Origin of the sequence: Comamonas aquatica, from assembly GCF_018064205.1 — a bacterium.
Taxonomy (GTDB): domain Bacteria; phylum Pseudomonadota; class Gammaproteobacteria; order Burkholderiales; family Burkholderiaceae_C; genus Comamonas; species Comamonas aquatica.
Genome location: NZ_CP072916.1, coordinates 2,599,128 through 2,709,012, shown reverse-complemented (window position 1 = coordinate 2,709,012; position 109,885 = coordinate 2,599,128). Strand labels below are relative to the sequence as shown.

The 109,885-nt window shown below is 66.3% G+C and carries 108 protein-coding genes and 1 tRNA gene (2 of these 109 only partly in view); 46 read left to right on the top strand and 63 right to left on the bottom strand.

The window, feature by feature from the left end:
• The 5 genes from KAQ61_RS12825 to KAQ61_RS12805 all read right to left on the bottom strand — a co-directional run.
• A protein-coding gene (locus KAQ61_RS12825) for an urease accessory protein UreD (RefSeq protein WP_210929416.1) crosses the window boundary here: on the bottom strand, nt 1-817 show its 5' portion. The gene continues 14 nt to the left of window position 1, outside the view; the window shows 817 of its 831 coding nt (coding positions 1-817); it begins with the start codon at nt 815-817; its stop codon lies off the left edge, out of view.
• 65 nt (nt 818-882) lie between these two features.
• Entirely contained in the window at nt 883-1,452 is a 570-nt protein-coding gene (locus KAQ61_RS12820; protein ID WP_244982893.1) for a nucleoside deaminase, read from the bottom strand.
• A gap of 442 nt (nt 1,453-1,894) precedes the next feature.
• The gene (locus tag KAQ61_RS12815) at nt 1,895-2,671 is read right to left on the bottom strand and encodes an ABC transporter permease (RefSeq protein ID WP_043381006.1); all 777 of its coding nucleotides are present in this window, start codon (nt 2,669-2,671) and stop codon (nt 1,895-1,897) included.
• Nucleotides 2,672-2,688: 17 nt separating this feature from the next.
• On the bottom strand, nt 2,689-3,516 hold the full coding sequence (locus tag KAQ61_RS12810) for an ABC transporter ATP-binding protein (RefSeq protein WP_042415098.1): 828 nt from the start codon (nt 3,514-3,516) through the stop codon (nt 2,689-2,691).
• Nucleotides 3,517-3,578: 62 nt separating this feature from the next.
• Nucleotides 3,579-4,607 carry an ABC transporter substrate-binding protein gene (locus KAQ61_RS12805; protein ID WP_042415095.1) on the bottom strand — a complete coding sequence of 343 codons (1,029 nt, stop codon included), beginning with the start codon at nt 4,605-4,607 and terminating at the stop codon, nt 3,579-3,581.
• A 254-nt stretch (nt 4,608-4,861) separates the two neighbouring features.
• On the opposite strand from KAQ61_RS12805, the gene KAQ61_RS12800 reads away from it, so the two are divergent.
• The gene (locus KAQ61_RS12800; RefSeq protein ID WP_210929415.1) at nt 4,862-5,308 is read left to right on the top strand and encodes an acyl-CoA thioesterase; all 447 of its coding nucleotides are present in this window, start codon (nt 4,862-4,864) and stop codon (nt 5,306-5,308) included.
• 213 nt (nt 5,309-5,521) lie between these two features.
• Here the strand turns inward: KAQ61_RS12800 and KAQ61_RS12795 are convergent, their stop codons facing one another.
• Complete coding sequence (locus tag KAQ61_RS12795) at nt 5,522-6,103, bottom strand: GNAT family N-acetyltransferase (protein WP_210929414.1); 582 nt, start codon at nt 6,101-6,103, stop codon at nt 5,522-5,524.
• Nucleotides 6,104-6,622: 519 nt separating this feature from the next.
• Here KAQ61_RS12795 and KAQ61_RS12790 point away from each other — a divergent pair.
• A complete protein-coding gene (locus KAQ61_RS12790; protein ID WP_210929413.1) occupies nt 6,623-9,067 on the top strand; it encodes a membrane-bound PQQ-dependent dehydrogenase, glucose/quinate/shikimate family in 2,445 nt (814 codons plus the stop codon).
• A gap of 131 nt (nt 9,068-9,198) precedes the next feature.
• On the opposite strand, the gene KAQ61_RS12785 is transcribed toward KAQ61_RS12790, so the two are convergent.
• Nucleotides 9,199-9,630, bottom strand: coding sequence for a hypothetical protein (locus tag KAQ61_RS12785; protein WP_210929412.1), 432 nt, complete (start codon nt 9,628-9,630; stop codon nt 9,199-9,201).
• Between the two features lie 257 nt (nt 9,631-9,887).
• On the opposite strand from KAQ61_RS12785, the gene KAQ61_RS12780 reads away from it, so the two are divergent.
• The 5 genes from KAQ61_RS12780 (at nt 9,888) to KAQ61_RS12760 (ending at nt 14,654) form a co-directional block, all read left to right on the top strand.
• Entirely contained in the window at nt 9,888-10,919 is a 1,032-nt protein-coding gene (locus KAQ61_RS12780; RefSeq protein ID WP_210929411.1) for a hypothetical protein, read from the top strand.
• Between the two features lie 221 nt (nt 10,920-11,140).
• Nucleotides 11,141-11,800 (top strand): TetR/AcrR family transcriptional regulator, encoded by a 660-nt coding sequence (locus KAQ61_RS12775; RefSeq protein ID WP_244982892.1) that lies wholly within the window; start codon nt 11,141-11,143, stop codon nt 11,798-11,800.
• 116 nt (nt 11,801-11,916) lie between these two features.
• Nucleotides 11,917-12,414: a MarR family winged helix-turn-helix transcriptional regulator gene (locus tag KAQ61_RS12770; RefSeq protein ID WP_210929410.1), complete on the top strand. Its 498-nt coding sequence runs from the start codon at nt 11,917-11,919 to the stop codon at nt 12,412-12,414.
• Nucleotides 12,411-13,778 (top strand): MATE family efflux transporter, encoded by a 1,368-nt coding sequence (locus tag KAQ61_RS12765; RefSeq protein ID WP_210929409.1) that lies wholly within the window; start codon nt 12,411-12,413, stop codon nt 13,776-13,778. Before KAQ61_RS12770 ends, KAQ61_RS12765 begins: the two co-directional genes overlap by 4 nt.
• A 474-nt stretch (nt 13,779-14,252) precedes the next feature.
• The gene (locus tag KAQ61_RS12760) at nt 14,253-14,654 is read left to right on the top strand and encodes an SH3 domain-containing protein (protein WP_244982891.1); all 402 of its coding nucleotides are present in this window, start codon (nt 14,253-14,255) and stop codon (nt 14,652-14,654) included.
• Between the two features lie 432 nt (nt 14,655-15,086).
• Here the strand turns inward: KAQ61_RS12760 and KAQ61_RS12755 are convergent, their stop codons facing one another.
• Nucleotides 15,087-15,479 carry a hypothetical protein gene (locus KAQ61_RS12755; protein ID WP_210929408.1) on the bottom strand — a complete coding sequence of 131 codons (393 nt, stop codon included), beginning with the start codon at nt 15,477-15,479 and terminating at the stop codon, nt 15,087-15,089.
• An 871-nt stretch (nt 15,480-16,350) separates the two neighbouring features.
• On the opposite strand from KAQ61_RS12755, the gene KAQ61_RS12750 reads away from it, so the two are divergent.
• Both KAQ61_RS12750 and KAQ61_RS12745 read left to right on the top strand, forming a co-directional pair.
• Nucleotides 16,351-17,610 carry an AAA family ATPase gene (locus KAQ61_RS12750; protein WP_210929407.1) on the top strand — a complete coding sequence of 420 codons (1,260 nt, stop codon included), beginning with the start codon at nt 16,351-16,353 and terminating at the stop codon, nt 17,608-17,610.
• A gap of 86 nt (nt 17,611-17,696) precedes the next feature.
• Nucleotides 17,697-18,116 carry a hypothetical protein gene (locus tag KAQ61_RS12745; RefSeq protein WP_210929406.1) on the top strand — a complete coding sequence of 140 codons (420 nt, stop codon included), beginning with the start codon at nt 17,697-17,699 and terminating at the stop codon, nt 18,114-18,116.
• Nucleotides 18,117-18,129: 13 nt separating this feature from the next.
• On the opposite strand, the gene KAQ61_RS12740 is transcribed toward KAQ61_RS12745, so the two are convergent.
• The 15 genes from KAQ61_RS12740 to KAQ61_RS12665 form a co-directional block, all read right to left on the bottom strand.
• On the bottom strand, nt 18,130-19,026 hold the full coding sequence (locus KAQ61_RS12740) for a tyrosine-type recombinase/integrase (RefSeq protein WP_244982890.1): 897 nt from the start codon (nt 19,024-19,026) through the stop codon (nt 18,130-18,132).
• Complete coding sequence (locus KAQ61_RS12735; protein ID WP_210929405.1) at nt 18,941-19,456, bottom strand: DUF4376 domain-containing protein; 516 nt, start codon at nt 19,454-19,456, stop codon at nt 18,941-18,943. The genes KAQ61_RS12740 and KAQ61_RS12735 overlap by 86 nt, the downstream gene beginning before the upstream one ends.
• 3 nt (nt 19,457-19,459) lie before the next feature.
• On the bottom strand, nt 19,460-21,511 hold the full coding sequence (locus KAQ61_RS12730) for a phage tail protein (protein ID WP_210929404.1): 2,052 nt from the start codon (nt 21,509-21,511) through the stop codon (nt 19,460-19,462).
• 12 nt (nt 21,512-21,523) lie between these two features.
• Entirely contained in the window at nt 21,524-22,072 is a 549-nt protein-coding gene (locus KAQ61_RS12725; RefSeq protein WP_210929403.1) for a phage tail protein I, read from the bottom strand.
• On the bottom strand, nt 22,065-22,982 hold the full coding sequence (locus KAQ61_RS12720) for a baseplate assembly protein (protein ID WP_210929402.1): 918 nt from the start codon (nt 22,980-22,982) through the stop codon (nt 22,065-22,067). Before KAQ61_RS12720 ends, KAQ61_RS12725 begins: the two co-directional genes overlap by 8 nt.
• Nucleotides 22,979-23,323, bottom strand: a complete 345-nt coding sequence (locus KAQ61_RS12715; RefSeq protein WP_276514444.1) for a GPW/gp25 family protein — start codon at nt 23,321-23,323, stop codon at nt 22,979-22,981. The genes KAQ61_RS12720 and KAQ61_RS12715 overlap by 4 nt, the downstream gene beginning before the upstream one ends.
• The gene (locus KAQ61_RS12710) at nt 23,320-23,982 is read right to left on the bottom strand and encodes a phage baseplate assembly protein V (RefSeq protein ID WP_210929401.1); all 663 of its coding nucleotides are present in this window, start codon (nt 23,980-23,982) and stop codon (nt 23,320-23,322) included. The genes KAQ61_RS12715 and KAQ61_RS12710 overlap by 4 nt, the downstream gene beginning before the upstream one ends.
• Nucleotides 23,983-24,050: 68 nt before the next feature.
• Complete coding sequence (locus KAQ61_RS12705) at nt 24,051-24,518, bottom strand: phage virion morphogenesis protein (protein ID WP_210929400.1); 468 nt, start codon at nt 24,516-24,518, stop codon at nt 24,051-24,053.
• On the bottom strand, nt 24,511-25,017 hold the full coding sequence (locus KAQ61_RS12700; protein WP_210929399.1) for a phage tail protein: 507 nt from the start codon (nt 25,015-25,017) through the stop codon (nt 24,511-24,513). The genes KAQ61_RS12705 and KAQ61_RS12700 overlap by 8 nt, the downstream gene beginning before the upstream one ends.
• Nucleotides 25,014-25,508: a lysis system spanin subunit gene (locus KAQ61_RS12695; protein WP_210929398.1), complete on the bottom strand. Its 495-nt coding sequence runs from the start codon at nt 25,506-25,508 to the stop codon at nt 25,014-25,016. The genes KAQ61_RS12700 and KAQ61_RS12695 overlap by 4 nt, the downstream gene beginning before the upstream one ends.
• Nucleotides 25,505-26,080 (bottom strand): glycoside hydrolase family 108 protein, encoded by a 576-nt coding sequence (locus KAQ61_RS12690; RefSeq protein ID WP_210929397.1) that lies wholly within the window; start codon nt 26,078-26,080, stop codon nt 25,505-25,507. The genes KAQ61_RS12695 and KAQ61_RS12690 overlap by 4 nt, the downstream gene beginning before the upstream one ends.
• Nucleotides 26,077-26,571 (bottom strand): hypothetical protein, encoded by a 495-nt coding sequence (locus KAQ61_RS12685; protein ID WP_244982889.1) that lies wholly within the window; start codon nt 26,569-26,571, stop codon nt 26,077-26,079. The genes KAQ61_RS12690 and KAQ61_RS12685 overlap by 4 nt, the downstream gene beginning before the upstream one ends.
• Nucleotides 26,572-26,600: 29 nt before the next feature.
• Nucleotides 26,601-26,801 carry a tail protein X gene (locus tag KAQ61_RS12680; protein ID WP_420839322.1) on the bottom strand — a complete coding sequence of 67 codons (201 nt, stop codon included), beginning with the start codon at nt 26,799-26,801 and terminating at the stop codon, nt 26,601-26,603.
• A 14-nt stretch (nt 26,802-26,815) separates the two neighbouring features.
• A complete protein-coding gene (locus KAQ61_RS18865) occupies nt 26,816-27,667 on the bottom strand; it encodes a head completion/stabilization protein (protein WP_244982888.1) in 852 nt (283 codons plus the stop codon).
• Between the two features lie 44 nt (nt 27,668-27,711).
• Nucleotides 27,712-28,539 carry a GPO family capsid scaffolding protein gene (locus KAQ61_RS12665; RefSeq protein WP_210929395.1) on the bottom strand — a complete coding sequence of 276 codons (828 nt, stop codon included), beginning with the start codon at nt 28,537-28,539 and terminating at the stop codon, nt 27,712-27,714.
• Between the two features lie 159 nt (nt 28,540-28,698).
• Here KAQ61_RS12665 and KAQ61_RS12660 point away from each other — a divergent pair, with 159 nt between their 5' ends.
• Nucleotides 28,699-30,555 carry a terminase large subunit domain-containing protein gene (locus tag KAQ61_RS12660; protein ID WP_210929394.1) on the top strand — a complete coding sequence of 619 codons (1,857 nt, stop codon included), beginning with the start codon at nt 28,699-28,701 and terminating at the stop codon, nt 30,553-30,555.
• Between the two features lie 11 nt (nt 30,556-30,566).
• On the top strand, nt 30,567-31,562 hold the full coding sequence (locus KAQ61_RS12655; protein WP_210929393.1) for a phage portal protein: 996 nt from the start codon (nt 30,567-30,569) through the stop codon (nt 31,560-31,562).
• A 439-nt stretch (nt 31,563-32,001) separates the two neighbouring features.
• Here the strand turns inward: KAQ61_RS12655 and KAQ61_RS12650 are convergent.
• The 7 genes from KAQ61_RS12650 to KAQ61_RS12620 all read right to left on the bottom strand — a co-directional run bounded on the left by KAQ61_RS12650 (nt 32,002) and on the right by KAQ61_RS12620 (nt 41,186).
• Nucleotides 32,002-32,076: transfer RNA gene (locus tag KAQ61_RS12650), tRNA-Arg, on the bottom strand.
• Nucleotides 32,077-32,149: 73 nt separating this feature from the next.
• Complete coding sequence (locus KAQ61_RS12645) at nt 32,150-36,220, bottom strand: translocation/assembly module TamB domain-containing protein (RefSeq protein ID WP_210929392.1); 4,071 nt, start codon at nt 36,218-36,220, stop codon at nt 32,150-32,152.
• 4 nt (nt 36,221-36,224) lie between these two features.
• On the bottom strand, nt 36,225-38,087 hold the full coding sequence (locus KAQ61_RS12640; RefSeq protein ID WP_210929391.1) for an autotransporter assembly complex protein TamA: 1,863 nt from the start codon (nt 38,085-38,087) through the stop codon (nt 36,225-36,227).
• Between the two features lie 4 nt (nt 38,088-38,091).
• Nucleotides 38,092-39,279: a vWA domain-containing protein gene (locus KAQ61_RS12635; protein WP_210929390.1), complete on the bottom strand. Its 1,188-nt coding sequence runs from the start codon at nt 39,277-39,279 to the stop codon at nt 38,092-38,094.
• A 73-nt stretch (nt 39,280-39,352) separates the two neighbouring features.
• Complete coding sequence (locus tag KAQ61_RS12630) at nt 39,353-39,979, bottom strand: GNAT family N-acetyltransferase (protein ID WP_210929389.1); 627 nt, start codon at nt 39,977-39,979, stop codon at nt 39,353-39,355.
• Between the two features lie 15 nt (nt 39,980-39,994).
• Nucleotides 39,995-40,243 carry a hypothetical protein gene (locus KAQ61_RS12625; RefSeq protein WP_042415037.1) on the bottom strand — a complete coding sequence of 83 codons (249 nt, stop codon included), beginning with the start codon at nt 40,241-40,243 and terminating at the stop codon, nt 39,995-39,997.
• Between the two features lie 100 nt (nt 40,244-40,343).
• The gene (locus KAQ61_RS12620; protein WP_210929388.1) at nt 40,344-41,186 is read right to left on the bottom strand and encodes an AAA family ATPase; all 843 of its coding nucleotides are present in this window, start codon (nt 41,184-41,186) and stop codon (nt 40,344-40,346) included.
• Between the two features lie 236 nt (nt 41,187-41,422).
• On the opposite strand from KAQ61_RS12620, the gene KAQ61_RS12615 reads away from it, so the two are divergent.
• Nucleotides 41,423-42,079 carry a c-type cytochrome gene (locus tag KAQ61_RS12615; protein WP_043381095.1) on the top strand — a complete coding sequence of 219 codons (657 nt, stop codon included), beginning with the start codon at nt 41,423-41,425 and terminating at the stop codon, nt 42,077-42,079.
• A gap of 80 nt (nt 42,080-42,159) precedes the next feature.
• Here KAQ61_RS12615 and KAQ61_RS12610 read toward each other — a convergent pair whose 3' ends face one another.
• A complete protein-coding gene (locus tag KAQ61_RS12610) occupies nt 42,160-42,597 on the bottom strand; it encodes a DUF1841 family protein (RefSeq protein ID WP_042415031.1) in 438 nt (145 codons plus the stop codon).
• A gap of 119 nt (nt 42,598-42,716) precedes the next feature.
• On the opposite strand from KAQ61_RS12610, the gene KAQ61_RS12605 reads away from it, so the two are divergent.
• A complete protein-coding gene (locus tag KAQ61_RS12605) occupies nt 42,717-43,355 on the top strand; it encodes a LysE family translocator (protein ID WP_210929387.1) in 639 nt (212 codons plus the stop codon).
• A gap of 147 nt (nt 43,356-43,502) precedes the next feature.
• Entirely contained in the window at nt 43,503-43,973 is a 471-nt protein-coding gene (locus KAQ61_RS12600; protein ID WP_210929386.1) for a MaoC family dehydratase, read from the top strand.
• A gap of 31 nt (nt 43,974-44,004) precedes the next feature.
• On the opposite strand, the gene KAQ61_RS12595 is transcribed toward KAQ61_RS12600, so the two are convergent.
• The 3 genes from KAQ61_RS12595 to KAQ61_RS12585 all read right to left on the bottom strand — a co-directional run bounded on the left by KAQ61_RS12595 (nt 44,005) and on the right by KAQ61_RS12585 (nt 45,603).
• Nucleotides 44,005-44,298: a DUF4148 domain-containing protein gene (locus KAQ61_RS12595; RefSeq protein WP_210929385.1), complete on the bottom strand. Its 294-nt coding sequence runs from the start codon at nt 44,296-44,298 to the stop codon at nt 44,005-44,007.
• A gap of 149 nt (nt 44,299-44,447) precedes the next feature.
• Complete coding sequence (gene trmL / locus KAQ61_RS12590; RefSeq protein WP_210929384.1) at nt 44,448-44,930, bottom strand: tRNA (uridine(34)/cytosine(34)/5-carboxymethylaminomethyluridine(34)-2'-O)-methyltransferase TrmL; 483 nt, start codon at nt 44,928-44,930, stop codon at nt 44,448-44,450.
• A gap of 40 nt (nt 44,931-44,970) precedes the next feature.
• A complete protein-coding gene (locus tag KAQ61_RS12585) occupies nt 44,971-45,603 on the bottom strand; it encodes a ComF family protein (protein ID WP_210929383.1) in 633 nt (210 codons plus the stop codon).
• 177 nt (nt 45,604-45,780) lie between these two features.
• On the opposite strand from KAQ61_RS12585, the gene KAQ61_RS12580 reads away from it, so the two are divergent.
• The 7 genes from KAQ61_RS12580 to KAQ61_RS12550 all read left to right on the top strand — a co-directional run bounded on the left by KAQ61_RS12580 (nt 45,781) and on the right by KAQ61_RS12550 (nt 52,322).
• Nucleotides 45,781-46,689 carry a class I SAM-dependent methyltransferase gene (locus KAQ61_RS12580; RefSeq protein WP_210929382.1) on the top strand — a complete coding sequence of 303 codons (909 nt, stop codon included), beginning with the start codon at nt 45,781-45,783 and terminating at the stop codon, nt 46,687-46,689.
• Nucleotides 46,690-47,167: 478 nt separating this feature from the next.
• Nucleotides 47,168-48,736: a cytochrome c oxidase subunit II gene (gene coxB, locus KAQ61_RS12575; protein WP_045266286.1), complete on the top strand. Its 1,569-nt coding sequence runs from the start codon at nt 47,168-47,170 to the stop codon at nt 48,734-48,736.
• Between the two features lie 35 nt (nt 48,737-48,771).
• Nucleotides 48,772-50,403, top strand: a complete 1,632-nt coding sequence (gene ctaD, locus KAQ61_RS12570) for a cytochrome c oxidase subunit I (protein WP_210929381.1) — start codon at nt 48,772-48,774, stop codon at nt 50,401-50,403.
• 4 nt (nt 50,404-50,407) lie between these two features.
• A complete protein-coding gene (locus KAQ61_RS12565; protein WP_155895358.1) occupies nt 50,408-50,563 on the top strand; it encodes a cytochrome oxidase small assembly protein in 156 nt (51 codons plus the stop codon).
• Between the two features lie 18 nt (nt 50,564-50,581).
• Complete coding sequence (locus KAQ61_RS12560; protein ID WP_210929380.1) at nt 50,582-51,187, top strand: cytochrome c oxidase assembly protein; 606 nt, start codon at nt 50,582-50,584, stop codon at nt 51,185-51,187.
• The gene (locus KAQ61_RS12555) at nt 51,184-51,384 is read left to right on the top strand and encodes a DUF2970 domain-containing protein (RefSeq protein ID WP_179954956.1); all 201 of its coding nucleotides are present in this window, start codon (nt 51,184-51,186) and stop codon (nt 51,382-51,384) included. Before KAQ61_RS12560 ends, KAQ61_RS12555 begins: the two co-directional genes overlap by 4 nt.
• A gap of 56 nt (nt 51,385-51,440) precedes the next feature.
• The gene (locus KAQ61_RS12550) at nt 51,441-52,322 is read left to right on the top strand and encodes a cytochrome c oxidase subunit 3 (protein ID WP_210929379.1); all 882 of its coding nucleotides are present in this window, start codon (nt 51,441-51,443) and stop codon (nt 52,320-52,322) included.
• Nucleotides 52,323-52,461: 139 nt separating this feature from the next.
• Here the strand turns inward: KAQ61_RS12550 and KAQ61_RS12545 are convergent, their stop codons facing one another.
• Nucleotides 52,462-52,692 carry a twin transmembrane helix small protein gene (locus KAQ61_RS12545; RefSeq protein WP_155895360.1) on the bottom strand — a complete coding sequence of 77 codons (231 nt, stop codon included), beginning with the start codon at nt 52,690-52,692 and terminating at the stop codon, nt 52,462-52,464.
• A 24-nt stretch (nt 52,693-52,716) separates the two neighbouring features.
• Between KAQ61_RS12545 and KAQ61_RS12540 the strand changes: the two genes are divergently transcribed.
• The 4 genes from KAQ61_RS12540 to KAQ61_RS12525 all read left to right on the top strand — a co-directional run bounded on the left by KAQ61_RS12540 (nt 52,717) and on the right by KAQ61_RS12525 (nt 56,729).
• The gene (locus tag KAQ61_RS12540; protein ID WP_244982887.1) at nt 52,717-53,493 is read left to right on the top strand and encodes an SURF1 family protein; all 777 of its coding nucleotides are present in this window, start codon (nt 52,717-52,719) and stop codon (nt 53,491-53,493) included.
• Nucleotides 53,474-54,169 carry a thioredoxin domain-containing protein gene (locus tag KAQ61_RS12535; RefSeq protein WP_210929378.1) on the top strand — a complete coding sequence of 232 codons (696 nt, stop codon included), beginning with the start codon at nt 53,474-53,476 and terminating at the stop codon, nt 54,167-54,169. Before KAQ61_RS12540 ends, KAQ61_RS12535 begins: the two co-directional genes overlap by 20 nt.
• Before the next feature lie 85 nt (nt 54,170-54,254).
• Nucleotides 54,255-54,872: an SCO family protein gene (locus KAQ61_RS12530; RefSeq protein WP_183303047.1), complete on the top strand. Its 618-nt coding sequence runs from the start codon at nt 54,255-54,257 to the stop codon at nt 54,870-54,872.
• Nucleotides 54,873-54,992: 120 nt separating this feature from the next.
• Complete coding sequence (locus KAQ61_RS12525; protein WP_210929377.1) at nt 54,993-56,729, top strand: putative bifunctional diguanylate cyclase/phosphodiesterase; 1,737 nt, start codon at nt 54,993-54,995, stop codon at nt 56,727-56,729.
• 81 nt (nt 56,730-56,810) lie between these two features.
• Here KAQ61_RS12525 and KAQ61_RS12520 read toward each other — a convergent pair whose 3' ends face one another.
• The 8 genes from KAQ61_RS12520 to norR form a co-directional block, all read right to left on the bottom strand.
• Nucleotides 56,811-57,812, bottom strand: coding sequence for a Bug family tripartite tricarboxylate transporter substrate binding protein (locus KAQ61_RS12520; protein ID WP_244982886.1), 1,002 nt, complete (start codon nt 57,810-57,812; stop codon nt 56,811-56,813).
• A gap of 129 nt (nt 57,813-57,941) precedes the next feature.
• The gene (rpoH, locus tag KAQ61_RS12515; RefSeq protein WP_042414991.1) at nt 57,942-58,886 is read right to left on the bottom strand and encodes an RNA polymerase sigma factor RpoH; all 945 of its coding nucleotides are present in this window, start codon (nt 58,884-58,886) and stop codon (nt 57,942-57,944) included.
• Between the two features lie 155 nt (nt 58,887-59,041).
• Entirely contained in the window at nt 59,042-59,695 is a 654-nt protein-coding gene (locus KAQ61_RS12510) for a methionine ABC transporter permease (RefSeq protein ID WP_210929375.1), read from the bottom strand.
• Nucleotides 59,679-60,752, bottom strand: a complete 1,074-nt coding sequence (locus KAQ61_RS12505) for a methionine ABC transporter ATP-binding protein (RefSeq protein WP_210929374.1) — start codon at nt 60,750-60,752, stop codon at nt 59,679-59,681. The genes KAQ61_RS12510 and KAQ61_RS12505 overlap by 17 nt, the downstream gene beginning before the upstream one ends.
• A gap of 8 nt (nt 60,753-60,760) precedes the next feature.
• Complete coding sequence (locus tag KAQ61_RS12500) at nt 60,761-61,588, bottom strand: MetQ/NlpA family ABC transporter substrate-binding protein (RefSeq protein WP_210929373.1); 828 nt, start codon at nt 61,586-61,588, stop codon at nt 60,761-60,763.
• Nucleotides 61,589-61,599: 11 nt separating this feature from the next.
• Nucleotides 61,600-62,427: a MetQ/NlpA family ABC transporter substrate-binding protein gene (locus KAQ61_RS12495; RefSeq protein WP_210929372.1), complete on the bottom strand. Its 828-nt coding sequence runs from the start codon at nt 62,425-62,427 to the stop codon at nt 61,600-61,602.
• A gap of 75 nt (nt 62,428-62,502) precedes the next feature.
• Nucleotides 62,503-63,324, bottom strand: coding sequence for a VOC family protein (locus tag KAQ61_RS12490; protein ID WP_210929371.1), 822 nt, complete (start codon nt 63,322-63,324; stop codon nt 62,503-62,505).
• 114 nt (nt 63,325-63,438) lie between these two features.
• Complete coding sequence (norR, locus tag KAQ61_RS12485; RefSeq protein ID WP_210929370.1) at nt 63,439-65,067, bottom strand: nitric oxide reductase transcriptional regulator NorR; 1,629 nt, start codon at nt 65,065-65,067, stop codon at nt 63,439-63,441.
• Nucleotides 65,068-65,255: 188 nt separating this feature from the next.
• Between norR and hmpA the strand changes: the two genes are divergently transcribed.
• A complete protein-coding gene (gene hmpA, locus KAQ61_RS12480) occupies nt 65,256-66,449 on the top strand; it encodes an NO-inducible flavohemoprotein (protein WP_210929369.1) in 1,194 nt (397 codons plus the stop codon).
• Nucleotides 66,450-66,606: 157 nt separating this feature from the next.
• Nucleotides 66,607-67,734 (top strand): HPP family protein, encoded by a 1,128-nt coding sequence (locus KAQ61_RS12475; protein WP_210929368.1) that lies wholly within the window; start codon nt 66,607-66,609, stop codon nt 67,732-67,734.
• A gap of 9 nt (nt 67,735-67,743) precedes the next feature.
• Here the strand turns inward: KAQ61_RS12475 and KAQ61_RS12470 are convergent, their stop codons facing one another.
• Nucleotides 67,744-69,186 (bottom strand): sensor domain-containing diguanylate cyclase, encoded by a 1,443-nt coding sequence (locus KAQ61_RS12470; protein ID WP_420839412.1) that lies wholly within the window; start codon nt 69,184-69,186, stop codon nt 67,744-67,746.
• A gap of 158 nt (nt 69,187-69,344) precedes the next feature.
• On the opposite strand from KAQ61_RS12470, the gene KAQ61_RS12465 reads away from it, so the two are divergent.
• Both KAQ61_RS12465 and cutA read left to right on the top strand, forming a co-directional pair.
• A complete protein-coding gene (locus tag KAQ61_RS12465) occupies nt 69,345-70,250 on the top strand; it encodes a DMT family transporter (RefSeq protein ID WP_210929366.1) in 906 nt (301 codons plus the stop codon).
• 25 nt (nt 70,251-70,275) lie between these two features.
• Nucleotides 70,276-70,614: a divalent-cation tolerance protein CutA gene (gene cutA / locus KAQ61_RS12460; RefSeq protein WP_210929365.1), complete on the top strand. Its 339-nt coding sequence runs from the start codon at nt 70,276-70,278 to the stop codon at nt 70,612-70,614.
• A gap of 135 nt (nt 70,615-70,749) precedes the next feature.
• Here cutA and ftsY read toward each other — a convergent pair whose 3' ends face one another.
• Nucleotides 70,750-71,901 (bottom strand): signal recognition particle-docking protein FtsY, encoded by a 1,152-nt coding sequence (gene ftsY, locus KAQ61_RS12455; protein WP_210929364.1) that lies wholly within the window; start codon nt 71,899-71,901, stop codon nt 70,750-70,752.
• Nucleotides 71,902-71,928: 27 nt separating this feature from the next.
• On the opposite strand from ftsY, the gene KAQ61_RS12450 reads away from it, so the two are divergent.
• The 6 genes from KAQ61_RS12450 to KAQ61_RS12425 all read left to right on the top strand — a co-directional run bounded on the left by KAQ61_RS12450 (nt 71,929) and on the right by KAQ61_RS12425 (nt 80,314).
• Nucleotides 71,929-73,383 (top strand): M16 family metallopeptidase, encoded by a 1,455-nt coding sequence (locus KAQ61_RS12450; RefSeq protein ID WP_154164939.1) that lies wholly within the window; start codon nt 71,929-71,931, stop codon nt 73,381-73,383.
• A gap of 12 nt (nt 73,384-73,395) precedes the next feature.
• Nucleotides 73,396-74,745 carry a M16 family metallopeptidase gene (locus KAQ61_RS12445; protein WP_183302088.1) on the top strand — a complete coding sequence of 450 codons (1,350 nt, stop codon included), beginning with the start codon at nt 73,396-73,398 and terminating at the stop codon, nt 74,743-74,745.
• Nucleotides 74,745-75,473, top strand: a complete 729-nt coding sequence (gene rsmD / locus KAQ61_RS12440; protein ID WP_210929363.1) for a 16S rRNA (guanine(966)-N(2))-methyltransferase RsmD — start codon at nt 74,745-74,747, stop codon at nt 75,471-75,473. Before KAQ61_RS12445 ends, rsmD begins: the two co-directional genes overlap by 1 nt.
• Nucleotides 75,474-75,601: 128 nt before the next feature.
• The gene (gene coaD / locus KAQ61_RS12435) at nt 75,602-76,096 is read left to right on the top strand and encodes a pantetheine-phosphate adenylyltransferase (RefSeq protein ID WP_210929362.1); all 495 of its coding nucleotides are present in this window, start codon (nt 75,602-75,604) and stop codon (nt 76,094-76,096) included.
• A gap of 484 nt (nt 76,097-76,580) precedes the next feature.
• On the top strand, nt 76,581-78,995 hold the full coding sequence (locus tag KAQ61_RS12430; protein ID WP_210929361.1) for a putative bifunctional diguanylate cyclase/phosphodiesterase: 2,415 nt from the start codon (nt 76,581-76,583) through the stop codon (nt 78,993-78,995).
• 515 nt (nt 78,996-79,510) lie between these two features.
• On the top strand, nt 79,511-80,314 hold the full coding sequence (locus KAQ61_RS12425) for a PhzF family phenazine biosynthesis protein (protein WP_210929360.1): 804 nt from the start codon (nt 79,511-79,513) through the stop codon (nt 80,312-80,314).
• A 63-nt stretch (nt 80,315-80,377) separates the two neighbouring features.
• Here KAQ61_RS12425 and KAQ61_RS12420 read toward each other — a convergent pair whose 3' ends face one another.
• The 5 genes from KAQ61_RS12420 to KAQ61_RS12400 all read right to left on the bottom strand — a co-directional run bounded on the left by KAQ61_RS12420 (nt 80,378) and on the right by KAQ61_RS12400 (nt 84,294).
• Nucleotides 80,378-81,463, bottom strand: coding sequence for a zinc-binding metallopeptidase family protein (locus KAQ61_RS12420; RefSeq protein ID WP_210929359.1), 1,086 nt, complete (start codon nt 81,461-81,463; stop codon nt 80,378-80,380).
• A 116-nt stretch (nt 81,464-81,579) separates the two neighbouring features.
• Nucleotides 81,580-81,900 (bottom strand): BON domain-containing protein, encoded by a 321-nt coding sequence (locus KAQ61_RS12415; RefSeq protein WP_042419574.1) that lies wholly within the window; start codon nt 81,898-81,900, stop codon nt 81,580-81,582.
• 114 nt (nt 81,901-82,014) lie between these two features.
• On the bottom strand, nt 82,015-82,452 hold the full coding sequence (locus tag KAQ61_RS12410) for a hypothetical protein (RefSeq protein WP_244982885.1): 438 nt from the start codon (nt 82,450-82,452) through the stop codon (nt 82,015-82,017).
• Between the two features lie 62 nt (nt 82,453-82,514).
• Nucleotides 82,515-82,682, bottom strand: a complete 168-nt coding sequence (locus KAQ61_RS12405; protein ID WP_042419538.1) for a DUF1328 domain-containing protein — start codon at nt 82,680-82,682, stop codon at nt 82,515-82,517.
• A 244-nt stretch (nt 82,683-82,926) separates the two neighbouring features.
• Nucleotides 82,927-84,294 carry a sensor histidine kinase gene (locus KAQ61_RS12400; protein WP_210929358.1) on the bottom strand — a complete coding sequence of 456 codons (1,368 nt, stop codon included), beginning with the start codon at nt 84,292-84,294 and terminating at the stop codon, nt 82,927-82,929.
• 151 nt (nt 84,295-84,445) lie between these two features.
• On the opposite strand from KAQ61_RS12400, the gene KAQ61_RS12395 reads away from it, so the two are divergent.
• Nucleotides 84,446-85,078: a response regulator gene (locus tag KAQ61_RS12395; protein WP_043381301.1), complete on the top strand. Its 633-nt coding sequence runs from the start codon at nt 84,446-84,448 to the stop codon at nt 85,076-85,078.
• Nucleotides 85,079-85,152: 74 nt separating this feature from the next.
• Here the strand turns inward: KAQ61_RS12395 and KAQ61_RS12390 are convergent, their stop codons facing one another.
• The 4 genes from KAQ61_RS12390 to gpmA all read right to left on the bottom strand — a co-directional run bounded on the left by KAQ61_RS12390 (nt 85,153) and on the right by gpmA (nt 88,881).
• A complete protein-coding gene (locus tag KAQ61_RS12390) occupies nt 85,153-85,521 on the bottom strand; it encodes a response regulator (RefSeq protein WP_042416807.1) in 369 nt (122 codons plus the stop codon).
• A 95-nt stretch (nt 85,522-85,616) separates the two neighbouring features.
• On the bottom strand, nt 85,617-86,369 hold the full coding sequence (locus tag KAQ61_RS12385; RefSeq protein ID WP_210929357.1) for a HesA/MoeB/ThiF family protein: 753 nt from the start codon (nt 86,367-86,369) through the stop codon (nt 85,617-85,619).
• Nucleotides 86,370-86,584: 215 nt separating this feature from the next.
• On the bottom strand, nt 86,585-88,033 hold the full coding sequence (locus KAQ61_RS12380; protein WP_210929356.1) for a S41 family peptidase: 1,449 nt from the start codon (nt 88,031-88,033) through the stop codon (nt 86,585-86,587).
• Between the two features lie 104 nt (nt 88,034-88,137).
• Entirely contained in the window at nt 88,138-88,881 is a 744-nt protein-coding gene (gene gpmA, locus KAQ61_RS12375; protein WP_210929355.1) for a 2,3-diphosphoglycerate-dependent phosphoglycerate mutase, read from the bottom strand.
• A gap of 137 nt (nt 88,882-89,018) precedes the next feature.
• Between gpmA and KAQ61_RS12370 the strand changes: the two genes are divergently transcribed.
• The 4 genes from KAQ61_RS12370 (at nt 89,019) to KAQ61_RS12355 (ending at nt 91,481) form a co-directional block, all read left to right on the top strand.
• Nucleotides 89,019-89,426 (top strand): rhodanese-like domain-containing protein, encoded by a 408-nt coding sequence (locus KAQ61_RS12370; RefSeq protein WP_210929354.1) that lies wholly within the window; start codon nt 89,019-89,021, stop codon nt 89,424-89,426.
• Between the two features lie 92 nt (nt 89,427-89,518).
• Nucleotides 89,519-89,776 (top strand): glutaredoxin 3, encoded by a 258-nt coding sequence (gene grxC, locus KAQ61_RS12365; protein WP_210929353.1) that lies wholly within the window; start codon nt 89,519-89,521, stop codon nt 89,774-89,776.
• A gap of 126 nt (nt 89,777-89,902) precedes the next feature.
• Nucleotides 89,903-90,352, top strand: coding sequence for a protein-export chaperone SecB (secB, locus tag KAQ61_RS12360; RefSeq protein WP_210929352.1), 450 nt, complete (start codon nt 89,903-89,905; stop codon nt 90,350-90,352).
• A gap of 112 nt (nt 90,353-90,464) precedes the next feature.
• Nucleotides 90,465-91,481: an NAD(P)H-dependent glycerol-3-phosphate dehydrogenase gene (locus tag KAQ61_RS12355; RefSeq protein ID WP_210929351.1), complete on the top strand. Its 1,017-nt coding sequence runs from the start codon at nt 90,465-90,467 to the stop codon at nt 91,479-91,481.
• A 116-nt stretch (nt 91,482-91,597) separates the two neighbouring features.
• On the opposite strand, the gene lysA is transcribed toward KAQ61_RS12355, so the two are convergent.
• Nucleotides 91,598-92,845 (bottom strand): diaminopimelate decarboxylase, encoded by a 1,248-nt coding sequence (gene lysA, locus KAQ61_RS12350; protein WP_210929350.1) that lies wholly within the window; start codon nt 92,843-92,845, stop codon nt 91,598-91,600.
• A gap of 173 nt (nt 92,846-93,018) precedes the next feature.
• Between lysA and KAQ61_RS12345 the strand changes: the two genes are divergently transcribed.
• Entirely contained in the window at nt 93,019-93,942 is a 924-nt protein-coding gene (locus tag KAQ61_RS12345) for a LysR family transcriptional regulator (RefSeq protein ID WP_210929349.1), read from the top strand.
• A complete protein-coding gene (locus tag KAQ61_RS12340; RefSeq protein ID WP_210929348.1) occupies nt 93,932-94,318 on the top strand; it encodes a hypothetical protein in 387 nt (128 codons plus the stop codon). The genes KAQ61_RS12345 and KAQ61_RS12340 overlap by 11 nt, the downstream gene beginning before the upstream one ends.
• A 152-nt stretch (nt 94,319-94,470) precedes the next feature.
• On the opposite strand, the gene KAQ61_RS12335 is transcribed toward KAQ61_RS12340, so the two are convergent.
• Nucleotides 94,471-95,133 carry a tRNA-uridine aminocarboxypropyltransferase gene (locus tag KAQ61_RS12335; RefSeq protein WP_210929347.1) on the bottom strand — a complete coding sequence of 221 codons (663 nt, stop codon included), beginning with the start codon at nt 95,131-95,133 and terminating at the stop codon, nt 94,471-94,473.
• A 246-nt stretch (nt 95,134-95,379) separates the two neighbouring features.
• Here KAQ61_RS12335 and KAQ61_RS12330 point away from each other — a divergent pair, with 246 nt between their 5' ends.
• The 3 genes from KAQ61_RS12330 to KAQ61_RS12320 all read left to right on the top strand — a co-directional run bounded on the left by KAQ61_RS12330 (nt 95,380) and on the right by KAQ61_RS12320 (nt 99,920).
• Nucleotides 95,380-96,411: a tripartite tricarboxylate transporter substrate-binding protein gene (locus KAQ61_RS12330; RefSeq protein ID WP_210929346.1), complete on the top strand. Its 1,032-nt coding sequence runs from the start codon at nt 95,380-95,382 to the stop codon at nt 96,409-96,411.
• A 39-nt stretch (nt 96,412-96,450) separates the two neighbouring features.
• Nucleotides 96,451-97,794, top strand: coding sequence for a sulfatase family protein (locus KAQ61_RS12325; RefSeq protein ID WP_045266316.1), 1,344 nt, complete (start codon nt 96,451-96,453; stop codon nt 97,792-97,794).
• Between the two features lie 317 nt (nt 97,795-98,111).
• Nucleotides 98,112-99,920: a chorismate-binding protein gene (locus tag KAQ61_RS12320; RefSeq protein WP_210929345.1), complete on the top strand. Its 1,809-nt coding sequence runs from the start codon at nt 98,112-98,114 to the stop codon at nt 99,918-99,920.
• 293 nt (nt 99,921-100,213) lie between these two features.
• On the opposite strand, the gene cobA is transcribed toward KAQ61_RS12320, so the two are convergent.
• The 5 genes from cobA to nirB form a co-directional block, all read right to left on the bottom strand.
• Entirely contained in the window at nt 100,214-101,035 is an 822-nt protein-coding gene (gene cobA / locus KAQ61_RS12315) for a uroporphyrinogen-III C-methyltransferase (RefSeq protein WP_210929344.1), read from the bottom strand.
• Nucleotides 101,032-101,955 carry a DNA-binding protein YbiB gene (ybiB, locus tag KAQ61_RS12310; RefSeq protein ID WP_210929343.1) on the bottom strand — a complete coding sequence of 308 codons (924 nt, stop codon included), beginning with the start codon at nt 101,953-101,955 and terminating at the stop codon, nt 101,032-101,034. The genes cobA and ybiB overlap by 4 nt, the downstream gene beginning before the upstream one ends.
• Nucleotides 101,956-101,969: 14 nt before the next feature.
• Nucleotides 101,970-104,792 (bottom strand): nitrate reductase, encoded by a 2,823-nt coding sequence (locus tag KAQ61_RS12305; RefSeq protein ID WP_210929342.1) that lies wholly within the window; start codon nt 104,790-104,792, stop codon nt 101,970-101,972.
• Between the two features lie 63 nt (nt 104,793-104,855).
• A complete protein-coding gene (nirD, locus tag KAQ61_RS12300; protein WP_210929341.1) occupies nt 104,856-105,242 on the bottom strand; it encodes a nitrite reductase small subunit NirD in 387 nt (128 codons plus the stop codon).
• Nucleotides 105,243-105,306: 64 nt separating this feature from the next.
• On the bottom strand, nt 105,307-107,799 hold the full coding sequence (gene nirB, locus KAQ61_RS12295) for a nitrite reductase large subunit NirB (protein WP_210929340.1): 2,493 nt from the start codon (nt 107,797-107,799) through the stop codon (nt 105,307-105,309).
• Between the two features lie 434 nt (nt 107,800-108,233).
• On the opposite strand from nirB, the gene KAQ61_RS12290 reads away from it, so the two are divergent.
• A complete protein-coding gene (locus KAQ61_RS12290; protein WP_210929339.1) occupies nt 108,234-108,674 on the top strand; it encodes a CBS domain-containing protein in 441 nt (146 codons plus the stop codon).
• A gap of 220 nt (nt 108,675-108,894) precedes the next feature.
• On the opposite strand, the gene KAQ61_RS12285 is transcribed toward KAQ61_RS12290, so the two are convergent.
• Entirely contained in the window at nt 108,895-109,707 is an 813-nt protein-coding gene (locus tag KAQ61_RS12285; protein ID WP_043384218.1) for an ABC transporter ATP-binding protein, read from the bottom strand.
• A protein-coding gene (gene ntrB, locus KAQ61_RS12280; protein WP_210929338.1) for a nitrate ABC transporter permease crosses the window boundary here: on the bottom strand, nt 109,704-109,885 show its final stretch. Its footprint extends 766 nt past the window's final position; the window shows 182 of its 948 coding nt (coding positions 767-948); the start codon falls outside the window, past its right edge — the gene reads right to left on this strand; its stop codon occupies nt 109,704-109,706. Before ntrB ends, KAQ61_RS12285 begins: the two co-directional genes overlap by 4 nt.

Genomic DNA, 109,885 nt, shown 5'->3' with positions numbered 1-109,885 from the left:
TGCGCGGTGCCGTGCCCGGCAGTCCCCAGTGCTGCTGGCGCCAGCAGGCCCGCACCTGCTGCCACAGCTGCATCAGCGGTTCGACCACCGGGGCCAGGCCGCGCAGCACCAGCATGTGCTCGTTGGGGGCGGTGATGCCGCACCAGGCGCCTTGCGGGTGGGCATCGAGCACGGCGCGCGTGGCGTCCAGCAGTTGCTCGCGCTGCACGCGGGTCAGGGGCGTGCCACAGGCCAGCACCAGGCTGCCCATGCAGCGCTGGCCGGCCAGCCCCAGCGGGCCGTCCATCAGGCGTGCGTCTTCGGCGCGCAGGGTGCCGTGTTCCAGCCAATGCCCGGGCCACGCCATGTGCTGGGTGAACTGGCCCTGCACAAAGGGCTCGCCGGCATGGGGCAGGCCGAAGGCGGTGATGTCCCAGGCGATCAGCTCCGCCCCGGGCGCCAGTGCCAGCGTCAGCTGGTTGAGCGCGTCGCAGGCGTTGTAGGCCAGCGCTTCCAGCGGCAGCCATTCCAGGCGGGCGCCGGCGTCCAGCTGCAGGTGGGTGCGCTGCGTGGCGGTTTCCCCCTGGGTCTTGTAAAAGCGCGTGGCGCCGGGGGTGGTGACCAGGGCATGGGCCTGGGGCTGCACACGCACCCGGATGTCCAGGGTGTCGCCGCCGACCAGGCCGCCGGGCGGGTGCACCAGCACGTTGTGGCAGATGGCATCGCCCTCCGGGTACAGGCTGCGCAGCACGCGCAGCGGTCCGTCGTGGTGGAAGTGCACGCGGGTACGTTCCGCGGCCATGGAATAGTCCAGATCAAGTTGAGCGAGCCAAGGCATGGCCGTCATCCAAGCAAGAAATGCGCCTGCTGCACCAAGTTGGAGCGCCGCGCGGGGCGTGCGGCTCAGCCTGGGGGCGCATCCGCTGGGGCGTCACCGGGGGACAGCCAACTGTCTTCGTAGACAGCCAGGGCTTCCTCGACCAGGCAGGGGCCGGTGCAGCTGATGGCCTCCTGGGCGTGGGCCAGCACATCGTGGCAGGACAGCAGGCAGGCGCGCAGGTCGGGGCGGATGTGGTGCAGCCGCTGCGCATCCAGGCCGAAGACCACGCGGCGCAGGCCGCTGCTGCAGATGGCGCCGGCGCACATCACGCAGGGTTCGGCACTGGCGTAGAGCGTGGCACCGGCCAGCACATCGGGCGCCAGGCGGGCCATGCCCAGCTGGCGGATGGCATTCATCTCGGCGTGGCCGGTGGCGTCGCCGGTCTCGCGGGTGTTGCTGAAGGCCTCGGCCAGGATGCGGCCGCTGCCGGAGACGATGATGGCGCCGAAGGGGCGGTTGCCGCGCAGGCGGGCGGCATTCGCCCAGACAAAGGCCTGGCGCAGCCAGTGGCTGTCGGTGCTGTCGAGGGCGTATTCGTCGTCGGGCGGCATGGCGTGGGTGGGGCCTGGGTGGTGGAAGAACTGGGTGTGCATGGCGTGGGCCTTTCCTGGCAAGACAGCGGGGTCCACAACACCAGGACCGTGGTGGGACGGCGTTGTTGCATCCGGGGGCGCGCAGCTTCAATGCACAGGCCGTGCCAAAAGTGTGGGTGGTTTGTAGGTGGGCGGGGGGGCAAGTTGTAAGCGGTTGTGCCACCGGGCGTCGGCACGGGGGCGCAAAGGGCTGCTGCCATCGGATTGCTGCGAAAAAGAAAGCGCCATCCGCAGTCTGCAAGCGTGCCAACGCCTGTTTTTGGTGCAAGTCGTGGGTGCTGTCCGTACCAACCGCCCCGCTCCACAGCGGGGCAGCCAGGGCCTGGCTGCAGCGCCCGCAGGAGCGGGGGCGTCGGGCGCAGCAAGCGCAAAAAAAGGCCTGCACAAGGCAGGCCCAAGTCGAGGTTCGGGGGACCGGTGAAAGGGGATGAGGCTCGGCCCCTCAGTGGTTCTGGGAGCCGCGGTGGGCCCAGCCCGTGGTGCGCTTTTCCACCCAGCTGAACAGTTCGTACATCACCATGGCCATGGCGCCCACGACCAGCAGGCCGGCAAACGCCAGGCCCATCTGCATGGACGAGCCGGCCGAGATCAGCAGGTAGCCGATGCCTTCGTTGGCGGCCGTCATCTCCGACACGGTGGTGCCGACGAAGGCCAGGGTGATGGCGACCTTGAGCGAGCCGTAGAAATAGGGCAGGGAGCGCGGCAGGCCGACCTTCATCAGCACATCCCAGCGTTTGGCACCCAGCACGCGCAGCACGTCTTCCAGCTCGGGCTCCAGCGTGGCCAGTCCGGTGGCGATGTTGACCATGATGGGGAAGAAGCTGATCAGGAAGGCGGTGAGGATGGCCGGGCCCACGCCGATGCCGAACCAGACCACCAGGATGGGCACGAAGGCCGCCTTGGGCAGGGCGTTGAAGGCCGTCATCAGCGGGTAGACGGCGGCATAGGCCAGGCGCGAGCTGCCGATCAGGAAACCCAGCAGCACGCCCACCACGATGGCGACGCCGAAGCCGGCCATGGTCACCCAGAAGGTGCGCCAGGCGTGGCCGGCAATCACGGCGTGGTATTCCATGAAGTCGCGGAAGATCAGCCAGGGGCTGGGGAAGATGAATTCCGAGACCTCGAAGGCCGCGCAGACCACCTGCCACAGCACCACCACCATCAGCAGCAGCACCCAGGGCGACCAGCGCTCCAGCAGTTTGTTGTTGAGTTTGTTCATTGCGAATCCTTGGCTGCTCATTGGTTGATCACTGCACCGCTTTTGCGCATGGCCCCGATGTGGCCACGCAGCTCGTGCACGATGTCGGTGAACTCCTTGGTGTAGGTCAGCTCCAGGTCGCGGGGGCGGGGCAGCTCCACATCGCGGCGCACGACGAAGCGGCCGGGGCTCTTGCTCATCACGTAGATGGTGTCGGCCAGGAACACGGATTCACGCAGGTCGTGCGTGACCAGGATGACGTTGAATTGCTGCTCGGCGTGCAGGTCGCGCAGGATGCACCACAGCTCCTCGCGCGTGAAGGCGTCGAGGGCGCCGAAGGGCTCGTCCAGCAGCAGCATCTTGGGCTCGTGGATCAGCGCGCGGCAGATGCTGGCGCGCTGCTGCATGCCGCCCGACAGCTGCCAGGGGAATTTGTCCTCATAGCCACCCAGGCCGACTTTCTGCAGCAGGTGGCGGGCGCGCTCCTCGTATTCCTTGCGGCGCGCCTTGAACTGCGAGCGGTGCGGCTCCACGATCTCCAGCGGCAGCAGCACGTTGTCCACCGTGGTGCGCCAGGGCAGCAGCGAGGGCGACTGGAAGGCCATGCCGGAAATCTTCAACGGGCCGGTGACGGGCTGGCCGTCGATCTGGATCTTGCCCATGGAGGGCATGCGCAGGCCGGTGGCCAGCTTCATGAAGGTGGACTTGCCGCAGCCCGAGGGGCCGACGATGGCAATGAACTCACCTTGTTGGACCTGCAGGTCAATGGCTTCGACCGCAAAGTGATTTTGTGCCAGCAACTCGTCGTTGTAGGCCAGCCAGACATCACGGAAATCAACGAAATAGGGGTCGGCAGCGCTTTGCATACGGATCCATCAGAGGGGGCGGCCAGACCCATCGGTCCGGCCGCGGGTTGTACACAGCCGTCTTACTTCTTGGGCAGCACGTCCAGCTGCGCGGCGCTGGGCAGGAAGCTGTCGTTCCAGACGGCCTTGGGGTCGATGCGGGTCTTGGTGCCGAAGGCGTCCGAAACTTCCGAGGCCATCAGCGACAGGCGGCCGACATCCAGGCGGCCAAAGCCTTCCTTGCGGGCGTCGGGGCTGTTGACCACGGTGTCGATGGCCAGTTGCAGGCGGCGGGTTTCCAGGGCCGCGTTGGCAATGCCGTCGCGCGCCTTGACGTACTGGATGGCGTCGGCCGGCTTGGCCATCACGTCCTTGGCGCCCTTGGTGAAGGCGGCCAGGAACTTCTTGATGGCTTCGGGGTTTTCCTTGATCAGCTTGGGGCTGGCGATGATCACGTTGCCGTAGTACTTCACGCCGTAGTCAGCGTACTGCATCACCACCACGTCGCTGGTCTTGACGCCGCGTGCCTCCAGGTTCAGCAGGCTGGTGAAGGTGAAGCCGGTGATGGCGTCGATGTCACCGCGCACCAGCATGGTTTCGCGCAGCGGGGGGTCCATGGCAGTCCAGGCCACGTTGCTGACCTTGTTGACCTTGGCGAAGGTGGGGAAGGCCTTGCGGCCGGCGTCGAACACGGGCGCACCCAGCTTCTTGCCGCTGAGGTCGGCGGGGGTTTGGATGCCGCTCTTCTTGAGCGCCATCACGGCGGCAGGGGTGTTGTTGTAGACCACCATCACGCCCACGGGCTTGTTGGGCGCGTCGGGGTTGTTGGCGTGAAATTCCATCAGCGATGCCATGTCGGCAAAACCGATGTCGTAGGAGCCCGAGGCCACGCGCTGCACGGCGCCGCCCGAGCCGTTACCGGCGTCGACGGTCACATCCAGACCCGCGTCCTTGAAGTAGCCCTTGGCCACAGGCAGCAGGAAGAAGGCGGCGGGGCCTTCGAAGCGCCAGTCCAGCTGGAACTTCAAGGGCGTGGTCTGCGCGTGGGCCATGCCCAGGCTGCCCACCAGGGCCAGTGCTGCGGTTGCTTGCAGGAAGCTGCGTTTTTGCATGGGAACTCCAGGATCAAAGCGGTTGGAAAGGTCCACAGCGTTGCAAGTCCAGGGGGCGCTGCGGCGTTCGTAACCAGCAGTGAGCAAAAACAATGCCTGCTTTTTTGTATGCAGTTTTTGTATGGCGTCACGGCCCTTGCGCTGCTTTGGTGCGCCAGGGGCCGCAGGTGCACCAAGGTGATTGCAGGGGCCTGCCGGCTGCCGCAAAATGCTGCATCGCAGCAAATGGCTGCACCTGTTAGAATCTTTTTGCCATGGCCCGTATCCAGTTCGCTGACTTTGACGACGCGGTGTTTGCCACCCGTCTGGTGTGTCCCGCCCCCTTGCACCCCGGGGCGCACACGGACAATGTGCAGCTGCTGCAACTGGCCTCGCAGGCGCGCATGCAGTTCTTTGCCCAGTGGCGCTGGCGCGAGAGTGATGTGGCGGGCGTGCGCGTCTTTGTCGGCGATCAGGCCGTGCAGTACCGGGCCGAGGCCTTTCCGCACCAGGCCGTGGAGGTGCAGATGGCCGTGCGCGACATCGCGGCCAAGGGCTTTGACCTGGTCTGGCGCCTGGTCGATGCCGACAGCGGCACGCTGCTGACCCTGGGCAAGATCGGCGTCGTCTGCGTGGACCCGCACAGCAAGCGCCCCTGTGCCCTGCCCGAGGCCCTGCGCCAGCGCTTGCAGCAACTGCAGCCGCTGCTGGCCGAGGCCTGATCTGGCGCGGGCCAACCCCGCACGGGCGCACGGCCCAGGGGTGGCCTGCTGGAGCAGAGGCCACCAGTGCCTGCGGCCCCTTGGGCCTGTGCAGTGGCTTGGTGCTGGTGCTGTGCGGCGGCCGTGGTGCTACTGGAATCCATAGCGCCTTGCGCTTGCTGTCCCTGAATTTCAGGGTCTTTTCATCCTGCAATGTCCGAAGGACAAGCGCAGTCAGCTCCTATTTTGAGAACGCGTCGCCTGGCAGTCCGCACGCGGCAGGCGGTACAGGCAATGTTCGGCCAGCGCATGGCCGGCCGGCAGTGCCGGGTGCACGAAGGTGTGCGGATCCGCCCGCATGCCCAGGCGTTGCATCACCGCCTGGGACGGCGTGTTGGGCAGGGCTGTGAAGGCCACCACCTCGTCCAGCCCCAGCGTGGTCAGCGCCCAGTCCATGCAGGCCCTGGCGCCTTCCGTGGCCAGGCCCTGGCCCCAGTAGCGCGGTCGCAGGCGCCAGCCCACTTCCACACAGGGATTGCAAGGCAGGTCGTCGCGCGGGCGGTTCAGGCCGATCATGCCGATGCATTCGCCACTGGCGCGGTGCTCGGCCGCCCAGAACCCCCAGCCCTGCTCGTCGATGCGGGCCTGAAAGCGGGCCACCAGGGCATCGCTGTCGGCCCGCGACAGGGTGGCAGGAAAGTAGCGCATGGCCTGCGCATCGGCGTGCAACTGGGCCATCGCCGGCAAATCGCTGGCCTGCCAGGGGCGCAGCTGCAGGCGGTCGGTTGTCAGGCGGACAGGGAGGGCGGTGGTCATGGTGGGGCAGTGTAGACCTGGGCCATCGCCCCATCGCCCCATCGCCCCATCGCCCCATCGCCCCATCGCCCCATCGCCCCATCGCCCCATCGCCCCATCAACCCATCAACCCATCAACCCATCAACCCATCAACCCATCAACCCATCAACCCATCAACCCATCAACCCATCAACCCATCAACCCATCAACCCATCAACCCATCAACCCATCAACCCATCAACCCATCAACCCATCAACCCATCAACCCATCAACCCATCAACCCATCAACCCATCAACCGGTGGCTGACCCGTCCAGCATGGCTGCGTGCGGGCCGTAGGTCTGCCGCAGACCAGACGCAGGTTGGTACGCACAAGAAGTTTCAGTTTTTTCTGAAACATTCGGTACACGTGTGCAGGTCGTGGACTTTCTTTCCCATGAACAATGGACTTTTTTTCTCACTCATGATTGTTAGGCAGCAGTCCCGCGTGCGCTTTCGCCTTGAAAGCTAGTGGGCACTGACTGTACTGAGAGGTTCTCATGCAAAAGAACAAGCAGCCGCAGTCCACTGCGGCACGCGTATGGCTGTGCATACTGGGGGCAGTGCTGGCGTTGGCCGGTCTGTTCTTCCTGGTGGGCGGCGGCAAGCTGATCACCCTGGGCGGCAGCTGGTACTTTGCGCTGGCGGGCGCGGCCTTGCTGGCTTCGGGCGTGCAGTTCGTGCGCCAGCGCCCTGCAGGCGCCTGGATCTACCTGGGCGCTTTTGCCCTCACCGTCGCCTGGGCGCTGTGGGAAGTGGGTTTTGACTACTGGAGCCTGATCTCGCGCCTGCTGGCGCTGACGTTTGGTGCGGCCGTGGTCGCCGCCAGCCTGCCGCTGCTGCGCAAGGCCGCCGGCCAACCCGCGCAGACCAAGGCCGCGCTGTCGCTGGCCGGGGTGTTCCTGGTGGCCGGCCTGGCCGCCTTTGTGTCCATGTTCCAGATCCACCCCGAGGTGAAGGCCGCCAGCGCCGCCGCCACGCGCAAGCCGGTGGCACAGGGTGAGACGCCGCCCAACTGGGACCACTATGGCAACGGTTACAAGAACGACCGCTTTGCCGCGCTGGACCAGATCAACGCGGACAACGTCAACCAGCTGGAAGTGGCCTGGACCTACCGCACCGGTGACGTGCCCAAGTCCACGGGCGCTGGCGCCGAAGACCAGACCACCCCGCTGCAGGTGGGCGACAAGGTCTTCGTCTGCACCCCCAGCAACAACGTGATCGCGCTGGATGCCGACAGTGGCAAGGAGTTGTGGCGCCACGACGTCAACGCCCACGTCGGCGGTGTTTGGGAACGCTGCCGGGGCCTGGCCTATTTCGACGCCAACGCGCAGGTGGCCCAGCCGACCGTGCCGGGTTCCACCCCGGTGCAGGCCGTGGCCTTGCCCGCGGGCGCTAGCTGTGAGCGCCGCATCCTGATGAACTCCATCGATGCACGCCTGTTCGCTATCAACGCCGACAACGGTGAGCTGTGCGCCGAGTTTGGCGACCACGGCGTGGTCGACCTGAAGCAGGGCATTGGCACCATCCCCAACCCCGCCTACTACACCCTGACGGCCGCCCCCACGGTGGCGGGCACCACGGTGGTGATCGGTGGCCGTGTGGCCGACAACGTGCAGGTGGACATGCCCGGCGGCGTGATCCGCGGCTTCGATGTGGTGACCGGTGCGTTGCGCTGGGCCTTCGACTCGGGTTCGAGCACGCCGAATGCCGTGCTCCAGCCCGGTGAGACCTACACCCGCTCTTCGGCGAACGTGTGGGCCGGCACCACCTACGACCCCAGCTCCAACACCGTGTACCTGCCCATGGGCTCGGCCTCGGTGGACCTGTACGGTGCGACCCGTTCGCCCATGGACCTGAAGTACGGCGCTTCCATCCTGGCGCTGGATGCCGCCACCGGCAAGGAAAAGTGGGTCTACCAGACCGTGCGCAACGACCTGTGGGACTTCGACATTCCCATGGCGCCCACGCTGATCGACTTCCCCCGCCAGGACGGCACGACCACCCCCGCGCTGGTGGTGGGCACCAAGGCCGGCCAGATCTTCGTGCTGGACCGCCACACCGGCCAGCCGCTGACCAAGGTGGAAGAAGTGGCCGTCAAGCCCGGCACCATTCCGAACGAGAAGTACGCTGCCACCCAGCCACTGTCCGTGGGCATGCCGCAGATCGGCACCCAGACCCTGACCGAAGCCGACATGTGGGGCGCCACGCCGCTGGACCAGCTGATGTGCCGTATCAAGTTCAAGTCCATGCGCTATGACGGCCTGTTCACCGTGCCGGACACCGATGTGTCGCTGAGCTTCCCCGGTTCGCTGGGTGGCATGAACTGGGGCGGCCTGTCGGCCGACCCGACCAACCACCTGCTCTTCGTGAACGACATGCGCCTGGGCCTGTGGGTCAAGATGGTGCCGCAGAAGCAGGATGCCGCGCTGTCGGATGGCGGTGAAGCACCGAACGCCGGCATGGGCCAGGTGCCCCTGGGTGGCACACCGTATGCCGTGGTCAAGGACCGCTTCATGTCGCCGCTGGGCATTCCTTGCCAGAAGCCCCCGTTTGGCACGCTGACGGCCATCGACATGAAGACCCAGCAAGTGGTCTGGCAGGTCCCCGTGGGCACCGTGCAGGACCAGGGCCCCATGGGCATCAAGATGCGCATGCCCTTCCCCGTGGGCCTGCCGACCCTGGGTGGTTCGCTGGCCACGCAAGGCGGTCTGGTGTTCTTCGCCGGCACGCAGGACTACTACCTGCGCGCCTGGGACACCGCCACCGGCAAGGAAGTCTGGAAGGGGCGCCTGCCCGTGGGCAGCCAGGGTGGTCCCATGACCTACCAATCGCCCAAGACCGGCAAGCAGTACGTGGTGATTTCCGCCGGCGGCGCCCGCCAGTCGCCGGACCGTGGCGACTACGTGATCGCCTACGCCCTGCCTGGCGCCGCCAAGAAGTAAGCGCCAAGCCTTCCAGCCGGCCTCGGTGGGAGGCTGGCGCATGAAAAAGCCCTGCAAGCGCAGTCTGCGCCGCCAGGGCTTTTTTTATGGGCCATCCCCGCGCCCGCTGTGGCGGGCATGCAGGGTGCGGATCAGTAGGTGTTCACGCGGTAGCTGCAGCCGACGAGCACCTGACCGGGGTGGGTGATCACGGTGGACACCTCATGGCTGATGACCGTGTTGAGGGTGTTGCTGCCCACCTTCTCCTGTGTGTGGTGTGCCACGCGCATGGCCATGTACTTGAAGTCATCGTCCCGCAGGGCCTCTTCGATGCCCAGCCGCTGGGCAACATCCTGCGGCTTCACCTGGTCCAGCACGGCCAGCAAGGCGCCGGAGGCCAGGGCCACGCGCTGTGTGCGCCAGCCCAGCACGTCGATGGGCGCCGCCAACTGGTACTCATGCATGAAGGGGTTGGGCGTATCCTCGATGCGGGTCAGCCCCAGGGCTGCCGCCCCTTCGCCCGAGGCGCCCAAGGCCATCGCGTAGTCGTTGAACGTGGGAACGTCATACTTGCAGGCCACCATCTGGGCCACCTCGACCTTGTGGGGAGGGGGTGCTGCCGCTGCTGGCTTTGTGCAGTCCCCGCGGCCATCACCGTCCCGGCTGCCATCACAATCCCAGCACGCGCCATCGTCGAAAAACAAAATTGCACCATGTACCTCTCCAACCCAACCGGCATCCTACCCCCGTGCGCTATCGATTGTTGAGCAATACCTTGGGATGGATCAGGGCGCTGGGGCGCAGGCGCCTGTGCCGCATGGTGTGCCAGCGGGCCCTGGGTATGGCGGCACTACCCTGGCTGCTGGCCGCCTGTTCCACCGCTGCCCCTGCGGACATGGTGGCGCGCACCATCGACAGCCACTTTGCGGGTGAGCTGCAGTTGCTGCGCACCCTCCAATTGCAGCCTTCCGAGCCCCTGGCGCGCTGGCAGGGGCGCTATGGCGTGTACCTGCGGGACCAGGCCACGGGCAGCGACTTCATGGTGCGGCTGGAGCCCGGCGAGGGCGCCGAGGTATTGCGCGACAAGGTGCTGGCGGCCCGAGCCGCATCGCGTGAGTTCGTCGCCAACCAGCGCACGGCACTGGCGCAGTTGAAGCGCGTCGGCGTGCAGGGCGACTTTTTCTCGCTGCGCGCCCTGTCGCCGCTGTACGGCAGCATGCGCTGGTCGATTGCGGTTTTTGCGGACCCGCAGGCCCTGCACAGGGATGCCGACCTGCTGGACGAGACGGTGCTGCGCGCCTTCTCGGAGGTGGTCCACCTGGCTCCCGAGCCCATGATCGATATCTATCCGGCATCCTTGAAACCGGCATATGCCCAACCGCTGGCCAAGGGCTACCACGGCATGGTCGAGTTCATCCGCGGGGCGCCCGAGACCTTCATGCAGGCCCTGGACAGCGGGGGCGATGCCCACTGGCGGCTGGGTGCCCAGGCACGGCCGGCGCCCTACATCGTGAGCGCACGCCAGCCCCGCTTGCGTGCGGCGTGCTACGCCGAGATTGAGGCGATGCGCAGGCACAACCACCTGTTCCAGCGCCACCGCATCTACCTGGAGCCATCGCGCAGCCTGCTCGAGGCCTACCAGATCCCCGCCCGGCTGCAGGCGCAGGGACTGCGGCAAGGCCATACCGCGTTTGTCCTGCTGGACCGTGTGCAGGGGCGCATGGTGTTGAGGGGCATCGTGGCCCCGGAAGCCTTCGATGCGGGCGACATCCATGCCGTGTCCGGGGTGTATGCCTATGACTATGTGTTTGCCACTGGCGAGCTGCGGGTGCGTACCCTGGCGCTGCCGGATGGTGTGCCGGCGTCGCCCTGAGCGGCCGCACAGCGAGAAGCCCGCCGCGGCACGGTGCGTGGCCGCGAGCGGGTACTGCCGGATGGCCAGGCTCTTGCCGTCCGCCATGTGGACTGCGCGCAGGGCAGGGAAGCGGCGTGGGTTTTGCCCTGCGTGATACGCTGGCCGCCCCAACTGATGAACAGTGACAGGCCCTGGCCGGATGGCCCCAGCGGGTCGCGCTGTGGCCATGGAGAACGGTATTGAGCGCACACAACCCAGAGACCCCCACCCCTTCCCCCGAAGACACCGCCACGGCCGACATGCGCCAGGCCTTGCTGGAGGCCGGCAAGGAAGAGTTTGCCAACTTCGGCTATGACGGTGCGCGGCTGGAGCGCATTGCGGCCAAGGCCGGGTGCGCCAAGCGCATGCTGTACTACTACTTCGGCAACAAGAAGGATGTGTACCTAGCGGTGATCGAGCAGTGCTACAGCGACATCCGGGCGTCGGAGCAGCAGCTGGCGCTGGACACCCTGCCTCCGCGCGAGGCCTTGCGTGCCCTGGCCGTGCAGAGCTTCCACTACCACGAGAACAACCGCAACTTCACCCGGCTGGTGCTGCAGGAAAACTTCCAGGGCGGGGAGATGTTGCGCCAGGTGCCCACGATGGATGCCCTGCGCCAGGCGGCTCTGGAGCCCTTGCAGCGCATCCTGGATCGGGGCCAGCAGTCGGGCATTTTCCGCGCGGGCCTGGAAGCGGCCGATGTGCACTACCTGATCTCGGCCTTGTCCGGTTTTCGTGTGGACCACGCCTCCACCTGGGCGGGCTTGCTGCAGATTGACCTGCTGAGCGATCCCATCCGCAGCCGCCACCTGCAGTTGCTGCTGGATCAACTGGACGCCATGGTGGCCCTCCAGCCCTGAGACGGCGACCGGTCTGCCGCGCCCTAGGGCGGCCGTCGCAGGGATGACAGAGGGGGTGAATACGTGCATCTACACTTATTCCTGCGCCCTGATGCACGGGGCCAATGGAGACCACGATGCCCCCCAAGTCCCCCCCGTCCACTGGGGCCACCACCTGCCCCACGCAGCCCGACAGCGGTGCGCCGTGCACCTGTTTCATGGTGCGCAGCCTGTCGCGCAAGATTTCCCAGCTGTACGACGACACCCTGGCGCCCAGCGGGCTCAAGGGCACGCAGTTCAGCCTGTTGGCCCAGGCGCGCGTGCGCAGGGGACAGGAGCCGCTGAGTGTCTCGGCCCTGGCGCAGCGCCTGAATACCGACCGCACCACCATGACCCGCAACCTGCGCACCTTGGAGCAGTCGGGCCTGATTTCCCTGGTGCCCGGCAAGGATGCCCGCAGCCGCTGCGTGGTGCTGACCCCCGACGGTGACGCCCGCTACCGCCAGGCCCTGGGGTTGTGGAAGCAGGCCCAGGCCGAGGTGCGCGCCCTGTGCGGCGGCGACCAGATTGCCGCGCTGGAGCAGTTGGTGGGCCAGTTGCTGCCCCGGCTGGCCCACGTGCAGGAGGTGGCATGAGCACCGCCCCAGCCCCAGCCGGCGTTGCCGGCCACCCCTTGCTGCGCGATGCCATCCTGCCCACGCTGTGGCGGCTGTCCCTGCCGAACATGGTGGCCATGGGCATGTCCGTGCTGGTGGCCGTGGCCGAGACCTATTACGTCGGGCGCCTTGGCACCACGGCGCTGGCGGCCATGGCTTTGGTGTTTCCACTGGCCATGCTCACCCAGATGATGAGCAACGGTGCCATGGGCAGCGGCGTGTCATCGGCCATCAGCCGTGCGTTGGGCAGTGGCGACCGCGACAAGGCCTCGGCCCTGGCCGTGCATGCGCTGGTGATTGGCGGTGTGGTGGGCGTGCTGTATTCGCTGCTGCTGGTGCTGTGCGGCAGCGTCTTCTACCGCTGGCTGGGCGGGCGCGGCGAGGTGCTGCAGGCCGCCACGGGCTTTGGCGCGGTGCTGTTCAGCGGGGCGGTGCTGGTGTGGCTGTGCAATACGCTGGCCTCGGTGGTGCGCGGCACGGGCAATATGCAGTGGCCGTCGGCCGTGTTGTTCGGGGTGTCGCTGCTGCAGATCGTGGTGGGCGGGGCGTTCGGCCTGGGGTTGGGGCCGGCACCGCGCTGGGGCATGGCCGGTGTGGCATTGGGCAACATCGTCGCCATGGCCGTGGCCGTTGTGGTGCTGGGCTGGTACCTGTTGCGCGGGCAGGACCGGCTGCTGCTGCGCTGGCGCGGTGCGCGCCTGTCGTGGCCCATGTTCCAGGACATCCTGCGCGTCGGCGCCCTGGCCTGCATCTCGCCGGTGCAGACCTCGCTGGCCGCTCTGGTGCTGACCGGCATGGTCGCACGGCTGGGGCCCGATGCCCTGGCCGGCTATGGCATTGGCCAGCGGCTGGAATTTCTGCTGATTCCGATTGCCTTTGGCGTGGGGGTGGCGGCCGTGCCCATGGTGGGCATGGCCATGGGCGCCGGCCAGGTGGTGCGTGCGCGCAAGGTGGCCTGGACGGGCGCGTGGCTGGCCGCCGCCATCCTGGCCGTGCTGGGCCTGCTGGTGGTGCTGTGGCCCCGGCTGTGGTCCGGCATCTTCACCCAGGATGCTGCCGTGCTGGCGCATGCCGATGCCTATCTGCGCACCGTCGGCCCGGCGTTCGGCCTGTTCGGCATGGGGCTGGTGCTGTACTTCGCCTCGCTGGGTGCGGGCCATGTGCTGGGGCCGGTGTTGGCGGGCACGGTGCGGTTGCTGGTGGTCATCGCCGGCGGCAGCTGGTTGATGGCGGGCGCCACACCCAGCGCGCAGGGCCTGTTTGTGCTGGTAGTGGTGGCCATGGCGCTGTACGGCCTGTGCACGATCGCCAGCGTGTGGCGCACGCCATGGCATAAAAAATGAGCACCTGGCGCAGGTCTGGCAGCGTTTACACAATGATTGGTGTTTGAAATGCTGAATGGGCAAGCGCAGGCTGCTTCTATTTTTGAGAGCACACAGCCGAGGTGGACGAGGGCATGGCCAACGCATGCGCGCGGTGCGTACCCTGTGCCAGCCGGCACCGGTCCGGGGGGCGGACCAAGGCCGCCGTGCCCTGTGCCAGCATGGCCGCAGACCCCTGGAAGCGGGTCTCACGCGCGCCATGGCAGGCAGGCACTGCGGCCGGGCACACAGGCCCGCGATGCAGCCTTGCGGACGATCTTTCGGCACGATGCCTGCAAATAAAAGGAACTCACACGCCGTGGGGCACACCAATTTCTCAGAACTCTGCGGCGCGGGCTGAATTCGCAGCCCCGCCAGTCTGCAATCTTCACTGGGAGCTGGATACAGGTGCTTGGTCGTTCGTTTTCAAAAATTGTTCTGTGTGCAACCCTGGCCGTGTCGGCTGGCCTGGCCGGCGCTGCCGAATTCCGCAGCGTCAAGGGCGACAAGGCCAACATCCGGACCGAACCCAACACCCGGTCCGAGATCGCGTGGGAGCTGACCCAGGGCTATCCGCTGGCGGTGGTCAAAAAGCAGGGCAACTGGCTGCAGGTCAAGGACATCGACGGCGTGCTGGGCTGGGTGTACCGGCCCGTCACCACCCATACCCCCCACTACCTGGTCAAGGTCAAGACCGCCAACCTGCGGGCCGGCATGGGCACCCAGCACCGCATCGTGGCCAAGCTCAAGAAATACGATGTGGTAAGAACCCTGGAGAAAAAGCAGGGCTGGGCCAAGGTGCGCACCAGCGAGGGCCAGCACGGCTGGGTCTCGCAAAAGTTGCTCTGGGGCTGGTGAAAGGAGAGGGTGGCCAGGCTCCTGGCTGCCGGGCGCTTCCGCATGGCGCGCGGACACGGGGCCTTCGATCCTCCTTGTCGCGCAGTTGCCTGGCTGCCTTGGGGGCGGTGCAGTGCGGGGAACCTCGAGGTGCTGCAACAGGGCATCGGCAAGGCGCACAGCCTCATGCAATCAAAAAGGCCGCCAGAGTGAAGGCTGGGGCATCTGACATGTACCCCCATATGCTCCAGGGCGGCGCTCCTGCATGGATTTTGGCGAGCTTGAACATGCACGCGACAGCGGGAGCAAAGAACAAGACCGCAAGCGGTGAAAACAACCGCACTCGACGATGTGCTGCGCCAGGATCCACAAAAAACTGATGCTTCTAAGTCAGAACTGGCACCCAACAACCCAGCCCTCTGTCGCGGGCTTGGTGCATTGAGGCATCACACCTCATCGCCGTTCACAGTTGATTGCAAGCAGCTTTTCAGCTTCTTGGCTGAGATTGACATGCGCAGACACAGACTGTCTGCGCCTGGCCTCCGCCATCGCGTAATAGCCAGCCTGAGCAAATTCTTCCTCCAGCAGCTTGATGGCGGCGTCGACTTCTTGCTCGTTGGTGAGGCGCATCCTGGGATGTTCTGCGGCAATGGTTTGCAACTCGGCAAATTTGGATTTCGCAAACTCCAGGCGCGTAACTTTCGTCTCAGGGTGTGTTGCGGTATGGGCCAATAGCAGCGATTCGTTTAACTGCTCCTTCGCCGCCTGTGCCTGATGCTCCAATACTTCTAGCAACTCCCGGCGTGCTTTGGCGTTAAGCAATAGCTGGCGAAGCCAGTCGAACATAAAGACGTCTCCAATCTGTCCGCATCGTAGCAAAGGGATCGGACGCAGTCTTGCTGTTCTCCGTGCCTTCGCCAACAGCTCGCGGCCCCATGCAATGAGAAGGGGCAGTGAAGGCTTGGGTGCAGAAAGCGGGGCTTGAGAAATGTGCCCCCACTTTTTGACAATCTGCCCCCTGATGTACCCCCAGATACCCCTGGATTGCGGCACACTTTGGCGAACCTTGGTGCACTTCAAAGTGTCATCGACAGAGGGCAAACAAAAAAGGCCGGAAGCTGATGGACGCTTACGGCCTTAAATGTGGTCCCCCCGACAGGAATCGAACCCGTTAACTACAAAATTCAGGCAAATTTGTCACATGAATCGCTACGATCAGGTAGCGAGAACATCGCTAATTTCTGTGTTTTTTAATGTTGGTGTCCCACCCTGTGTCCCAGCTCTCTAGCTGTCGCCTTGCAAGAGGCTGCTCACCAGAAGCGAAGGAACATAGGGCTTCTTAAGTCTGCCAACCTTCTTGGGAACTCTCAGACGAACATCCAGAAGAGTACGTCATTGCCACCCAAAGGGCGAGCACACTTGGTACAGCAGATCGATCGGCTGATCCTTGGGGCTGGAGCCGTTGGTATCAGGACGCGTATAGCTTGCAAGTGGCATCGCCGTTATGGCGGGCAGGGTGCAGCCAGCTTCCATGACTGTAGCTCTCGGCCGGGCCACAGTCCCAACGAAGAGATGTCAAGTTGCTTGAAAGAAGTAGAGGAACCTAAGAATTTTGCCCTTCACTGGGCATCGCAATAAGCCAAAATGCAGTCCTACTGCGCAGCATTGCGCTTTGTGCGAGCGCCTTGCGTACTATGGAGAATCAATGATTACGTCGTTGCAACTGAAAGACTGGAAGAGCTTTGAACTAGCTAAGTTGCATATCGATCCGGTCACTGTATTGATCGGTACAAATGCCAGTGGTAAGTCAAATGCTCTGGATGCACTGTCCTTCTTAAATCGAATTGCAAATGGTGCAATGCTGACGGCTGCGCTTCAAGGTGACTCAGGGATGCTTGCACTTCGCGGTGGCGTGGAGTGGGCAGCACGTAAACCAGGGAATGTGTTTTCACTGAATGCGACTATTCGTACCGAAGATACTACCGACTACGAGTACAACGTAGAGTGCATGGTCAGCGACAACAGGTGTGACTTAGTTGCTGAACATCTAACTCGTATCAAGTACCGACTTGATAAGCAAGGCGCACGCAAGTCCGAAGCTGGGCGTATCAAGCTTTATCGCACTGATGTATGCACGAATGATTCTCCGACCATCGTTGCACGCCTTTACAACGAGAAGCAAGGAACCCCTCGGCAGCTAGGCAGAGGCCACACAGTTTTGTTTCAACTGGTTGGTCAAAAACTACGCCAGGAAATACAAGATGGTGTCGCTGCTCTTTCGAATGCCCTTCGCGGGATATTTATCCTTGACCCAATTCCGTCGCATATGCGTGGTTACGCATTGCTGTCAGAAAAACTCGAACCTGACGCCAGCAATATTGCAGGTGTTATCGCTGCATTGCCGGATGATAAGAAGGAAGAAATAGAACGCACATTGACTCGCTACGCGAGTCGACTGCCAGAACGCGACATCCGCAGGGTTTATGCTGAGACAGTAGGTAAGTTCAATACTGACGCCATGCTTTACTGCGAGGAACATTGGCGCGATGCGGGCGAACAACAGACTATTGATGCAAGGGGGATGTCGGATGGGACATTGCGATTTCTTGCCATTCTCACCGCTCTGCTTACGCGGCCTTCCGGTAGTTTGTTGGTGGTAGAAGAAATCGACAATGGACTGCATCCATCGCGGGCAACGCTGATGCTGGAAATGCTCATGGATGTTGGAAGCAGACGTGGTGTGGACGTGCTTGTGACGACCCATAACCCTGCATTGCTCGATGCAATGGGTATGGAGATGGTGCCTTTTATTGCAGTAGCACACCGTGATCCAACAAGTGGTTTCTCTGTACTTACTCTCCTTGAGGACATTAATAATCTTCCGAAGCTTTTAGCGCACGGACCTGTAGGTAGGATTTCAAGCCAGGGAATGATCGAGAAAACCTTGGAGCAGCAGGCAACCGAGGTGCGCTCATGAGCAGGAAGGTACTAATCCTTGACACCTCTGTCCTGTGCTGCTGGCTTAAGGTCCCCGGCAAAGACACCGCAGGACCTATTGATGACGTGTGGAATCACGATCGAATTGCAGCTCTGCTGGAGCAAGAAAAAGCACAAGGGAGCACGTTTGTGCTGCCGATTGCGACGCTAATCGAGACAGGCAACCATATCGCTCAAGCATCGTCTAACCGTTTTGAGTGTGCAAACATGTTAGCGGAGCATTTGTCTGCTGCCGCTGAAGCCACGACACCCTGGGCTGCATTTACGGATCAGTCTTCTTTGTGGGAATCCACCAATCTTCTTGTATTAGCAGAAAATTGGCCCCGCTTGGCTACTGGCGGTCTTTCAATCGGCGATGCCACCATTAAGGATGTCGCTGAATACTACGCGCGCAGCGGCATCGTAGTTGAAATTCTTACTGGTGATGCTGGTCTCAAAGCATATGAGCCAGCTGTGCCTGCGAGGATTCCTCGCAGGCGTAGATAATTTCATACGACTGTTATGCACTTTCCGCAGAAATGAAAGCATCAAGTCGCTTTCTCTCAACTCCATTATCCGCCCCCTCAATCCATCGGCTGTACACCCGAAAAAACATCTCAATCGAGTGTCCCATCTGCGTTGCCACCCACCCAGGGGTGATGCCCGCCATCAGGCACATGGTGGCGAACGTGTGGCGGGTTTGTCGGGCATCACGGTAACGCACATTCAACGATGCCACCGTGGGGCGCCACCAGGCGTCCAGTGGGGCATCCGTGGAAGCCGGCGGCTTACCGTCGCCAGCCTCAAACACATAGACTGCGCCCTGGTTGCTGATGGCACGCTGCCGCTTCAAGGCTTCCAGCGCATTCCCTGTCAGCTCCACTGTGCGTGTGATGCCGGTTTTCGTGCCCTTTTCTTCGCCCCGGGTGATGGCAGCATCCACAACCATCTTGCCGGCCTTTAGGTCCACTTTGGCCCACTGCAGTGCGATCTGCTCAGAAGGGCGCATTCCTGAAAAGAAAGCCAGTTCGTAGTAGTTCCGTGGCGCACCTTCGGGCATGGCCTGGATGATGGCCAGTGCCTCCTGCAGCGTGTACGGGTCTGGCCCTGGCTTTTGGTAGCGGCGCATCTCCACATGATCGTGCAGCGGCTCGGCCAGCAACTTGGCCTTGAACCCATACTCCAGCACCTGGCGCAACACACTGGCCACGTTGTTGAAGGTCTTGCCGTTTTTCGGAAAGTCCGCCAGCAAATTCATCAAGGCTCGATAGTTCAGGTCCACTGTCCGCACGTCCATCAGGTCCGCAAAGTGGTAACTGCTCAATGTCTGCTCATAGTGGTGGAACGTGCTGTGCTGGACCTCCGGACGCTTCACGCGCAGCCACTCGCCGGCCAATTGCTTGAACGTCAATCGCATCAATCGCTTCGTGGTGCATGCGTTCAGCAGAGAAGCAGGCTTGCACATGCATTGCCACTGCAGCTGCTATCGCCTGGACTTGCTCAATCCGAATTCGTGACCATCCGGTGGCACTCTTGAAATCGACCTCCTGCAGACCGGCTCTCTCTGCATTTGTGACTACCGAGGTGATGCGGTTCTGGTCATCAATTCCGGTCGCTATTACTTCGCCACTTTGCAGAGTAATGCCACCAGTTTCCACCAGCCAACGCTTTTCTGTCACCTGCTGTTTTAAGCTTTCAGCAGTTGCCTTCGGTTTCGGGTTCAGTAAATCTTCCACCTCGGACGGTGTTAATTCAATCAATCCTTTTTTCTCTACGAAATCCTTGGAAACTTCAACAGGGTATCCATATTTGTTGCCATCTGCATCACGAAAATATAAGTAATCCATTTGCTATCTCAGTTCAAAACATTTTTGAATAGCGCCGCTGGTAATTTTGTATTCAGCACCCGCAGGGATTGTGATATTTCCTGCTGCTTGCGCGACTACGCTGGAACTTTCGTATGCAAGCAAAATGGAGTTCCAAACTGTCTCCCCTGCATTCTTGATTTCCACAACTACAGATCGCGCAGTATTTGATCCACTTGCGGTTTGCACGTTCAACTCAATATCAAACGGCAATCCATTTGTATAAATTACGCCCGTGGCGCGCGTGACTTCTTGCCACCTTCTGACAGGCTTTCCCAACAGGTTCGACCAATCAACTTCTAAATCGACATAACCCGCATTGGTCAGGCGGCCTTGAGCATCAACGGTAAAAGTTGGAATGCGCGTAGAGCTTCCGTAGCTGCCGGCAGTGACATTCGTATTGGCCAGTGCCAGGGTGCGATTGGCGGTCAGGTTGCCCCCACCGGTCAGCCCCGTGCCGGCAGCAATCGTGCGTGCTGCCAGGGCCGCATCGGTGATGCCATAGCCTGCCAAGGTGGTGGGCTTGCCGGAGACATTGCCCCAGGCTGGCGTCATGGCAGCTGTGCCCGCTGCCGTCAGTCGCCCTTGTGCATCGACCGTGAAGGTGGGCACTACGGTGGAGCTGCCGTAGTTGCCGGCAGTGACGGTGGTGTCAGCCAGTGCCAGTGTGCGATTGGCGGTCAGGTTGCCACCACCGGTCAGCCCCGTGCCGGCAGCAATCGTGCGTGCTGCCAGGGCCGCATCGGTGATGCCATAGCCTGCCAAGGTGGTGGGCTTGCCGGAGACATTGCCCCAGGCTGGCGTCATAGCAGCCGTGCCCGCTGCCGTCAGTCGCCCTTGTGCATCGACCGTGAAGGTGGGCACTACGGTGGAGCTGCCGTAGTTGCCGGCAGTGACGGCGGTGTCAGCCAGTGCCAGTGTGCGATTGGCGGTCAGGTTGCCACCACCGGTCAGCCCCGTACCGGCGGTGATGGTGCGCGCAGCCAGGGCCGCATCGGTGATGCCATAGCCTGCAACGGTGGTGGGCTTGCCGGAGACATTGCCCCAGGCTGGCGTGATGGTGGCCGTGCCCGCTGCCGTCAGCCGCCCTTGTGCATCGACCGTGAAGGTGGGCACTACGGTGGAGCTGCCGTAGTTGCCGGCAGTGACGGCGGTGTCAGCCAGTGCCAGTGTGCGATTGGCGGTCAGGTTGCCACCACCGGTCAGCCCCGTACCGGCGGTGATGGCACGCGCAGCCAGGGCCGCATCGGTGATGCCGTAACCGGCCAGGGTGGTGGGCTTGCCGGAGACATTGCCCCAGTCTGGCGTGATGGTGGCCGTGCCTGCAGCGGTCAGCCGCCCCTGGGCATCGACCGTGAAGGTGGGCACCACGGTGGCGCTACCGTAGCTGCCGGCCGCTACGGCAGTGTTGGCCAGCGCAATAGTGCGGTCAGCTGACAAGTCGCCGCCGCCGCTCAGTCCGGTGCCGGCATTGATTTTGCGGGTCACCAAGGCCCGCGCAGCAAACAGGCCGGCCACGCTGGCAGCGGTCAGGGCACGGGTGGCATCGGTCAGCGCGTCGGCAATCGCCTTCGTGGCCAGCTGCACCACACCCTGGCGCTCGGTGGTGGCGGGCGGGTTGATGAAGTCGGTGGACCCGAACTGCAGCGTGCTGATGTCCACGCTGCCATCCAGCACCCGCACGTCTGTGGCCAGCAAAAAGATGCTTGCGGTGGACTTTTCCAGAATGACGCCGGGCTGGCTGTAGGTGCCCAGCAGCACGCCGTTGTCCAGATACAGCCCCAGGCCGCGCACGGTGTAGGTGTCGGCGCCATCGTCGCGGATGGTGACGTGGATGGTGTCTGCCGCCACCACGTCGCCTGCGATGGTGGTGATGCGCTTGATTTCCCCCGGAACGGTGGCCAGTGCATCGGTGGGCGTGAATTCGGTGGCGGTGACGCCGACGCTGACCACGCGCCGCGCATTGGTGCCGTCATGCGCCGCGTTGACCAGGGCGGCCCGCCCCGCCGTTGTGAGTTTGAAGATGATGCCTGTCATAGATGCTGCGGGTTACTGCACGGCCATATCCAGCCGGGCGTAGGTGACAGGGCGGCCCACGGCGGCGAGCTTGACCGCTGCCGTGGTGGCGATGCCCTGGATAAAGGTGAAGTGAGAGCGCAGGGGTTTGACGCGGGACACCTCGGCCATCACGTCCTGCACAAAGGCGGCGCTGGCCTGGCTGCCGTCCTGGCCGGTCATCGTGAAAACCAGCTCAAACGTGTGCGGCGCCCCCTTGGGGGTGGTTTGCCACCATTCCCGGATGCTGATGGCGCCACCAAACGCGGCCACGGTGTCGCGCACGCTTTTGATGGTCCCGCGCTGTCGCTGCACTTGGATGGCGTTGCGCACGATGGCGCGCTTGATGTGTTCGGGCCAGTCGCTGCGCCAGGCTTCCACACCCATCTGCCAGGCCAGCCAGGGCAGCAGCTCCAGCGGGCAGGTATCGGGGTTCCACAGCGCACGGTGCGGCTGGGCAATGCTGGACAGGTGCCGGGTTAGCACCGCTTCTGCCGCTCGATCGAGGGCCGTAGCGTTCGGGGGCAGCAGCGAATCAGTCAATGGTGCCCCCGTAGGTGATGTCGATGGCGGTGCACCAGCTGGCTTGCGTGCCACCTACCACCACGTCGGCGGCTGGGCTGGTCAGCTCTACACGGGCCACGCCGTCGATGTGCAGCGCTGCGTAGATGCCCGACAGCGTGGGCATGCGCCCGATGCGGTGCATGGCTTCGGCGTAGTCGGCGATGCGCTGCTGGGCTGTGGCCAGCACGCTGGACGAATCAGGGCCGGGCAGGGTGTAGAGCTGGCCCGTGATCTGGTAGGGCACGATGCCCGCCGCCTGGACGATGACCTCATCGGTCAGCGGGCGTACGTCCTCGGCGTTGACGGCGGCCGCCACGGTGGTCAGCAAAGCCTGGTCGGGCACGCCGCTGCCCTGGCGCGCGAGGACGGACACGATGACCGTGCCCGGCGCAGGGCTGGTGGCGGCGGCGTCCAGCACCTGGCCGCTGGCCGTCTTGGCGTGGAACACGTAGGCGCCCACCGGTCCGGCCACGCTGTAGCCGCGTGGGGCCATCTGGATGCGCTCCCGGAATGCATCGTCCCCTTCCATCACCGCCTCGGTGGGTGGCAAGGTGGTGGGGTCTGCGGCCTGGATGGTCAGCCGCTGCACGCCAAAGAAGGCGGCGAGCTGGTCCAAGTCGCTGCCACGGGCGTAGGCCAGCATGACGGCGTGCGCGCTGTCGTTGCGGTCGCTGCGCTCCACCATCAGCTGAAACGCCAGCCGCTGCAGCCATTTGGTCAGCGGCTCGGATTCCAGCTGCAAGGTGGCCGCGATGTCTGCACGCTGGGCCAGCGGCATGGCGTCCACCATGTCGGCCTTGAGCGTGGCCAGGATGGTTTCAAAGTCCGGCACAGCCACCACGGCGGGGGCTGGCAGCTTGCTCATGTCGATGATCTGCGCGTTACTCATGCCCGCAGACCTCCGGCCAAGGTGACGGACTGGCGCATGGCCGTGGCCTGCCCCTGGTCCACGCGCTCGATCTGCATCACTGCACGGCCTGCGGCATCCATTTGCAGGAGGGTGCGGCGCAGGCGGGTGCGAGGCTCCCATTTCATGATGGCCTGGGCCGTGGCCGCCTGCAGCCGCAGGATGTTGGCCGGCGTCATGGGCTGGTCAATCAGCCTGGGGATGTAGCTGCCATAACCGCGCCGCATCACCCGCGACTGGATGGGCGTGGTCAGGATGTCCGCGATGGACTGGCTGATGTGGGCGCGCAGGCTGATGCGGCGGCCCGTGGTGGCGTCCATCATTGCGGCACCCCCGTTGTGCCACCACCTGTTTGCACGCCTGGGTGCTTGTGGCCCTGCAGGCTGATGCTGCCCGCCACCACGTCGCCCGTGGTGTGCACGTCGCCGTCGATCTGCGCCGCGCCGGTGGCGCCCTGTGCCATCCCGCTGCCCTTCATGCCGCCCTGGTAGGTCAAGGTGCCTTTGACCAGGCAATGGCCGGTCATGGTGGTTTGCGGGCTGTCGATGGTGACGCTGCCCGGGGCTGTCAGGGTGGCGGTGCCGCCTGCTGGCAGTGTGGCAACCAGGGCGTGCGCCGCGTGGTCGTACTGGACCACGGCGCCATCGGGGTAGCGGGTGACGGTCTGGCTGGGGTTGTTGCTGGGGGCGGGGTGCTGGGTGCTGTTGAGCCCCACCAGCACCACCGCTGCGCCCAGGTCGCCGCTGGGGGACAGCACGGTGGCCTGCTCCCCCACCGTGGGCGGGTTCCAGGTGGTGGTGCCGCCGGCGCGGCACTCATGGTAGGGGCGCCAGTCGGTCGTGAGGTCGCCAATGGACACACGCACGCGCGCAGGCTGGTCTGGCCCGCCGTGGTCCACGGCGCTGATGACGCCCACGCGCACGATGTTGTGCAGCAGGCGTTGCAGCTCGGAAATGGCAGTCGTTGGGTCGTTCGGGGACATGCGGCCAATGTGCCGCCGCAGTCTGCGCGGCGCACCATCTGGCTGTTGTGGCGGGGCTGGTGACTGATTCAGCCGTCCATCAGGTGCTGCAGCAGGATGTCTTCGACGGCCTGCAGGTCGGTGTCGGTGAAGCCCAGCAGTTCACGGCGGGGGTATTGCACCTCGGGGCTGGTGGGGTCGCTGCGGTCCACCCGGTCGCGCAGGCCCAGGTGGTGGACCCGGGCGACATAGGCCACGCGCGGATTGATCCCAACGCTTGCCAGGTCTGCGGTGGCCCGGCGCGGCAGATTGCGCAGCTTGCGCAGGCCCATGAACATCTGTTTGCGAATGGCGCCGGACTTGGCGACCAGCTGCGCCCGGGGGCGACGGGGCGCATACGGCGTGCCGTCCGGGTTGCGCTGGCTGGCGATGCGCTGCACCTGGCTGCGCTGCAGGTACTGGGCCACCTCGCGCATGGCTGCCCGGCGCTGCTGGGGTTGCAGCTTGTGCAGCAGCGGCTGCGCCCAGTCCGCCAGCTCTTTGAGGGCATCAGCCATGGGCGGTATCCTGGGTGATGTGCCACTCCGCACCGATCTTGTCACCCAGGTACAGGGTGTAATCGCCCGTGGCGTAAGGGGCCGGATGAATCACTTCGCCCTTGTGGGTGGCGGTCAGGCGGCGGTTGCCGGCCTCGTCGGCATCTTCTTGGACGATGACGGATTCCGTCAGGTCGATTTCCACCACGATGTCCGACTTGTCATGCGCCAGGGGTTCCACCTCAAAGCGCAGCGCCTTGCTCGAAGTTTCTTTGTTCTGCAGCAGGTCGGGCTGGTGGGTGGTCAGCCAGGCCAGCAGCGGAATGGCCAGCAGGTCCAAGCTGCCCACGAAGTCCAGAAACACCAGGCGCAGGGTGAAGCGGTATTCAAAGGACAGCGATTGCCCGCTGCGCGACACGATGTTGCCGCGCTCCACAAAGATTTTGAGCTGCTGGGGGTCGGTGGCCAGCTGCGGGATGCAGCGGCGCAGGTACTCGCGCAGGGCGGCGGGCTTGTTCATGGCGTGGCGTTCACGGCTTGCTGGACGGCGTTGTATCGGTCGATACAGGTGTTGAGGTCGCGGATGGCTGCATCGCCCTGGGCGGTGATGTGGAGAAGCGCTCCAGCATCTGCTGGGTCAAGTTCGGCGTGCGCTTGGCCAGGCCCAGGGGCGGCACGGTCGGCGCCGCCCCCAGTGGCTGGCGCGCTGGTGGTGCGGACGTGCAGGCGGATAGCGCCGCTGCGCAGATCAGTGCCCAGGCGGGCGATGGCTTCTTGGGCATGTGCTTGGTCCTGTTGGTGCCGGTCGATGAACTGGCCCAGCACACCGGCCAGCTGGGCGCTTTGCTGGATGCCCTTGGCCAGTGCGTTGGCGTCTTGCTTAGACTGCTGGGCCTGGGCGGCCAAGCGGCCCCGCTGCTCGGCCCGCTGGTCCACCCCGTAGAGGATGGCCACCGCTGCCAGCGGCAGCAGCAGGCGGGCCAGCATGGGAAGGAGGGCGGCGGCGCTCATGCGGGCAGGAAGGGCGTGCCGCCCAGGAATTCGCCCAGCGCGCGGTTGAGCTGCCAGCCGTACTGGAATGCCTCATCCTTGGGGCGGCGCTCGGCCAGCTCCAGCAGGTAGTTGGACTGCTGGGCCGCCACCATGCCGAACAACACTCCCGCCCCCTCGCGGCCACGCTTGGCCAGGAAGGCACGCAAGGCGGCCAGGGTGATGGAGCCTATACGGCCATCCGGCACAAGGTCGGGGTAATCCGCCTGGTTGCGGTTGAGCACGTTCAGCACGCGCTGCAGGTGCTTGACGGCGGTGGTCTGGCCGGCCAGCACACCGAAGTCCAGCAGGCAATCGGCCAGCGCGGGATACAGGGCATCGACCTTGTGGAAACCAGGCTCTACCCAGTAGCGGCGCAGGTAGATGGTCTGTGCGGTGTCGCGGGGCAACTCGCGCATGGCGCCGGTGTAGCCATAGGCGCGGGCTGTGGCCAGGGTGATGCCGTACTTGGTTTCCCCGCCGCTGTCGCGGGGGTCGTAGACGTAGCCGCCCTCGCGCTCGATCAGGTCGTTGATGTATTCAATCGCGCTCATGGCTTGGGCTCCTGCGCGGGGTCTGCGGTGGTCTTGGTGCTGCCGGTGGCAGGCCGGCGCAGTCCGTTGATGTCGTCGCGCACGTCCTGGGCCATCTCCGTGATGGTCTTGCCCTCGCTGCGCTTGAGCCACAGGAACACGGCGGCCATGATCCAGGGCCCCGGAATGGACGACACCACGAACACGCAGCCGGTGATGACAAAGAAGCCGGCAATCGCGGGCAGCTGCGCCAGGTAGGCCAGCCGCACGCCGGCATCAAAGATGCCGGGCCAGTGCTGCATCAGCAGCACCAGGGCTGGCACGCCCATGACGAAGCTGCTGACCAGGCAGGCCAGCACACGGCCCAGTAGGTCGTTGCGCGGGTCATCACCACGCAGCGGAACGAAGCGCAGGCCCAGCCAGAAGGCAATCAGGCTGGTGATGATGGGCAGGGAAAACAGCGCGAGTTTGTAGCCAGCAAATGTGCCAGCGGTAGAGGTAGGTTCGGCCATGTTGCAGTGGTGTGGTGGTGGGGGGCGGGTCAGTCCCATAGCGTCACGATGTGGCTGGCGGTGGGGGCGGTTGGAGGGTCCGGCAGGCGCACCAGCAGCCCCAGGGGCAGGGTGGGACCGCGTGCGGCCAGGCCGGGGTTCAATGCGTAGGTGGCTTCGGTGACGCCCGCGGTCTGGCCCAGGTGCCGCAGGCACAACTGGTCCACGGTGTCGCCTTGTTGGGTACGCACGGTGAAGGGCATGGCTAGATCAGCTCACTGGTCATGCGCGGCTGGCCCAGGATGTCGCGCACAGCGTGCAGGGCATCACGGCGGTATTCGTCGGCCTGCACGCGCCGCCCGTCCTCGCCGCGTTCCGCGCGCCCCGTGGCGTCCGCGTCGGCGTAGCGTTCGGCCAGATCGGCCTTGGCATAGGCGTACACGGCACGCTCAAAGCGCACGACCTGCAGGCTCTTGCCGTTGATGTGGACGGCGGGCACGCTGGCCAGGGTGGCGCAGCCGTTGGCCTGCTGCTCGGCAGCCCAGGCCGCCAACTGGTCGATGACGTTGCCCAGGGCCGCAGTGGCGGCATGCTCCAGCCGCTGGGTGGTCACGCTGCCGTCCACGGCGACGTTGGTGCGCACCAGCTCCAGGGAAATGACGGGCCAGAACGGACCAGCATCCAGGCTGGTCTGCAGCGGCGGGGCAGCGGGTTTGAGTGCGCGTTTGTCGGTGGCCAGCTTGGCCAGCATGAGTTCGTAGGCGCTGCCCTTCAGTTCGGTGCCGAAGGGGCTGTCGTAGTCGGTATGGTGGCAGTGGTAGCCACGGTCGGTCATGCTGGTCAGGTCGCGCGTCTGGCGGGCCTTGTTGGCCGTGTTGGTGCGGCCCGCAGCTGGGCCGGACAACGACAGGCCCAGCTTTTGGCCCTGCTGTTCGTCCACTGGGACGATGTTGATCTGCCCCAGGAAGCTGCTGGATTCCTGCATGGCGGTTTCCAGCTTTTGCTGCACGGATGGGGCCACGGAGAAGGTCTTGTCCGTGTCACCAACGGCGACGGCGGAAAGGGCGGCCACGCGGGCCAGGTAGTGATTGAATGCGATGCGGCTCTCGTTGCGCATAGTGAAATCCTTTGGAGTGATGGAGGGTTGCGAGCGCTGGCAGGTCAGAATTCGGCTTGCACATGACCGTTGCCGCCGCTGGCCTGTGGGCGGCGGGTGGGCTGCTCGGTGCTGTCCATGGCGGCGAACTGCTGCTGCAGCTTGTCGAGGTCGGCGCGCAGGGCGGTTACGGCCTGGTCGGTGTCGGCCTGGTGCTTGGCGGCCTGGCCTGCATGCTCGGCAAAGGTGTCGCCCATTTGCTCCACGGTTTCGGCCACGGCTGCAAAGCGGGCATCGTCGGTGGCACCCTTGCCGGTGAACTTGGCCAGGGCGGCCTTCATCTGTGCCTTGAACTTGTCCAGGGCGCCGGCTTCGGCGTCATCTTCGAATTCCATGGTCAGTGGCTCGGCCACGGCGAACACGTCATCCGGTTGTTCCTTGCGGCTCTTGAACGGGCTGGCGTCGGGGTTCTGCGCGGCAAAGGCCAGCATTTCCGTGCCCAGGCTGGCGGGGTTGTCGGTGACGGCCAGACCGGTCAGGTACGCCTCGCCGGTGTCGGCGAAGCTGGGACGCACCTCGATCGAGGCGTAGATCTTCTGGCGCTTCTTGTTCAGCTCCACCAGTTCGTCGGTGGCTTCCAGCTGCGCGAACAGGGCCAGCTTCTTTTTGCCGCCGATGTCCACCTCTTCGGTCTTGACGGCCAGCACATCGCCATAGGCGCGGAAGTCGCTGGAGGGGCTGTAGCCCCGGATGTGCTCGATGTTGATGCGTGCGCCGTAGACCTTGGGGTCATAGTTCTTGGCGATCTGCAGCAGCCAATCGCGGTCGATGGTGCGACCGTCAGAGGTGGCGCCTTCAACGGCGACACGCAGGAAGCGGGTTTTCTTGGGCATGGGGCTGGGCCTCGCTGTGGTGGATGAATGTCTTGCGGGGTTGCAAAGACTTCATGGTGCGCAGCGGGGCAAGCTCTCTCAAGCCGGTGCTGTTGTGGCGGTTCTGGTGACGGATTCGGACGCTGGAGCGCAGACACCCGCCCCGGAAAACTGCCTGCTATGCAGGAAACGATCAACACACAACAGGCCAGAGAAGGCGAATCGCCGGACTTTGCCGCGCTGCTGACCGCGCAGGCCCACGTCGATGGTGCGGCGCGCCAGGTGGCAGAGCTGGCCGATGGTTCGCAGCCGCGCACGGTGGCCCGGCACATGTACTGGACCGGCTGGCGCATCAAGCTGATTGCCGAACACCTGGGGCTGCCGGCCAGCACGGTCTACGGCTGGTGCAAGGCGGAGAAGTGGGACGAAGCCAAGCCGCTGGAGCGGGTGAACGGCACGCTGGAGCTGCGCCTTGTGCAGCTCATCATGCGTGAGAGCAAGACCGGGGGCGACTTCAAGGAAATCGATCTGCTGGGCCGCCAGCTGGAGCGCACGGCACGCATCGAACGCTATCAGGACACTGGCAAGGAGGGCGACCTCAATCCCAAGATTGCCCATCGCAACGCAGCCCCCAAGCGCAAACCCAAGCGCAACGAGTTCACGCAGGAGCAGATCGACCAGCTGGTGGAGATTTTCCACGCGGGCAATTTCGTCTATCAAAACCGCTGGTTTGAAGCGCAGCAGGAGCGCATCCGCATTCTGCTCAAGGCCCGCCAGCTGGGGGCCACATGGTATTTCGCCCGTGAAGCGCTGATTCGTGCCATCACAGAGGGGCGCAATCAGATTTTTCTGTCGGCCTCCAAGGCCCAGGCTCACCAGTTCAAGAACTACATGATTGCGTTTGCGCGCGAAGTGGACGTGGACTTGAGCGGCGACCCGATCATGCTGTGGAACAACGCGGAGCTGCACTTTCTGGGCACCAACGCGGCCACGGCCCAGGGGCGCAGCGGGGACTTCTACTTTGACGAGTTCTTTTGGGCGGGCAACTTCAAGGAGCTGAACAAGGTGGCCAGCGCGATGGCCACGCACAAGCACTGGCGGCGCACCTACTTTTCCACGCCATCGGCCAAGAGCCACCAGGCGTATCCGTTCTGGCTGGGCCAGGACCGCAACAAGGGGCGCGCCAAGTCCAATCAGGTCCAGATCGATGTGAGCCACCGCACGCTGGCATCCGGCATGCGCTGCGCGGATGGGCGTTTCCGCCAGATCGTGACGATGGACGACGCGGTGCGCCAGGGCTTTCACCTGGTGGACATCGAGGAGCTGCAGGACGAGTACCCCCCGGACGAATACGCCAACCTGTTTGATTGCGAATTCATCGATGACAGCAATTCGATTTTCACGCTGGCCCTGATGCAGCCATGCATGGTCGATTCCTGGGAAGTGTGGGCCGACGACTTCAAGCCCCTGGCCACGCGCCCATTCGCCCGCAAGCCGGTGTGGGTGGGCTATGACCCGTCCTATACCGGCGACACCGCCGCCCTGGTGGTGCTGGCCCCGCCTGCTGTGCCTGGTGGCAAGTTCCGGCTGCTGCACCGCCAGCAGTTCCGGGGGGCGGACTTTGACGCCCAGGCGGAATACATCCGCTCCATCACCCAGCAATACAACGTGACGTTCATGGGCATCGACACCACGGGCATGGGGCAGGGCGTCTACCAGCAGGTCATCAAGTTCTACCCCCAGGCACGCGCCTACCACTACGACCTGGCGCTGAAGTCGCGCCTGGTGCTCAAGGCCCAGCAGGTCATCACCAAGGGTCGGCTGGAGATGGACCACGACTGCACCGATGTGGCCGCCTCATTCATGGCCATCAAAAAGGTGCTTACCCCCAGCCAGCGGCATGTGACCTATCACAGCGGGCGGTCTGACGACATCGGCCACGCCGACCTGGCTTGGGCGGTGATGCACGCGCTGGATAACGAAAACCTGGCCGGTGATGTGCTGGGTGGCAATTCTTCTGTGGAGATTTACGAGTGAAAAGAACGACGATGAACGCCGCCGCGCACGATGCTGGCGAGATGGAGGTATTCACCTTTGGTGAGCCCGAGCCCATCGACCGCCTGCGCCTGCTGGACTATGCGGAAGCCATGTTCAACGGCAAGTGGTACGAGCCGCCCTACCCGCAGGAGGGCCTGTCGAATGCGTTTCGTGCGGCGCCACACCACAGTTCAGCCATCTTCTTGAAGCGCAACCTGCTGACCGCGCGCTTTGTGCCGCATCCACGGCTGACGCGCGAGACATTCAGCGCCTGGGCGCTGGACTTCTTGGTGTTTGGCAACGCCTATCTGGAAAAGCGCCGTGCACTGACGGGCCGGGTGCTGCGCTATGAGCATGCCTTGAGCCGCTACACACGGCGCGGCAAGGACAACCGCTATTTCTACGCGCCCAACTACGCCGAAGAACATGAGTTCGCGCCGGGCTCGGTGTTCCATCTGCGCGAGTACGACATCAATCAGGAGCTGTACGGCCTGCCGGAGTACATCAGCGCCCTGCAGGCCGCGATGCTCAACGCATCGGCCACGATGTTCCGCCGCCGTTACTACGAAAACGGCAGCCACGCGGGCTTCATCATGTACCTGTCGGACGCTGCCGTGGGCAACACCGACGTGGACAAGCTGCGCGAGCAGCTGCGCCGCTCCAAGGGGCCGGGGAATTTTCGCAACCTGTTTGTGCATGCGCCCAACGGCAAGCCGGACGGCCTCAAGCTGATTCCCATCAGCGAGGTGGCGGCCAAAGACGACTTCAGCGCTATCAAGAACGCCAGCAAGGAAGACGTGCTGGCCGCCCACCGCGTACCGCCTGGCCTGCTGGGCATCATCCCCAACAACACGGGCGGTTTCGGCAACGCCGGCGAGGCTCGCAAGGTGTTCATCGAAAACGAAATTGCCCCGCTGGAAACCAAGTGCATGACCATCAACGAATGGGCAGGCGAGGAACTGGTGCGGTTTGCGGACGCCCAGCAGGGCACCATGCCGAATGGTTGACTGCCCCCGGCCATAGCCAAGAAAACCCAACCCCCTAAGGTGCCGCAGGCACCTTTTTTTGCGCCCGATGCGCCCACCCCCTCACCACCCCCGCCCGCGCGTCACCAGGGGGCCGTTTCGGCCCCCTGCCACCCCCTTCCAGCCCGTCGAGGCACTTCCCCGCCTCAACCCCACGGCGCGCCACATCGCCCCCACCGCGCCTGCCCGCTTCGTGGGGCGCAAATTACGTGCAGGTCGGCGGCACGGGAATGGCTCCAGGCTTGGCGCGGGGACCAGATGACGGCCCTAGCCGATTTACGTGAAATTACGGGAGTTTTATGTGTGGGTGCGCTGGTGTGCATGTGACTGGCTGTTTGCAGCCGATGCATGCTGAAATCTGCACCATTTGTCCCATGTATGTCCCGGCTGTCATTTTTTTATTTATAAAACAGCACGTTACTGGCCCCCTCGACAGGAATCGAACCTGTATCTGACCCTTAGGAGGGGTCCGTTCTATCCATTGAACTACAAGGGGACGCGGGCGGTATTGTAAGTGTTGCCTGCGGGGCTGACGGGCAAACCGTGCATGCCAGCCCCGCCGCTGCGGATCAGTCCTTGCTGCGGGTGTAGATCAGGTCCACGGCGGTTTGTACCCCCGTCTGTCCCCGCAGGGTCAGGCGGCGCGACAAGTCGTAGAAGATGTACAGCGTCCCCATGGCGCCCGACAGGCTTTGCTCATAGGCGACGTACAAATCCTTGGACAGGCGCTTGCCCACGGTGACGGCCGCACCCTCGGTGCCGTCGTCGCTGGGGCCCTTGAAGCCCACCTCGTCCAGCCCCAGCTGCCCGGCAAAATTGCCGCCCGTGTTGCCGCCGCTGAGCAGGGCCAGCGCTGCCTGTTGCAGGAATGCGGTTTCCGCGCCGTTGGTGGCGGCGCTGCGGCCCATGACGACCCAGGACAGCTTTTCCGCGTCCGACATGTCGGGCTCCGAAAACAGCGTGACCAGGGGACGGTTGGCACTGCCCGTGACCTTGACCCCCGCTCGCACCGCGATGTTCGGGCGGATGGCGGTGATGTCGATGGCCGGGTTGGCATACGGCCCGCTGAAGCGCACGGTGCCTTTTTCGACGTCCAGCGCCTGGCCCCAGGCGCGGTAGCGGCCATTCACGGTGTGGACTTCCCCGGTGATGCGCGGTCCGTTCGCCACCTGCAGTTGTCCCTCCAGGCGGGTGGTGATGCCATAGCCTTGCAGGGCAAAGTCGTTGCCCAGGTCGATGCTGACCTGGATGTCCGGTGGGCGCACCGCCCGCACCGTGCCGGGGGCCTGGGCCTGTCGGGCAGCCTGCTCGGCCTTCTCCTGCGCGGCCTTGCGGCTGGCGGCGGAATGCACGTGCACGTCATCGTCCAGGGTCGGGGCCGAGCTGTCGGCCAGAATGATGGTGGCGCGGTCCACCTTCAGGCCGCCGCGCAAGGTGACCTGGCCTTCCTGTACCGCGGCTTGCAGGTTGCCGCTGACGCTGACCTGCCGGTCGGCGCGGATCAGCACCTGCAGGCGCTCGGCGACGGCGCGGATGTCCATGCGCATGCCGGAGCGGCCTTCGCCCGCCTGCGGGTCGTATTCCACGAAACCGCTGCCGGTCAGCGTGCCGCCGTCCTTGGGCGCCTGGGTGAGGTTGCCGCTTTGCCCCAGGATGCGCGTGCTGCTGCCCTCGCCGCCCTTGAAGAACAGCTCGGTCAGGTCCAGCCGCGTGCCCTGCAGCTTGGCGCGCAGACGGCCCTCGCGCAGGTCCACGCCGTCCAGCAGGGAGCGGATGCTCAACTGGTCGGCGCTGAGCACACCGCTCCACTGCGGCGCACTGCGGGTGCCGGAGAGCGTGACGTCGGCATTCAGGCTGCCGCTGACGCGCCATCCGGGTGGGGCGAACAAGGCCCACAGGCCGATGTTGGGCATGCTGGCCTTGAGGGTGCCCGACAGGGGGGCCGTCTCCGGCCAGGCCAGGCCTGCGGCCGTCTGGCGCAACTGGCTGCGCACATCCGCCTGCAGCTGGCCTGCGCGCTCGGAATTCCAGGTCAGCTGCGTGCGCACGTCATTGCCCTGGGCGCCGATCTGCAGGCGCAGGTCCTGCAGGCGCGTGCGCATGCCGCGGCTGGTCAGCAGCGCGCGCGATTGCATCTGGCCGGAATCGGGGTTGACCTCGCTGGCGCCACTGCTGCGCACCACGGTGACCGGGGCCGCCTCGCTGTCTTCCACCGACAGGCGGATGTCCCCGCTGGCCCGTTCAAGCACGACGTCGGCGCGCAGCGCACGCCCGGTGCTGTCGATGTCCCAATGCCCTTGGACCACCAGGTCGCCCGCAATGCCCGCTGCCGCCAGCAGGGGCTGCTGTGGGTTGGGGCTGAGTGCATCCACCCAGGCCAGGGGCAGGCCTTCCAGCCGGCCCTGGTTTTGCAGCCCCCAGCTGCCATTGCCGGCCTGGCGCAGCAGCACGGGTGACCAGGTCAGGTGGACGTTCTGGGCCCCGGCACTGGCGGGTGCGGTGACCACCAGGCGTCCTTCGCTGGCCTGGATGCGGGCGGTGCGCACCGGGTTGCCGGTGGTGCGCTGGCTGGCGCTGAGCGGCGCGGCCAGCTGGGCCCGCCAGGTGGCGTCGGCCTTGCCGGTCGGGCTCCAGCGGACGGACAGGGCCTGGATGCGGGCCTGCCAGTCCATCGGTGCGGCCCCCTGGGCCTGCAAGAGTCCGGCGGTCAGCGCTGTGTCCAGCGACAGGGTCTGGGTTCCCGATTGCAGCTGGGCCTCGGTCTGCAGCTGCAGGTTTTCCGGCGTGCCGGACAGGCTCAGCTGCAACTGCTGAAGCAGGCTGGCCGTGCCGTGCTCTGGCGTGTAGCGCAGCGCGCGTGCCTGCACCTGGCCCTGCAGGCGCAAACCGCTGGCCTGCTGGGCGGCGGCCGGGTTGAGCAGGCGTTGCTGCAGCTTGTTCCAGCCGCCTTGCCACGCCAGCTCCACCTGGGCCTGGCCCTGCAGGCTGGCACCCGCCAGCGGATCACGGCCCAGGGGCAGGCGCGACAGCCACCGGCCCAGCTGCTGGGCCTCCGTGATCTGCAACTGCAGCTTGCCCTGGCCGCTGTCGGGGCCGGCATCCAGGGCCAGTTGGGCACGGGTGCCGGGCACCTGCAGTTCCAGCTGGCCTTGCAGGTGCTGGGTGTCGGTGTGGATGTCCAGCGACCGGGTCTGCAGCAGGCCCTGCAGCGCCTGGATCTGGACATCGCGCAGCTGCAGCAGCGGGGCTTGCCAGCTGCCTTGTGCACGGGCCGACTCCAGGCGCAGGGCCCCTGGATGGCGGGCGCGTGCAGACTGCAGGTTCAGTGCGAACTGCACCCGCTGCGCAGCATCCGTCTGTGCCTGCAGCGTGCCCGCAATCGGGGCAGCCTCCAGCGTGCTGTACAGGTCGGCGGGGTTGACGCCCGCCAGTTCGACCGTGCCTTCCACCGTCTGCGCCTGGGCGTCCCAACGGGCCTGGGCCTGCAGCTGGCCTTCGCCGGTGGTGCCCAGATCGATCCGGGCGCCTTGCAGCAGCCAGGTGTGCAGGCCGTCAAAGCGCAGGTCGGCGCTCAGGGCCCGCACTGGCAGGGCCTGCCGGTCCCAGGGGCCGGGCAGGCGGTTGTGCAGGTCGGCCTGGAGTTGCCAGCCCTCGCCCTCTGGGCCGGCCTGCAGCGTGCCGTTCAGGTCGGTGCGGGGGCCGCCGGGCAGGAACAGGGCCGCGTCCACATGGCGCAGCTGTACCTGTGCCGCTTCCAGCGGCTGGGGTCGCCAGGGTTGCAAGGTGGCGCGGATGTCGGCGGCCAGGCCGTTGTCCTGGCTGGCGGCCGGGGTGGCCGTGCCTGCCTGGGCGGTGATTTCCAGGCGCGCGGCCTCGGTGGCCAGGGTGCCTTGCACGCTGGCCTTGGCCGTGATGTCGAGGAACTGCTCGTCCTGCTGGGGCAGCGGGGCCTTGACCGTGCCCTGCAGCTCTGCATGCAGGGCCATCGGGGCGGCCGCCTGCAGGCGCAGGTCGGCTTCGTAGAAGCCTTGTGCGTAGCGCAGGCTGCTGACTTTCAGCGTGTGGTGGCTGCCGGTGTAGGCGTAGTGGCCCTGCAGTTCGGTGACCACGGTTTCCGGCGGGCCTTCCCAGACCAGGCGCTCGATGCGCACCGGCACGTCGATGCGCACCGGCAGCAGCAGCGACTGCAGCGGCGTGGGCGGGGTGTCGTCCTCCGGTTGGGGGGTGCTGCGGATGCGCAGCGCGTCCATGTTCACCTTGCCGAAGCGCAGCTCGCGCTGCAGCAGCGGCTGCAGGCGCCAGGCGATGTCGGCGCCTTGGATCTCGACCTGCAGCGCCGGGCTGGTCCAGCGCAGCCAGTCGATGCGGCCACCGTGCCGCAGGCTGCCTTCGATGCCGTCGGCCTCCAGTTTCTGGTCGGCCGGCATCCAGCTGGCCATGCGGGCCAGGGTGCGCGCCAGGGAGTCGCTCTGGCCCGACCACCACCAGGCCAGGCCCAGTAGGCTGGACAGGGTGATCAGGCACAGGGCCAGGGTCCACAGCAGTCGCCGCAGCCAGCGGCGGCGACGTGGGGAGACTGGTGCCGCCGTCGGGGGGGGAGACGACGCCGGAGCGAGGGTAGGTTCTTGCCGTTCTTGCATGGAATCAGAAATTGAAGCCCAGGCGCAGGTGCAGGCGCACCTTCTTGGTTTCCAGGCCGTAGGCCAGATCCGCCTGCAGCGGGCCCACGGGGCTGCGCCAGCGGATGCCGGTGCCCACACCGACAAACACGGTGTAGGTGTCCAGCGCGTCCGTGACCGTGCCGGCATCGACGAAGGTGGCGTGCTCCCAGTCGCTGCGGTTGCCGGCCACCGTGATGGGGCGCTGCCATTCGACGCTGCCCGAGGCCATGTAGCGGCCGCCGATCAGCTTGCCGTTGTCGGTGCGCGCGCCAATGCTCTGGTAGCTGTAGCTGCGCACGGTGGTGTCACCGCCCGACAGGAACAGCTGGGTGATGGGCACCACCGTGTTGCCGTTGGCAATCACGGCGCCACCGTTGGCGCGAAAGGCCAGCCGGCTGCGGCGGCCGGTGTCGCCCTCGGCACGTTCCAGCGGCAGGTAGTACAGCCAGCGCGCCGCCATGCGGCCAAACGGCTTACGCTCGGGGGTGATGGTGTTGCCCGCGCCCACTTCCCAGCCCAGGCCGTAGCCGCGCGTGGGGTTGGTCGGGTTGTTGAAGTAGCGGCCCGTCCAGCCATAGTTGAGCGTGATGGATGAGCTGGAGGGTGGTGCCCCGTCGCCCTGGGCCTTGGCCATGTCGTACTGCAGGTAGTAGCCGCGGTCGATCTTGTCCTCGCTCTTGCTGCGGCCGGCGACCAGGGTGGCGCTGTTGGCCATGTAGTCGGCCAGCTCCTCGCGGGCGGCCTTGGCGCCGACGAAGTAGTTCCAGCCGCTGTAGTCGGGCAGCGAGGTCAGGCGCGTGGACAGCAGCGGGTTCTTCTGGTCCAGCTGCAGCTTGCTCTGGGCGCGCCAGCCCAGGTAGGGCACGCGGTTGTGGGTGTGGTCGATGGAAAAGCGAAAACCGGTGTCGGTGCTGACCCCCAGGCCGTAGATCCACTTTTGCAGCTTGGCCTCGCGCACCTCGGCGATCACCGGGGCCTGCACCTCGGTGTCGCCCGGCTGGGCGACCTCGGTGGCCAGGGTCAGGAACACCGAGTCGTAGTAGCCGCTGTTGGCCAGGCGCTGCTGGGTCTCGAGCAGCGTGGTCTGGCGGTATTCCTCGCCCACTGGCAGGCGGGCCAGACGAATCAGTCCCGCAGGGTTGTAGCGCTCGGCGCCCTGGATCACCAGGGGGCCGAAGGAATAGGCGGGGCCCGGGGCATAGTCCATGCGCAGCTCGGCCTCGTTGAGGTCGGCATCGATGTCGGCGCGGCTGTCCACCAGGCTGGCCGTGGGGTAGCGGCGGTTTTGCAGGCGGCGCACGCCCTCGTTCTTGGCGTTGCTCCAGGCCGACTGGCTGAAGCGCTCGCCGTTGAAGCGTTCCAGGTCCCGGCGGATGCCTTCGCGCATCCCGCGGCCTGAAGGGTCCTCGGCATTGGTGCCGCTGAAGCTGATCTGCGTGCTGCGCACGATGGTGGCGGGGCCGGGCTCCACCTGCACGCGCACCTTGCGCGGGGTGTCGCTGCCGCTGGGGGTTTCGATCAGTTGCAGTTCGATGGTGGGCGAGAAATAGCCCAGGGTGCCCAGCAGGCTGCGGATGTTGGCGTCGGCCGCGCCGAGCAGGCGGCTGAGCTCGCTGCGGCGCAGGTCGCTGAGGCGGCGGTACTGCTGCAGTTCCATGTGCTGCAGCAGCAACTCGCGCACGTCACTGGGCGCTTCGACTTCGAGCTCGAAACTGGGAGGACCGTTGCCGCTGGCATCGTCGATCGGGTTCTTGGACAGCAGGCTGCAACCGCTGAGCAGCAGCACGCTGGCCAACAAAAACGCCGGCCTCAAGGCCGGCGTGTTTGCAGGAAAAGGCTTGAGCATGGATTCATTTTGACAGCAGCCTCATGGATTCCTCCAGTCCTTTCAAAGTCAAGGGGTACATGCGATCGCCGATCAAGCGCCGGATGATGTCGATGCTCTGCCGGTATTCCCAGACCCCCTGCGGCTCCGGATTGATCCAGGCGTGGTGGGGAAAGGCGTGGGTCAGCCTTTGCAGCCATTCGGCGCCGGGTTCCTCGTTGTTGTATTCGACGCTGCCGCCAGGTTGCAATATTTCGTAAGGACTCATGGTGGCGTCGCCCACGAAGATCAGTTTGTAGTCCTTGTTGTACTTGCGGATGATGTCCCAGGTGTCGAACTTCTCGGCAAAGCGACGGCGGTTGTTCTTCCACATGAAGTCGTAGACGCAGTTGTGGAAGTAATAGAACTCCAGGTGCTTGAACTCGCTCTTGACCGCCGAGAACAGCTCCTCCACGCGCTGGATGTGGTCGTCCATGGTGCCGCCCACGTCCATCAGCAGCAGCACCTTCACGTTGTTGTGGCGCTCGGGCACCATCTTGATGTCCAGCCAGCCGGCATTGGCGGCGGTGCTGCGGATGGTGTCGGGCAGGTCCAGCTCCAGGTGGCTGCCCTGGCGTGCGAACTTGCGCAGGCGGCGCAGCGCCACCTTGATGTTGCGCGTGCCCAGCTCCTGGGTGTCGTCGTAGTCGCGGTAGGCGCGCTGCTCCCAGACCTTGACGGCGCTGCGGTTCTTGCCGGGGCCACCGATGCGCACTCCCTGCGGGTTGTAGCCGCCGTGGCCAAAGGGGCTGGTGCCGCCGGTGCCGATCCACTTGTTGCCGCCTTCGTGGCGGCCTTTTTGCTCTTCGAGGCGCTTTTTCAGCGTCTCCATCAGCTCGTCCCAGTCCATCTTCTGCAGGGCGGCCTTCTGCTCGTCGGTCAGCTCCTTGTCCAGCAGCTTGCGCAGCCACTCCTCGGGCAATTCCTTCTTGAAGTCGGCCACCATCTCCACGCCCTTGAAGTAGGCGGCGAAGGCGCGGTCGAACTTGTCGAAGTGCTTTTCATCCTTGACCAGGGTGGTGCGCGCCAGGAAGTAGAAGTCGTCCAGGCTCCAGCCGTCCTCGCTGCGCGGGCCGACCACGCCGGCCTGCAGCGCCTCCAGCAGCATCAGGTATTCCTTGACCGAAACCGGCAGCTTGGCGGCGCGCAAGGTGTAGAAAAAGTCGATCAGCATGGCAAAGGGCTTTCAAAAAATGAAGCTTTCAGCGCAGGTGTTTACTGTGTTTCAAGGGCTTTTATGCCTGAAATCAAGCAATACCAGGCGCAAGCTGCTTCAGTTTTTCAAGCAGGCGCGTGTGGGCTGCCGGCCATTCTGCGGCCAGCATGCTGTACATCACCGTGTCGCGCACGCTGCCGTCGCGGCGCAGGGCGTGGTGGCGCAGCACGCCGTCGCGCTGCGCACCCAGGCGGGCGATGGCCTGCTGGCTGCGCGTGTTCAGGATGTCGGTGCGCCAGCCCACGACGGCGCAGCCCAGGGGGCCAAAGGCGTGCTGCATCAGCAGCAGCTTGGCGGCGGTGTTGACGTGGCTGCGCTGCACGCTGGCGGCGTACCAGGTGTAGCCGATCTCCAGGCGCTGCACGGCGGGCACGATGTCGTGGTAGCTGCTGGTGCCCAGCACCTGGCCGCTGGCCGCGTCCAGCACGGCGTAGGGGCAGCGCGTGCCCTGGGCCTGCATGTCCAGGGCCAGCTGGATGTAGGCGGTGGTTTCCTCGGGGTGCGGGACCCAGGTGACGCGCAACTGCCACAGCTCCCCGTCGGCGGCCGCCGCTTGCAGGCCGGCGGTGTGCGCCAGGCTCAGGGGTTCCAGGCGCAGGCCCCAGCCTTGCAGCGGGACGGGGGGGGCAAACGGTGTGGCAGTCAGTGCATCAGGCATGGCAGGGAGGGGAGGTCAATCGGCCTCGGCTTCTTTCAATCGATCTTTGGCTTGCTGGCGCCCGCGCCAGATGCGGGCGATGTGCAGGCCCGCGCCACCGCCCAGGCCGACCATCAGGATGCCCACGATGCCGGCGCCGCTGTAGCCATCGGCAAAGATGTCGATGCCCACGGCCTGGCCCAGGCCGTAGCCGGCCAGCGCGCCCAGGACAAAGCAGACGGCGTCGGACACCCCTTCGAGCAGCATTTTTTGCGCAGAAGCCATGGTCAGTCTCCCCAATTCGTTGTGGTGAAAACTGCAAAGTTAGGGCAAACGGCGGTTTTGCGCATCGGGGCAAGCCTGCAACAGGGCTGTCAGTGCGGTGTCAGCGGTTGCGCTGGTTCATGAACACCAGCTTCTCGAACAGGCTCATGTCCTGTTCGTTCTTCAGCAGGGCGCCCACCAGCGGCGGCACGGACACCTTCTGGTCGGGCGACTGCAGCGCTTCCAGCGGAATGTCCTCGGCCACCAGCAGCTTGAGCCAGTCGATCAGCTCGCTGGTCGAGGGCTTTTTCTTCAGGCCCGGCAGGCCGCGCACGTCGTAGAAGGTCTTGAGCGCGGCGCTGAGCAGGTCGCCCTTGAGCGTGGGGAAGTGCACGGCCACGATCTGGCGCATGGTCTCCGCTTCGGGGAACTTGATGTAGTGGAAGAAGCAGCGGCGCAGGAAGGCGTCGGGCAGCTCCTTTTCGTTGTTTGAGGTGATGAACACCAGCGGGCGGTGCTGGGCGCGGACCATCTCGCGCGTCTCGTAGCAGTAGAACTCCATGCGGTCGAGTTCGCGCAGCAGGTCGTTGGGGAACTCGATGTCGGCCTTGTCGATTTCGTCGATCAGCAGGGCCACCGGACGGTCGGCGGTGAAGGCCTGCCACAGCACGCCCTTGACGATGTAGTTCTGGATGTCCTTGACCTTCTCGTCGCCCAGTTGCGAATCGCGCAGGCGGCTGACGGCGTCGTATTCATACAGGCCCTGCTGGGCCTTGGTGGTGGACTTGATGTGCCACTGCAGCAGCGGCATGTCCAGCGCGGCGGCCACTTCCTCGGCCAGCATGGTCTTGCCGGTGCCGGGCTCGCCCTTGACCAGCAGGGGGCGCTGCAACTGGATGGTGGCGTTCACGGCCAGCATCAGGTCTTGCGTGGCCACGTAATTGTCGGAACCTTGGAATTTCATGGGCTTGGTATCAGCGTAAACATTGATGTGGGGCCTTGACAGCTGCTTTCATAATGGTTTGACCCATGGGAGCCATTCGCGCCACCCTGGCGGCGTGAGCACCTGGATCGGGCGTACTTGCGGGTACGGCCAGCGTCCAGGGACTTCGCTGTCAGCGCACATTGTCGGTGTGCCGGGCGGTGCCAGTGTCTCCAAGCAGATCCCAGGCTGAATTTGCAAAGGATTGTGTGCACAAAATGATGAAAACATGGACCACGGTGTTTGCAATGTTTGTCGCTTGTGCGACGTCGTCCGCCTCCGCGCAGGCTGTGCAAGGCAACCCCCAGGCGGGGGCAGGCAAGGTGGCCATGTGCATCGGCTGCCATGGCATCGCCGGCTACCAGGCCAGTTTTCCGGAGGTGCACAAGGTGCCCAAGATCTCCGGCCAGTCGGCGGCCTACATCGCTTCCGCGCTGGAGGCCTACCGCAAGGGGGACCGCAGCCACCCGTCCATGCGTGCCGTGGCGCAGTCCCTGAGTGACCAGGACATCGCCGATGTGGCCGCCTATTACCAGGCGCACACCACGCCGTCCGCCAGCCCCGCCCAGCCGCATGACCCGCCGGCCCAGGTGGCGGCCCTGATCGAGAAGGGGGCCTGCTTCAGTTGCCATGGCCAGGGCTTTGCCAAGCCGATCGACCCCAGCTACCCCAAGGTGGCGGGCCAGCACCCCGACTATCTGTACGTGGCCCTGAAGCAGTACAAGACCACCAACAACCCCCATGTGGGCCGCAGCAACGGCATCATGGCGCCGATTGCCCAGCAGTTCAGCAACCAGGAGCTGAAGCAGCTGGCCAACTACATCGGCAAGCTGCCTGGCGATCTGCAGACCGTGCCCCAGGCGCATTTCCGTTGACCGGGGAGTAGTGCCCGTTAGTGCCCGTGAACCCAAAGGCCCGCTGATGCGGGCCTTTTTGGGTGGTGTGTGGCTGGTGTTCAGTCGCGCGTGGCGCGGCGCTGCACGGCGGCCACGTACTGGTTGCCGTCGGGCGGGTGACCGTGGCGCTGGCTGTCGGCCAGCATCTGGCCCAGGCATTCCATGGTTTCGTGGTGGGCGGTGTGCAGGTCCGTGCGGCGCTTGGCCAGCAGTTCCACGGCCTGGCGAATGCCACGCGGCTGGTCGATGCTGCACTGCTCGCTGATGGACAGGTGCATGGACAGGTGCAGGAAGGGGTTGGTGCGGTCCGGCTCCAGGTCGTAGTTGCGCTGCACGGCGGCATCCACGTCGTCCAGTTCCGCGAAGTACTCGGGGTGCTCCGCGATCCACAGGCTGGCCAGGGTCTCGATCGCCTCCATCGGGGCGTCATTCTTCATTTTGCTGCGCACGCTGCAGAAAAAGCGGCGCACATCGGCTTGCGTGGGGTTGAAAAGCATGATGGCCGGCAGCGTAGCATGGGCGGTCGAGACCTGTCCCCCCGGGGGCCATCCGGTCCTGCGTGTCGGCGTAAGATCACCGCCTTTCGGGCATGGCGCCCCCAGACAGGCAGTGGCAGATGGAATTTCAGACGTGGGTGGCATTTTTTTCGGCGTGCGTGTTCATCGCCATCTCTCCGGGCTCGGGGGCCGTGCTGTCGATGAGCCATGGTCTGGCCTATGGTGTGCGCCAGACGTCGGCCACGATTGGCGGCCTGCAACTGGGCCTGCTGCTGATTTTGCTGGTGGCCGGGGGCGGCGTCGGGGCGGTGCTGATTGCGTCGGACGTGGCCTTCACCGCGGTCAAGGTGCTGGGCGCGTGCTACCTCATCTACCTGGGCTGGAGCCAGTGGCGCAGCGTGGGCAACGGGGTGGATGTGGGCTACCTGCAGGCCAGCCCGATGCCCTGGCGCCAGCGGACCCTGGCAGGGTTTCTGACGAACGCAACCAACCCCAAGGGCATCATCTTCATGGTGGCGGTGCTGCCGCAGTTCCTGACGGCACAGCGCCCGCTGTGGCAGCAGTTGCTGGTGATGTCGATCACCTGCCTGGCCGTCGACACGGTGGTCATGCATGGCTATGCCGCCAGTGCCAGCGCCCTGCGCCGCTGGATGCGCAGCGCGCAGGCGGTGCGCTGGCAGAACCGCATCTTTGGCGGCTTGCTGATGCTGGTGGGCCTGGGCCTGTTCTTCGTGCAGCGCTCGGGCCACTCCGGGTAATCCTGGGGCGAATGCGCTGACTCTGAAAAGATAGCTGACAGCGCTTGCTGCATAAGCGCTGCAGGCCGTTTTGATATAGATTGCTACGGGTCAACCCCTGTCGCTGGGCCGACTGACGGCTGCGCCCAGGCTTCCTAGATTGAAGGCATGAAAACCTTCAACTCTTACGCCGAACTGCGTGCCTGCGCAGGCCAGGAGGTCGCCGTCACCGACTGGACCACCATCACCCAGGAGCAGGTCCAGCTGTTTGCCGATGCCACGGGCGATCACCAGTGGATCCACGTCGACCCCGTGCAGGCCGCGCAAGGCCCGTTTGGTGCACCGATTGCGCATGGCTTCTTGTCCCTGTCGCTGCTGCCGCTGTTCTTCAGCCAGGCGGTGCACATTGCGGGCGCCACCATGGGGGTGAACTACGGCTTGAACAAGGTGCGCTTTCCCGCTCCCGTGCCCGTGGGCAGCCGCGTGCGCGCCCGGGTGGTGGTGCAGGCGGTCGATCCCGTGGGCCCGGACAGCGTGCAGATCACCTGGCTGGTGACCGTGGAGCGCGAGGGGGGCGACAAGCCCGTGTGCGTGGCCGAATCGCTGTCGCGCAGCTACGGCGCGCCGATGGGCGCCTAGGCGGCGCGACAGGCTGCAGTGGGCGCCGCCGTTACTGGTCGCCGCTGGGGATCTGGCCTGCAGTCCGTGCGGCCTGGAAGTCGGCGATCACGGCCTCGCGGGTCAGGGTGGATCGGGCCTGGGTCTCATCGGGGCGCAGCACATTGCCGTCGCCTTCGGCAATCCGTCCGGCCGCGCGGGCGGCCTGGTAGTCGGCAATCACCTCGGCGCGGGTCAGACCGGACTGCAGGCTGACCTCGTCGGCGCGTAGCAGGGTCTGGTCGCCGGCAAAAGCCGCAGTGGCGGACAGGGCAATCACAACACCCATGGTGCGAATGGCAAACATCTTCTTTCCTTTCATTCCTGTGACAAAAACTGCGCTTTCACAGCGCACAGGGGATAGAGCGGAAGCAGACGTTGTCAGTTCAGTGTTTATTGCTCCTGTTTTTGCGAACACACTGTCACGAAAATCGATCTAATTGCGCAATCAACGGGTCAGTGTGCCGGCCCTTGCGGGGTCATGAAGCCGTTTTGGCGCCAGGCTTCGAACACGGTCACGGCCACGGCGTTGGACAGGTTCAGGCTGCGTTGGCCTTCGAGCATGGGCAGGCGCAGGCGCTGGGTGGTGGGAAAGGACTCGCGCAGTTGCGCCGCCAGGCCGCGCGTCTCGCAGCCGAACACGAACCAGTCGCCGGGCTGGAACTGCAGCGCATGCGCGGGCTGGCTGCCGTGGGTCGTCATGGCAAACATGCGGTCACGCGCCGGCAGCATGCGGTCCAGGAAGCTCTGCCAGTCGGCATGGCGCTGCACACGCGCGTACTCGTGGTAATCCAGCCCGGCACGGCGCATGTGGCGGTCTTCCATGGAGAAGCCCAGGGGCTCGATCAGGTGCAGCTGGCAGCCTGTGTTGGCCGCCAGGCGGATCACGTTGCCCGTGTTGGGCGGGATTTCGGGTTCGACAAGAACGATATGGAACATGGCGGCGTATTGTCCGCTTTTGGCCTTGTCCCTGGGGCGCTCACGCTGTGCGCGCCAGGCACAGCACGCTGACGCTGCCGGCGCCCGCTTGCAGCAGGCACTGGCTGGCGCTGGCGAAGGTGGCGCCGGTGGTCATCACATCGTCCACCAGCAGAATGTGCCGGCCCGCAATCGCTGCCAGTTGCGCCTGCGGCACGGCAAATGCCTGGCGCAGATTGCGCAGGCGCTGGGCCCTTGTCAGCCCGCGCTGGGTCGGGGTGTCCCGGGTGCGCACCAGGGTGGTCAGCAACTGTTTGTGGCGCGCAGCGCCCAGGTGTTGCACCAACTGCGCCGCCGGGTTGTAGCCCCGCGTGCGCAGGCGCTCACTCGACAGCGGGATGGGCACCAGCAGTTCGGCCTGCGCCACGGCCTGGGCGATGTCGGGGGCTTGCTGCATCCAGCCGGCCAGGTGCCGGGCCAGGCCGGGCTGCTGGCCCAGCTTCCAGTGGGTGATCAGCGTCTGCCAGGGGTAGCTGTAATCGCACCAGGCATGGGCTTGCACCCAGGGTGGCGGGTGCTGCAGGCACTGGCCGCAGCGTGGGCGCTCTGCGGCGATGCCTGGCAGTGCCAGTGCGCAGCCCGTACAGCGCCGTGGCATGTGGTGAAAGCGCTGCCAGCAGGACTTGCACAGCACATCGCGGCAGGGCCAGGCGCGGCAGGCCCCGCATTGGCTGGGAAGCGACAGCGCCGCAGGCGCCAAACGGGATAGCCATGCTGGCCAGCGCAGTTGCATGGAATCAATATACTGCCGCGTTCCCTAGGGCCGCGATGCCGTGTGGCGGAGGGGTGCTTTTTGTGTATTGGCCTTTGCATGTCTGAAAACCTGCCCCCCACCATCGATCCCGTTGCCGCTGCGCGCTGGCACCAGGCAGCGCCTGTGCAGTCCCCTTGGTTGCACGAGGAGGTGGGGCGCCGGATGGAGGACCGCCTGCAATGGATCCGCCGTACGCCCCAGCGGTGGTGCGACTGGCAGCCGGTCCGGGGCGGTCTGCAGGCCCACGACGCGGTGGCGCAGCGCTATGCCCAGGCCACCTGCTATGTGGTGGAAACGGCGCCGCGCATGCAGGCCGCAGCCCAGGCACGCTGGTCCAAGCCCTGGTGGAGTCCCGACCGCTGGGCGGGCGCCAAAACCGTGGTCGGCCAGCCACCGGCCGGCAGTGTGGACCTGCTGTGGGCCAACATGCTGCTGCACACCCAGTCCCGCCCCGAGGACATGCTGCAGCAGTGGCACCAGGCCCTGGCGGTCGATGGTTTCGTGATGTTTTCCTGCCTGGGCCCCGACACGGTCAAGGAAATGCGGGACTTGTACCAGCAGCTTGGCTGGCCGGCTGCGGGCCACAACCTGACCGATATGCACGATTGGGGCGACATGCTGGTGCATGCCGGGTTTGCGGAGCCGGTGATGGACATGGAAACCATCACGCTGACCTTTGCCAGCCCCGAGCGCCTGCTGCAAGAGCTGCGCGAGCTGGGCTGCAACCTGCACCCCCAGCGCTTCGCCGGTTTGCGCGGCCGTGCATGGCTGGCACAGCTGCATGCGGCCCTGGGGCAGCACCTGCGGGTCGAACACAGCGAAGGGCAGTTGGCCCTGACGTTTGAGCTGGTGTATGGCCATGCCTTCAAGCCGGCGCCGCGCGTGGCGCTGGAGGGCGAAAGCACGGTCTCGCTGGACCAGATGCGCAGCATGCTCAAGCAAGGCCGGGAGCAGGGTTTGCGATAGGCGAAACGCCGTTTTAGCTGCTTTGATTTACCGCAAAGCACACTACAATTTTTTCAAACTACTGATAGCAAGCACTGTCGCAGGGCCAAGGCCCGGGCATTGCAAAGCCAACGGCCCAAGGCCATCAGGGAGACAAAATTGGTGTGTCGCTATGCCTTGCAGACAGGCTGGATTGCAACCCCCGCGTCAGCCTGCAGTGTGTTTGTTTCTTTTCGCCGTGCATGCCAGCGTGCGTGTGTCCGGCACTTCCACCGATCGCTTTCTGCGCAACGTCCTACAGCACGTTGTCGCCGCAGTGCTTCGCTCTGCTTGAAATCCCTGTGCGCCTCGGCCGACCCGTCGCGCAGACTGTGTCTGAGTCAGCTTGGCACATCGCGCCAGGCGCCCTGATCGCACCGCTGTGCCCACCGGCTGAACCGCCGTGGTGCGGGCCAGCGCAGGCAACGGATTTCCAGAGGCTTAGATGCAAGTGAGAAGTATGAAAAGCAGAATCTTTCGACTGGTTTCTCTGTGCACCGCCGCGACATACGGGCTGGCCACGGCAGCGTATGCCGTCCAGGACCTGCCCGGTGGCCCCGCTGTCAAGCAATTGAACCTGCATCCACCGGTCACGCGGATTGCGCAGGAGCAGCATTTCCTGCACTGGATGATGCTGTCCATCTGCGTGCTGATCTTCGTCGGCGTGTTCGCTGTGATGTTCTATTCCATCTGGAAGCATCGCAAGTCGCAGGGTGCCAAGGCGGCCAACTTCCATGAGTCGGCCACGGTCGAAGTGGTGTGGACGGTGATCCCCTTCATCATCGTGATCCTGATGGCGCTGCCGGCCACCAAGGTGCTGGTGGCGCAAAAGGACACGACGAATGCCGAGCTGACCATCAAGGTGACGGGCTACCAGTGGAAGTGGGGCTATGACTACCTCAAGGGCCCCGGCGAGGGGCTGAGCTTTCTGTCCACCCTGGACAGCAGCCACCGCGCCATGTCCGACAGCGGCAATCTCTCGAACGCCCCCAACGATTACCTGCTGCGGGTCGACAACCCGCTGGTCGTGCCGGTTGGCAAGAAGGTGCGCATCATCACCACCGCCAACGACGTGATCCACAGTTTCATGGTGCCGGCCTTCGGCATCAAGCAGGATGCGATTCCCGGCTTTGTGCGCGACACCTGGTTCAAGGCGGAAAAGCCCGGGGACTATTACGGCCAGTGTGCGGAGCTGTGTGGCAAGGAGCATGCCTACATGCCCATCCACGTGAAGGTGCTGGAAGCCACGGCGTATGCGGCCTGGGTGGAGCAGCAGCAGAAACTGGCGTCGGCCAAGCGCGACGACCCGACCAAGGAGTGGAAGCTGGACGAGCTGGTGGCGCGGGGTGCCAAGGTGTATGCGGCCAACTGTGCCGCCTGCCACCAGGCGAACGGCAAGGGGGCGGGGCCCATCAAGCCGCTGGATGGCAGTGCCCTGGTCAAGGGTTCGCTGGCGGAACCGATGCACGTGCTGCTGGAAGGGCGGGTGAATGGCACCATGCCTTCCTGGAAGCAACTGAGCGATGTGGAGCTGGCGGCCGTGCTCACCTACGTCAAGAACAACTGGAGCAACCACACCGGAGAGGCGGTGCAGCCTGCCCAGTTCACCGCCGCACGTGCCGGTAAGTTCCCTGAGGGCGGGACTGCTGCCCCTGCGGCACCCGCTGCCCCCGCCCCTGGTGCTGCGGCCGAGCCTGTGGCCTCCGTGGCTGCCCAGTCCTACCAGGTGTTCTTTGCCACGGGCCAGGGCAGCCTGGACGACCAGGCACTGGCCACTGTCCGGCAGGCGGCCCAGCAGTTGGCGGCGCAACCGAATGTGAAGATCGTGCTCTCCGGCTTTGTGGATGCCACGGGCAGCGCGCAAGTGAATGCGGAGCTGGCCAAGCAACGCGCTCAGGCGGTGGCCAAGGCGTTGACCGAGGCCGGGATTGCGCCGGAACGCCTGGAGCTGCGCAAGCCCGAAACCATCACCGACAGTGCAGGTGCGAGCGACCAGGCCCGCCGCGTCGACATTCTGGCCGCGCAATGAGTGCAAGCACAAGACAGCGATTGGGAGATCTGTAGATGAGCGCCATTTACCCACCTTCTCACGATGCGGCACACGATGCGCACGGTGACCACCACCATGCCACGCCCACCGGCTGGCGCCGCTGGCTGTACGCCACCAACCACAAGGACATCGGCACGCTGTACCTGCTGTTCAGTTTCACCATGCTGATGGTGGGGGGCGTGCTGGCCCTGCTGATCCGGGCCGAGCTGTTCCAGCCCGGGCTGCAGCTGGTCAACCCCGAGCTGTTCAACCAACTGACCACCATGCATGGCCTGATCATGGTGTTCGGGGCCATCATGCCGGCCTTCGTGGGCTTTGCGAACTGGATGCTGCCGCTGCAGATTGGCGCCAGCGACATGGCGTTTGCACGCATGAACAACTTCAGTTTCTGGCTGATGGTGCCGGCAGGGATATTGCTGGTGGGTTCGTTCTTCATGCCCGGTGGCGCGCCTGCGGCCGGCTGGACGCTGTATGCGCCGCTGACGCTGCAGATGGGCCCGTCCATGGACACCAGTATCTTTGCCATGCACATCCTGGGCGCCAGCTCCATCATGGGCTCGATCAACATCATCGTCACCATCCTGAACATGCGCGCGCCTGGCATGACGCTGATGAAGATGCCCATGTTCGCCTGGACCTGGCTCATCACCGCCTACCTGCTGATCGCCGTGATGCCGGTGCTGGCCGGCGCCATCACCATGACGCTGACTGACCGCCATTTTGGCACCAGCTTCTTCAACCCCGCGGGCGGTGGTGATCCGGTGATGTACCAGCACATCTTCTGGTTCTTCGGCCACCCCGAGGTCTACATCATGATCCTGCCGGCCTTCGGCATCATCAGCCAGATCGTGCCGGCCTTCAGCCGCAAGAAGCTGTTCGGCTATGCCTCCATGGTGTATGCCACCTCGTCGATTGCCATCCTGTCGTTCATCGTGTGGGCGCACCACATGTTCACTACGGGCATGCCGGTCACGGGGCAGCTGTTCTTCATGTACTCCACCATGCTGATCTCCGTGCCCACGGCTGTGAAGATCTTCAACTGGGTGGCCACCATGTGGCGTGGCTCCATGACCTTCGAGACGCCCATGCTGTTCTCCGTGGGCTTCATCTTCGTGTTCACTATGGGTGGCTTCACCGGCCTGATCCTGTCGATGGCGCCCATCGACATCCAGCTGCAGGACACCTACTACGTGGTGGCGCACTTCCACTACGTGCTGGTGGCGGGTTCGCTGTTCTCCATGTTTGCGGCCTATTACTACTGGTCACCCAAGTGGACCGGGGTGATGTATTCCGAAACGCGCGGCAAGATCCATTTCTGGGGCTCGCTGACCTTCTTCAACATCACCTTCTTCCCCATGCACTTCCTGGGCTTGGCCGGCATGCCACGCCGCTACGCCGACTATCCCATGCAGTTCGCCGATTTCAACGCGGTGGCTTCGGTGGGGGCCTTTGGCTTCGGTCTGATGCAGGTCTACTTCTTCGTGGCCGTGGTCCTGCCTGCCATGCGCGGCAAGGGGGAGAAGGCGCCGCAAAAGCCCTGGGAAGCCGCCGAGGGCCTGGAGTGGGAGGTGCCTTCGCCCGCGCCCTTCCACACGTTTGAAACACCTCCCAAACTGGACAGCACGGCCACCCGTGTGATTGGATGACACCATGACCAAGACAACGCACCGCAATGCCATGGACGACCGTACCGAGGCCTGGATGCTGCAGCGGCAGCGCAATGCGCGCATGGGCTGGATCCTGGGCTCGATCGCCGTGGCCTTTTTTGTCGGCTTTGTGGCCAAGATGGCCCTGCTGGGCGGCTGACCGCTGCGGAGTGCCGAGATGAACAAGCGCCGCGCCAATCTGCAGATGGTCACCAAGCTGTTGGTGATCACCGTGGGCATGTTTGCGTTTGGCTACGCGCTGATCCCCATCTACCGCCATGTGTGCGAGGCGCTGGGCATCAACATCCTCAGCATCTCCGAACGCCAGGTGCCCGGCAATGGCGCGGTGGGCAGGTTGCCGGCCAACACCCAGGTCGATACCAGCCGCACCATCACGGTGGAATTCGACGCGAATGCGCGCGGCCCCTGGGACTTCAAGCCCGAACGTCATTCCCTGCAGGTGCATCCAGGCGAACTGGCCACGGTGATGTATGAGTTCCAGAACGTGCAGGACCGGGCCATGGCCGCGCAGGCCGTGCCCAGTTATGCGCCGCGCCAGGCTGCACCCCATTTCGTGAAGATGGAGTGTTTCTGCTTCAACCAGTACGAACTGGCACCGGGCGAGAAGAAGGAATGGCCCGTGGCCTTCGTGATCGATCCGCGCATTCCCAAGGATGTGACCACCATCACCTTGTCGTACACCTTTTTCGAGGTGGGCGGGCGCATTCCCGCAGCGCCGGTGGCGGCCAATGCCTCCGCCGCGGGAGCAGGGGGGGCGCCTTGAGCACCTCACCCAATCCCTCGCCCTCGTTCTGGCGCACGATCAAGGCCGTGGCCTGGTCGCTGCTGGGGGTGCGCAAAGGCAGCGAGTGGCAGCAGGACGCTGCGCAGGTCCGGCCGCTGCAGATCGTGGCCGTGGGCCTGGTGGCGATCTTTGCGTTCGTGCTGTTGTTGATCTGGGTGGTGAATTGGGTGGTCTAGCGCACAGCGCCGGGCCGCAAGAGCAATCGTTTTGACGCGTGATGACAGGAGCTGACATGGCGACACCGCACACTGCAAGCACACCGTACTACTTTGTGCCTGCCGAATCCGGCCACCCCATCTGGGCGGCCGCTGGCCTGTTCTTCGTGGTGCTGGGCGCCGGCATGTGGATCAACGACCACCAGTGGGGCATGTGGAGCCTGCTGTTTGGCATGGTCTGGTGGCTGGTGGTGCTGTTCCGCTGGTTCCGCGAGGCCGCGCAGGAAAGCGAACGCGGCCTGTTCGGGCGCAAGATTGATCTGTCCTACCGCTGGAGCATGAGCTGGTTCATCTTCTCGGAAGTCATGTTCTTCGGCGCCTTCTTCACCGCGCTGTGGTGGGGGCGGGCGCACTCGGTGCCCGCACTGGGCAGTCTGGACAACGCCTTGCTGTGGCCCAACTTCTCGGCAGTCTGGCCCAGCGTCATGCCGGGGGCCACGGCCTCGCCGGCCGCTACGGTGGAGCCTTTCCAGACCGTGGGGCCGTTCTGGCTGCCCACCATCAACACCGCGCTGCTGCTGACCTCCGGCGTGACGCTGACCATCGCCCACCACGCCCTGCGCCTGGGGCAGCGCGCCAAGACGATCGGCTTCATGTGGCTCACGGTGCTGCTGGGCATCACCTTCCTGTGCGTGCAGGGCTATGAGTACTTCCACCTGTACACGGACCTGAACCTCAAGCTCAACTCCGGCATCTTCGGCTCCACCTTCTACCTGCTGACGGGCTTCCACGGCTTGCACGTGTTTGTCGGCATGCTGATGCTGCTGTTCATCACCCTGCGCCTGCAAAGCGGCCATTTCACGGCCGAGCGGCATTTCGGCTTCGAAGGGGCTGCCTGGTACTGGCACTTTGTGGACGTGGTCTGGCTGGGCCTGTACGTGCTGGTCTACTGGATGTGAACGCCGCCAGGGCCGGCGCCCTGGCAGGGGAGGGAGTTTTGAAAAAAAGAGAGCAGCTAGCGCACGTCAATCCAAGGATTCAATATCCAAGCATATTGAATGCCTCAGAAATCCAGCGCAAGCAGCTCTCTTTTTTATGTCATGCAGCGCGCAGCAAGCCCGTGGGCTGGATGTACCCCAGCTTCCACGCCAGCAGCAGGCACAGGAACAGCACCACGGACAGCCCCACACGCCAAGCCAGTGCGCGGGCCATGCGTTGGCTGCGCTGGGCATCGTTGGCGCCATCGTCGCCTTTGCGCAGCAGGAAGAACCCTGCCGCCGCCAGGCAGGCCAGAATCGCCAGAAAGAACAAAGCCACTGCGTATGTCATGCGGCCCATTATGGGGAGCTGCCCATGATGCGCAAGCGGGGCAACCTGTGGCGCTGGCTGGCCACCCTGGGCGGCATGCTGGGGGTGGGCGTGGCCATCGCGCTGGGGTTCTGGCAGCTGGACCGGGCGGCGCAAAAGCAGCAGCGGCACCTGGCGATGCAGGCCCAGGCCGCGGCGCAGCCCCTGGATGCCACCGGCGTGCAGCAGGCACTGCAGGTCCAGGCTGGCGATGTGCAGGCGCTGCTGTACCGCCCGGTGGTGCTGAAAGGCCAGTGGTTGCCGGCGCACAGCATCTACCTGGACAACCGGCAGATGCAGGGCCGCCCTGGCTTTTATGTGTTCACCCCCCTGCAACTGGGCAGCGGCCAGGCCGTGCTGGTGCAGCGTGGCTGGATTGCGCGCAATTTCCAGGACCGGCAGGCCTTGCAGGCGGTGCAGACCCCAGCAGGCCCGGTGACGGTGCAGGGCTGGCTGGCCGGCCCACCCGCCCGCCTTTACGAGCTGGGCGATGCCCAGTCCAGCGATGCCCAGCACCCGCAGATCCGGCAGAACCTGGATCTGGGGGCCTTCGCCCAGGCCAGTGGCCTGTCCCTGTGGCCCGTGACCGTGGTCCAGACCGGTGCCGCCAGCGAAGGCCTGTTGCGCGCCTGGCCGCAGCCCGGCAGCGGTGTTGCCACCCACCACGGTTATGCCTTCCAATGGTTCGCCATCTCGGCCGTCCTGGCGGTGATGGTTCTGTGGTTTCAATGGCTGCGTCCATTGCGTAACGTTCAGGCTTCCCATGTCGCACAACCAGACTGATTTGCAGCCCCTGGGGCTGACCGTCCACAACCCGCCCAGCATCCAGGCCTTGCGCGCGCAGGCCCATGACGCCCAACGCCAGCGCACGGGGCGCTGGAAGATGCTGGCCGTGCTGCTGGTCTGCACCGCACCGGTGGTGGCGTCCTATTTCACGTACTACGTGATCCGCCCAGAGGGGCGGCGAAATTTTGGTGAATTGATCGAACCGCAGCGCGCCCTGCCTGTCGGCCTGATGGCCCGCACCCTGCAGGGGCAGGCAGTGCCGCTGGCCCAGTTGCAGGGGCAGTGGCTGCTGCTCAGTACCGCGCCCGGTGCCTGCGATGCCGCGTGCGAGCAGCATTTGTACCTGCAGCGCCAGTTGCGTGAAAGCCTGGGGCGCGACAGGGACCGTGTCGACTGGGTGTGGCTGATCCAGGATGGCCAACGGCCGCCCGCGCGTTTGCAGGCGGCCTTGCAATCGGCCCAGGTGCTGCAGGTCGATGCTGCCGCCTTGGGCGCCTGGCTGCAGCCTGCCGCCGGGCATGCGCTGTCGGAACACCTGTATGTGATTGACCCGCAAGGCCACTGGATGCTGCGCTTTCCCGCGGGCCTGCAGGCCGCCGACGCCGCCAAGGCCCGGCGCGATCTGGAGCGCTTGCTGCGGGCCTCGTCCTCGTGGGACCAGCCGGGACGCTGACATGGCGCAAACCCGGGCTTGCGGGGGGCCTTCGCCAGTCGGTTATGGTTGCGGCATGGACCGCCTGAATTTGTCGAAGATTGCCATGCACAGAAGAAATGCCTTGCAGACCCTGATTGCAGGGGCTTTTGCCACCGGGGCTGTCACCCTGCTTGCCGGGTGCAAGCCTGCGCCGATCAAGTTCGAGGGCGTGGACATCACCGGCGCCGAGTACGGCAAGGACTTTCCGTTGCCGGATGCTAAGGGCCAGCGCCGTTCCGTGAAGGATTTCGCCGGCCAGGTGGTGGTGGTGTTCTTTGGCTATACCCAGTGCCCGGATGTCTGCCCGACGACCCTGCAGGAGCTGGTGGAGGCCAAGGCCTTGCTGGGGGCGCAGGGCGAACGCCTGCAAGGGGTGTTTGTGTCGCTGGACCCGGACCGCGACACCCCCGAAGTGCTGCGCGCCTATGCCGAGGCCTTTGATCCCCGGATGGTGGCGCTGACCGGCTCCAAGGACGACATCGCGGCCGTGGCCAAGGACTTCAAGGTTTTCTTCAAGAAGGTCGAGGGCCGCCAGCCAGGCAGCTATACGCTGGACCATTCGGCGGGCCTGTACCTCTACGATCCCCAGGGACGCTTGCGCGTCTACCACCGCTATGGGCAGGGTGCGCAGGCGTTGGCCAAGGATGCCAAGGCTTTGCTGGATGAAACTGCAGCCGCCTAAGCCTTCCGCCCGCCGCGGGCTGCCGGGAGCATGCCGCCGTTGCAAGGCGTGTGCCCATGTGACCGCGCATGTCAGTCAGGCTGGCTACTGGGCAGCGGTGATCAGTCATCGGGCTGGCACATGAGCAATACCGGATTCGCCCCAGCATCTCCCCCAGCGGCCCGTTCGGGCGGCACAGCCCCGGCGGCGGAGGAGGTGATGCTGAACGACTGGATGCTGGAGGCGTGGAATGCCGCGCCCGACGGCATTCTGTTGATTGATCCGCAGGGGCGCATTCTGGTGAGCAATTCCGCGATGGGCTTGATCTCGGGCTTCTCGGCCGAGGAGTTGCGCGGACAGCCGGTAGAAATTCTCCTGCCCGAAGCCTTGCATGCACAGCACCGGGGGGATCTGCAGCAGTTCTTCCAGCAGCCGCGCAGGCACAACATGGGGCAGGGGCGCATCCTGTGGCTGCAGCGCAAAGACCGGGTGCAGCTTCCTGTGGACATCGCCCTCGGCAGCTTCTTGCGCAAGGGGCAGCCCTTGGTGGTGGCTTTTGTGCGGGATGTCACCGACATGCGGCGCATGGAAGAGCGCATGCAGTACCAGGCCACGCACGATACGCTCACAGGCCTGGGCAACCGTTGGGCATTCCAGCAGCACTTGCAGGAGTGCATGCAGCAGGCCCAGGTCACGGGCGAGCCATCGGCCCTGCTTTTGCTGGACCTGGACAATTTCAAGGCCATCAATGATGGGTATGGCCACCCGGCAGGCGACCATGTGCTGCAGGAAGTGGCCAAGCGCCTGAAGGCGGTGCTGCGCAGCCAGGGCTGGCTGGCGCGTCTGGGGGGCGACGAGTTTGCCGTGCTGCTGCCCCATGCCGATGCCGACGTTGCGGCCCAGTGGGCCGAACAGATCCTGCATGCGATGCAGGCGCCTTGTGCGTGGGGGCAGGTGCAACTCGAGTTTGGCACCAGCATCGGGGTGGGCCTTTCTCCGCTGGATGCGCGCGATCCCCCCAGCTTGATGCGCTGTGCGGACATGGCGATGTACCGCGCCAAGGAACGCGGCCGTGGCAATTTTGTGTTCTATGAGGAAAGCATGGGCCACGCCATGGCTGAGAAAGTGCTGCTGTCGGAGCGCCTGCGGCTGGCCCTGGGCTATGGCGGCATTCAGTTGCACTACCAGCCCCAGATCGAAACGGCCACAGGCAAGGTCTGTGGTGTGGAAGCCCTGCTGCGCTGGACCGATCCTGTGCTGGGGGAGATCCCGCCGGATCGCTTCATTCCGGTCGCAGAGTCTTCGGGATTGATCCTGGGGCTGGGTAGCTACGTGCTGGATGCTGCATGCCGGCAAATCCGTGCATGGATGGACCAAGAACGCCCTGTGCGGGTGGCGATCAACCTGTCGCCCCAGCAACTGCGCCAGCACAACCTGGTGGACCAGGTGCGCGCGGCCCTGGTGCGGCACCAGGTACCCGCCCACTGGCTGGAGCTGGAGGTGACCGAGTCCCAGGCCATGCAGGACCCGGAGCATGCCTGCCGCGTCCTGGGAGAGCTGGCGGAGCTGGGGGTGGGACTGGCGCTGGATGATTTTGGCAACGGGCATTCATCGCTGGCCTATTTGCAGTTCTTGCCGGTCCGTCGCTTGAAGCTGGGCAAGGATTTCATGCGCCCCGGTCGCCTGGGGGACAAGTTGCTGGGCGCCATGGTGCAGCTGTGCCATGCCTTGGAGCTGGACATGGTGGCCGAGGGGGTGGAGACCGAAGCCCAGCGGGCGCAGCTGGAAAAGCTGGGGTGCCGGTGCTACCAGGGCTGGCTGTCGTCCAAGGCCCTGAGCGCGTCACAGTTTGATGCCTGGCGTGTGCAGCACCTGTGAGTGAGCATCGCACGCACCGGGTGGACTGGCCAAAAAAAGCCGCCACAAAGGGGCGGCTTGGCGATCCAGGGCGCGTGCGATTTACTGGTTGCTGATCTTCTGTTCCTTGATCAGGCGGCTGAGTTCCTGGGTGTCTTTCTGCACGCGGTTGGCCAAACCTTCGGGCGAGGTGGCCACCATCTGCCAGCCCTGCTGAAACAGCTTTTCGCGCACTTCCGGGGTGCGGGCAATGTCTACCAGCATGCCAGCCAGCTTGGTGCGCAGGGCCTCAGGCATGCTGCGGGGGGCCGCAAACGCATTCCAGATCTGCAGGTCAAAGTCTTTGATGCCTGCTTCCGCCAGGCTGGGTACCCCGGGTGCCAGCGCGCTGCGCCCGCTGGACGTCACACCAATCAGCCGCAATTTGCCGGCTTGCGCCTGGGACAGTGCCAACGCTGGTGGCAGCAGGGCCATCTGCAGCTGACCGCCCAGCATGGCGGTTGCAACCTGGGGGTAGCCGCTGTAGGGGATGTGGATCGGGGCAATGCCGCTGCGGGCCTTGAGCAGTTCGGTGCCCAGATGGCCGATGGTGCCAATCCCCGGGGTGCCATAGCTCCACTTGTCACCGGCGGCGCGTGCCGCCGCAAAGAAGGCCTTGGCATCGGCGTTCCTGGGCACACCAGGTTGCTCGACCGGCGCGGTCAGCACCAGCGGGGACACCCCGATGAGCGAGAGTGGAGCCAGGTCCTTGAGCGGGTCGTAGGGGGCCGCAGGGTTGAGGATTTTGGCAATCGTCATGTTGCCGTTGATCATCAGGCCGATGGTGTGGTCGTCCTTGGCGCGCGCGACTTCGGCGGCACCAATGTTGCCACCTGCGCCGACCTTGTTTTCCACGATGACGGGCTGCCCCAGCAGTTTGGACAGAGGATCGGCAAAGGTGCGGGCGGTCAGGTCCGGCGAGGAGCCCCCCGGGAAGCCCACCACGATGCGCACGGGCTTGGATGGCCAGTCGGCGGCAAAGGCCAGATGGGTGCTGGCGGCGGCCACCAATGCGGTGCCTGCAGCCAGGACAGAACGTCGGGTGAGGGGGCGGAGAAAGTTCATGGTGGCCATGGATGCGGAGAAACTGCGAGAAATCTATAGGCTTGGGTGGAAAAAACAAAGCCCGGAAATTATCCGGGCTTGGTGGGGCTGTCATCTGGCCGGTGTAGGCCAGATGGTGCCGCAGCACATTCAGGCAAACTCGGTCAGCGCTTTTTTCATCTTTTTCATGGCCGCCACCTCGATCTGGCGAATGCGCTCGGCGCTCACGCCGTACTCGGCGGCCAGTTCGTGCAGGGTCATGCCTCCGGAGCCATCGTCGTTGACCTTCAGCCAGCGTTCTTCCACGATGCGGCGGCTGCGAGCATCCAGGCTGTCCAGGGCCTGGGCGATGCCGTCGGTGGCCAGCACATCGCGCTGGCGCGACTCGATCATCTGCGTGGGTTCGTGCGCAGCGTCGGACAGATAGGCAATCGGGCCGAAGGCATGCTCGCCATCGTCGCTGGGGGAAGGGTCCAGCAAGACGTCACCGCCAGCCAGGCGTGTTTCCATCTCCATGACCTCTTCACGCTTGACGTTCAGTTTGGCGGCCATGGCGTCGATCTGCTGCTCGGTCAGCGTATCGCGCAGGGTCAGCTCGTCGTCCAGGGCAGCATCGGCCTGCATGCCTTGCTTCATGGAGCGCAGGTTGAAGAACAGCTTGCGCTGGGCCTTGGTGGTGGCCACCTTGACCATGCGCCAGTTCTTCAGAATGTATTCGTGGATCTCGGCCTTGATCCAGTGCATGGCATAGCTGACCAGGCGCACATTCTGTGCGGGGTCAAAGCGCTTGACGGCCTTCATCAAGCCGACGTTGCCTTCCTGGATCAGGTCGCCCTGGGGCAGTCCATAGCCCAGATACTGGCGCGAGATGGAGACCACCAGACGCAGGTGGGACATGATCAGGCGCCCAGCGGCATCCAGGTCGTTGTGTTCTTTGAGCTTGCGCGCGTAGTCTTGCTCTTCCTCTTGGGTGAGCATGGGCAGCCGGTTCACGGCCGTGATGTAGGCATCCAGATTGCCCAGAGGTGGCACCAAGGCCCAAGGATTTGCAGGTGCCAAGGCCGAAGCCGCAACGGTGCCGGTGGTATAGGTCATTGCAGTCATCCTTTCATCCATTGCTTCATGTTAGCACTCTCTGTGACTGAGTGCTAAGTCAGAAGTTCCCAAGCTTTTGCGGCTGCGGGAAATATCAAGCAGGGTGGTCGCACGGATCTGAAGGGCCCAAGCTTCGGCCCTGCCAGCACGCTGGATCAGTGCCGGTGGTTGACGCGCCGCGACAGGAACTCACCGGCGAACTGCACGATGGACACCAGCGCCACCAGGATCACGATGACTTCGAACATCACCCGGGTTTCATAGCGTTCATAGCCGTAGCGGATGGCCAGGTCGCCCAGGCCACCAGCGCCCACGGCACCGGCCATGGCCGAGGCGTTGACCATGGCGATCACGCTCACCGTCATCCCGCCGATGATGCCGGGCAGGGCTTCGGGCAGCAGCACATGGCGAACGATATGCCAGCGCTTGCAGCCCATGGCGCGTGCGGCTTCCACCAGGCCCGAATCCACATCGTTGAGGCTAACCTGGGCGATGCGGGCATAGAAGGGGATCAGGTTAACCGACAGCGGCACCACGGCCGCCCAGGTGCCCAAGGTGGTGCCGACGATGCTGCGGGTGACCGGCAGCAGGGCCACCAGCAGGATGATGAAGGGGATGGCGCGGAAGATGTTCACCGTCACCGACAGCCCTTTGTAAAAGCGCGGCCGCGTGTACAGGCCGCGCGGACCGGTGATGGTGAGCACGATGGCCAGCAGCAGCCCCAGGCCAATGGCAATCACCGAGGAGGTGGCCACCATCAACAGGGTTTCGGCAAAAGCCTGCAGGTATTTGTCAATCGGCGCGGACATAGCCCAGCAGCTCCAGGTGGTCGGCGCCGGTGGAGTGGCGCAATGCATCAAGGGAAGGCAGGCCGGTGGCCGGTGTGGACACCAGCAACTGGCCCAGAGAATGGCCGCGCAACCGGTCCAGCCCGCCATGCAGCAAGGTGGCCTGGCTGCCCAGTGCGGCCAGGGCCTGCAGCGGCAGGCCCTGGGGGCGCTGTGCACCGGCAAAGCGCAGGCTGAGCACGGCGCGGTCGGCGCTGCTGGACGGCTGGGGCAGCAACTGGCGGGCCAGGTCGGGCGGCAGGCCTTGCTGCAGCGGTTGCAGCAAGGCCTGGGTGGCGGCAGCCTGCGGTGCACCGAAGACGCGCCAGACCTCGCCGATTTCCTGCACCTGGCCCTGGTCCAGCACCAGCACGCGGTCGCAGATGGCGCGGATCACGGCCATGTCGTGGGTGATCAGCACCACCGTCAGGTGCAGCTGGCGGTTGATGTCGCGCAGCAGGGACAGGATGGACTGTGTGGTTTCCGGGTCCAGCGCGCTGGTGGCTTCGTCGCACAGCAGCACTTCGGGCCCGTGGACCAGGGCGCGGGCAATGCCGACGCGCTGTTTCTGGCCGCCGGAGAGCTGGGCCGGGTAGGCATGGCCCTTGTCCGACAGACCGACCAGGGCCAGCAGCTCGTCCACCCGGGCCTTGATGATGGCCGGGCGTTCGCCGGCCACACGCAGCGGCAGGGCCACGTTTTCGCGCACGGTCTTGGCGGACAGCAGGTTGAAGTGCTGGAAGATCATGCCGATGCGCCGGCGCAGCGCGACCAGGGCGTTTTCGTCCAGCTGCGCCGGGTCCACGCCATGGATTTGCACCCGGCCTTCGGATGGGGTCTCGAGCGCATTGATGGTGCGCAGCAGCGTGGACTTGCCAGCGCCGCTGCGGCCGATGATGCCGAAGACCTCGCCATGGTGGATGTCAAAGTTCACACCCGACAGCGCCTGGACCTGGCTGCTGCGGCCAGCGTAGGACTTGCCCACGCCGTCGAACACGATGTGCGGTGCCAGTTGCACCGAAGGAGGGAGGGTGGTCATGCAGTCGCTCAGAACGCCGGAATCAGCGTGCCTTCGTACTTGGTTTCGATGAAGCGGCGGATGGCTTCGGTCTGGAAGGACGCCACCAGGGCCTTGACCCAGGGCGCGTCCTGGTCCTTGCTGCGCACGGCAATGATGTTGACGTAGGGGTTGTGCTCGCGCTTTTCCACGGCAATGCCGTCGCGGGTGGCGATCAGGCCCACCTGGTAGGCAAAGGTGTTGATGACGGCGGCGGCATCCAGATCGGGCACCGAGCGGGCCAGGACGTTGGAGGCGGCTTCCACCGGCTGCAGCTGGCGCGGGTTGGCGGTGATATCGGCCAGCCCTGCGGTGCCGGAGAAGGGGTCGAACCCGTCGCGCAGCTGGATCAGCCCCTGGTTGCGCAGGATGACCAGGGCGCGGGTCTGGTTGCTGGGGTCGTTGGGGATGCCCACGCGTGCCTTGGCCGGCAGATCCTGCAGGCGCTTGTGATTGTTGGAGTAGAAGGCGATCGGGGCGATCAGGGTGTTGCCTGCGGAGACGATCTGGTAGCCGCGCTGGCGCACCTGGTCCTGCAGAAAGGGCAGATGCTGGAAGGCATTGGCTTCCAGATCACCGTTGTTCAGTGCCTCGTTGGGGCTGACCGCGCCACCCAGGACCACCAGTTGCACATCGAGGCCCTTGGCCTTGGCGGCCTTGGCCACTTCGGCCCACAGCTCTTCACCGATGCCGCCGCGGATGCCCACGCGCACGCGCTGGGCCGCCTGGGCGGAAGGGAGCTGCAGCCAGGTGGCGGCTCCGGTGCCCAGCAGGGCGGCCAGGGCACCGCGGCGCGACGTTTGGGGGAAATCGATCATGGAGGGCTCTCTCAGAACGCGGGAATCACCGAACCCTGGTATTTCTGCAAAATGAACTGGCGCACTGGCTCGGACTGGTAGGCGGCCACGAGCTGCTTGGCCCAGGGCGCATCCTGGTCCTTGGCGCGCACGGCGATGAGGTTGGTGTAGGGGTTGCGCTCGCGCTTTTCCACGGCGATGCCGTCGCGGGTGGCGACCAGTCCCGCCTGGTAGGCGAAGCTGTTGACGATGGCCGCGGCGGCCAGGTCGTCCAGCGAACGGGCCAGCACCACCGAGGCCACTTCCACCAGCTCCACTTTCTGGCGCAGCGCGGTCACATCGGCCAGGGAGGCGGTGCCGGTGAAGGGGTCGAAGCCGGGTTTGAGATCCAGCACGCCCTGGTCACGCAGCACCACCAGGGCGCGGGTCTGGTTGCTGGGGGCGTTGGGAATGCCCACGCGGGCACCGGCGGGCAGGTCGGCCAGGCGCTTGTACTTGCGGGAATAGAAGGCGATGGGCGAGATGTAGGTGTCACCCGCCGACACCAGCTGGTAGCCGCGCTGCTGGTTCTGGTCGCGCAGGAAAGGCTGGTGCTGGAAGGAGTTGGCTTCCAGGTCGCCGTTGTGCACACCTTCGTTGGGGCTGACCGAGCCGCTGAGCACCACGGGCTTGACGTTCAGGCCGCGCTCCTTGGCGACCTTGGTCACCACTTCCCAGATTTCCTCGTCCACACCGCCACGCACGCCCACGCGGATCAGGGCCGGCGTGGTGGCAGCCGCAGTGGCCAGGGCAGAGAAGGTGCCTGCGGCGGCCGGCAGCAGGAAGGCGGCAGAGGTGCGCAGAAAGTCGCGTTTGTTCATGGTGAATCCGGTCGGTGGGAGGAAGTAAAAGGCAGTATCCCGGGCCGCCGGGGCCCGGGCAACGAAGCTTTGCGGCTATGCAAATGCGCTTTGCGCATGAGGGCGGGGCGCGGTGCCTGCCAAGGCCCCAGGCAAGGCAATCAGCTCCAGCCGTGCGCCATGGGTGTGGCCGTGCAGCACGGGGCCCAGCGGGTGGGCCTGGGTGGTGTGCAGGCCGATGGCAAATGGACCTTCACCCTGCAGGGCCAGCCGCTGCGCAGCCTCGGCACTGGCGCTGGCGGTTTCCAGCTTCAGCACGGTGCGGCCCAGTTGCAGGCTGGCAGCACCTTCGGCGGGGACCGGGACATCCGCCAGACCCAGCAGGGCGCGGTAGCGTTCCAAGGTGGCGGCCACATCGTGCACGGCCACACGCAGCTCGGCCACGCCCTGCACGCCATTGGCGTGTTCGCGCACCGGGCCTTCGGGCACGCGCAGGGCGCGGGGCGTCACGTCGCCGCACAGGAAAGGTAGGTCGGGTGTGGCAGGACGTGCGTTCTGCCAGCGCAGTTCCACCCCGTCGGGGCGCAGCCGCCCGCCATCCACCGGGGGCTGGTAGGCCAGGCCGCGCGACAGCGCCTGCGCCACCACCTGGGGGGTGGTGCCGGGCAGCAGCGCAAAGTCCACGATGCCGGGGCCGAAGCGGCTGAGCTTGGGCCACCAGGGGTGGGCGTCTTCCGGGGCCTTCCAGGCGATCAGCTCGAAGTAGGAACCGTCCTGGAACACCACCAGCGCGTTGTGGGTGGCGCGACCGGGGTGGTCACCACCCGGGGTGACGGTGAATCCCAGGTTGCGGTAGTCGTGGATGGCGCTGTGCAGGTCGTGCACGGCAATCACGATGTGGTCCACGGGCAGTGACATGGGCGTGCACATGCGTTGGGGAGTTATGTAGAGGTTCCTTAACGCCAAATTAAGAGCGTGCCTGGGGGGTATTCCACGCGCACCGCCCGGCGGACGGGGCGGGCGGGTGTGCGTTCACGACGCTGCCGAAGGCGGGGTCGCTGCGCTGGGCGCCAGCAGGCCCAGGCGCTTGGCCAGGCGCTGCAGGTTGGCGCGGTCCATCTGCAGCGCACGCGCAGCGGGTGCCCAGCGGTGGCCGTGGGCCTGCAGGGCCTGCTGCACCAGCTGGCGCTCATACTGGGCGACGGCCTCGCGCAGGCCGGCCGCTGGCGGTGCCGAAGTTTGTGGGTCAAAAAGGCCTGCAGCGCGCTCTGCGTCTGCGCTGTCAGCTATCGAACTGGGAGTCAGCACGAAATCCCTGGCGACAATCCCCAGCAACTGCCCCGGGGTGCGTGGCCGGCGCAGGGCGTGCAGCACGGCGCGGCGCACGGCATGCTCCAGCTCGCGCACATTGCCGGGCCAGCGGTGGGCCAGCAGGGCGGCCTGGGCATCGGCTTCCAGCCGCAGGCCGTCCAGCCCGAACTGCGAGCGCGTGCGCTCCAGAAAGTAGCCGGCCAGCACCAGCACATCGCCTTCGCGTGCGCGCAGCGGCGGCACCTGCAGCGGGTAGACGCTGAGGCGGTGGTAGAAGTCGGCACGCATGCGGCCGGCGCGCACGGCGGCGGCCAGGTCCTGGTTGGTGGCCGCGATGATGCGCACGTCCACCGTGCGTTCGCGGTCCAGCCCCAGGCGCTGGATTTGGCCGCTTTGCAGCACGCGCAGCAGCTTGGCCTGGGTGACCAGGGGCAGCTCGCCCACTTCGTCGAGGAACAGCGTGCCCTGGTGGGCTTGCTCGAACTTGCCTTGGCGGTCGCCCACGGCGCCGGTGAAGGCGCCGCGCACATGGCCGAACAGCTCGCTTTCCACCAGGGTGTCGGGCAGGGCGGCGCAGTTGATGCTGACAAAGGCCTGGTCGGCCCGGTCGGACTGGGCGTGCAGCGCCTGGGCCACCAGCTCCTTGCCGACCCCGGTCTCGCCTGTGACCAGCACCGCCAGATCACTGGCCGCCACGGTGGCAATGTCGCGCTGCAGGGCGCGCATGGCGGCGCTGTGGCCCAGCAGGCGCGGCGTGGCCACGGGGGTGTGGCGGCGAAAGTGCTCGGCGCGCTGGCGTTCGTTGTGCACGCTCTGCTCCAGCTGGCGCAGGCGTGCGGCCGTGGCCACGGTGGCTGCGGCCAGGTTGCTGAAGGCCTGCAGCGCCTCCAGCGGCGCGGCGCCGGCAAAGCGCCCGGGCTCCAGCGCATCCAGGGTCAGCAGGCCCCAGGCCTGGCCGTCCACCTGCAGCACGCAGCCCATGCAGTCGTGCACCGGCAGCGGGGCACCGGTGTGGTGGGCCACCAGGCCGTCGTAGGGGTCGGGCAGCGGGGTGTCGGTGGGAAAGCGCAGCGCCTGGCCGGCCGCCAGCAGGGCGGCAAAGCGCGGGTGCTCGGCCACGCGAAAGCGCCGGCCCAGGGTGTCGGGGCTCAGCCCATCGATGGCCAGCGGGCGCAGCCAGTCATCGCCATCTTCGCTGCGCTCGCAGCGCAGCAGTGCGGCGGCATCGCCGGGCAGGACGGTGCGCAGCGCGGCCAGCAGGCGGCGGTAGCGCTCGGATTCGGGGAGCTGGCTGGACAGCTCGGCCACCAGGGGCAGCAGGGCATTCAGCAGCGTGGCAGATGCAGTCATAGCGACATCGTAAGCGGTCAAAGCGACTGCAATTGACGCGCGTCAAAAAGACATGGCTGGCGGTAAGTGCTTGATACTGCAGGGCACAGCGACTGGCACATGGTTTGCAGAGCCAGTCCCGTGTGTCCGATCGACGTGGTGCCCATGGTGGGCCCGCCAGCCAGATCGGCCCTGGAGAGATGTTTCACATGCTGACCGACCGCCAACGCGCCATTGTCAAATCCACCGTGCCCCTGCTGGAAACCGGGGGCGAGGCGCTGACCACCCATTTCTACCAGTTGATGCTGTCCGAGAGCGACGAGGTGCAGCCGCTGTTCAACAGCGTGCACCAGCAGACCGGCGCCCAGCCGCGCGCGCTGGCCCGCAGCGTGCTGATGTACGCCAAGCACATTGACGACCTGTCGGGCCTGGGCGATCTGCCCGCGCAGATCATCCACAAGCACGTCTCGCTGCAGGTGCAGCCCGAGCATTACCCCATCGTCGGCGGCTTCCTGCTGCGCGCCATCCGCGAGGTGCTGGGGGCCGAGATCGCCACGGACGAAGTGATCGCGGCCTGGGCCGCTGCCTATGGCCAACTGGCCGACATCCTGATCGGCGCCGAGAAAGCCACCTACGAGGCCAACGCCCAGGCTCCCGGTGGCTGGAAGGGTGTGCGCCGCTTCGTGGTGGCGGCCAAGCAGGCGGAAACGCCCGAGATCACCAGCTTCACCCTGCAGCCCGAAGACGGTGGCGCCGTGCTGGCCTACCAGCCCGGCCAGTTCATCGGCCTGCGCGTGGTGGTGGACGGCAAGGAGCAGCGCCGCAACTATTCGCTGTCGCAGGTGGCCGATGGCCGCAGCCTGCGCATCAGCGTCAAGCGCGAGGCGCAGGGCGTGGTCTCCAACCACCTGCACCACCAGGTGCAAGCGGGCGACGTGCTGGAGGTCTTCCCGCCTGCCGGCCACTTCACCCTGGACGACAGCGCCAAGCCCCTGGTGCTGATGGCCGCCGGCGTGGGCATCACCCCGCTGATGGCCATGCTGCAGCAGGGCCTGAAGATGGGCCGTGCCGTCACCTTCATCCACTGCGCGCGCAGCCCCGCGCTGCAGGCCTTCCGTGGTGACCTGCTGGCCCTGGCGGCGCAGCACCCCCAACTGCAGCTGCGCTTTGGCTACGAACAGGCCGCTGGCGCAGCCCCGGCCGACGGCGTGGACGTGGCCCAGGGCCTGCCCAATGCCGAGCTGCTGACCCGCTGGCTGCCGGCCGAGCGCGACGTCCAGGCCTACTACCTGGGGCCGGTCGGCTTCATGCGCCTGGCCAAGCAGGTGCTGCACCGCGCCGGCGTGCCGGACGCGCAGGCCCGTTGCGAATTCTTCGGCCCGGCCCAGTCCCTGGCGGCCTGAAACCCTGCTGAGGGTGTTGCCGGCGGCCTGTGGCATGCTGGCGACGTGGGTGTTGGTGCACTGTCCTGGTGCATGGTGCAGATGCCCACCGTGAAAGTGCCCGTGGTGCCACGGGTCTGCTCCCCGCCCTTCGGCGGGGTTTTTCGTCTGGAACACCATGCAATTCGGAAATGGATGGAAACCGGCCGTGGCCCCTGCCGCAGGCCTGGATGTGCTGCGCGTGGGCCTGGGGGCCGCGCTGGGTTTGGGGGTGGCGGCTGCCTTGGTGCAGCTGGCGCAGTGGGGTGGCTGGCAGGGCGGCTGGGGGCTGTTTGCGCCCCTGGGCGCCACGGCGGTGCTGGTGTTTGCGGTGCACACCGGGCCCCTGTCCCAGCCCTGGTCCTGCGTGGTGGGCAATACCGTGGCAGCTTTGTGGGCCCTGCTGGTGGTGGCCTGGGTGCCCGTGGACTGGGCGCCAGCGGTGGCCGTGGGCGGCGCGATTGCCGCGATGCAGCTCACGCGCTCCCTGCACCCGCCTGGGGGGGCCGTGGCCCTGCTGCTGGTGCTGGAGGCCCAGCACGGGGTGCACCATGGCTGGAGCTATGCCTTCGTGCCGATTGCCTTGCTGACCCTGGTGCTGGTGCTGCTGGCCATGGCCTACCACCGTGCCTGGGGCAAGCACTATCCGCTGCAGGTGGCCGCGCCGGCCCCAGTGGCCAAGGCGCAGCACCTGCCGGCCGATGACCTGTCCGATGCCGACCTGCAGGCCCTGCTGGCGCGCTTCGATCAGGACTACAACCTGACCCCCCAGGAGCTGGGGCAACTGGTGCGGGCGGCCGAGGAGCAGGCGATTGCCCGGCGCTTTGGCAGCGTGACCTGTGGCCAGGTGATGACCGCGGCCCTGTGGACCTGCCGGCCAGGCGACGATCTGGGGCAGCTGGCCGCGCAGTTCCAGCAGCATCCCATCAAGAGCCTGCCGGTGGTCGATGACGACGGACGCCTGCTGGGTGTGGTGGCGCGCAGCGCCTTGTTCGACTGGCTGTGGCAGCAACAGCAGAGCGACGCCAGCGACCGCCGCCAGCGCCGCACCTGGCGCCTGTGGGGTAAGAAGCCGCCGGCGCGCACCCCGGCCCGTGCGGCGGATCTGATGCAGGATGCTCCCTTGAGCGTCTCGGACCACACCCCGGTCTCCCACCTGCTGGAGGCGCTGGCCGTGCACACCGTGCCCTTCGTGGCGGTGCTGCGCCAGGGGCGGCTGGTGGGGCTGATCACCCGTACCGACGTCATGCGCATCTTGCTGCGCTGACGGCGGCGCTCAGTCGCGCAGCTCGCCCGCCAGCAGGCGGCGGTCCTGATCGCGTTCCTGGTAGTAGCGGGCTTTTTCGGCGTACATGGCCTGGTCGGCGCGGTGCACCACGGCCTCGAGGGAGGCGTTCTGCTGGCCGCAGGCATGGCCCATGGCGACGTGGATGGCCTGTCCCGGGTAGAACTGGTTGTTCAGCTCCAGCAAGGACAGGATGCGCTCTTGCATGGCCACGGCGCCGCGCTCGTCGGTGGAGGGCATCAGCACCATGAATTCATCGCCGCCGATGCGGGCGGCGCAGGCCGGCGCGTCCACGGCCTTGGTCAGCACTTCGCCGATGCGGCGCAGCATGGCGTCGCCCGCGGCGTGGCCGTGTTCGTCGTTGACTGCCTTGAGGCCATTCATGTCGATGGCGATCACGGACAGCGGCCAGGGGCCCTTGCGTGCCAGGCGGTTCAGCTCTTCCATGTAGAAGGCGCGGTTGCGCAGCTGGGTCAGCACGTCGTGCTTGCCCAGGTATTCCAGATAGGCCTCGGCCTTCTTGCGCGCCGTGATGTCCACCAGCGACAGCAGCACCAGGTCCCAGTGCTGGGCGTTGCTGGTCATGATGGCGAATTCCAGGTGGATGTGCAGCACCTCGCCGGACAGGGCGTAGTTCACCACTTCGCGCTGCTGCACCAGCTTGCCGTCCCACAGGTCCTGCAGCTGCTCGGCGAAGGAGTCATACATCTCGCCGCGGAAGATCTGCGCCAGGTTGTTCAGCAGCTCCGGCTTGTGGCGCGCGCCGAACATTTCCAGCGTCTGCTGGTTGACGTCGATGACGCGGATTTCCTGCATGCAGCGCGTGACGAATTCGGGGTGCACCTTCAAAAAGGTGCGGAAGTCGCGGATGCCGCGCGCGCGCACCTCGTCCATCAGGCGCTTGACCTGGCTGAAGTCCTCGACCCACAGCGACACTGGCGAATGCTCGAACAGGTCGCGGGCGTAGTGCTCGCTGCGCAGCAACTGCTCGGTGCTCTGCACCTCGGTGGTGACATCCTCCAGCGAGACCAGCACGCGGCTCCAGCTGTCCTCGAAGCCGGGCAGCACGCGGGCGCGCACCTGCACGTCCAGGCGCCGCCCGTCCAGGGCGTAGTTCACGGAGCGCGTCTCGAAGCCCTTGCGCCCTTCCCACAGGGCCAGCAGCTCGGGCACGATGCTCTCGAGCATGTCGCCCCGGAACACTTCGTGCAGGCGGCTTTGCAGGGTTTCCTGGTCGGGGGCCTTGAACAGCTCCAGGGTGTACTGGTTGACGCGCAGCACCTTGTACGACTGGCTGCAGCGGTGGATGCGCTGCGGATCTTCGCGCAGGAAGGCGAGCAGGTCGGTCACCCCGGCCGCACGCCAGGCGTCGAACAGCTGCTTGAGGTCGCTGTAGTCCTCCATCCACAAGGAAACGGGAGCGAGGTCGAACATGTCTTCAAAGTCCAGACCCGTTGCAAGAGAAATAGTCACTACCAGCACCTCCGGCCGCAATTATTGCTGAACACCCCGCTTTTGCCGCGTGCGAATGCGGGCTTGTGGCACGCGCAGCGGTAGAGTGGCAGCTTTTTGCAAGCTTTCGCCGCTGTCCGATGTCCGGTTCTCCTTCCCGCTCCCTGGCCTATCTGTGTCTGGCGCTCAGCATGGCGCTGGTGGGCAGCTATGTGGCCCTGTCCAAGCCGCTGGTCGCCCTGTTTCCCGTGCTGCTGCTGGCCTGGCTGCGCTTTGGCATCGGCGCCGTGGCCATGCTGGGCTGGCTGCGCCCCGCGCCGGGTGAAGCCCCGCTGTCCGCGCAGACGCGCTGGCTGCTGTTTCTGGAGTCCTTCTTCGGCAATTTCCTGTTCACGCTGTGCATGGTCACCGGCGTCAGCCTGACCAGCGCGGTGACGGCCGGCGTCACCATGTCGGCGATTCCGGTGGCGGTGGCCGTGCTGAGCTGGCTGCTGTTGCGCGAACGCATCGCACCGCGCACCTGGGTGGCGGTGGCGCTGGCGGTGCTGGGCATCGCCCTGTACGCCACGGCCCAGCCGGCGCAGGCCACGTCGGCGTCCGACCGTGCCTGGCTCGGCCAGGCCCTGCTGCTGGCGGCCGTGCTGTGCGAGGCGGCGTATGCCGTCATCGGTAAGCGGTTGACGGCGGTGCTCAGCCCCAAGCGCATCAGCGCCATCATCAACCTGTGGGGCTTTGTGCTGTCCACCCCGGCCGGGGTGTATGCGGCCTGGCACTTCAGGTTTGGCGCCGTGCCCGCGCCCATGTGGGCGCTGCTGCTGTTCTATGCCCTGGCCGCCTGCATGTGGACGGTGTGGCTGTGGATGACCGGGCTGCGCGCCGTGCCTGCGGCGCAGGCGGGCATCTTCACGGTGCTGCTGCCGGTCAGCGCGGCCGTGGTGGGCATGCTGGTGCTGGGCGAGCAGATCAGCAGTCTGCAGCTGCTGGCGCTGGGCATCGCACTGCTGGGCGTGGTGGTGGCCACCTGGCCGGCGCGGCGCCCGGCCTGAGCCGGGCCCGGGGCACAATCGCAGCATGGACTGCTCCAACCCCCTCCAGCCGGTGGCCGTGGCCACCACCACCGTGGATTCACCCGAGGCCGCGCAGCGCCTGGCCCAGGCCGCGGTGCAGGCGCGGCTGGCGGCCTGCGTGCAGGTGGAGGCCATCACCAGCCACTACGTCTGGCAGGGCCAGCAGGAGGCGGGCGCGGAATGGCGGCTGGTGTTCAAAACCTTGCCGCAGGCGGTGGATGCGCTGGCGCAGTGGCTGCACGCCGCCCATCCGTATGACGTGCCGCAATGGCTGGTGCGCACCGAGCAGGCGGCACCCGCCTATGCCGAGTGGGTGGCGCAGCAGGTCGATGTGAAAAAGTGAGCGCCTGACGCTTGAACAGCGTTGACTTCAAGCTGAAAAGAATGGAAATTGCAGACGCAGCGCGCGCGGGCTGCTCCTGAAATGCAACAGCCCCGCAGTGCGGGGCTGAAGGCAAGGGTGGTGCGTGCCGCAGGCTCAGGCCAGCAGGGCCTGGGCAAATTCCTTGGCGTTGAAGGTTTCCAGGTCTTCCACCTTTTCGCCCACGCCGATGAAATACACGGGAATTGGGCGCTCCTGCGCAATCGCCGCCAGCACGCCGCCCTTGGCGGTGCCGTCCAGCTTGGTCACGATCAGGCCGGTCAGGCCCAGGGCCTCGTCAAAGGCCTTGACCTGGTTGAGCGCGTTCTGGCCGGTGTTGCCGTCGATCACCAGCAGCACCTCGTGCGGGGCCGAGCCATCGGCCTTGGCAATCACGCGCTTGACCTTCTTCAGCTCTTCCATCAGGTGCAGCTGGGTGGGCAGGCGCCCAGCCGTGTCGACCAGCACCACGTCCTTCTTGCGGGCCTTGCCGGCGCTGACCGCGTCAAAGCTGACGGCGGCGGGGTCGCCCCCGGCCTGGCTGATGATTTCCACGGTGTTGCGCGTGGCCCAGACGCCCAACTGCTCGCGTGCTGCGGCGCGAAAGGTGTCGGCCGCCGCCAGCAGCACCGACTGGTCGCTGTCGGCCAGGTGCTTGGTCAGCTTGCCGATCGAGGTGGTCTTGCCCGCGCCGTTGACGCCGGCCACCATGATGACGGTGGGCGTGTGCTCACCGATCACCAGCGGTTTCTCCAGCGGCTGCAGCAGGTCGGCCAGGGCCTCGGCCAGCAGCGCCTTGACGGCGGCGGGCTCGGTGGTCTTGGTCTCCTTGACGCGGCGCTTGAGGTCCTCGAGCAGGTGCAGGGTGGCCTTGACGCCGGTGTCGGCCATCAGCAGCGCGTCTTCCAGCTCCTCGTACAGGGCGTCATCGATCTGGGTGCCGGTGAACACCGTGGCGATGCTGGAGCCGGTCTTGCGCAGGCCGCGCTTGAGGCGGTCCATCCAGCTGCCGCGGTCGGCGGCCGCTTCGGGCTTGGCCTGGGGCTCGGGTGCAAAGGTCTCGGTCGCCGGCGCGGGCTCTGCAACTGCGGTAGGCTGTGCCTCCTTGTCGCCCATGCCAAAGGTGTTGCGCAGCCAGCCGCCGACGGAGGCGGGGGCCGCAGCGGCCTCGGTCACCGGGGGCAGGGTGGTGGGAACGACCGCGTCCGTCTGCGTGGAAGCAGGCGTTGCGTCGGTGCTGGGAACTTTTTTCTTGAAAAAACTGAACATTGGCGGGTTCTTAGAATCCTGCATTCTATGAAACGAACTTTATCCCTCCTAGCGCTGGTGGCCAGCCTGAGTGCCGGGGCCGAGAATTTGGCCCCCGCTGGCACGTTGTCCTCATCTCTGGCTGCATGGGCCGGCACGGCGGTGGCCAACCCGGCGTCGTCGGTGCAGCAGTTCACGCTGCGCAACGGGATGCAACTGATCGTGCAACCCGACCGCCGCGCGCCGACGGCCGTGCACATGCTGTGGGTGCGCGTGGGCGCCATGGACGAGGTCGATGGCACCACCGGCGTGGCCCACGTGCTGGAGCACATGATGTTCAAGGGCTCCGAGCAGCTGGCGCCGGGCGAGTTCTCGCGCCGCGTGGCCGCCCTGGGCGGGCAGGAGAACGCCTTCACCAACCGCGACTACACGGGCTACTACCAGCAGATCCCGGCCGACCGGCTGCGCGACGTGATGGTGCTGGAGGCCGACCGCTTTGCCCACAACCAGTGGCCGGACTCCGAATTCACCAAGGAAATCGAGGTCGTCAAGGAAGAGCGCCGCATGCGCACCGAGGACAACCCGCGCTCCATGCTGTTCGAGCAGCTGTTCGCCACCGTCTACCAGTCCAACCCCTACCGCCGCCCGGTGGTGGGCTGGATGAGCGACCTGGATGCCATGACGGCCGATGACGTGCGCCAGTTCCACCGCCAGTGGTATGTGCCGGCCAAGGCCGCCGTGGTGGTCGCCGGGGATGTGGACGTGGCGCAGGTCCGGGCCTGGGCCGAGGAAACCTATGGCCAGATTCCGGCGCGTGCCGCGCCGGTCAGCAAGCCGCGCGAGGAGCCCCGGCAGATCGGTCTGCGCCGCATCGAGGTCAAGCAGCCGGCCGAACAGGCCTTCGTGGCCATGGCCTACCGCGTGCCGGCGATCCGCAAGGTGCAGGACCTGGACGCCTCGGACAAGGACGCGCTGGCGCTGCTGGTGCTGTCCGCCGTGCTGGACGGCTATGACGGCGCGCGCCTGGAGCGCGCCCTGGTGCAGGGCAAGGACCGCGTCGCCGACAGCGCCGGCAGCTCGGCCGGCGTGCTGGGGCGCGGCCCCGCCGTGTTCACGCTGACCGGTGTGCCCGCCAAGGGCAAGACCCCGGCCCAGCTGGAGCAGGCCCTGCGCGCCCAGGTGCAGCGCATCGCCAAGGAGGGCATCCAGCCCGCCGAGCTGGAGCGCGTGAAGACGCAGTGGATGGCCTCGCAGGTCTACGAGCGCGATTCGGTCATGGGCCAGGCGCAGAGCCTGGGCAACTACTGGGTCATGGACATGCCCGTGAATGCGGACGAGCTGCTGCTGCAGCAGCTGATGCAGGTCAGCGCCGCCGACGTGCAGCGCGTGGCGGGTCGGTATTTTGGCAACGACCAACTGACCATCGGCACCCTGGTGCCCCAGCCCCGCGCCGCCGGCCAGGCCCGCCCTGCGGCGGCCCCCGCCTCTGCGCAAATGCACTGAAAGTTGCTGACGATGAAAACGAAATTCATAGCTGCCAGCGCTTGGCTGGCTTGCACATTCTCTGGTTTTGGCATCAATTCCGCCTGGGCCCTGCTGCCGATCCAGCACTGGCAACAGCCCTCGGGCGCCCAGGTCTGGCTGGTGGAAAGCCCCAGCATCCCCATGGTGGACATCCAGGTCGACTTCGATGCCGGATCGCGCCGCGACCCGGCGGGCAAGGCCGGCCTGGCGGCGGCGGTCAGCCTGATGGCGGCCAAGGGCATCCGTGCCGACGGCAAGCAGCCGGCGCTGGACGAAAACGCCCTGGGTGAGGCCTGGGCCGACCTGGGCGCGGGCCTGGAGGCCAGCGCCGGCCCGGACAGCTTCAGCTACACCCTGCGCAGCCTGACCGTGCCCGACCTGCTGCAGCGCGCGGTGGACCTGGCCTCGCGCCAGATCGCCCAGCCCAGCTGGCCGGCCGAGGTCTGGCAGCGCGAGCGCGCCCGCTGGAGCGCCTCGATCGCCGAATCCAACACCCGCCCCGGCACGGTGGCCCGGCGGGCCTACGCGCAGGCCGTCTACAGCGGCCACCCCTATGGCCAGCGCGTGACCGAGCAGACGCTGCAGCACCTGCAGATCCGCGACATGCAGGCCTTCCACGCCCAGACCCTGCAGGCCTGCCGTGCCAAGGTGAGCGTGGTGGGTGCCGTCGACAAGGCCCAGGCCGATGCTCTGGTGACCCGGCTGCTGGCGCGCCTGCCCAAGGACGATGGCCACGGCTGCCAGCCCCTGCCCGCCGTGGCCGAGGTGCCGGCGTTGCAGCAGGCCCAGGACATCCGCATTCCCTTCCAGTCGGCCCAGGCCCAGGTGCTGATCGGCCAGCCCGGCATTAAGCGCAACGACCCGGACTTCCTGGCCCTGCTGGTCGGCGACCACATCCTGGGCGGCGGTGGCCTGGTGTCGCGCCTGATGGAAGAGGTGCGTGAAAAGCGCGGCCTGACCTATGGCGTGTCCAGCAGCTTCGCTCCCGGCCTGCATGCCGGCGCCTTCACCGTCGGCCTGCAGACCCGCCCCGACCAGGCCGAGCAGGCGCGCCAGGTGGCGCAGGCCACGCTGGCGCAGTTCGTGGCCGAAGGCCCGACCGAGCAGGAGCTGCGCGACGCCAAGGACAACCTGATTGGCAGCTTTGCGCTGCGCATCGACAGCAACCGCAAGCTGCTGGCCAATGTGGCCAATATTGCGTGGAATGGCCTGCCACTGGACTACCTGGACCACTGGACGGCCAAGATTGAAGCATTGACCACGGACGACGTGCGCCGCGCCATGCAGCGTGTGCTGCAACCCGAGCGCATGGTGACCGTGGTGTTGGGAGAAAAGAAGTAATGGGTCGCAACAGTTATCGCAACATCGAGGAAGCCCTGGCGCTGGAAGCACGCTTGAAAAAGCGCGAGGCCTTCAAGCAGGCCGAGGCCGAAGCCGCCGCCGTGGCGGCGGGCAAGAAGCCCGGCAGCAAGGGCCCCAAGCCCGCCAAGGCCAACACCGGCGGCGCCGGCGCCGGCGAGGTGCGCATCATCGGCGGCCAATGGCGCCGCACCCGCCTGGCCGTGGCCCAGCGGCCCGGCCTGCGCCCCACGCCGGACCGCGTGCGGGAAACCCTGTTCAACTGGCTGGGCCAGGACCTGGGGGGCTGGCGCTGCATCGACGCCTTTGCCGGCACCGGCGCCCTGGGGTTCGAGGCCGCCTCGCGCGGCGCCACCCAGGTGCGCATGGTGGAGCAGGATGCCGCCCTGGCGCAGCAGCTGGAGCGCCTGGGCCAGCAGCTCAAGGCCGAAGGCGTGCACGTGCAGCGCGGTGACGGCGTCGCGGCCCTGGCGCAAAGCGCGCCCGGCCACTGGCATGTGGTGTTCATCGACCCGCCATTTGCCGCGGAAGCCCTGTTCGGCCCCGCCATGAAGGCGGCCGCCCAGGCCGTGGCCGACGATGGCTTCATCTACCTGGAGGCCCCCAAGGCCTGGACCGAGGACGAGCTGGCGGCCCTGGGCCTGCACTTGCACCGCTACCTGAAGGCCGGCGCCGTGCATGCCCACCTGCTGCAGAAGCTGCCCGGCTGAGGGTCAGCTTTCCTGGCGCTAAATTCATAGCTTCTGACGCTTGATGGACAAGCGTCAGAAGCTATTTTTATGTGTCAAACGCGCGCAGGCATAATGCGCGCCATCATCGCTACAACCTGGAGATCGCCATGGCCGAGCACGTGGTCGCCGTCTACCCCGGCACCTTTGACCCCATCACCCTGGGGCATGAAGACATGATCCACCGCGCGGCCCAGATGTTCGGCCTGGTGGTGGTGGCCGTGGCCGCCGGGCACCACAAGAAGACGATGTTTTCGCTGGACGAACGCCTGGCCCTGGCGCGTGGCGTCTTCAGCGACGTACCGAATATCCGGGTGGAGAGCTTCGACGGCCTGGTGCGCGATTTCGTGCGCGCCCAGGGCGCGCGGGTGATGGTGCGCGGCCTGCGCTCCGGCACCGATTTCGACTACGAGTTCCAGCTGGCGGGCATGAACCGCCACCTGATGCCCGATGTGGACACCATCTTCCTGACGCCCAGCGCGCAGTACATGTTCATCAGCAGCACCCTGGTGCGCGAGATTGCCACCCTGGGCGGCGACGAGGTGCACCAGTTTGTCTCGCCCACCGTGCTGCAGCAGCTGCTGGCCAAGCTGGGCCGGGGCTGAGGTCCAGGGGGCCACCGGGCGTCGCGCGGTGCCAGGCCGGCGCCGGGCGCTGGTGGCAGCACTGCTCCAGCGTTGGGTGACCAGCTCCGGACAGTGTGAGTCGGTGCGTCATGCACTACGGTTCCCGCTGACGCGCCCGCCTGCAGGCAGCTGTGGCGCATCCGACCCGTTGGTACGCGGCGGTCCAGCCTGCGCATGCAGGACAGCAGCGCGACTTCAAGGAACGTGGCTTGACAGCGGGGCTGGCGATCCCGCATCGTTAGATCCAACAAAATGTAATTTTTCGCCATGCCTGTCACCATTCTCGACATCCGGGGTCCTCTGCCATGAACGACGTCGGCGGCATGGGCGTTGAGCTCCTGGGAGATAGCACGCAGGACGTGACCCAGCATGGTGTCTGGCGTGCGCCGGCCCGAATTGGGGATGTGGGTAGGCGTTGGGCGCACACCGCCCGCGGCATTGAGGCCCCCCACGGGGGCTGAGCATGGCCGCTTCCACCGACGCCATCACCATCCCCCATGGCGCCTTGCAGGCGGCCCTGGCCAGGGAACTGTTTCACCGCACCAGCACGGCGGCTCCCATCGGGCTGCTGGGTATCGTGGCGGTGCTGTTCCCGCACTGGCAGGTGGTCGACCATGGCCGCCTGGTGCTGTGGGCGGCGCTGATTGCCCTCCCCCTGATCGGCAGTGCGGTCTTTGGCCGCTGGGCGCTGCAGGCCCTGGAGCGCGGTGTGCCAGCCCGCACGCTGGTCAATTGGGAGTGTCTGCCGGCCGGCCTGGCCGGCGTGATCTGGGGTCTGATGCCCCTGATCGTCCAGACCGGCCAACTGGACGCGCTGTTCTACTACCGCCTGATGCTGCTGTGCATCACCATCGTCTTCCTGATTCCCACCATGGCGCATTTTGTGCGTGTGTGGACGGTGTTTGCCGGTAGTGCGTGGGCGGTCCTGCTGCTGCAGGTGCTGCAGCAGCACTATGTGGAGCCGATGGGCTTCAGCCTGACCCTCTCGCTGGCGGTCTACTGGTGCATGACCTTTGGCATGGCCCAGGTGGACCACCGCCGTACCTGGCTGGCCATGCGCGACACCCTGACCATCAAGGCCTTGTCCGAGTCGCTGGCCGAGCGGGAGCAGGCGCTGCAAGAGCGGGTGAAGGAGCAGACCGCCGAGCTGCGGCGCACCGTGGAGAGCCTGCGCGAACGCGAGGCCTTGCTGAGCAATTCCCAGCAACTGGCCAAGGTCGGGTACTTCGTCTACGACCCCGAGCGCGAGGTATTCCGTACTTCGCCCCAGCTGGATGACATACTGGGACTGCGGCCCGATGGTTCGCGCACTCTGGAAGGTTGGCGGGAACTGGTGCATCCCGCGCACCGCGAGCGGGTATGGGCGCAGATGATGACCCAGTTGCGCGACACCCAGAGCGAATCGGAAATGATGTACCCGGTGCAGCGCCGAACGGATGGCGCGATGCGCTGGGTGCGCTCGCGTTCACAGATGCAGCGTGATGCCCAGGGCAGGCTGTGTGCCTGGTTCGGCAACATGCAGGACATCACCGAGCAGAAAGAGGCCGAAGAAAAAGTCCACCAACTGGCCTTCTACGATCCGCTGACGCAACTGGCCAACCGCCGGAGGCTGCAGGAGCTGCTGCCGCGCGCGCTGCAGACCTGCCAGCAGGACCAGACCCACGGCGCGCTGATGGTGCTGGACCTGGACAACTTCAAGGTCATCAACGACACCCGGGGGCATGCCGTGGGCGACCAGCTGCTGGTCGAGGTGGCGCAGCGCATCAGCGCCAATGTGCGCAGTGGCGATACGGCCTCCCGGCTGGGCGGCGACGAGTTCGTGGTGCTGGCGCAGGGGCTGGACCCTGATCCGCAGGCAGCCCGGGCGCAGTCCATGGCGATTGCCGAGCAACTGCGCCTGGCGCTGAGCCAGCCCTACCTGCTCAACGGCCTGCAGTTCTATTGCTCCACCAGCATCGGCGTCACGCTGTTGGGCGGGGAGGAGCAGGACGCCCAGACCTTGCTGAGCCAAGCCGATCTGGCGCTGTACCGGGCCAAGGCTGCCGGACGCAATGCCATCATGTTCTTTGATGCCTGGATGCAAGCTGCAGTGGCGCACAAGGCGGCGCTGGAAGAAGGCTTGCGCCATGCCATCGAGCGTCGGGAACTGGTGCTGCATTACCAGCCTCAGGTGGACCACGACGGGCGCATTGCGGGGGCGGAGGCCCTGCTGCGCTGGGTCACCAGCGCGGGCCGTTCGGTGTCCCCGGCCGAGTTCATACCGCTGGCCGAGGAGAGCGAACTGATCCTGCACATTGGTGCCTGGGTGCTGGATACCGGGTGCGCGCAGCTGCGCCGCTGGCAAAGCGCGCCGTCCACCCAGCACCTGCGGCTGGCGATCAATGTCAGCGCGCGCCAGCTGCTGGACCCGGACTTCCCTCAGCTCGTGGCCCAGACCATCGAGCGCCACCAGGTCCGCCCTGCAGGCTTGAAGCTGGAGCTGACGGAAAACCTGGTGATGGGCGATCTCGACCAGGTGGTGCGGCGCATGCACCAGCTGCGCCAGCTGGGGCTGGGCTTTTCCCTGGATGACTTTGGCACCGGCTATTCGTCGCTGTCGTACCTGCGCCAGCTGCCGCTGGACCAGCTCAAGATCGACCAAAGCTTTGTGCGCGATCTCAAGAGCGGCACCCAGGGTGCCACCATCTTGCAGGCCATCGTGAACCTGGGCACCTCCCTGGAGCTGGAGATCATCGCCGAGGGCGTGGAGACGCTGGCGCAGCGGCAGTTCCTGGCCGACTGCGGATGCACCCTGTTCCAGGGCTACCTGTTTGCCCGCCCGCTGCCCATCGAGCAGTTTCCGACCGGGCCGCTGGGACTGGATGGCGTGTCGCCATGAGACACAGCGTTCCAGACCTGCGCGGGGTGCCGGCGGGCACTGCGACCTGATGTGGCGCGAGGGCAAGCGGGGTGTATGGACCGCCGGGTCCTGGATGCATACGGCTGCAGTTGGGATGGAGGTGTCCCAGGGTGCATCGCCGCGTTCGGACTTCGTCACTGCCTGGAGCTGGAGCACATCGGACGGCATTCTCGTGCGCCCAGTCGCGCGCTGCGTCCATCGCGATAAGGATGTCGGTGGCCAATGGGGCGTTCACTCGGAGCAAGCCATGCAGATGGTGACGCGGTAGCCTGTTCTCGCAGGATCGTGTCAAAGCCGCTTGTGGCACGCTCTCGCTTGGCCAGTGGCATTGGGCCGTGGAAGCCTCGTGGAAAACATTCAACCTGCTCAAGGCAGTCGTTGGGGCCAGTCCGCAGATATTGAGCCTCTATGATTTCCTCGTGCTCGGCCCTGTGCCATGCCCCATGGCATACGCCCACCGGGTACCTCCATTCCCTCACCCCTGCCCACCTGCCATGCAACTGCCAATCCATATCGTTGACGCGTTCACCTCCGAACAATTCAAGGGCAACCAGGCTGCCGTGGTCGTGCTCGAAGCATGGCTGCCCAATGCGACGCTGCAAGCGATTGCCACCGAAAACAACCTCTCCGAAACCGCCTTCCTGGTCTGGATCGATGACCGCGCAGCGTTCGAGATCCGCTGGTTCTCGCCGATCAAGGAGATCGCATTCTGTGGCCATGCCACGCTGGCCAGCGCCTGCGTGCTTTTTGCATCCAAACCGGGGCACGACCGCCTCACATTCTGGGCCGCTGCCGTGGGGAGCGTGGTGGCGACGCTGCAGGCGAGCGGTCGCATCGTCATGACGTTCCCCCGCCGCGATGCGCGCCCACTGGCCGACGTGCCCAACGCGCTGCTGGAGGGCTTGCGTCCTGCGCCATCCGCGGTGCTGGTGAACGAGCAGGCCTATGTGGCCGTGTATGCGAACGAAGCGGACGTGCGCGCGGTCCAGCCGGATCTGGCCCGCCTGCAAACGCTGGGTCCCCTCGATGTGGTCGTGACAGCGCCTGCGAACCCTGGCGCGGGCTATGACTTTGTGAGCCGTTACTTCTGGCCTGCGAATGGCGGGGACGAAGACCCGGTCACCGGTTCCATCCACGCCGCGCTGGCACCGTACTGGGCGGGACAATTGGGCAACTCGGTCCTGATCGGCCACCAGGCCTCGCGGCGCACAGGCACTCTGTACTGCGAGGTGACGGCATCGAGCGTGGACGTCGCGGGCGATTGCGCCCGCTACCTGAGCGGAACGATCACGGTCTAGGGCCATCGGCCCGCGATCAGCGGTCGAGAAATCTGGCAGTTGCAGGCCGCTACAGCAGCGGCATCAGCCTGGCCCTGCTGCCCCACGGTGGGCTCCCACCACCTGGTGGACAAAGCCGAGCTTGGCCACGGCACCGGTCGACAGGGCAAACGGGTAGGCGTCGTTGTGGCCCAGGCTGCGGTTCAGGCTGTTGAGCAGCAGTGTCAGCGGTACGCACTGCTGCAGGATGTGCTCGAACGGCAGGCTGTGCGTGTCGAAGGGGTTGTCCAGCGGGGGCCAACTGGCCATGTGACCGGGCAGCCGCAGTTGCACGCGGTAGCTGGCGGCGGTCTCCATCAGGTCCATGACGTGCAGGTAATGGGCCCAGGTTTCGGCCCAGTCCTCCCACGGGTGGGCGGCGGCATACGCGCTCACATGCTGCTGTTGCCAACCGGCCAGCTCCTGTGGGCCGCGGGCATAGTGGGCTTGCAGGGCCTGGGCATAGTCAGCCCGCTCATCCCCGAACAGCGCGCGGAAAGGCTGCAACCAGGCGGTGTCACGCACCAGTGCATCCCAGAAGAAATGGCCGGACTCATGCCGCAGATGACCCAGTAGAGTACGGTAAGGCTCGAACAGGGCCTGGCGGCGGCGCGCCCGTTCGTCGTCATCGGCTTCGGCCACATTCAGCGTGATGATGCCGTTCAGGTGGCCGGTCAGCACCGGGGGCTGGCCGGGCAGGTCTTCCAGGAAATCGAAAGTGGGCGCCGCAAACCCTTGCAGCACGCTCAATTGCAGGCAGGACAGGGTGTAGAACAGGTAGCGCTTGGCGTTTTCGATCTTGTGGGCGCGCAGCAGGTTCTGTGGGTTGTCAAAGTTGGGCAACCAGCGGGTTTGTCGGCACGAAACGCAGTAGGGCTGCGAGCCATCGGCATCGGTCGTGAAATTGCAGGGGTTGCCGGCGCTGCTGCGGTTGTGGCACATGCGCAGCCGTAGGTGCGGTGTGTGTGTGGTCGACAGGGGCTGCCAGACGTTAGGCTGCGTGGCATGAGGTTCCAGTGCGGCCATGCGCATCCACTCAGGCACAAAGGCCAGATGGGCGCCGCAATGCACGCAGGCGGTGCTCTCAAAGAACACCAGATGGCCGCAGTGGTCGCAGGTAAAGGCACGCATGCGGCAAGCTTAACGACAAAACGGTGTGGGCGCTGCCCATGAAAAAGCCGACCCGGCTTGGGTCGGCCCATGGCAGGCGGTGGTAGCCACCGCCGTCGCAGCGCGGCGTGGCCCGATCAAGGGCGCACGACGATGCTGTTGCGCACCGAGGTCACACCCTTGACGTTGCGGGCAATGGCTTCGGCGCGGTCCTTCTCGGTCTGGCTCTTGGCAAAGCCGGACAGTTGCACCGTGCCCTTCAGGGTTTCCACGCTGATGGAGGTAGCGGCCACGGTGTGGTCTTCGGCAAACTTGGCCTTGATGGCGGTGGTGATGCCGGCGTCATCGACGTAGGAGCCCACGGTTTGTTGGTTGCGGGCTACCGAGCAGCCGGCGGCGCCAATGACGGTGGCACCGATCAGGGTGGCAAATGCGATGGCACGTGTGTATTGCTTCATGGATTGCATGGATTCAGCTCCTCTATGTAGGTTTTGGTGTAGCAGGGGGGAACAATCGTCCAGCTTCGGCCGCTGGGCGGTAAAAGCAGTGCGGCTGGCCGCAAATGAGCAGGTTTATCGGCGTCGGCCCAGCAGGAAGGCTGCTGCAATCGCCGCCCCGGCGGCCGCTGCCATCAGGATCGATTTGCCGGGCTGCTCCACCACATAGCGGGTGGTGGTTTCGGCGGCCTGCTGGAAGTGCCGGCGTGCGCGATCCGTGCCTTCGGCACACAGGTGGATGCCTTTGTTGCAGAATTCCTGGGCGCGTGCGGACAGGTCATCAATGGCCGGGCTGAGTTCCTTTTCCACGGTGCGCAGGCCTTCCTGGGCCTTGCCGATGGCGTGGTGGGCCGCTTCGCGGGTGGTCTGCGCGGCTTCGCGTGCCGAGGCACGGGTCTCCTGGGCAAACTCCTTGGCACTGTCGCGGGCCGTCTGGGCGGCGTCCTTCACGGCCTCCTTGGTGGGTTCCGCAGCTTCGGCCAGTTTTTTCTTGCTGTCATCAAATTGGTTCATCGATCATTCCTTGTCGCTGGTTGGAAGGGCCATGGGTAGGCGGCAGGGGCACGCCATCCGGCTTAGCTTTTGCTTTTCAGCAGGCTCATCACAAAGCTGATGACGGCCATGATCACAAAGATGAAGAACAGAATCTTGGCGATGCCAACGGCACCTGAAGCGATCCCGCCAAAGCCAAAGATGGCCGCGACCAGGGCAATGATGAGAAAAACAACGGCGTAGTGCAGCATGGTGAGCCTCCTCGTTCGTAGTTGCTTGAATTCGTTGTGCTTTGAGACGAATCAGGGTTCCTACTGTAGGCGGCTTCGGCCGGGTGCCGTGCCAGTACCGGGGGAGGCTGCTTGTCAGTCCGGCGGGCGTGCTGCGTGTGGGGCCACGCCTACACCGGCAACTGGGTGACGGGCAGCAGCGCCCCCAAGCACCCCCAAAAAAAGCCACCCGCAGGTGGCATGAGGGGCTGGCCCGGGCACGGGCTCAGATCGCAGTTATGGTCTCGGCCGGGGTGGCGCCTGTGGGAATGATGGCCGACACGGTGGTGCCGGCACCCAGGGCCGAGTTGATGGTCAGGCGTCCGCCGGCCGCTTCCACGCGGTGGCGCATACCTGCCAGCCCATGGGAATTGGGGCGGATGCTGGCAAGGTCGAAGCCCTCGCCGTTGTCCTTGATCTGCACCGCCACATAGGTCGGGTATCGGTGCACCGTGACCTGGATCTGGCTGGCCTTGGCGTACTTGCCGATGTTGGTCAGCGACTCCTGCACTAGGCGGTAGATGGTCAGTTCGGTGGCCTCGGGCAGTTCCACGGCTTCGAAGATGGCCTCCACCTCGATGCCGCTGCGCTGGGCGAATTCGCTGGTCAGGATTTCCAGCGAGGTCGACAGCCCCAGGTTCGCCAGGGAGGAGGGGCGCAGGTCTTCCACGATCCGGCGCTTGAGCGCAATCCCGCTGTTGAGCGTCTCCGTCATGTGTTTGATGCGGTCGGCGATCTCGGGGTTGCCCATGTCGATGCGCGACTTCAGGCGTGCCACGTCCAGTTTGGCGGCCGTCAGCAAGGCGCCCAGTTCGTCGTGCAGCTCGCGGGCCAAGTGGCCGCGTTCGTCTTCACGCACCTGTTGCAGGTGGTTGGCCAATTCGGTCAGGGTGGCGGTGCGTTCGCGCACCAGGTTTTCCAGGCGTGAGCGCTCTTCGGACAGCAGGGCCTGTTCGCGCTTGTGCAGGCGGTCCACCATGTTGTTCTGGCGCAGGTACAGATAGAAAGCGAACAGACCGAACAGCGTGACCGTGGCCACGCCGATGCGCGCCATGATGAGCGAGCTGTTGATGTCCTGCTGGTAGCGACCGGCGCGCTCGGCCGTCAGCGTGTCGAGCTTGCGCGCGAGCTCGCGGATGTTGCTCATGTCCGTGTTGCCCATGTCGGTGAACATGACGAACTTCAGCGCATCGGCATTGCCTTCGCGGAACAGGCGCAGGCTCAGGTCCATCTCCGCGGTCTTGCGGCTGATGCTGTGCGACATGGGCACGAAAAATTCCATGCCCTGGGGCGTGGTTTCGATCAACTGGCGGATGCGCTGCAGGGTGCTGCTGATGTTCTGTATCGCTTCGTTGTAGGGCTTGAGGTAGTTTTCGTCGCTGGTCAGCAGGTAGCCGCGCAGGCCGGTTTCTGCATCCAGCATCTCCTTGGTCAGAGTGCTGAGTGCGGTGCGCGTGTCGTAGGCGTGGGCCAGGTTGCTCAGGGATTGGCTGGTTTGCTTGTTGCCATATTCACTGATGCCAATCATCAGGCAGGCGGCAAAAATCGCCACGGGCAGGCTGATTGCCATGCGGCGCAGTTGGGTCCATTTCACATTCAATCCTCCAGTTGATTGCGAGTTTGGTGCAGTTCTTCTGCATAATCAAGATGCTTTGAGACCAGTCAGTGCAAGGATTTGCAGGGAATCTGTTCTGTAGAAACCAAAAAGTTCAGGGCTTCGGCCCACAACATAGAGAGAGGCTTCGATGATCAAAGTAGGTATCGTGGATGACCATTCCATCGTACGGTCAGGTCTGCGCCAGTATTTGTCGGAACACGTGGACCTGCGCGTGGTCGGTGAGGCCAGCAATGGTCGTGAAGCGATCGACCTGGTGCGTCAGCAGGAAATCGATGTCCTGGTGATGGATCTGTCCATGCCCGGGCAAAGCGGCCTGGATGCCTTGGCCATGCTGCGCGCCAAGGCGCCGGACATGGGCATCCTGATCCTGAGTGGCTATCCGGAAGAGCACTACGCCATCAACCTGATCCGCCAGGGCGCCAGCGGTTACCTGAACAAGGAGTGCGAGCCCAAGGAAATCGCCGAGGCGATCCGCACCATTTCGCTGGGCCGCCGCTACCTGACGCCCACTGTGGCCGATCTGCTGGCCCAGCAGCTCAACCGCAAGGACGATGCGCCGCCCCACGAGCAACTGTCGGAGCGCGAGTTCCAGGTGTTCCTGAAGCTGGCCAAGGGCGAAACCGCTGGCGACATCGCCAAGTCGCTGTCGCTTAGCGTCAAGACCGTCAGCACCTACCGCACGCGCCTGATGGAGAAGATGGCGCTGTCGTCCAACAGCGATCTCACGTACTACGCCCTGAAGAACAAGCTGATCGATTGATCAGCGGCGTGGCCCGTCCCATCAAAAAAGCTGACCGAGGTCAGCTTTTTTTTTGTCCGGGGACCGGCAGGAGGTCACTGCATTTCCATGAAGTAGTCCAGCAGCGCATCGATCTCGTTGGACTTGTCGAAGATCGCATCCACACCCAGTTCCTTGCAGCGCTGGCGCACATCCAGGGTGGCGTAGTTGCTGAGCACCACCACACGTTGGTGGGGTTGCCGCTGCTGGCAGGCGGCCACCACCCCCAGCCCGCTGCCCTGGCGCAGAAACAGGTCGACGATGGCCAGATCCCACGCGTTGTGGGGATCGGTGAGCCAGGCCTTGCCTTCGGCCTCGGTCTCCGCGTACCCGACGGGCTGAACGTCCGTCAGTTCAAGCAACGTCTCAACCAGGTTCTCTCGGATGGTGGCGTTGTCTTCAACGAAAAAAGTACGTAATTTCACGGCAGGGAAATCTCTACAAGGGCGACACGGACAGCATGCAGCAAAGCAAAAGCCAATTCTGCGCCGTCTGGGTACACACCACTGTAGTCATAGTCCTACTTCTTGTTACAGCATACGGAGCAATCGGGGTTGCGGCTGGTGCGCATACGCGACCACTCCATGCTGCGGCCGTCCAGAATCAGTAATTTGCCTGTCAGACTTTCGCCAAAGTTGGCGATCAGTTTCAAGGCCTCGGCCGCCTGCATGCTGCCGATGATGCCGACCAGGGGGGCCAGCACACCCATGGTGGAGCACTGGACTTCCTCGAAGTCGGCCTCGGGCGCAAACAGGCAGGCGTAGCAGGGTGAGTCCTCGCGGCGTGGATCGAAGACGGTGATCTGGCCGTCCAGGCGGATGATGGCGCCCGCCACCAGGGGCACGCGGTGGCGCACGCAGGCGGCGTTGACGTCCTGGCGCGTGCGGTAGTTGTCGCAGCAGTCCAGCACCACCGTCGCCTGGGCCACCAGCTCGTCCAGCAGGGCCGCATCGGCGCGTTGCTGGATGCAGCGCACTTCGGTGTCGGGGTTGAGGTCGTGGATGGCCTGGGCCGCCGAGCTGGCCTTGGGCTGGCCCACGCGGGCCGTGGTGTGGGCGATCTGGCGCTGCAGGTTGGTCAGGTCCACGGTGTCGTGGTCAACCAGGGTGATGCGGCCCACGCCCGAGGCGGCCAGGTACAGGGCCGCGGGCGAGCCCAGCCCGCCGGCACCGATGATCAGTACGTGGGCGTCCAGCAGGGCCTGCTGGCCTTCGATGCCGACTTCGTCGAGCAGGATGTGGCGCGAATAGCGCAGGAGTTGGTCGTCGTTCATGGCGGGAGGGGCCGGCGCCGTGGTGCATCACCGCCGCGCCGCGGTGCTGGGGGCGGCTGCCGGCCATTCGGCGTGGCACGGCGATGAAAAAAGCCGGGACACAAGGCACCCGGCGTTCATGAAAACATGAGCTGGCAGCGTTGGATTTACAAGACTTTCAATGTGTTTCGACTTTGAAAGCCAGGCAGATCGCGCGCTGGCAGCTATGAAAAGCTTTATTCGTCCTTGTCCTTCTTCTCGGGTGGACGCTCGGTCAGGGTCTTGCTGACCTTGACGGGCTGGCCCTTGAGCTGGCTCAGCGCCTGTTGCAGCTGGAAGTCCTTGTCCGAGCCGAACTCGGGCAGGCGGCGCGCGGAAACGGGCTTTTTCGTGTCCTCTTCCAGGCGCTTGCGGGCTTCTTCGCGCAGCTTCTCGCGGGCAGCGGAGGCTTCGGCTTCGGCCGAGGCGTCGCCATTGCCCAGGTGCTTTTCCAGGTCGGCTTCGCGCATGCGCAGGGCGGCGTAGACATCGCCCTCGGCGGTTTCATCGACCATCACGTCGGGCACGATGCCCTTGGCCTGGATGGACTTGCCGCTGGGGGTGTAGTACAGCGCGGTGGTCAGCTTCAGGCCGGTGTCGGGACCCAGGGGGCGCACGGTCTGCACCGAGCCCTTGCCGAACGACTGGCTGCCCATGATGGTGGCACGCTTGTGGTCCTGCAGGGCGCCGGCCACGATCTCGCTGGCCGAGGCCGAGCCTTCGTTCACCAGCACCACCAGGGGCACCTTCTTCAGGGCGGCGGGTAGGCGCTTGAGCGGGTCGCCCTGGCCACGGCGCGCGTAGTACTCGGGCGCGGCCTTGAACACGGACTTGCTTTCTTCCAGCTGGCCGTCGGTGCTGACCACGGTCACGCCCTCGGGCAGGAAGGCGGCGGAGATGGCCACGGCCGCATCCAGCAGACCACCGGGGTCGTTGCGCAGGTCCAGCACCAGACCCTTGACGTTGGGGTCTTCCTTGTAGATCTCTTCGATCTTGCGCACGAAGTCGTCGACCGTGCGTTCCTGGAACTGGCTCAGGCGCACCCAGGCGTAACCGGGCTCGACCAGCTTGCCCTTGACGGACTGGGTCTTGATCTCTTCGCGCGTGATGGTCACGGGGAAGGTGCGGCTCTCGTCCTTGCGGAAGATGGTCAGCTGCACCTTGGTCTTGGGCTCGCCGCGCATGCGCTTGACGGCCTCGTTCAGGCTCAGGCCCTTGACGGCGGTGTCGTCGATCTTGGTGATCAGGTCGTTGGTCTTGAGGCCGGCGCGGTCGGCGGGCGAACCTTCGATGGGGGAGACGATCTTGATCAGACCGTCTTCCTGCGTGATCTCGATGCCCACACCGACGAAGCGGCCAGACGTGCCTTCACGGAATTCCTTGAAGGATTTCTTGTCGAAATACTGCGAGTGCGGATCCAGGCTGGACACCATGCCGGAGATGGCATCGGTGATCAGCTTCTTGTCGTCCACGGGCTCGACGTAGTCGGTCTTGATGATGCCGAACACCGCCGACAGCTGCTGGATTTCTTCCAGCGGCAGGGGCGAGATGCCACCGCGTGCAACGGTTTGCAGCGATACCGTGGTCAAGGCACCGGCCAGCACGCCGAGCGACACCCATCCAGCAATTTTGAGTTTTTGGCCCATAGACTCTTCTGTTACTTATCCGCTTGCACAATATACACGCCGCTGCCTGGCGGGTGAACGGGCGCCGGCCCAACCACCCGCAGGCAGGTAGGGTGTTACAACTTTCAGGCCTTGCCTTGGGCGGCCACGGCCGCGGCGGCCTTGGCGGCGGCTTCGGCGTCACCCAGGTAGTAGCTGCGGATGGGCTTGAGGTTGGCGTCCAGCTCGTACACCAGCGGGATGCCATTGGGGATGTTCACGCCCACGATGGCATCGTCGGCGATGTTGTCCAGGTACTTCACCAGCGCACGGATGGAGTTGCCGTGGGCGGCCAGCACGATGCGCTTGCCGGATTGGATCTGGGGCGCCAGGGTTTCGGTCCAGAACGGCACGACGCGCGCCACGGTGTCCTTCAGGCATTCGGTCAGGGGGATCTGCGCGGGCTGCAGGGCGGCGTAGCGGCGGTCGCTGCGCTCGCTGCGGGGGTCGGTGGCCTCCAGCGCGGGTGGGGGGGTGTCGTAGCTGCGGCGCCAGACCAGCACCTGCTCGTCGCCGTACTGCTTGGCCATGTCGGCCTTGTTCAGGCCTTGCAGGCCGCCGTAGTGGCGCTCGTTCAGGCGCCAGTCCTTGACCACGGGCAGCCAGGTGCAGTCCATCTCGTCCAGCGCGTACCACAGGGTGTGGATGGCGCGCTTGAGCACCGAGGTGTAGGCCAGGTCGAACTCGAAGCCTTCCGCCTTGAGCAGCTTGCCGGCCGACATGGCCTGCGAGACGCCGGTGGGCGTCAGGTCCACATCGGTCCAGCCGGTGAAGCGGTTTTCAAGGTTCCAGGTGGACTCACCGTGGCGGATCAGCACGAGCTTGTACATGGCGGCTTTCGAAGAAATACGGAGGGAAAAGTATCAGCCCGCTATTTTAGGCCGCACCACCGGCCTGTATGGCTTGGATTGTCCAGGGCGTTGGCTGTCGCTCTAGAATTGCGCACTTTGCCAACCTGAGGACTGACGTGACGTTCATTGTTGAAAACTGGTATCTGATTTTGCTGGCGGTGGTCTCTGGTGGCTTGCTGCTGGTGCCTGGCCTCAAGGGCGTGGGCGGTGGTTCGCTGCAGCCCAACGACGCCGTGGCCAAGATCAACCGCGAAAAAGCCGTGGTGGTGGACGTGCGCGAGCCCGAGGAATATGTGAAGGGCCACATCACCAACGCCAAGAACATCCCCCTGTCGCAGCTGGACGAGCGCCTGCCCCAGGTGGCCAAGAACAAGGCCGTGCCCGTGATCCTGGTGTGCGACAAGGGCGCGCGCGCCGTGCGCGCCGAAGGCCAGGCCAAGAAGCTGGGCTTCGAGAAGGCCCAGGCCCTGGCCGGTGGCATGAAGGCCTGGCGCGATGCCGGCCTGCCGGTGGATAAGGCCTAAGCCGGCTGGTTCTTTCCAGCTGTCCTACCATCAAGGGGTCCGCGAGGCCCCTTTTTCGTGGCCCCTGTTTCCAGACTGACAAGGATTTCCCCATGCAAGCCGTGAAGATGTACACCACCGCCGTCTGCCCCTACTGCGTGCGCGCCAAGCAGGTGCTCAAGTCCAAGGGGGTGGAACAGATCGAAGAAGTCCGCATCGACAGCGACCCCGCTGCGCGCGACCACATGATGCAGATCACCGGCCGCCGCACCGTGCCCCAGATTTTCATCGGCGAGACCCATGTCGGCGGCTGCGACGACCTGATCGCGCTGGACGCCAAGGGCGGACTGCTGCCCCTGCTCAACGCCTGAGGTCGTGGGTCGCAGCGCCGCGCTGCATAATGCCACCCCAAGTGCCCGCTGTCGCAGCCACTGCCAGCGGGCCTTTTTATGACCGACTGTTTTGCGTAGCAAGCGTAAGTAAGAAAGACCGAGACCATGTCCGAACAAGCAACGCCCGTCTTCCAGATCCAACGTGTCTATCTGAAGGACTTGTCCCTGGAGCAGCCCAATTCGCCCGCCATCCTGCTGCAGCAGGAACAGCCCAATGTCGACATCCAGCTGGGTGTGGAAGCCACGCCCGTGGCCGAAGGCCTGTTCGAAGTGGCCGTGACCGCCACCGTGCACACCAAGATCGAAGACAAGACCCTGTTCCTGGTGGAAGCCAAGCAGGCCGGCATCTTTGAAATCCGCAACATCCCCGAAGACCAGATGGGTGGCGTGATTGGCGTGGCCTGCCCCCAGATCATCTACCCCTACCTGCGCGGCAACGTCGCCGACGTGGTGACCCGCGCCGGCTTCCCGCCCGTGCACCTGGCGGAAATCAACTTCCAGGCCATGTACGAGCAGCAGAACGCCGCGGCCCAGGCCGACGGCACCGTGCAGTAAGCCCGGCTCCTGCGGCACCGCCTGCGGGCGTGCTACAAAAGAGGCCCCGCATGCGGGGTCTTTTTTATGCATTTTTTGGCCTTTAGGCCAATGGATACAAGCGCTTAAAGCTATGAATTTGATTGTGATTGGTGCCGGTGCCTGGGGCACGGCCCTGGCGATTGGCGCGGCCCGCCACACCGCCGGCCACCAGGTCACGCTGTGGGCGCGCAATGCGCAGCAGGTGCAGGAGATGCAGGCTGCGCGCAGCAACCCCCGCTACCTGCCGGACATGGCCTTCCCCGACGGGCTGCAGGTCAGCGCCGCGCCGCTGGCGCAGGCCGTGCAGGGCATGGACCTGGTCATCATCGCCACCCCCATGTCGGCGCTGCGCGGCACCCTGCAGGCCCTGGCCGCAGTCCAGGTGCGCGTGCCCGTGGCCTGGCTGTGCAAGGGCTTTGAGGCCGTGCCCGCCGGCCACCACGGTGTCGGCCTGATGCCGCACGAGGTGTGCGCCCAAGTGGCGCCGCAGCTGGCCAGCGGTGCGCTCAGCGGCCCCAGCTTTGCGCAGGAAGTGGCCCGCGGCCAGCCCACCTTGCTGGTGGCCGCCAGCCGCCACGCCACCGTGCGCCAGGCCCTGCTGGAGGCCTTCCACACCGGGCCGCTGCGCCTGTACGCCAACGAGGACATCGTCGGCGTGGAGGTTGGCGGGGCCGTGAAGAACGTGATGGCGATTGCCGCCGGCCTGTGCGACGGCCTGCACCTGGGCCTGAACGCCCGCGCCGCCCTGCTGACGCGCGGACTGGCCGAGATGACGCGCCTGGGCGTGGCCCTGGGCGCCAAGCCCGAGACCTTCATGGGCCTGAGCGGGCTGGGCGATCTGATGCTGACCGCCACGGGCGATCTGTCGCGCAACCGCAAGGTCGGCCTGCTGCTGGCACAAGGCCTGACGCTGGCGCAGGCCGTGGATTCGCTGGGCCACGTGGCCGAGGGCGTGTACAGCGCGCGCACCGTGGTGCAGCGCGCCCAGGCCGTGGGCGTGGAGATGCCGATTGCTGCCACGGTGGTGGAGTTGCTGGACGGCCACATCACCCCGCAGGCCGCGGTGCAACGCCTGATGGCGCGCGACCCCAAGCACGAAGGCCTTTAAGCCCCATCGGCCGCTGGCGCAGGTGCAGCCAGCGCCGGCAGCTATGCAATTTGCAAAAACAAAGGGAGCCGATCGGCTCCCTTTTTGGCGTGCGGCGCGTTGCGCGGCCAAGCGCTTTACAGGCCCAGCTCCAGGGCCAGCAGCTCGTCCACCGTCTGGCGGCGGCGGATCAGTCGCACCTGCGCGCCGTCGACCAGCACCTCGGCCGCCAGCGGGCGGGTGTTGTAGTTGCTGGACATGCTGGCGCCGTAGGCCCCGGTGTCGTGGATCACCAGCAGGTCGCCGACCTGCGCATCGCCCAGCGCGCGCGGCAGCACCACGCCGCCATCGCCCTGGGTGAAGACGTCGCCCGACTCGCACAGCGGGCCGGCCACCACGCTGTCGCGCACGGCGGGCAGCACGCCCACGCCGCGGCGCTGGAGGTGCATGCCGTGGTAGCTGCCGTACATGCTGGGACGCATCAGTTCGTTGAAACCGGTGTCGACCAGCACGAAGTGGTTGCTGCCCGCATCCTTGGTGGCGCGCACCGTGCCCAGCAGCACGCCGGATTCGGCCACCAGGAAGCGGCCGGGCTCCAGCTCCAGGGCCAACTGGTGACCGACGATGGCCTCGGCCTGCTTGCGCGCCGCGTTCCACAGACCGAAGTAGTGCTCGGTGTCGATGGTCGGGTCGCCGTCGCGGTAGGGGATGGACAGGCCGCCGCCGGCCGAGATGGCCTGCAGGTCGTGGCCGTGGTCCTTGGCCGACTTGACCAGGGCCACCATGGCGCCGCAGACCTCTTGCAGGTGGGCGTAGTCCACGCCCGAGCCGATGTGCATGTGCAGGCCGGCCAGGTGCAGGCCGTGCTGGGCGATGGCGTCCAGCGCAGCGTGCAGGTCGGTGTGCCAGATGCCGTGCTTGCTGTGCTCGCCGCCGGTGTTGGTCTTGTTGCTGTGGCCGTGGCCAAAGCCGGGGTTGATGCGCAGCCACACGTGGTGGCCGGGCGAGGCCGTGCCCAGCTGGTGCAGCATGTCGATGGAGCCGGCATTCACCGGCACCTGGTGCTCGACCACGGTGGCCAGGGTGGCGGCGTCCATCACGTCGGCGGTGAAGACGATGTCCGAGGGCTCGCCGCCGGCCACATAGCCGGCCGCCAGGGCGCGCAGGATTTCGCCGCGCGAGACCGCATCCACCTTCACGCCCTGTTCGCGCATCAGCTGCAGGATGTGGATGTTGGAGCAGGCCTTCTGCGCAAAGCGCACGGTGTCAAACGCCTGCAGCTGGGCGATGCGTGCACGGATCACCTGGGCGTCATAGACCCACAGCGGTGTGCCGTAGGTGTCGGCCAGGTTCCACAGTTGTTCGGGCGAGAAGGAGCAGGACATGGGGTTCTCAACTTTCAGAGCAGTCTGCGCAGGCTGCATCAGCACTGCACGGCAAAAACAGGCAGAAAGTCCGGGGGCGCCGTCTTCCTGCAGGCCTGCATGATGCGGGTGGTTAGTTATTTAGTCCAATGCTTGTTTGTGGGTGGGTAATTCATTCTGGATATGCTTAGGCCATGACCCCTCCCGCCCCCCCGGCCTTGCCCGAGCGCATCGGCCACCGCCACATCGAGGTCTTCCGCGCCCTCATGCTCACCGGCAGTGCCACCGGTGCGGCGCAGCTGCTGTGCACCTCGCAGCCCACCATCAGCCGCGAGCTGGCGCGGCTGGAGCAACTGCTGGGCTACGCCCTGTTCGAGCGTGCCCAGGGCCGGCTGCGCCCGCAGGCGCGTGCCCTGCGGCTGTGGGAGGAGGTGCAGCGCAGCTGGCAGGGGCTGGACCGGGTGGTGGAGCACGCCATGGCCCTGGGCCAGCCGCACCAGTCCAGCCTCAGCGTGCTGTGCCTGCCGGCCCTGAGCCACGCGCTGCTGCCCGGCGCCCTGGCGCGCCTGCATGCGGCCCACGGCCCGGTCGCCGTCAGCGTGGCCACACAGGAGGGGCCGCTGCTGCAGGAGTGGATGGCCGCCCAGCGCTTCGACCTGGGGCTGACCGAGCTGGGTGAGGCCCCGCCCGGCACGCGGGTGCTGTCCCTGCCGGCCATGGACGAGGTCGCCGTGCTGCCGGCCCGCCACCTGCTGGCGGCCCGGCCGGTGCTGGGTGTGCAGGACTTTGCCGGCCAGCCCTTCATCAGCCTGGCGCGCGACGATCCGTACCGGCTGCAGATCGACGCGGTGTTCGCCGCCGCGGGCGTGGAGCGCCAACTGCTGCTGGAAACCCACAGCGCCGTGGCCGTCTGCGCCCTGGTGCAGCGCGGCCTGGGCGTGGCCATCGTCAACCCGCTGACGGCCCGCGCTTGCGCGGGCGCTGACATGGTAGTCAGACCTTTGGAGTTTGCGATTGCCTTCCAGGTGCATATGCTGCTGCCATTGCACCGACCCACCGCACCCGAGGTGGACTGGCTGGTGCAGGCACTGGCACAGGAGGCGCAGCATGCTTTTTGAATTTGCCGATTCGGAAGTGGCCCAATGCACCTGGGCCGACGGGCGCCTGCAACTGCGGTTTTCGGCGGCCCGCATGATCGACGCCCAGGGCCTGGGCGCCGAGGGCGAGGAAGTCGTCTGGGCCCCGTTGCTGCTGACCCTGGAAGGGGTGGAGCCCTGGGAAGCCCAGGAGCCAGGTGCCAGCCTGGGGCGCTTGCGCCAGGGGGTGGTGCTGCACCACAGCCAGCGCATCCAGCGCCTGCCCGTGCCCTGCGAGTTGCAGGGCGTGGTCACCATGGAGCTGGAGTTCGACCAGGGCACCGTGCTGCACGCGCGCTGCCAGGGCCTGTCGCTGCACCCCCTGCAGGGCGCGGCGGTCGCGGCCTACCAGTGCTGATGCCACGGCCCCAGCGCCCGATCACGGGGGCGACTGCGCACGGGGCGCGAGCGCCTGGCCGACCCTGACGTCCTGCCTTGGCTGCCGGGCTGTCTGCGCTTGGCCTGTGTATTTCCGTTGAAACCCTCCCATGCGGCGCTGCGCGCCCGGCCTCAATCGCCCGGTGGCACCCGGCCCGCGGCCTGCAGGCGCTGGTGCAGGGCCATGGCCGCCTCGAAGGACTGCAGCAACTGCACCCAGGCCGGGTGCCCGGCCTCCCAGGCGTGCAGCCGGGCCAGTGCCAGGGCCGCGGCCTCGAAGCTGGACAGCTGGTCCGGGGCCTGCGCCTTGCGGATGGCGTAGCGCCCGGGCGGCAGGTCCTGCAGCGCCAGGCGCGGCAGCTGCTGCAGGCCGGGGTTGCGGTACAGCATCTTGCGGCTCTTGCGCCAGGTACCGTCCAGCACCACCAGCCGCAGCGCCTGCGGCTGCGCCAGCCAGTCCGGCGGCAGGGCAGGGGGCGGCTGCACGGGCAACTGCGGATCGGGCGGGGTCGGCGGGTACAGCAGCAGCGGCCGCACCACGGCGGCCGGCGCCTGGCCGGGCCAGGGCGCGTGCAGCAGGGCCTGCAGCGCGTCCGCGTCCCAGACTTCCCCCACCTCCAGGCGGCTGCCCGGCAGGCACAGGTGCAGCAGGCGCGCCGTGTTCTTGGCGTGCCCGGCTTCCTGGGGGTGCTGCAGCACCAGCACCTGCACGGCGCTGGCCACGGGCTGCACGCAGCCGCACAGGCAGGCGGCGGCAGGGCGCAGGCAGGCGGGGCACAGGGGGCGTGGGGGCATGGCAGGTCTCAAGCTTGATAGCGGTCTGCGCTGGTGGGGCAAGGGCGGAACCTCGATTTTGCTTGAAAGTCGGCCGCCACCTGCGGCGGCGGGGCATGGCTGCGGCCTGGCGTGGCTGGCTGCTGGAGGCCGGGCGCTGTCAAGCAGGAATTTCGCATGTACTAAGTTGGAAAACTTGTTTGGATACCGCTGTTTTGGTTTTTAGGATTGGCTTTCTTATATGTAAAACTGCATGAGAAAGCAGCCATGACTTCCCGATACGCACCCCCCGTCTCCCTGGTTTCCGACCGCTGGTCGCTCCCCCGGCGCCAATGGCTCCAGGGGCTGGCGGCCTGCGCCGGCGCGGCCCTGCTGCCGTCCTTGGCCGTGCCTGCCCAGGCGGCCACCACCGGCCGCATCCTGGTGGGTTTCGGTGCCGGTGGCGGCGGCGATCTGGTGGCCCGCCTGCTGGCCGATCGCCTGACCGAGCGCAGCCGCAAGGCCAGCAGCTACATCGTCGAGAACAAGCCCGGTGCCGCCGGAAAGCTGGCGGTGGATGCGCTGCGCCAGGCGCCGCCCGACGGCAGTACCTTGCTGCTGGCGCCGCTGGTGACACCGGTGCTGTCGCAGCTGGTGTTCCGCAACCCCGGCTATGACCCGGGCAAGGACATGAAGCCCGTGGGCCTGGTGGCGCACTTCCAGTTCGCCCTGGCGGTGCCTGCCAGCCACCCGGCCAAGGACATCCCCGGCTTCGTGGCCTGGCTCAAGGCCCACCCCAAGCTGGCGAACTACGGCAGCCCCAGCCAGGGCAGCCTGCCGCACTTCTTCGGCCTGCTGCTGGGCAAGGCCGCGGGCGTGGACTTCCTGCACGTGCCCTACAAGGGCGGCACCGCCATGATCAACGACCTGATCGGCGGCCAGCTCAGCGCCGGCATCAACACGGTGCAGGAGCTGCTCAAGCAGCACGAGGCCGGCAAGCTGCGGGTGCTGGGCGTGTTCTCCACGCACCGCGTGGAGCAACTGCCCCACGTGCCCACCTTTGCCGAATCTGGCTTCCCCGAGGTGCAGGGCAGCGGCTGGTACAGCCTGTGGACGACGGCCCGCACGCCGGACGCCACCATCCAGCGCCTGAACCAGGCCCTGGGCGAGGTGCTGCAGGAAAAGCCGGTGCAGCAGCTGATGCACGACTGGGTGCTGGAGCCGCAGCACAGCCAGCCCCACGAGCTGGAGCAGCTGCGCCAGGCCGACATCGCCAAGTGGCGCCCCATCCTGGCCGCCTCCGGCTTCGTGGCCGACTGAGCGCCGCCCGTCTTTTTTTGTGATCACTCTCTGCCGACCATGAGCACTGCCACCACCGCGCCCAACATCGTCTTCATCCTGGCTGACGACCTGGGCTATGCTGACCTGAGCGTCTACGGCCAGCGCAACTACACCACCCCGCACCTGGACCGGCTGGCCGGCGAAGGCGTGCGCTTCACCCAGGCCTATGCGAATTCGGCCGTCTGCTCGGCCACGCGGCTGGCGTTGATCACCGGCCGCTACCAGTACCGCCTGGCGGCGGGGCTGGAGGAACCCATTCCCAGCAATGCCGCGAACATCGGACTGCCGCCGGAGCACCCGACACTGCCCTCGCTGCTGAAGGCGGCGGGCTACGACACGGCGCTGATCGGCAAGTGGCACCTGGGCCGCCCGCCGGCCTTTGGCCCGCTGCACAGCGGCTACGACCGCTTCTTCGGCAACCTGGGCGGGGTGGTGGACTACTTCACCCACAAGAACGGCGTGGGCGACGACCTGGCGCCGGACCTGTACGAGGGCACGGTGCCGGTCGAACGCACGGGCTACTACACCTATGTGCTGGCCGACGAGGCCGAGAAGTACGTACGCGAACGGGCGACGCAAGCGAACCCCTTCTTCCTGTCGCTGCACTTCACGGCGCCGCACTGGCCCTGGGAAGGGCCGCACGACGAGGCAGTGTCGCGCCAGCTCAAGGACCTGTTCCACTATGACGGTGGCACGCAGCGCACCTATGGCGAGATCGTCCAGGCCCTGGACGCCGCCGTGGGCCAGGTGCTGCACGCGCTGGAGGCCACGGGCCAGGCCGAGAACACCATCGTCGTCTTCACCAGCGACAACGGCGGCGAGCGCTTTTCGGACACCTGGCCCTTCGTCGGCCAGAAGACCGAGCTGCTGGAAGGCGGCCTGCGCGTGCCCACCTTGCTGCGCTGGCCGGCGCGCCTGCAGCCCCAGGTGCAGACCCAGGTGACGGCCACCATGGACTGGCTGCCCACGCTGCTGGCCGCGGCCCAGGCCCCGGTGGATGGGCAGTACCCCAGTGACGGCGTGAACCTGCTGCCGGTGCTGCAGGGGCAGCAGCCCGTGCACCCGCGCCAGCTGTTCTGGCGCTACAAGTCGCAGTCGCAGCGGGCGCTGCGCGATGGGGACTGGAAGTACCTGAAGATCAACGAGCACGAATTCCTGTTCCACGTGGTGGACGACCCGCGCGAGCGCGCCAACCTGCGCGAGCGCCAGCCCGAGGTCTTTGCCCGCCTGAAGGCCGCGTGGGAGCTGCGCAACCAGGACTTTCTGGAGATCACCCCGCAGACCTTCACGCACGGCCTTACGCCCGACATCCAGGCCGACCGCTACGTGCCCAGCCGCCTGGCGCGGCACGTGCGCAAGTAGGCGGGCCACCTCCCCCGCGGGCGGGGCCAGGGCCTGCCCGCATCGCTGGTGCCGTCCACGGCGGCCGGCCGTATGGTGTCCGCCAAGTCGGCGGGCATGGGGTGGGGCACGCCGCTCCGCCGTCCCGGTGTGGGCCGGGCAGGGGCGCCGCCCAGGCGGCGGGTGCCTCTGCTGCCCGGCGTCGAGGCGTCACGGTTCGGCTCGGCGCATGAAAGTTGATAGCTGTCTGCGCAGGAATAGCAAGGGCTGCAGCCTGTTTGGTGGTGTATTTCCATGCCGGCGGCCGGGCCAGCAGCCGGGCCGCTATGCTTCGCCGCATGAGTGCGCATTTTTCGTTTCCGGCCCAGATCGATCTGGGCCAGCCCTTGCAGGGCGACACCGCCCGCCTGCAGGCCCGCTTGCAGGCCCCGTTGCGCGTGCTGCAGGCCCACCTCCTGGCCGAGGTGGGGCCGCTGCTGGAGCGGGTGGAACAGGCTGCGCGCGAGGGCCACTGGTGCGTGGGTGGCCTGCGCTATGAAGCCGCCAGCGGCCTGCGCCCCGAGCTGGACACGGCCCCGGCCGAGGAGGGCCCGCTGGCCTGGTTTGCCGTCTACCCCGCACCGCAGGCCGATGCCGCGCCCGCGCCTGCCGAGGCGGCCAGCCTGCCGACGCTGGACTGGCTGCCGGACCTGGACCGCGCCGCTTTCGCCGCCGGTCTGCAGGCCATCCATGCCGGCATTGCCACCGGCCAGTACTACCAGATCAACTACACCCAGCAACTGCGTGCCGAGGCCGCACGCCCTGTGGAGGGCGCGGCGCTGTTTGCCGCGCTGCAGCAGGCACAGCCCGGCGGCTATGCGCTGTACCTGGACATGGGCGGCGAGCAGGTGGCCTCGGTCTCGCCCGAGCTGTTTTTCGACTGGCACCAGCCCGCCACGGGCAGCGGCCCCATCCTGACCCGCCCGATGAAGGGCACGGCCGCGCGCGGCGCCACGCCGCAGCAGGATGCGGCCCAGGCGCAGCACCTGCAGACCGCGGCCAAGGAGCGGGCCGAGAACGTGATGATCGTGGACCTGCTGCGCAACGACCTGGGGCAGATCGCCGAGGTCGGCTCGGTCGAGGTGCCGCAGCTGTTTGCCGTGCAGGCCCTGCCCAGCGTCTGGCAGATGACCTCCGATGTGCGCGCCCGCCTGCCTCAGGGCACCGGCCTGCGCGAGGTGTTCACCGCGCTGTTCCCCTGCGGCTCGGTCACCGGGGCGCCCAAGCGCTCGGCCATGGCCGCCATCGCCCAGCTGGAGCCCGCGCCGCGTGGCTGGTACTGCGGCGCCCTGGGCGTGGTGCGGCCCGACGGGGCCGGCGGCCTCCGTGCCACCTTCAATGTGCCGATCCGCACGGTGGTGGTGCAGGGCCGTGCGCTGCGCTGCGGCATCGGCAGCGGCATCACCGCCGATGCCACCGAGCCCGGCGAATGGGCCGAGTGGCGCGCCAAGCGCGCCTTTGTGGAGCGCGTCAGCAGGGCGTTCGACCTGATCGAAACCCTGGCGCTGGAGGACGGGCGCTTTCGCCACCTGGGCCTGCACCTGCAGCGCATGCAGGCCGCGGCGGCGCACTTTGGCTATCCCTGGAGCGAGGCTGCCCTGCAGCTGACCCTGCAGCAGGTGCAGGACACCCACCCCAGTGGCCTGTGGCGCGTGCGCCTGCAACTGGGCCGCGATGGCCTGTATGCCAGCCAGGCCGTGGTCTGCCCGCCGTCACCGCCGCAGGCCTATCTGCAGCTGGCGCCCGAGCCGCTGGCCGAGGCGCACGGTGAATTCGTGCGCTTTAAGACCACGCGCCGCGCGCACTACGAGCGCTGGGCCCCCAAGGACACCCACATCTTTGACACCATCCTGTGGAACGAGGCCGGTGAAATCACCGAAGGCACGCGCGGCAATGTGGCCGCGTTGATCGACGGGCAGTGGGTCACGCCGGCACTGGCCTGCGGCCTGCTCAATGGCGTGGGCCGCCAGGTGGCACTGGCCGAGGGCCGGGTGGTGGAAGGTGTGATCCACCGTGACGACCTGCACCGGGTGCAGCAGTGGGCCTTCATCAACAGCCTGCGCGGCTGGGTGGTCTGCCAGATGGTGGGCACAGCCCCCGCGCGCTAGCCGGTCGGCGCTTGGGTGGCACCGGCCGGGTTGTGCCGGCCTACCTGCCGGAGCAACACGGGCCAGTTTTCAAGCGTTTTGGCCGTCCGGCGCTGATGCAGTCAGTGCAAAGTGCTTGGGTTTCGGTAGCGTGCAGGGCCCAATTCCGGGAGGGACCGGTGGTCGCCGGCCCTGGCGGTCACGCCCAATGCCCGCTGCATCCATCGCTGCATCCTGGTCAAGGCCAAGCCTGCAACAGGCGTAGGGCGCGTTCTCCGAAGGGCGCGAGCTCGCGCCCAGGCGCCCTTCCGGGATCAGCATCCACCGCAGCTGCGCAGCGCCACGGTTTGCATGGCGTCCGTAGGCAGCGCCCAGGCGGCCACGCCGCGCACCACATCACCGATCACCAGCACGCTGGGGCTGCCCAGGGCCTCGTCCGCCAGGGTGGTGGGCAATTGCGCCAGGGTGGTGATGGCATGGCGTTGTTGGGGCAGGCTGGCGTGCTGGATGATGGCCGCCGGGGTGTCGCCGGGCAGACCACCGGCCTGCAGTTCCTGCGCCATGTCGGCCGCGCCGCTGACGCCCATGTAGACCACCAGGGTCAGCTTGGCGGCCTGGGCCGTGGCGGCCAGCTGGCGCCAGTCGGTGCCGGCGTCGCCGGGCTTGGCGTGGCCGGTGATGAACACCACGCCGTGGGCGTGGTCGCGGTGGGTCAGCGGGGCGCCCAGGGCGGTCAGGCCGGCCAGGCCGGCGGTGATGCCGTTGATGACCTGCACCTCGACCCCAGCGGCACGCAGGTGTTCCACCTCTTCACCGCCCCGGCCAAAGATGAAGGGGTCGCCCCCCTTGAGGCGCACCACGTTCTCGCCCTCGCGCACGGCCAGCAGCATGAGTTTTTCGATGAAGGCCTGGGGCGTGCTCTTGCAGCCACCGCGCTTGCCCACGTCGATGATGCGGGCCGTGGGCGCGGCATGGGCGACGATGGCGGGCGACACCAGGTCGTCCACCAGCAGCACGGTGGCGGCCTGGATGGCTTTGAGGGCCTTGAGGGTCAGCAGCTCCGGATCGCCGGGGCCGGCCCCCACCAGGGTGCAGCGGCCCGTGGCGGGCAGGGTGAAGGTGGCATCGGTGCTCATGGCTGTTCTCCTGGGGGAATTTGGCGCGCCAGCTGGCAGATGTGCACGACCTGCCGGGCAATGGCCTCGGGGACAGGAAGGCTTCCTGCCAGCACCTGGCGCGTGTAGTCGGCGGTGCTGGCCACGTCGATGGCGGTGGGCAGGCCGTCGATCTGGCTGGCCGTGCCGGGCTGCTGCTCGTCCAGCACCTGGTGCACGCCGGCCACAAAGCCGTCGTAGCGCGGCAGGCGGCGCGGGTCGGCCACGACCTCGCCCTCCAGCCCGCGCGACAGCAGGGCGTACAGGCCCAGGCCCTCGCAGGTGGCCCGCAGCGTGTCCAGGTACTCGGGGTGGGTGTAGCTGCTGACGATCAGGGCCGGACCGGCGCAGGGGTTCATCAGCTTGACCACGCTGTGGCCCGGGTTGCGCAGACCGATGACGGCGCGCGTGGCCAGCAGGCGGGCCAGCCCGGGGTGCAGCAGGTCGGTGGCGATGTGGGCCACCTGACCGGGCGCCACGGCGCCGGGCGTGGTCTGGGCCGCCATGCCCAGGGCCTCGAGCACGTCCGAGGCCAGCACGCGCCGGGCCTCGGTGCGCATGCCGTGCAGCAGCACGGGCAGGCCTTCGCGTGCCAGCAGCAGGGCCAGCAGCGGTGTGAGCACCGGCAGCCGCCGCGCGCCGTTGTAGCTGGGCAGCACCACCACGGGCTGGGGGCCGGCCGGCACGGCATGCAGGCGGGCGTGCACGGCATCCAGGAAGCCGCACATCTCCTCGGCGGTCTCACCCTTGATGCGCATGGCGATGCAGAAGGCGCCGACCTCCAGGTCGCTGACCTGGCCGTCCAGCACCTGGCCGAACAGGTCCAGGGCCTGGTGGCGGTCCAGGGCCTTGGCGCCACGCGCGCCGCGGCCGATTTCCTTGAGGTAGTGGCTGATGGGCATGGCAAGACCTCCGTTCAGGCGCTGTGGGCCGCGTGCTGCTGCACCATCTGGCGCAGCCGGGGCAGGCAGGAGCCGCATTCGGTGCCGCAGCGCAGCGTGTCCTGCAATTGGGGCACGGAGTGCAGGCCGCTGTCCAGGGCCTGGGTGATGGCCTGTTCGTTCACGCCCAGGCAGGTGCAGACCAGGGCGGCGGGCGCGGCGGGCAGGCCCTGGGCGGGGGGCGCCTGGGGGCGCAGCAGGGCGTGACCCGGCAGGGACAGCGGCTGCGCACTGTGCAGCAGCGGCAGCAGCCAGTGCCCGGCATCGGAGGGGCCGCACAGCACCAGGGCCTGCAGCCAGGTTTGCTGCTGCGCATGCTGCAGCACCAGGCTGCGGCGGTGCTGGCGCTGGGCGTCGGCATAGCGCAGCACCTCGGCACCTTCCAGGCCCAGCAGGGCATGGACCTGCTGTACCAGGGCCGCATCGGGCGGCGTGGCGCTGGCTGCGCGCAGCAGCACCCCCTGGCGTGCGGGGCTGCTGGGCGCACCGGGCGCGGCAAACGGCACGCAGCTGGCAAAGTCCCACTGCGGCAGCAGGGCCGCCAGGGCCTGGCGCACGGCCAGCAGGCGCTCCTCGGGCAGCCAGGCCGCGGCCAGCAATTGCCAGGGCAGCTCCACCGCCTGCACGCTGACGGCGGCGTGCTTGAGTTCCGGTTGCTTGGACTGGGGGCAGAACGCCGGCGTGGTCACGGCGTTCACACCGCCCACGGCCTGGCCGTCACGGCTGCGCCCGCCCAGGTATTCGCTGCCCCAGTGCATGGGCAGGTAGACCTGGGACAGGCCCAGGCCAGCATCGGCCTGCACCGGCACGACCAGCTGGCCGTGGCGGCTGCGCACGGCGACCAGCTGGCCGGGCTGCAGGCGCTGGCGCTCCATGTCCTGCGGGTGCATCTGCAGCGCGGGCTCGGGCGCATGGGCCATCAGGCGGGCCAGCTGGCCGGTGCGGCTCATGCCATGCCACTGGTCGCGCAGGCGGCCGGTGTTCAGGCTGAAGGGAAAGCGCGCGCTGCGCGGTTCGGCCACGGGCTGCCAGGGCTGGGCGGCAAAGCGGGCGCGGCCGTCGGCCGTGGGGAAGACGCCCTCGGCATACAGGCGGGCCTGGCCTTGCTGCACGCCTTCGGGCAGCGGCCACTGCTGCGGGCCTGCGCGGTCCAGCAGTGCCCAGGACAGGCCGGTGATGTCCAGATCGCGCCCACGGGTGCTGGCGCGGTGTTCGTTCCAGATCTGCTCGGCGCCTGCCGCAGCGTTGTCGGTGTCATAGGCAAACAGGCTGTGTTGGCCGGAGCGCAGGCGGGCCTCCAGGCGCTGGGCGATCTGCGTGGCAATCTGCCAGTCGTGCCGGGCCTGGCCCAGCGGGGGCACGGCGGCGCGCACGCGGGAGATGCGGCGTTCGCTGTTGGTGACGGTGCCCAGCTTCTCGCCCCAGGTGGTGGCGGGCAGCAGCAGGTCGGCGTAGGCGGCGGTGGCCGTGGTGGAGAAGGCGTCCTGCAGGATCACGAATTCCGTGCGCTGCAGCGCGCGGCGCACGGTGGCCTGGTCCGGCAGGCTGTGGGCCGGGTTGGTGCAGGCGATCCACAGGGTCTTGATCTGGCCGTCGGCCGCGGCCTCGAACAGTTCGATGGCGGTCTTGCCGGGCTGGGCAGGCACATCGTCCACGCCCCACAGCGCGGCCACCTCGGCCCGGTGGGCGGGGTTGGCCAGGTCGCGGTGGGCGCTGAGCAGGTTGGCCATGCCACCCACTTCGCGCCCGCCCATGGCATTGGGCTGGCCGGTCAGCGACAGCGGGCCGGCGCCCGGCTTGCCGATCTGGCCCGTGGCCAGGTGCAGATTGATCAGCGCGGCGTTCTTGGCCGTGCCGCTGCTGCTCTGGTTCAGGCCCTGGCAGTACAGGCTGAGCGTGGGCGCGCGCTGGTTTGCGCTGGCCGTACCGCCCAGTGCAAACCAGCGGGCGGCTTGCAGCACATCCTGCATGTCCAGGCCGCAGTCGCGCGCCACACGCTCGGGCGTGGCTTCGCGCACCAGGGCCTTGAGGGCGTCGAAGCCGCGGGTGTGGCGTTCGATGTAGGCGCTGTCGATCCAGCCTTCCCACAGCATGGCGTGCAGCATGCCGTGGAACAGGCGCACATCGCTGCCGGGCTGCAGGGGCAGGAACAGGTCGGCGATCTCGGCGGTCTCGGTGCGGCGCGGGTCGGCGACGATGATCTTGAGCGCCGGGTTGGCGGCCTTGGCGTCCTCGATGCGCCGAAACAGCACGGGGTGGGCCCAGGCCGTGTTGCTGCCGGTGATGAACAGGCAGCCCGCGTGCTGCAGGTCGTCGTAGCAGGCCGGGGGCGCGTCGGCCCCCAGCGTGGCCTTGTAGCCGGCGACGGCGCTGCTCATGCACAGGCGCGAGTTGGTGTCCAGGTTGTTGGTGCCCAGCAGGCCCTTGGTCAGCTTGTTGAAGACGTAGTAGTCCTCGGTCAGCAACTGGCCGCTGGCGTAGACGGCCACGGCGTCCGGGCCGTGCTGCTGCACGGTGTCGGCGATGCGGGTGGCGGCGAGATGAAGCGCCGCCTCCCAGTCGATGGCATGCGGCGCCGCGCCGCGCTGGGCGCGCTGCAGCGGCTGCAGCAAGCGGGTCTGCGGGGCCAGCGCAGCAGCGGCGGTCAGGTGCAGGCTGTTGCCCTTGCTGCACAGGCGGCCGAAGTTGGCGGGGTGGTCCGGGTCGCCGCGCACGCCGGTGATCTGCGCCCCCTCGGACTGGATGATCACGCCGCAGCCGACGCCGCAGTACGGGCAGGTGGAACGGGTTTCGGTCATGGCGAGAATTTCCAGTGTTTCAGGGCTTTGGCGCAGGCGGGACGGGCGCGGGCAGCTATGGTTTCAGGAAGTGGGTGCGCAGCGGCGCGCCGGCCCGGCGATGGGGCGTGCCAGGTCGGTGGCCTTGGTGGCCAGCTCGGTCGCATCCAGGTAGACCATGCCGTCCTGCACCTGCACGGCAAAGCCGGGGGTGCAGCCTTCGTCGGGCGCGGCGGCCTGGCCGTCGCACAGGCCGATGGTCCAGTTGTGCATGGGACAGGCCACGCTGCGGCCGAACACGATGCCCTGCGACAGCGGGCCGCCCTTGTGCGGGCAGCGGTCCAGCAGGGCGAAGACTTCGTTGTCTGCATTGCGGAACAGGGCCACGTCCAGCCCCTGGGGGCGGGCGACGCGGCGGGCGCCGAGGACCGGGATGTCGTCGACGGCGCAGATGGCTTGCCAGGTGGTCATAGCTATTCCTTTGGGAGCTTTTGGCGCTCGTGGGTATTGGGCTGAATGGCGATTGGGCGCTGCATCACGCGGTGACTGCCTGGCCTGCGGGCAGGGCGGGAAGGATGGGAATCACGCGCTGGAACTGGCGCGCATCGACATGCGCCTTGTCCAGCTCGAACCAGGGGTCGGGCTCGCCATCCAGCGCAAACTGCAGCTGGGCCCACAGGGCCTGGCGGCCGGCCGCGTCGTCGAGGATGCGGCGCTTGACATAGTCCAGGCCCACGCGGTGCACGTAGTGCACGGTGCGCTCCAGGTACCAGCCTTCCAGGCGGTACAGCTGCATGAAGGCGCCCGTGTACTCCAGCACCTCCTCGGCGGTCTTGAGCTTGGTGAAGAAATGCGCCACCTCGGTCTTGATGCCGCCGTTGCCGGCGATGTGCATCTCCCAGCCGCTGTCCACGCCGATGATGCCCACGTCCTTGATGCCCGATTCCGCGCAGTTGCGCGGGCAGCCGCTGACGGCGAACTTCACCTTGTGCGGGGCGTACATGCGCCACATGGCGCGCTCCAGGTCCTTGCCCAGCTGGGTGCTGTCCTGGGTGCCCATGCGGCACCATTCGCTGCCCACACAGGTCTTCACCGTGCGCAGCGCCTTGGCGTAGGCGTGGCCGCTGGGCATGCCGATGTCGTTCCACACGGCCTGCAGGTCTTCCTTCTTCACGCCCAGCAGGTCGATGCGCTGGCCGCCCGTGACCTTGACGGTGGGGATCTGGTATTTGTCCACCGCATCGGCGATGCGGCGCAGCTCGCTGGCAGTGGTCTCGCCGCCCCACATGCGCGGGATCACGCTGTAGGTGCCATCTTTCTGGATGTTGGCGTGGCTGCGCTCGTTGATGGCGCGGCTTTGCGGGTCGTCCTGGGCCTCCTTGGGCCAGGTGCTGACCAGGTAGTAGTTCACGGCAGGGCGGCAGGTGGCGCAGCCATTGGGCGTGCGCCATTCCAGGTGGCGGAAGACCGCGTCCGTGGTCAGCAGGTGGTGCTGGGCGATGGCCTCGCGCACCGCCTGGTGGCCGTGGCTGGTGCAGCCGCACACGGCCTTGGTCTTGGGCGTGGCGGAGTAGTCGCCGCCGGCGGTGAACATGATGATCTGCTCCACCAGTCCGGTGCACGAGCCGCAGCTGGCGCTGGCCTTGGTGTGCTTGCGCACCTCGTCCAGCGTGAACAGGCCTTTTTCCTGGATGGCCTTGCAGATGGCGCCCTTGGTCACGCCGTTGCAGCCGCAGACCTCGTCGCTGTCGGCCATGGCCGAGGCCTTGCTGTGCCCTTCGTGGCCGGTGTCGCCGATGTTGGACTCGCCAAACATCAGCCGGTCGCGCAGGTCGGCGATGGAGCGGCCCTCGCGCAGCAGCTTGAAGTACCAGCTGCCGTCGACGGTGTCGCCATACAGGCAGGCGCCCACCAGCTTGTCGTTTTGGATCACCAGCTTCTTGTAGACGCCGCCACCGGGGGCAGAGGGGTCGCGCAGCACGATTTCTTCGGTGTCCGCGCCGCCCTGGAAGTTGCCGGCCGAAAACAGGTCGATCCCCGTGACCTTGAGCTTGGTGGAGGTCAGCGAGCCCTGGTAACGCCCGATGCCCCATTCGGCCAGGTGGTTGGCCAGCACCTTGCCCTGCTCGAACAGCGGGGCCACCAGGCCATAGGCCACGCCGCGGTGGGCGGCGCATTCGCCCACGGCGTAGATGCGCGGGTCGGTCACGGTCTGCAGCGTGTCGCTGACCACGATGCCGCGGTCCACATGCAGGTGCATGCGCTGCGCCAGCGCGGTGTTGGGGCGGATGCCCACGGCCATGACCACCAGATCGGCCGGGACTTCGCTGCCATCCTTGAAGCGCACGGCGCGCACGCGGCCGCCCTCGCCCGCCAGCAGCTCCTGGGTCTGGGCCTGCATCAGGAACTGCATGCCGCGCTCGGCCAGCGACTGCTGCAGCATCCGGCCGGCCACATCGTCCAGCTGGCGCTCCATCAGCCATTCGTTGGCGTGCACCACCGTCACCTGCATGCCGCGCTTCATCAGGCCGTTGGCGGCTTCCAGCCCCAGCAGGCCGCCGCCGATGACCACGGCGTGGCGGTAGCGGCTGGCCGCGTCGATCATGGCCTGGGTGTCGGCAATGTCGCGGTAGGCCAGCACGCCCTGCAGGTCGTGGCCCGGAATCGGCAGGATGAAGGGTTTGGAGCCCGTGGCCAGCACCAGGCGGTCATAGGGGGCGCTGACCTGGCGGCCTTCGGCATCCACGCCGTGCACCAGGCGGCGCACGCGGTCGACCTCGGTCACCGTGACCCCGGCATGCAGGGTGATGCCGTGCTCCTGGTACCAGGCCCAGTCGTTGAGCACGATCTCGTCGAGCGTCTGCTCGCCCGCCAGCACGGGCGACAGCAGGATGCGGTTGTAGTTGGGATGGGGTTCGGCGCCGAAGACGGTGATCTCGTACAGATCGGGTGCGATCTTCAGCAGCTCTTCCAGGGCGCGCACACCGGCCATGCCGTTGCCCACCAGCACCAGTTGGGATTTTTTCATCGTGCCCCCAAGGCAGTTCGCCACAACAAAAAGGCGTCCACACGCGGGGCGGGCCAAAGGCCTGCTGCGTGGGGACGCCGTCGTCCTGCGAGACTGGTGCACCGTTGCACACGCCCCGCACGCGGCCTGCATCGGCCGCAGGCTAGCTATGCAAGCTGCGTGCCAGGATGGCGGGCACCGCGTTGCTTCTCCGGGGACGTGGCGCAGGTGCTCTCGTCAGGGGGCGCCGGGGCTGGCGGCCCGCACGCCGGGCTGCGCCGCGCTGGGGCAGGGCTGCACCATGCTGGGGGCGCCGAGCGCCGGTGTGCCCAGCACGGCGCAGGGGGCAAGCGCCGGTGGACGACAGGGACATGGGGATAAAGCCCGGTTGCATGGCGCACCCGGATGGGCTGAAATGGTTTTTCACATCTGTGTTTTTTGCCCGGAGCTGTTCCATGACCACTGTTGCAGAGATCCTCAAGTCCAAGACCTCCTCCATGGTGTTTGCCATTGCCCCGACGGCGACGGTCTATGAGGCCCTGCGCCTGATGGCCGAGCAGGGCATCGGCTCGCTGCTGGTGAAGGACGACGAGACCATCGTCGGCATCTTCACGGAGCGCGACTATGCGCGCAAGATTGCCCTGATGGGGCGCACCTCGGCGCAGACGCGGGTGAGTGACGTGATGACCACGTCGGTGCTGTTCGTGCAGCCCAGCCAGACCAGCGAGGAGTGCATGCAGCTCATGACCAGCAAGCGCCTGCGCCACCTGCCCGTGGTGGACAACGGCCGGTTGGTGGGCCTGGTCTCCATCGGGGACCTGGTCAAGGACATCATTTCCGAGCAGAAATTCATCATCGAGCAGCTCGAGCACTACATCAACGGCGGCAGCCGCTAGGCCGGGAAAGGCCCCCTGCGCGGCGGGGCTGCTCCCCCTTCTCTCGGATGGCTGCGCAATTCGGCAAAGGCGACGCCGCCAGCGCGGTGGTCCTGCGCTTGCGCGGCGGCCCTGCTCTGGTTCTGGGGCACGCCGGTTTTGTGCGCCGTGCGACGAAAGGCGGGGAGACAAAAAAGCCCCGACGGCATGCCGTCAGGGCCTGGGCAGGGTGATGGCCGGGTCAGGCGGCCTTTTCGACGTGCCCCTGGCGCGTGTAGAGGAAGTCGATCACGGCCTTGCGGCAGCGCTGGTACTCGCGGTCCTCGGCCAGGGCGACGCGCTGGCGCGGGCGGGCCAGGGGCACGTGCAGCACTTCGCCGATGGTGGCGGCCGGCCCGTTGGTCATCATCACGATCTTGTCGGACAGCAGCACGGCCTCGTCCACATCGTGGGTCACCATGACCACCGTGCTGTGCGTGCGTGCCACGATCTCCAGCAGCTCGTCCTGCAGCTTGGCGCGCGTCAGGGCGTCCAGCGCGCCGAAGGGCTCGTCCATCAGCAGCACCTGGGGTTCCATGGACAGGGCGCGGGCAATGCCCACGCGCTGCTTCATGCCACCCGAGATCTCGCCGGGGCGTTTCTGCGCCGCATGGCCCAGGCCGACCAGTTCCAGGGCCGCATCGGTGCGCGCCTTGAGCTGGGCCTTGCTCTCCTTGGCGCCAAACACGCGCTCCACCGCCAGGTGCACATTGCCCCAGCAGGTCAACCAGGGCAGCAGCGAGTGGTTCTGGAAGACCACGGCGCGCTCGGGCCCCGGGCCCTTGATCTCCTTGTTGGCGCACAGCAGGGCGCCGGCGGTGGGCGTGGTCAGTCCGGCGATCAGGTTCAGCAGCGTGGACTTGCCGCAGCCCGAGTGGCCGATGAGGCTGACGAACTCGCCCTTGGCAATCTGCAGGTGGATGCCCTGCAGCGCGGGAAACAGGCCCTTGGCGGTCTTGAAGGTCTGCTCCACGCCCTGGATCTCGAGGTACTTGGTGGACAGCGATGCGTTCATGATTTCACCTCTTCGAACGTGAAGGCCGAAGCCAGCTTGACCAGGGCCCACTCCAGCAGCAGGCCGACGATGCCGATCACGAAGATGGCGATGATGATGTTCTTGACGTTGAGGTTGTTCCACTCGTCCCAGACCCAGAAGCCGATGCCCACGCCGCCGGTCAGCATCTCGGCCGCCA

What these genes read in the sequence shown, in the direction of transcription:
- KAQ61_RS12820 (WP_244982893.1), bottom strand. Translation starts at nt 1,452, where the DNA reads ATGCACACCCAGTTCTTCCACCACCCAGGCCCCACCCACGCCATGCCG.
- KAQ61_RS12815 (WP_043381006.1), bottom strand. Translation starts at nt 2,671, where the DNA reads ATGAACAAACTCAACAACAAACTGCTGGAGCGCTGGTCGCCCTGGGTG.
- KAQ61_RS12810 (WP_042415098.1), bottom strand. Translation starts at nt 3,516, where the DNA reads ATGCAAAGCGCTGCCGACCCCTATTTCGTTGATTTCCGTGATGTCTGG.
- KAQ61_RS12805 (WP_042415095.1), bottom strand. Translation starts at nt 4,607, where the DNA reads ATGCAAAAACGCAGCTTCCTGCAAGCAACCGCAGCACTGGCCCTGGTG.
- KAQ61_RS12800 (WP_210929415.1), top strand. Translation starts at nt 4,862, where the DNA reads ATGGCCCGTATCCAGTTCGCTGACTTTGACGACGCGGTGTTTGCCACC.
- KAQ61_RS12795 (WP_210929414.1), bottom strand. Translation starts at nt 6,103, where the DNA reads ATGACCACCGCCCTCCCTGTCCGCCTGACAACCGACCGCCTGCAGCTG.
- KAQ61_RS12790 (WP_210929413.1), top strand. Translation starts at nt 6,623, where the DNA reads ATGCAAAAGAACAAGCAGCCGCAGTCCACTGCGGCACGCGTATGGCTG.
- KAQ61_RS12785 (WP_210929412.1), bottom strand. Translation starts at nt 9,630, where the DNA reads ATGGTGGCCTGCAAGTATGACGTTCCCACGTTCAACGACTACGCGATG.
- KAQ61_RS12780 (WP_210929411.1), top strand. Translation starts at nt 9,888, where the DNA reads ATGGCGGCACTACCCTGGCTGCTGGCCGCCTGTTCCACCGCTGCCCCT.
- KAQ61_RS12770 (WP_210929410.1), top strand. Translation starts at nt 11,917, where the DNA reads ATGCCCCCCAAGTCCCCCCCGTCCACTGGGGCCACCACCTGCCCCACG.
- KAQ61_RS12765 (WP_210929409.1), top strand. Translation starts at nt 12,411, where the DNA reads ATGAGCACCGCCCCAGCCCCAGCCGGCGTTGCCGGCCACCCCTTGCTG.
- KAQ61_RS12755 (WP_210929408.1), bottom strand. Translation starts at nt 15,479, where the DNA reads ATGTTCGACTGGCTTCGCCAGCTATTGCTTAACGCCAAAGCACGCCGG.
- KAQ61_RS12740 (WP_244982890.1), bottom strand. Translation starts at nt 19,026, where the DNA reads ATGCGATTGACGTTCAAGCAATTGGCCGGCGAGTGGCTGCGCGTGAAG.
- KAQ61_RS12735 (WP_210929405.1), bottom strand. Translation starts at nt 19,456, where the DNA reads ATGGATTACTTATATTTTCGTGATGCAGATGGCAACAAATATGGATAC.
- KAQ61_RS12730 (WP_210929404.1), bottom strand. Translation starts at nt 21,511, where the DNA reads ATGACAGGCATCATCTTCAAACTCACAACGGCGGGGCGGGCCGCCCTG.
- KAQ61_RS12720 (WP_210929402.1), bottom strand. Translation starts at nt 22,982, where the DNA reads ATGAGTAACGCGCAGATCATCGACATGAGCAAGCTGCCAGCCCCCGCC.
- KAQ61_RS12715 (WP_276514444.1), bottom strand. Translation starts at nt 23,323, where the DNA reads ATGATGGACGCCACCACGGGCCGCCGCATCAGCCTGCGCGCCCACATC.
- KAQ61_RS12710 (WP_210929401.1), bottom strand. Translation starts at nt 23,982, where the DNA reads ATGTCCCCGAACGACCCAACGACTGCCATTTCCGAGCTGCAACGCCTG.
- KAQ61_RS12705 (WP_210929400.1), bottom strand. Translation starts at nt 24,518, where the DNA reads ATGGCTGATGCCCTCAAAGAGCTGGCGGACTGGGCGCAGCCGCTGCTG.
- KAQ61_RS12700 (WP_210929399.1), bottom strand. Translation starts at nt 25,017, where the DNA reads ATGAACAAGCCCGCCGCCCTGCGCGAGTACCTGCGCCGCTGCATCCCG.
- KAQ61_RS12695 (WP_210929398.1), bottom strand. Translation starts at nt 25,508, where the DNA reads ATGAGCGCCGCCGCCCTCCTTCCCATGCTGGCCCGCCTGCTGCTGCCG.
- KAQ61_RS12690 (WP_210929397.1), bottom strand. Translation starts at nt 26,080, where the DNA reads ATGAGCGCGATTGAATACATCAACGACCTGATCGAGCGCGAGGGCGGC.
- KAQ61_RS12685 (WP_244982889.1), bottom strand. Translation starts at nt 26,571, where the DNA reads ATGGCCGAACCTACCTCTACCGCTGGCACATTTGCTGGCTACAAACTC.
- KAQ61_RS18865 (WP_244982888.1), bottom strand. Translation starts at nt 27,667, where the DNA reads ATGCGCAACGAGAGCCGCATCGCATTCAATCACTACCTGGCCCGCGTG.
- KAQ61_RS12665 (WP_210929395.1), bottom strand. Translation starts at nt 28,539, where the DNA reads ATGCCCAAGAAAACCCGCTTCCTGCGTGTCGCCGTTGAAGGCGCCACC.
- KAQ61_RS12660 (WP_210929394.1), top strand. Translation starts at nt 28,699, where the DNA reads ATGCAGGAAACGATCAACACACAACAGGCCAGAGAAGGCGAATCGCCG.
- KAQ61_RS12655 (WP_210929393.1), top strand. Translation starts at nt 30,567, where the DNA reads ATGAACGCCGCCGCGCACGATGCTGGCGAGATGGAGGTATTCACCTTT.
- KAQ61_RS12645 (WP_210929392.1), bottom strand. Translation starts at nt 36,220, where the DNA reads ATGCAAGAACGGCAAGAACCTACCCTCGCTCCGGCGTCGTCTCCCCCC.
- KAQ61_RS12640 (WP_210929391.1), bottom strand. Translation starts at nt 38,087, where the DNA reads ATGCTCAAGCCTTTTCCTGCAAACACGCCGGCCTTGAGGCCGGCGTTT.
- KAQ61_RS12635 (WP_210929390.1), bottom strand. Translation starts at nt 39,279, where the DNA reads ATGCTGATCGACTTTTTCTACACCTTGCGCGCCGCCAAGCTGCCGGTT.
- KAQ61_RS12630 (WP_210929389.1), bottom strand. Translation starts at nt 39,979, where the DNA reads ATGCCTGATGCACTGACTGCCACACCGTTTGCCCCCCCCGTCCCGCTG.
- KAQ61_RS12625 (WP_042415037.1), bottom strand. Translation starts at nt 40,243, where the DNA reads ATGGCTTCTGCGCAAAAAATGCTGCTCGAAGGGGTGTCCGACGCCGTC.
- KAQ61_RS12620 (WP_210929388.1), bottom strand. Translation starts at nt 41,186, where the DNA reads ATGAAATTCCAAGGTTCCGACAATTACGTGGCCACGCAAGACCTGATG.
- KAQ61_RS12615 (WP_043381095.1), top strand. Translation starts at nt 41,423, where the DNA reads ATGATGAAAACATGGACCACGGTGTTTGCAATGTTTGTCGCTTGTGCG.
- KAQ61_RS12610 (WP_042415031.1), bottom strand. Translation starts at nt 42,597, where the DNA reads ATGCTTTTCAACCCCACGCAAGCCGATGTGCGCCGCTTTTTCTGCAGC.
- KAQ61_RS12605 (WP_210929387.1), top strand. Translation starts at nt 42,717, where the DNA reads ATGGAATTTCAGACGTGGGTGGCATTTTTTTCGGCGTGCGTGTTCATC.
- KAQ61_RS12600 (WP_210929386.1), top strand. Translation starts at nt 43,503, where the DNA reads ATGAAAACCTTCAACTCTTACGCCGAACTGCGTGCCTGCGCAGGCCAG.
- KAQ61_RS12595 (WP_210929385.1), bottom strand. Translation starts at nt 44,298, where the DNA reads ATGTTTGCCATTCGCACCATGGGTGTTGTGATTGCCCTGTCCGCCACT.
- trmL (WP_210929384.1), bottom strand. Translation starts at nt 44,930, where the DNA reads ATGTTCCATATCGTTCTTGTCGAACCCGAAATCCCGCCCAACACGGGC.
- KAQ61_RS12580 (WP_210929382.1), top strand. Translation starts at nt 45,781, where the DNA reads ATGTCTGAAAACCTGCCCCCCACCATCGATCCCGTTGCCGCTGCGCGC.
- coxB (WP_045266286.1), top strand. Translation starts at nt 47,168, where the DNA reads ATGAAAAGCAGAATCTTTCGACTGGTTTCTCTGTGCACCGCCGCGACA.
- ctaD (WP_210929381.1), top strand. Translation starts at nt 48,772, where the DNA reads ATGAGCGCCATTTACCCACCTTCTCACGATGCGGCACACGATGCGCAC.
- KAQ61_RS12565 (WP_155895358.1), top strand. Translation starts at nt 50,408, where the DNA reads ATGACCAAGACAACGCACCGCAATGCCATGGACGACCGTACCGAGGCC.
- KAQ61_RS12560 (WP_210929380.1), top strand. Translation starts at nt 50,582, where the DNA reads ATGAACAAGCGCCGCGCCAATCTGCAGATGGTCACCAAGCTGTTGGTG.
- KAQ61_RS12550 (WP_210929379.1), top strand. Translation starts at nt 51,441, where the DNA reads ATGGCGACACCGCACACTGCAAGCACACCGTACTACTTTGTGCCTGCC.
- KAQ61_RS12545 (WP_155895360.1), bottom strand. Translation starts at nt 52,692, where the DNA reads ATGACATACGCAGTGGCTTTGTTCTTTCTGGCGATTCTGGCCTGCCTG.
- KAQ61_RS12540 (WP_244982887.1), top strand. Translation starts at nt 52,717, where the DNA reads ATGATGCGCAAGCGGGGCAACCTGTGGCGCTGGCTGGCCACCCTGGGC.
- KAQ61_RS12535 (WP_210929378.1), top strand. Translation starts at nt 53,474, where the DNA reads ATGTCGCACAACCAGACTGATTTGCAGCCCCTGGGGCTGACCGTCCAC.
- KAQ61_RS12530 (WP_183303047.1), top strand. Translation starts at nt 54,255, where the DNA reads ATGCACAGAAGAAATGCCTTGCAGACCCTGATTGCAGGGGCTTTTGCC.
- KAQ61_RS12525 (WP_210929377.1), top strand. Translation starts at nt 54,993, where the DNA reads ATGAGCAATACCGGATTCGCCCCAGCATCTCCCCCAGCGGCCCGTTCG.
- KAQ61_RS12520 (WP_244982886.1), bottom strand. Translation starts at nt 57,812, where the DNA reads ATGAACTTTCTCCGCCCCCTCACCCGACGTTCTGTCCTGGCTGCAGGC.
- rpoH (WP_042414991.1), bottom strand. Translation starts at nt 58,886, where the DNA reads ATGACCTATACCACCGGCACCGTTGCGGCTTCGGCCTTGGCACCTGCA.
- KAQ61_RS12510 (WP_210929375.1), bottom strand. Translation starts at nt 59,695, where the DNA reads ATGTCCGCGCCGATTGACAAATACCTGCAGGCTTTTGCCGAAACCCTG.
- KAQ61_RS12505 (WP_210929374.1), bottom strand. Translation starts at nt 60,752, where the DNA reads ATGACCACCCTCCCTCCTTCGGTGCAACTGGCACCGCACATCGTGTTC.
- KAQ61_RS12500 (WP_210929373.1), bottom strand. Translation starts at nt 61,588, where the DNA reads ATGATCGATTTCCCCCAAACGTCGCGCCGCGGTGCCCTGGCCGCCCTG.
- KAQ61_RS12495 (WP_210929372.1), bottom strand. Translation starts at nt 62,427, where the DNA reads ATGAACAAACGCGACTTTCTGCGCACCTCTGCCGCCTTCCTGCTGCCG.
- KAQ61_RS12490 (WP_210929371.1), bottom strand. Translation starts at nt 63,324, where the DNA reads ATGTCACTGCCCGTGGACCACATCGTGATTGCCGTGCACGACCTGCAC.
- norR (WP_210929370.1), bottom strand. Translation starts at nt 65,067, where the DNA reads ATGACTGCATCTGCCACGCTGCTGAATGCCCTGCTGCCCCTGGTGGCC.
- hmpA (WP_210929369.1), top strand. Translation starts at nt 65,256, where the DNA reads ATGCTGACCGACCGCCAACGCGCCATTGTCAAATCCACCGTGCCCCTG.
- KAQ61_RS12475 (WP_210929368.1), top strand. Translation starts at nt 66,607, where the DNA reads ATGCAATTCGGAAATGGATGGAAACCGGCCGTGGCCCCTGCCGCAGGC.
- KAQ61_RS12470 (WP_420839412.1), bottom strand. Translation starts at nt 69,186, where the DNA reads ATGTTCGACCTCGCTCCCGTTTCCTTGTGGATGGAGGACTACAGCGAC.
- KAQ61_RS12465 (WP_210929366.1), top strand. Translation starts at nt 69,345, where the DNA reads ATGTCCGGTTCTCCTTCCCGCTCCCTGGCCTATCTGTGTCTGGCGCTC.
- cutA (WP_210929365.1), top strand. Translation starts at nt 70,276, where the DNA reads ATGGACTGCTCCAACCCCCTCCAGCCGGTGGCCGTGGCCACCACCACC.
- ftsY (WP_210929364.1), bottom strand. Translation starts at nt 71,901, where the DNA reads ATGTTCAGTTTTTTCAAGAAAAAAGTTCCCAGCACCGACGCAACGCCT.
- KAQ61_RS12450 (WP_154164939.1), top strand. Translation starts at nt 71,929, where the DNA reads ATGAAACGAACTTTATCCCTCCTAGCGCTGGTGGCCAGCCTGAGTGCC.
- KAQ61_RS12445 (WP_183302088.1), top strand. Translation starts at nt 73,396, where the DNA reads ATGAAAACGAAATTCATAGCTGCCAGCGCTTGGCTGGCTTGCACATTC.
- rsmD (WP_210929363.1), top strand. Translation starts at nt 74,745, where the DNA reads ATGGGTCGCAACAGTTATCGCAACATCGAGGAAGCCCTGGCGCTGGAA.
- coaD (WP_210929362.1), top strand. Translation starts at nt 75,602, where the DNA reads ATGGCCGAGCACGTGGTCGCCGTCTACCCCGGCACCTTTGACCCCATC.
- KAQ61_RS12430 (WP_210929361.1), top strand. Translation starts at nt 76,581, where the DNA reads ATGGCCGCTTCCACCGACGCCATCACCATCCCCCATGGCGCCTTGCAG.
- KAQ61_RS12425 (WP_210929360.1), top strand. Translation starts at nt 79,511, where the DNA reads ATGCAACTGCCAATCCATATCGTTGACGCGTTCACCTCCGAACAATTC.
- KAQ61_RS12420 (WP_210929359.1), bottom strand. Translation starts at nt 81,463, where the DNA reads ATGCGTGCCTTTACCTGCGACCACTGCGGCCATCTGGTGTTCTTTGAG.
- KAQ61_RS12415 (WP_042419574.1), bottom strand. Translation starts at nt 81,900, where the DNA reads ATGAAGCAATACACACGTGCCATCGCATTTGCCACCCTGATCGGTGCC.
- KAQ61_RS12410 (WP_244982885.1), bottom strand. Translation starts at nt 82,452, where the DNA reads ATGAACCAATTTGATGACAGCAAGAAAAAACTGGCCGAAGCTGCGGAA.
- KAQ61_RS12405 (WP_042419538.1), bottom strand. Translation starts at nt 82,682, where the DNA reads ATGCTGCACTACGCCGTTGTTTTTCTCATCATTGCCCTGGTCGCGGCC.
- KAQ61_RS12395 (WP_043381301.1), top strand. Translation starts at nt 84,446, where the DNA reads ATGATCAAAGTAGGTATCGTGGATGACCATTCCATCGTACGGTCAGGT.
- KAQ61_RS12385 (WP_210929357.1), bottom strand. Translation starts at nt 86,369, where the DNA reads ATGAACGACGACCAACTCCTGCGCTATTCGCGCCACATCCTGCTCGAC.
- KAQ61_RS12380 (WP_210929356.1), bottom strand. Translation starts at nt 88,033, where the DNA reads ATGGGCCAAAAACTCAAAATTGCTGGATGGGTGTCGCTCGGCGTGCTG.
- gpmA (WP_210929355.1), bottom strand. Translation starts at nt 88,881, where the DNA reads ATGTACAAGCTCGTGCTGATCCGCCACGGTGAGTCCACCTGGAACCTT.
- grxC (WP_210929353.1), top strand. Translation starts at nt 89,519, where the DNA reads ATGCAAGCCGTGAAGATGTACACCACCGCCGTCTGCCCCTACTGCGTG.
- secB (WP_210929352.1), top strand. Translation starts at nt 89,903, where the DNA reads ATGTCCGAACAAGCAACGCCCGTCTTCCAGATCCAACGTGTCTATCTG.
- KAQ61_RS12355 (WP_210929351.1), top strand. Translation starts at nt 90,465, where the DNA reads ATGAATTTGATTGTGATTGGTGCCGGTGCCTGGGGCACGGCCCTGGCG.
- lysA (WP_210929350.1), bottom strand. Translation starts at nt 92,845, where the DNA reads ATGTCCTGCTCCTTCTCGCCCGAACAACTGTGGAACCTGGCCGACACC.
- KAQ61_RS12345 (WP_210929349.1), top strand. Translation starts at nt 93,019, where the DNA reads ATGACCCCTCCCGCCCCCCCGGCCTTGCCCGAGCGCATCGGCCACCGC.
- KAQ61_RS12340 (WP_210929348.1), top strand. Translation starts at nt 93,932, where the DNA reads ATGCTTTTTGAATTTGCCGATTCGGAAGTGGCCCAATGCACCTGGGCC.
- KAQ61_RS12335 (WP_210929347.1), bottom strand. Translation starts at nt 95,133, where the DNA reads ATGCCCCCACGCCCCCTGTGCCCCGCCTGCCTGCGCCCTGCCGCCGCC.
- KAQ61_RS12330 (WP_210929346.1), top strand. Translation starts at nt 95,380, where the DNA reads ATGACTTCCCGATACGCACCCCCCGTCTCCCTGGTTTCCGACCGCTGG.
- KAQ61_RS12325 (WP_045266316.1), top strand. Translation starts at nt 96,451, where the DNA reads ATGAGCACTGCCACCACCGCGCCCAACATCGTCTTCATCCTGGCTGAC.
- KAQ61_RS12320 (WP_210929345.1), top strand. Translation starts at nt 98,112, where the DNA reads ATGAGTGCGCATTTTTCGTTTCCGGCCCAGATCGATCTGGGCCAGCCC.
- cobA (WP_210929344.1), bottom strand. Translation starts at nt 101,035, where the DNA reads ATGAGCACCGATGCCACCTTCACCCTGCCCGCCACGGGCCGCTGCACC.
- ybiB (WP_210929343.1), bottom strand. Translation starts at nt 101,955, where the DNA reads ATGCCCATCAGCCACTACCTCAAGGAAATCGGCCGCGGCGCGCGTGGC.
- KAQ61_RS12305 (WP_210929342.1), bottom strand. Translation starts at nt 104,792, where the DNA reads ATGACCGAAACCCGTTCCACCTGCCCGTACTGCGGCGTCGGCTGCGGC.
- nirD (WP_210929341.1), bottom strand. Translation starts at nt 105,242, where the DNA reads ATGACCACCTGGCAAGCCATCTGCGCCGTCGACGACATCCCGGTCCTC.
- nirB (WP_210929340.1), bottom strand. Translation starts at nt 107,799, where the DNA reads ATGAAAAAATCCCAACTGGTGCTGGTGGGCAACGGCATGGCCGGTGTG.
- KAQ61_RS12290 (WP_210929339.1), top strand. Translation starts at nt 108,234, where the DNA reads ATGACCACTGTTGCAGAGATCCTCAAGTCCAAGACCTCCTCCATGGTG.
- KAQ61_RS12285 (WP_043384218.1), bottom strand. Translation starts at nt 109,707, where the DNA reads ATGAACGCATCGCTGTCCACCAAGTACCTCGAGATCCAGGGCGTGGAG.